General features: G+C 71.5%; 98 protein-coding genes, 3 tRNA genes, 1 other RNA gene and 1 pseudogene (2 of these 103 running past the window's edge). 33 read left to right on the forward strand and 70 right to left on the reverse strand.

Features of this window, described 5'->3' with window-relative positions:
- A protein-coding gene (locus DEJ19_RS12060) for an ArnT family glycosyltransferase (RefSeq protein ID WP_111233383.1) crosses the window boundary here: on the reverse strand, positions 1-1,042 show its 5' portion. It extends 830 nt beyond the left edge of the window; 1,042 of the gene's 1,872 nt are visible here — the first part of the coding sequence; its start codon is at positions 1,040-1,042; the stop codon falls past the left edge of the window.
- A 106-nt stretch (positions 1,043-1,148) separates the two neighbouring features.
- Here DEJ19_RS12060 and DEJ19_RS12065 point away from each other — a divergent pair, with 106 nt between their 5' ends.
- Both DEJ19_RS12065 and DEJ19_RS12070 read left to right on the forward strand, forming a co-directional pair.
- Positions 1,149-2,426 carry an acyltransferase family protein gene (locus tag DEJ19_RS12065; protein WP_181435918.1) on the forward strand — a complete coding sequence of 426 codons (1,278 nt, stop codon included), beginning with the start codon at positions 1,149-1,151 and terminating at the stop codon, positions 2,424-2,426.
- Between the two features lie 136 nt (positions 2,427-2,562).
- A complete protein-coding gene (locus DEJ19_RS12070) occupies positions 2,563-3,513 on the forward strand; it encodes a GH25 family lysozyme (RefSeq protein ID WP_110863324.1) in 951 nt (316 codons plus the stop codon).
- A 6-nt stretch (positions 3,514-3,519) separates the two neighbouring features.
- Here DEJ19_RS12070 and DEJ19_RS12075 read toward each other — a convergent pair whose 3' ends face one another.
- Positions 3,520-3,747 (reverse strand): hypothetical protein, encoded by a 228-nt coding sequence (locus DEJ19_RS12075; RefSeq protein ID WP_111029457.1) that lies wholly within the window; start codon positions 3,745-3,747, stop codon positions 3,520-3,522.
- Positions 3,748-3,878: 131 nt separating this feature from the next.
- Positions 3,879-5,102, reverse strand: a complete 1,224-nt coding sequence (locus tag DEJ19_RS12080) for a polysaccharide pyruvyl transferase family protein (RefSeq protein WP_181441547.1) — start codon at positions 5,100-5,102, stop codon at positions 3,879-3,881.
- Positions 5,103-5,150: 48 nt separating this feature from the next.
- Here DEJ19_RS12080 and DEJ19_RS12085 point away from each other — a divergent pair, with 48 nt between their 5' ends.
- Positions 5,151-6,353, forward strand: a complete 1,203-nt coding sequence (locus DEJ19_RS12085) for a glycosyltransferase (protein WP_146250669.1) — start codon at positions 5,151-5,153, stop codon at positions 6,351-6,353.
- 70 nt (positions 6,354-6,423) lie between these two features.
- Here the strand turns inward: DEJ19_RS12085 and DEJ19_RS12090 are convergent, their stop codons facing one another.
- The 3 genes from DEJ19_RS12090 to DEJ19_RS12100 form a co-directional block, all read right to left on the reverse strand.
- Positions 6,424-7,731: a UDP-glucose dehydrogenase family protein gene (locus tag DEJ19_RS12090; RefSeq protein ID WP_111233387.1), complete on the reverse strand. Its 1,308-nt coding sequence runs from the start codon at positions 7,729-7,731 to the stop codon at positions 6,424-6,426.
- Positions 7,732-7,813: 82 nt separating this feature from the next.
- A complete protein-coding gene (locus DEJ19_RS12095) occupies positions 7,814-8,362 on the reverse strand; it encodes a PH domain-containing protein (protein WP_071244247.1) in 549 nt (182 codons plus the stop codon).
- Positions 8,363-8,366: 4 nt separating this feature from the next.
- Positions 8,367-9,167, reverse strand: a complete 801-nt coding sequence (locus DEJ19_RS12100; protein ID WP_110863329.1) for a biotin--[acetyl-CoA-carboxylase] ligase — start codon at positions 9,165-9,167, stop codon at positions 8,367-8,369.
- A gap of 74 nt (positions 9,168-9,241) precedes the next feature.
- Between DEJ19_RS12100 and DEJ19_RS12105 the strand changes: the two genes are divergently transcribed.
- Together DEJ19_RS12105 and DEJ19_RS12110 are read left to right on the forward strand one after the other, a co-directional pair.
- Positions 9,242-10,837 carry an acyl-CoA carboxylase subunit beta gene (locus DEJ19_RS12105; protein WP_071406413.1) on the forward strand — a complete coding sequence of 532 codons (1,596 nt, stop codon included), beginning with the start codon at positions 9,242-9,244 and terminating at the stop codon, positions 10,835-10,837.
- A 50-nt stretch (positions 10,838-10,887) separates the two neighbouring features.
- Positions 10,888-11,142 (forward strand): acyl-CoA carboxylase subunit epsilon, encoded by a 255-nt coding sequence (locus tag DEJ19_RS12110; RefSeq protein WP_051596908.1) that lies wholly within the window; start codon positions 10,888-10,890, stop codon positions 11,140-11,142.
- 652 nt (positions 11,143-11,794) lie between these two features.
- Here the strand turns inward: DEJ19_RS12110 and DEJ19_RS12115 are convergent.
- The 4 genes from DEJ19_RS12115 to DEJ19_RS12130 form a co-directional block, all read right to left on the reverse strand.
- Positions 11,795-12,844 (reverse strand): DUF8320 family protein, encoded by a 1,050-nt coding sequence (locus DEJ19_RS12115; protein ID WP_111233420.1) that lies wholly within the window; start codon positions 12,842-12,844, stop codon positions 11,795-11,797.
- Complete coding sequence (locus DEJ19_RS12120; protein WP_111233388.1) at positions 12,841-14,094, reverse strand: sensor histidine kinase; 1,254 nt, start codon at positions 14,092-14,094, stop codon at positions 12,841-12,843. The genes DEJ19_RS12115 and DEJ19_RS12120 overlap by 4 nt, the downstream gene beginning before the upstream one ends.
- 5 nt (positions 14,095-14,099) lie before the next feature.
- Entirely contained in the window at positions 14,100-14,819 is a 720-nt protein-coding gene (locus DEJ19_RS12125; RefSeq protein WP_017888757.1) for a response regulator transcription factor, read from the reverse strand.
- Positions 14,820-14,995: 176 nt separating this feature from the next.
- Positions 14,996-16,255: a class I SAM-dependent RNA methyltransferase gene (locus DEJ19_RS12130; protein WP_111233389.1), complete on the reverse strand. Its 1,260-nt coding sequence runs from the start codon at positions 16,253-16,255 to the stop codon at positions 14,996-14,998.
- A 14-nt stretch (positions 16,256-16,269) separates the two neighbouring features.
- Here DEJ19_RS12130 and DEJ19_RS12135 point away from each other — a divergent pair, with 14 nt between their 5' ends.
- A complete protein-coding gene (locus DEJ19_RS12135; protein ID WP_111233390.1) occupies positions 16,270-17,064 on the forward strand; it encodes a Maf family protein in 795 nt (264 codons plus the stop codon).
- Between the two features lie 95 nt (positions 17,065-17,159).
- On the forward strand, positions 17,160-18,944 hold the full coding sequence (locus tag DEJ19_RS12140) for an acetyl/propionyl/methylcrotonyl-CoA carboxylase subunit alpha (protein WP_111233391.1): 1,785 nt from the start codon (positions 17,160-17,162) through the stop codon (positions 18,942-18,944).
- A 77-nt stretch (positions 18,945-19,021) separates the two neighbouring features.
- Here the strand turns inward: DEJ19_RS12140 and DEJ19_RS12145 are convergent, their stop codons facing one another.
- The 13 genes from DEJ19_RS12145 to DEJ19_RS12205 form a co-directional block, all read right to left on the reverse strand.
- Complete coding sequence (locus DEJ19_RS12145; RefSeq protein ID WP_111233392.1) at positions 19,022-19,975, reverse strand: hypothetical protein; 954 nt, start codon at positions 19,973-19,975, stop codon at positions 19,022-19,024.
- Positions 19,976-20,135: 160 nt separating this feature from the next.
- On the reverse strand, positions 20,136-21,812 hold the full coding sequence (locus tag DEJ19_RS12150; RefSeq protein WP_111233393.1) for a phospho-sugar mutase: 1,677 nt from the start codon (positions 21,810-21,812) through the stop codon (positions 20,136-20,138).
- On the reverse strand, positions 21,809-22,651 hold the full coding sequence (locus tag DEJ19_RS12155) for a purine-nucleoside phosphorylase (protein WP_111233394.1): 843 nt from the start codon (positions 22,649-22,651) through the stop codon (positions 21,809-21,811). Before DEJ19_RS12155 ends, DEJ19_RS12150 begins: the two co-directional genes overlap by 4 nt.
- Before the next feature lie 29 nt (positions 22,652-22,680).
- Entirely contained in the window at positions 22,681-22,959 is a 279-nt protein-coding gene (locus DEJ19_RS12160; protein ID WP_111233395.1) for a PTS sugar transporter subunit IIB, read from the reverse strand.
- Positions 22,956-23,402: a PTS sugar transporter subunit IIA gene (locus tag DEJ19_RS12165; RefSeq protein WP_111029446.1), complete on the reverse strand. Its 447-nt coding sequence runs from the start codon at positions 23,400-23,402 to the stop codon at positions 22,956-22,958. The genes DEJ19_RS12160 and DEJ19_RS12165 overlap by 4 nt, the downstream gene beginning before the upstream one ends.
- 3 nt (positions 23,403-23,405) lie before the next feature.
- Positions 23,406-24,518, reverse strand: coding sequence for an adenosine deaminase (locus DEJ19_RS12170; protein ID WP_111022313.1), 1,113 nt, complete (start codon positions 24,516-24,518; stop codon positions 23,406-23,408).
- Between the two features lie 120 nt (positions 24,519-24,638).
- Positions 24,639-25,937, reverse strand: a complete 1,299-nt coding sequence (locus DEJ19_RS12175) for a thymidine phosphorylase (protein WP_111088153.1) — start codon at positions 25,935-25,937, stop codon at positions 24,639-24,641.
- A gap of 5 nt (positions 25,938-25,942) precedes the next feature.
- Positions 25,943-26,425: a cytidine deaminase gene (locus DEJ19_RS12180; RefSeq protein ID WP_071244268.1), complete on the reverse strand. Its 483-nt coding sequence runs from the start codon at positions 26,423-26,425 to the stop codon at positions 25,943-25,945.
- Positions 26,426-26,444: 19 nt separating this feature from the next.
- Entirely contained in the window at positions 26,445-27,737 is a 1,293-nt protein-coding gene (locus DEJ19_RS12185; protein ID WP_084741425.1) for an ABC transporter permease, read from the reverse strand.
- Entirely contained in the window at positions 27,734-29,101 is a 1,368-nt protein-coding gene (locus DEJ19_RS12190) for an ABC transporter permease (protein ID WP_181441548.1), read from the reverse strand. Before DEJ19_RS12190 ends, DEJ19_RS12185 begins: the two co-directional genes overlap by 4 nt.
- A complete protein-coding gene (locus tag DEJ19_RS12195) occupies positions 29,098-30,618 on the reverse strand; it encodes an ABC transporter ATP-binding protein (protein WP_110863341.1) in 1,521 nt (506 codons plus the stop codon). The genes DEJ19_RS12190 and DEJ19_RS12195 overlap by 4 nt, the downstream gene beginning before the upstream one ends.
- 193 nt (positions 30,619-30,811) lie before the next feature.
- On the reverse strand, positions 30,812-31,876 hold the full coding sequence (locus DEJ19_RS12200; RefSeq protein ID WP_027466452.1) for a BMP family lipoprotein: 1,065 nt from the start codon (positions 31,874-31,876) through the stop codon (positions 30,812-30,814).
- Positions 31,877-32,074: 198 nt separating this feature from the next.
- A complete protein-coding gene (locus tag DEJ19_RS12205) occupies positions 32,075-33,190 on the reverse strand; it encodes a mannose-1-phosphate guanylyltransferase (RefSeq protein WP_027466449.1) in 1,116 nt (371 codons plus the stop codon).
- Positions 33,191-33,356: 166 nt separating this feature from the next.
- On the opposite strand from DEJ19_RS12205, the gene DEJ19_RS12210 reads away from it, so the two are divergent.
- From DEJ19_RS12210 to DEJ19_RS12235, 6 genes are all read left to right on the forward strand, one after another.
- Positions 33,357-34,592 carry a glycosyltransferase family 4 protein gene (locus DEJ19_RS12210; RefSeq protein WP_258370452.1) on the forward strand — a complete coding sequence of 412 codons (1,236 nt, stop codon included), beginning with the start codon at positions 33,357-33,359 and terminating at the stop codon, positions 34,590-34,592.
- Between the two features lie 78 nt (positions 34,593-34,670).
- Positions 34,671-35,120 carry a succinate dehydrogenase, cytochrome b556 subunit gene (gene sdhC, locus DEJ19_RS12215; protein WP_017888739.1) on the forward strand — a complete coding sequence of 150 codons (450 nt, stop codon included), beginning with the start codon at positions 34,671-34,673 and terminating at the stop codon, positions 35,118-35,120.
- An 11-nt stretch (positions 35,121-35,131) separates the two neighbouring features.
- Positions 35,132-35,578, forward strand: coding sequence for a succinate dehydrogenase, hydrophobic membrane anchor protein (gene sdhD / locus DEJ19_RS12220; protein WP_071406401.1), 447 nt, complete (start codon positions 35,132-35,134; stop codon positions 35,576-35,578).
- 49 nt (positions 35,579-35,627) lie between these two features.
- Positions 35,628-37,421 (forward strand): succinate dehydrogenase flavoprotein subunit, encoded by a 1,794-nt coding sequence (sdhA, locus tag DEJ19_RS12225; RefSeq protein ID WP_027466445.1) that lies wholly within the window; start codon positions 35,628-35,630, stop codon positions 37,419-37,421.
- 1 nt (position 37,422) lies between these two features.
- The gene (locus tag DEJ19_RS12230; protein WP_017888736.1) at positions 37,423-38,196 is read left to right on the forward strand and encodes a succinate dehydrogenase iron-sulfur subunit; all 774 of its coding nucleotides are present in this window, start codon (positions 37,423-37,425) and stop codon (positions 38,194-38,196) included.
- Positions 38,197-38,247: 51 nt separating this feature from the next.
- A complete protein-coding gene (locus DEJ19_RS12235; RefSeq protein ID WP_111100099.1) occupies positions 38,248-38,889 on the forward strand; it encodes a TNT domain-containing protein in 642 nt (213 codons plus the stop codon).
- 69 nt (positions 38,890-38,958) lie between these two features.
- Here DEJ19_RS12235 and DEJ19_RS12240 read toward each other — a convergent pair whose 3' ends face one another.
- The 8 genes from DEJ19_RS12240 to ptsP form a co-directional block, all read right to left on the reverse strand.
- On the reverse strand, positions 38,959-39,681 hold the full coding sequence (locus tag DEJ19_RS12240; RefSeq protein ID WP_181441549.1) for a DUF805 domain-containing protein: 723 nt from the start codon (positions 39,679-39,681) through the stop codon (positions 38,959-38,961).
- Positions 39,678-40,244: a DUF805 domain-containing protein gene (locus DEJ19_RS12245; protein WP_111233396.1), complete on the reverse strand. Its 567-nt coding sequence runs from the start codon at positions 40,242-40,244 to the stop codon at positions 39,678-39,680. Before DEJ19_RS12245 ends, DEJ19_RS12240 begins: the two co-directional genes overlap by 4 nt.
- An 80-nt stretch (positions 40,245-40,324) precedes the next feature.
- Positions 40,325-40,861 carry a DUF805 domain-containing protein gene (locus DEJ19_RS12250; protein WP_111233397.1) on the reverse strand — a complete coding sequence of 179 codons (537 nt, stop codon included), beginning with the start codon at positions 40,859-40,861 and terminating at the stop codon, positions 40,325-40,327.
- A gap of 102 nt (positions 40,862-40,963) precedes the next feature.
- Positions 40,964-41,896, reverse strand: a complete 933-nt coding sequence (locus DEJ19_RS12255) for an NADP-dependent oxidoreductase (protein WP_111233398.1) — start codon at positions 41,894-41,896, stop codon at positions 40,964-40,966.
- Positions 41,897-42,009: 113 nt separating this feature from the next.
- Positions 42,010-43,167, reverse strand: coding sequence for a mannitol-1-phosphate 5-dehydrogenase (locus DEJ19_RS12260; RefSeq protein ID WP_111233399.1), 1,158 nt, complete (start codon positions 43,165-43,167; stop codon positions 42,010-42,012).
- Complete coding sequence (locus tag DEJ19_RS12265; protein ID WP_017888729.1) at positions 43,164-43,601, reverse strand: PTS mannitol transporter subunit IIA; 438 nt, start codon at positions 43,599-43,601, stop codon at positions 43,164-43,166. Before DEJ19_RS12265 ends, DEJ19_RS12260 begins: the two co-directional genes overlap by 4 nt.
- Before the next feature lie 88 nt (positions 43,602-43,689).
- Positions 43,690-45,246, reverse strand: coding sequence for a PTS mannitol transporter subunit IIBC (locus DEJ19_RS12270; RefSeq protein ID WP_071406396.1), 1,557 nt, complete (start codon positions 45,244-45,246; stop codon positions 43,690-43,692).
- A gap of 68 nt (positions 45,247-45,314) precedes the next feature.
- A complete protein-coding gene (ptsP, locus tag DEJ19_RS12275; RefSeq protein WP_111233400.1) occupies positions 45,315-46,973 on the reverse strand; it encodes a phosphoenolpyruvate--protein phosphotransferase in 1,659 nt (552 codons plus the stop codon).
- A gap of 251 nt (positions 46,974-47,224) precedes the next feature.
- On the opposite strand from ptsP, the gene DEJ19_RS12280 reads away from it, so the two are divergent.
- From DEJ19_RS12280 to DEJ19_RS12325, 10 genes and pseudogenes are all read left to right on the forward strand, one after another.
- Positions 47,225-47,995 carry a DeoR/GlpR family DNA-binding transcription regulator gene (locus DEJ19_RS12280; protein WP_071406394.1) on the forward strand — a complete coding sequence of 257 codons (771 nt, stop codon included), beginning with the start codon at positions 47,225-47,227 and terminating at the stop codon, positions 47,993-47,995.
- Positions 47,996-48,064: 69 nt separating this feature from the next.
- On the forward strand, positions 48,065-48,337 hold the full coding sequence (locus DEJ19_RS12285; RefSeq protein WP_022905912.1) for an HPr family phosphocarrier protein: 273 nt from the start codon (positions 48,065-48,067) through the stop codon (positions 48,335-48,337).
- 127 nt (positions 48,338-48,464) lie between these two features.
- Entirely contained in the window at positions 48,465-49,307 is an 843-nt protein-coding gene (locus DEJ19_RS12290) for an exodeoxyribonuclease III (RefSeq protein ID WP_110863349.1), read from the forward strand.
- A gap of 41 nt (positions 49,308-49,348) precedes the next feature.
- Positions 49,349-50,359 (forward strand): tryptophan--tRNA ligase, encoded by a 1,011-nt coding sequence (gene trpS, locus DEJ19_RS12295; RefSeq protein WP_110863350.1) that lies wholly within the window; start codon positions 49,349-49,351, stop codon positions 50,357-50,359.
- Positions 50,360-50,361: 2 nt separating this feature from the next.
- Entirely contained in the window at positions 50,362-50,916 is a 555-nt protein-coding gene (locus DEJ19_RS12300) for a GNAT family N-acetyltransferase (RefSeq protein WP_181441550.1), read from the forward strand.
- 91 nt (positions 50,917-51,007) lie between these two features.
- Entirely contained in the window at positions 51,008-52,096 is a 1,089-nt protein-coding gene (gene ribD / locus DEJ19_RS12305; protein ID WP_258377409.1) for a bifunctional diaminohydroxyphosphoribosylaminopyrimidine deaminase/5-amino-6-(5-phosphoribosylamino)uracil reductase RibD, read from the forward strand.
- 29 nt (positions 52,097-52,125) lie between these two features.
- Positions 52,126-52,755, forward strand: a pseudogene (gene ribA, locus DEJ19_RS12310) (GTP cyclohydrolase II); the annotation flags it as partial.
- A 220-nt stretch (positions 52,756-52,975) separates the two neighbouring features.
- Positions 52,976-54,355 (forward strand): MFS transporter, encoded by a 1,380-nt coding sequence (locus DEJ19_RS12315; protein WP_111233403.1) that lies wholly within the window; start codon positions 52,976-52,978, stop codon positions 54,353-54,355.
- A 322-nt stretch (positions 54,356-54,677) separates the two neighbouring features.
- Complete coding sequence (locus DEJ19_RS12320; protein WP_027466417.1) at positions 54,678-54,893, forward strand: hypothetical protein; 216 nt, start codon at positions 54,678-54,680, stop codon at positions 54,891-54,893.
- Positions 54,894-54,900: 7 nt separating this feature from the next.
- A complete protein-coding gene (locus DEJ19_RS12325) occupies positions 54,901-56,754 on the forward strand; it encodes an ABC transporter ATP-binding protein (protein ID WP_111233404.1) in 1,854 nt (617 codons plus the stop codon).
- A 58-nt stretch (positions 56,755-56,812) separates the two neighbouring features.
- On the opposite strand, the gene DEJ19_RS12330 is transcribed toward DEJ19_RS12325, so the two are convergent.
- From DEJ19_RS12330 to DEJ19_RS12405, 16 genes are all read right to left on the reverse strand, one after another.
- Positions 56,813-58,318 carry an NAD-dependent succinate-semialdehyde dehydrogenase gene (locus DEJ19_RS12330; RefSeq protein WP_111233405.1) on the reverse strand — a complete coding sequence of 502 codons (1,506 nt, stop codon included), beginning with the start codon at positions 58,316-58,318 and terminating at the stop codon, positions 56,813-56,815.
- The gene (locus DEJ19_RS12335; RefSeq protein ID WP_071404992.1) at positions 58,315-58,935 is read right to left on the reverse strand and encodes an isochorismatase family protein; all 621 of its coding nucleotides are present in this window, start codon (positions 58,933-58,935) and stop codon (positions 58,315-58,317) included. The genes DEJ19_RS12330 and DEJ19_RS12335 overlap by 4 nt, the downstream gene beginning before the upstream one ends.
- A 23-nt stretch (positions 58,936-58,958) precedes the next feature.
- Positions 58,959-60,470: a D-alanyl-D-alanine carboxypeptidase/D-alanyl-D-alanine endopeptidase gene (gene dacB, locus DEJ19_RS12340; protein WP_111233406.1), complete on the reverse strand. Its 1,512-nt coding sequence runs from the start codon at positions 60,468-60,470 to the stop codon at positions 58,959-58,961.
- A 73-nt stretch (positions 60,471-60,543) separates the two neighbouring features.
- Entirely contained in the window at positions 60,544-61,539 is a 996-nt protein-coding gene (locus DEJ19_RS12345; protein WP_111233407.1) for a Gfo/Idh/MocA family protein, read from the reverse strand.
- A gap of 95 nt (positions 61,540-61,634) precedes the next feature.
- On the reverse strand, positions 61,635-62,075 hold the full coding sequence (locus DEJ19_RS12350) for a BLUF domain-containing protein (protein WP_051596899.1): 441 nt from the start codon (positions 62,073-62,075) through the stop codon (positions 61,635-61,637).
- Positions 62,076-62,263: 188 nt separating this feature from the next.
- Positions 62,264-63,061, reverse strand: coding sequence for a glycoside hydrolase family 16 protein (locus tag DEJ19_RS12355; RefSeq protein ID WP_071404996.1), 798 nt, complete (start codon positions 63,059-63,061; stop codon positions 62,264-62,266).
- A gap of 181 nt (positions 63,062-63,242) precedes the next feature.
- Positions 63,243-63,315 (reverse strand) — tRNA-Thr (locus tag DEJ19_RS12360).
- Between the two features lie 44 nt (positions 63,316-63,359).
- Complete coding sequence (locus DEJ19_RS12365; RefSeq protein WP_111233408.1) at positions 63,360-63,995, reverse strand: TetR/AcrR family transcriptional regulator; 636 nt, start codon at positions 63,993-63,995, stop codon at positions 63,360-63,362.
- Between the two features lie 24 nt (positions 63,996-64,019).
- On the reverse strand, positions 64,020-65,162 hold the full coding sequence (locus DEJ19_RS12370; protein WP_071404998.1) for a DNA polymerase III subunit delta': 1,143 nt from the start codon (positions 65,160-65,162) through the stop codon (positions 64,020-64,022).
- A 25-nt stretch (positions 65,163-65,187) separates the two neighbouring features.
- Complete coding sequence (gene tmk / locus DEJ19_RS12375) at positions 65,188-65,823, reverse strand: dTMP kinase (protein ID WP_111054449.1); 636 nt, start codon at positions 65,821-65,823, stop codon at positions 65,188-65,190.
- Positions 65,820-68,651, reverse strand: a complete 2,832-nt coding sequence (topA, locus tag DEJ19_RS12380; RefSeq protein WP_071405000.1) for a type I DNA topoisomerase — start codon at positions 68,649-68,651, stop codon at positions 65,820-65,822. Before topA ends, tmk begins: the two co-directional genes overlap by 4 nt.
- Positions 68,627-69,106 carry an Rv3654c family TadE-like protein gene (locus tag DEJ19_RS12385; RefSeq protein ID WP_111233409.1) on the reverse strand — a complete coding sequence of 160 codons (480 nt, stop codon included), beginning with the start codon at positions 69,104-69,106 and terminating at the stop codon, positions 68,627-68,629. Before DEJ19_RS12385 ends, topA begins: the two co-directional genes overlap by 25 nt.
- A 1-nt stretch (position 69,107) precedes the next feature.
- On the reverse strand, positions 69,108-69,413 hold the full coding sequence (locus DEJ19_RS12390; RefSeq protein ID WP_164941211.1) for a TadE family type IV pilus minor pilin: 306 nt from the start codon (positions 69,411-69,413) through the stop codon (positions 69,108-69,110).
- A 10-nt stretch (positions 69,414-69,423) separates the two neighbouring features.
- On the reverse strand, positions 69,424-69,666 hold the full coding sequence (locus tag DEJ19_RS12395) for a DUF4244 domain-containing protein (protein WP_111095112.1): 243 nt from the start codon (positions 69,664-69,666) through the stop codon (positions 69,424-69,426).
- An 84-nt stretch (positions 69,667-69,750) separates the two neighbouring features.
- Positions 69,751-70,584 (reverse strand): type II secretion system F family protein, encoded by an 834-nt coding sequence (locus DEJ19_RS12400; protein WP_181441551.1) that lies wholly within the window; start codon positions 70,582-70,584, stop codon positions 69,751-69,753.
- Positions 70,581-71,510 (reverse strand): TadA family conjugal transfer-associated ATPase, encoded by a 930-nt coding sequence (locus tag DEJ19_RS12405; RefSeq protein WP_111095114.1) that lies wholly within the window; start codon positions 71,508-71,510, stop codon positions 70,581-70,583. The genes DEJ19_RS12400 and DEJ19_RS12405 overlap by 4 nt, the downstream gene beginning before the upstream one ends.
- Before the next feature lie 724 nt (positions 71,511-72,234).
- Between DEJ19_RS12405 and acs the strand changes: the two genes are divergently transcribed.
- Positions 72,235-74,187, forward strand: coding sequence for an acetate--CoA ligase (gene acs, locus DEJ19_RS12410; protein WP_111233411.1), 1,953 nt, complete (start codon positions 72,235-72,237; stop codon positions 74,185-74,187).
- A gap of 74 nt (positions 74,188-74,261) precedes the next feature.
- Here acs and DEJ19_RS12415 read toward each other — a convergent pair whose 3' ends face one another.
- Entirely contained in the window at positions 74,262-74,723 is a 462-nt protein-coding gene (locus tag DEJ19_RS12415; protein ID WP_111100121.1) for a RidA family protein, read from the reverse strand.
- Positions 74,720-74,878: a Sp36 family protein gene (gene sp36 / locus DEJ19_RS12420; RefSeq protein ID WP_017888699.1), complete on the reverse strand. Its 159-nt coding sequence runs from the start codon at positions 74,876-74,878 to the stop codon at positions 74,720-74,722. Before sp36 ends, DEJ19_RS12415 begins: the two co-directional genes overlap by 4 nt.
- A gap of 50 nt (positions 74,879-74,928) precedes the next feature.
- Here sp36 and DEJ19_RS12425 point away from each other — a divergent pair, with 50 nt between their 5' ends.
- The 5 genes from DEJ19_RS12425 to DEJ19_RS12445 all read left to right on the forward strand — a co-directional run bounded on the left by DEJ19_RS12425 (position 74,929) and on the right by DEJ19_RS12445 (position 80,415).
- Positions 74,929-77,490 carry a transglycosylase domain-containing protein gene (locus DEJ19_RS12425; protein WP_111046817.1) on the forward strand — a complete coding sequence of 854 codons (2,562 nt, stop codon included), beginning with the start codon at positions 74,929-74,931 and terminating at the stop codon, positions 77,488-77,490.
- Positions 77,487-78,443, forward strand: a complete 957-nt coding sequence (locus tag DEJ19_RS12430; RefSeq protein WP_071405008.1) for a metallophosphoesterase — start codon at positions 77,487-77,489, stop codon at positions 78,441-78,443. The genes DEJ19_RS12425 and DEJ19_RS12430 overlap by 4 nt, the downstream gene beginning before the upstream one ends.
- A gap of 93 nt (positions 78,444-78,536) precedes the next feature.
- A tRNA-Pro gene (locus DEJ19_RS12435) sits at positions 78,537-78,610 on the forward strand.
- A 156-nt stretch (positions 78,611-78,766) separates the two neighbouring features.
- A complete protein-coding gene (locus DEJ19_RS12440; protein ID WP_146250670.1) occupies positions 78,767-79,801 on the forward strand; it encodes a sensor histidine kinase in 1,035 nt (344 codons plus the stop codon).
- Positions 79,798-80,415, forward strand: a complete 618-nt coding sequence (locus tag DEJ19_RS12445; RefSeq protein ID WP_111095119.1) for a response regulator transcription factor — start codon at positions 79,798-79,800, stop codon at positions 80,413-80,415. The genes DEJ19_RS12440 and DEJ19_RS12445 overlap by 4 nt, the downstream gene beginning before the upstream one ends.
- 75 nt (positions 80,416-80,490) lie before the next feature.
- Here DEJ19_RS12445 and DEJ19_RS12450 read toward each other — a convergent pair whose 3' ends face one another.
- The 13 genes from DEJ19_RS12450 to ffs all read right to left on the reverse strand — a co-directional run bounded on the left by DEJ19_RS12450 (position 80,491) and on the right by ffs (position 102,709).
- The gene (locus DEJ19_RS12450; RefSeq protein ID WP_111233413.1) at positions 80,491-81,534 is read right to left on the reverse strand and encodes an LLM class flavin-dependent oxidoreductase; all 1,044 of its coding nucleotides are present in this window, start codon (positions 81,532-81,534) and stop codon (positions 80,491-80,493) included.
- A gap of 402 nt (positions 81,535-81,936) precedes the next feature.
- On the reverse strand, positions 81,937-82,563 hold the full coding sequence (locus tag DEJ19_RS12455) for a thymidine kinase (protein ID WP_111233414.1): 627 nt from the start codon (positions 82,561-82,563) through the stop codon (positions 81,937-81,939).
- The gene (locus tag DEJ19_RS12460) at positions 82,563-83,264 is read right to left on the reverse strand and encodes a response regulator transcription factor (RefSeq protein ID WP_035808846.1); all 702 of its coding nucleotides are present in this window, start codon (positions 83,262-83,264) and stop codon (positions 82,563-82,565) included. Before DEJ19_RS12460 ends, DEJ19_RS12455 begins: the two co-directional genes overlap by 1 nt.
- Positions 83,251-84,498, reverse strand: coding sequence for a hypothetical protein (locus DEJ19_RS12465; RefSeq protein WP_111233415.1), 1,248 nt, complete (start codon positions 84,496-84,498; stop codon positions 83,251-83,253). Before DEJ19_RS12465 ends, DEJ19_RS12460 begins: the two co-directional genes overlap by 14 nt.
- Positions 84,495-85,715 (reverse strand): sensor histidine kinase, encoded by a 1,221-nt coding sequence (locus tag DEJ19_RS12470; protein WP_111233416.1) that lies wholly within the window; start codon positions 85,713-85,715, stop codon positions 84,495-84,497. Before DEJ19_RS12470 ends, DEJ19_RS12465 begins: the two co-directional genes overlap by 4 nt.
- A gap of 170 nt (positions 85,716-85,885) precedes the next feature.
- Positions 85,886-87,040, reverse strand: a complete 1,155-nt coding sequence (locus DEJ19_RS12475; RefSeq protein ID WP_110863373.1) for an Rv2578c family radical SAM protein — start codon at positions 87,038-87,040, stop codon at positions 85,886-85,888.
- 58 nt (positions 87,041-87,098) lie between these two features.
- Positions 87,099-88,586 (reverse strand): malate:quinone oxidoreductase, encoded by a 1,488-nt coding sequence (locus DEJ19_RS12480; protein WP_111029411.1) that lies wholly within the window; start codon positions 88,584-88,586, stop codon positions 87,099-87,101.
- A gap of 98 nt (positions 88,587-88,684) precedes the next feature.
- Entirely contained in the window at positions 88,685-89,737 is a 1,053-nt protein-coding gene (locus DEJ19_RS12485) for an aspartate-semialdehyde dehydrogenase (RefSeq protein WP_071405015.1), read from the reverse strand.
- A 43-nt stretch (positions 89,738-89,780) separates the two neighbouring features.
- Positions 89,781-91,046, reverse strand: coding sequence for an aspartate kinase (locus DEJ19_RS12490; RefSeq protein ID WP_017888681.1), 1,266 nt, complete (start codon positions 91,044-91,046; stop codon positions 89,781-89,783).
- Positions 91,047-91,162: 116 nt separating this feature from the next.
- Positions 91,163-91,762 (reverse strand): recombination mediator RecR, encoded by a 600-nt coding sequence (recR, locus tag DEJ19_RS12495; protein WP_017888680.1) that lies wholly within the window; start codon positions 91,760-91,762, stop codon positions 91,163-91,165.
- The gene (locus DEJ19_RS12500) at positions 91,762-94,578 is read right to left on the reverse strand and encodes a DNA polymerase III subunit gamma and tau (protein ID WP_111233417.1); all 2,817 of its coding nucleotides are present in this window, start codon (positions 94,576-94,578) and stop codon (positions 91,762-91,764) included. The genes recR and DEJ19_RS12500 overlap by 1 nt, the downstream gene beginning before the upstream one ends.
- A 164-nt stretch (positions 94,579-94,742) precedes the next feature.
- Positions 94,743-102,380, reverse strand: coding sequence for a choice-of-anchor G family protein (locus DEJ19_RS12505; protein ID WP_111233418.1), 7,638 nt, complete (start codon positions 102,378-102,380; stop codon positions 94,743-94,745).
- A 232-nt stretch (positions 102,381-102,612) separates the two neighbouring features.
- An RNA gene (ffs, locus tag DEJ19_RS12510) (signal recognition particle sRNA small type) lies at positions 102,613-102,709 on the reverse strand.
- Between the two features lie 37 nt (positions 102,710-102,746).
- On the opposite strand from ffs, the gene DEJ19_RS12515 reads away from it, so the two are divergent.
- The gene (locus tag DEJ19_RS12515; RefSeq protein ID WP_071405018.1) at positions 102,747-103,421 is read left to right on the forward strand and encodes an SDR family oxidoreductase; all 675 of its coding nucleotides are present in this window, start codon (positions 102,747-102,749) and stop codon (positions 103,419-103,421) included.
- Positions 103,422-104,422: 1,001 nt separating this feature from the next.
- Here DEJ19_RS12515 and DEJ19_RS12520 read toward each other — a convergent pair.
- Positions 104,423-105,619, reverse strand: coding sequence for an acetate/propionate family kinase (locus DEJ19_RS12520; protein ID WP_027466390.1), 1,197 nt, complete (start codon positions 105,617-105,619; stop codon positions 104,423-104,425).
- Between the two features lie 49 nt (positions 105,620-105,668).
- On the reverse strand, positions 105,669-107,777 hold the full coding sequence (gene pta, locus DEJ19_RS12525) for a phosphate acetyltransferase (RefSeq protein WP_071405020.1): 2,109 nt from the start codon (positions 107,775-107,777) through the stop codon (positions 105,669-105,671).
- Between the two features lie 121 nt (positions 107,778-107,898).
- Between pta and DEJ19_RS12530 the strand changes: the two genes are divergently transcribed.
- A tRNA-Ser gene (locus DEJ19_RS12530) sits at positions 107,899-107,983 on the forward strand.
- Between the two features lie 300 nt (positions 107,984-108,283).
- A complete protein-coding gene (locus tag DEJ19_RS12535; protein WP_111234299.1) occupies positions 108,284-108,925 on the forward strand; it encodes a YdbT family protein in 642 nt (213 codons plus the stop codon).
- Between the two features lie 70 nt (positions 108,926-108,995).
- On the opposite strand, the gene DEJ19_RS12540 is transcribed toward DEJ19_RS12535, so the two are convergent.
- Both DEJ19_RS12540 and DEJ19_RS12545 read right to left on the reverse strand, forming a co-directional pair.
- On the reverse strand, positions 108,996-110,975 hold the full coding sequence (locus DEJ19_RS12540) for a helicase HerA-like domain-containing protein (protein ID WP_111234298.1): 1,980 nt from the start codon (positions 110,973-110,975) through the stop codon (positions 108,996-108,998).
- Between the two features lie 41 nt (positions 110,976-111,016).
- Positions 111,017-112,273, reverse strand: coding sequence for a multidrug effflux MFS transporter (locus DEJ19_RS12545; protein ID WP_051596893.1), 1,257 nt, complete (start codon positions 112,271-112,273; stop codon positions 111,017-111,019).
- Between the two features lie 227 nt (positions 112,274-112,500).
- On the opposite strand from DEJ19_RS12545, the gene DEJ19_RS12550 reads away from it, so the two are divergent.
- On the forward strand, positions 112,501-113,082 hold the full coding sequence (locus DEJ19_RS12550; protein ID WP_128781007.1) for a TetR/AcrR family transcriptional regulator: 582 nt from the start codon (positions 112,501-112,503) through the stop codon (positions 113,080-113,082).
- 11 nt (positions 113,083-113,093) lie between these two features.
- On the opposite strand, the gene DEJ19_RS12555 is transcribed toward DEJ19_RS12550, so the two are convergent.
- The 4 genes from DEJ19_RS12555 to DEJ19_RS12570 all read right to left on the reverse strand — a co-directional run.
- Positions 113,094-113,696: a substrate-binding domain-containing protein gene (locus DEJ19_RS12555; RefSeq protein WP_111022264.1), complete on the reverse strand. Its 603-nt coding sequence runs from the start codon at positions 113,694-113,696 to the stop codon at positions 113,094-113,096.
- A gap of 1 nt (position 113,697) precedes the next feature.
- Entirely contained in the window at positions 113,698-114,006 is a 309-nt protein-coding gene (locus DEJ19_RS12560; protein ID WP_146250737.1) for a hypothetical protein, read from the reverse strand.
- Positions 113,939-115,141 carry an MFS transporter gene (locus DEJ19_RS12565; RefSeq protein WP_111234296.1) on the reverse strand — a complete coding sequence of 401 codons (1,203 nt, stop codon included), beginning with the start codon at positions 115,139-115,141 and terminating at the stop codon, positions 113,939-113,941. Before DEJ19_RS12565 ends, DEJ19_RS12560 begins: the two co-directional genes overlap by 68 nt.
- Before the next feature lie 142 nt (positions 115,142-115,283).
- Positions 115,284-115,343, reverse strand: the end of a protein-coding gene (locus tag DEJ19_RS12570) for a cystathionine gamma-synthase (RefSeq protein ID WP_111234295.1). Its footprint extends 1,086 nt past the window's final position; only the last 60 of its 1,146 coding nucleotides appear in the window; the start codon falls outside the window, past its right edge — the gene reads right to left on this strand; the stop codon is at positions 115,284-115,286.

The following is a 115,343-nucleotide window of genomic DNA, read 5'->3' on the forward strand; positions in this document are numbered from 1 at the left end:
TGCCCGACTCCTTCGTCACCTTCGGCGCGGTGTCCTCGGTGGTCGACTGCGTGGGCGGCGGCACCACGGCGGGGTCCGGGTTGTCCATCGGGCCCTGCTTGTAGACCGACGGGGTGAAGTCCTCGTTGGGCGAGAAGGCGTGGTCGTTGGGCGGGACCGGCAGGAACGGCCAGTCCGTGGCACGGCCGCCGTCGTCGAACTTCGAACCGATGTTGACCGACAGCGACGACCCGAGCGTCACCGTGCCGTACTTGAGGGTCAGTGCGCCGACCCACGGGGCGATGACGACGGCGAACACGACGATCGTGGCGACCGGGGCCGTCCACCAGTGCCGGACGGGCTCACGGCGGCGACGGGCGGACCAGACGCGCAGCAGCAGCCAGAGGATCACGGCACCGACGGCCACGGGCAGCAGGAAGAGCTTGGTGAAGTACCCGAGCGCGGCCACGACGCCGAGCACCGCGCCCGAGGCGACCCGCGCGCGCGTCGAACCGTGCAGCGCCTGGTCGGCCCACCGGAGCGCCCAGAGGAACCCGACGATCCACGCGACGACGAGCAGGTCCGGGGTCTGCACCGACACGGCGCTCATCAGGGCGGGGATCGCGGTGACCATGAAGAGCACGGCGGGGACGATGCGGTGGTTCTGCGACCAGACCAGCCACCCGCCGATGCCGAGCACGACGGCCACGGCGAAGCAGTTCACGATCGCGAAGGCCGTCTGCATGCCGAGCCCGAGGGCGATGAACGGCGCCATCATCCACGAGACCAGCGGCGACCAGTACGCGTTGATCGCGTCGGGCAGCCAGCCGTTCGCGTACTCGCGCGCGATGCCCATGTAGGAGATGCCGTCGACGTTCGTCACGCCGAGGCGGTTGTGGTAAGCCACGGCGGCGCTCAGGGCGACCCCGATCACCACGAGGACGCCGAGGATCAGGGGTGCGACGACGTGCCGGTACCGTCGCGCACCCGCCCCCGAACGCCGTCGTGCGGGCTCGTGGGTGCTCTGCGGTGCTGCGGTCGTCGTCACGGTCACGTGCTTCATCATGACATCCGTTCGCTTGTCGGACCGCACCGAGGCGGATCGCGGGCCCCGCTCGGCGTGTGGGAGACTGCCGGGGACCCCGCTCCGACCACCTCGAGGACGTTCGTTGGCCACCGAAACCCGCGCAGCCGAATCCGCAGCCGAACCGACGGCGGCCGCTCCCCGCGCAGGGGGCCGGCTCGAGTTCCCGTACCTGGACGGGCTCCGCGGTCTCGCCGCCCTGGCCGTGGTGTTCTACCACGCGTACCTCTTCACCGGGACGACCGGGACCGGGCCGACCGAACTGCCGTGGCTCCGACCGTTCATCGGGTGGGGCTACCTCGGCGTCCCGCTGTTCATCGTCCTGTCCGGCTACGTCCTGATGCTGCCCGTGGTGACCCGGTTCGACCGCTACCGGTTGCCCGGCGGCTTCTGGAAGTTCATCTGGCGCCGCGCCCGACGGATCATCCCGCCGTACTGGGCGTCGCTCGTCGTCTTCGCGCTCATCATCCTGTTCGTCCCGGTGATGGGGCAGCCCGGCGGCACCCAGTGGGACACGAAGCTGCCGATGGGCTGGGGTACGTTCCTCACGCACTTCTTCCTGGTGCACGACTTCTTCCCGCAGTACATCGGCAAGATCAACGGCCCGATGTGGACGGTCGCCGTCGAGTGGCAGATCTACTTCCTCATGCCGCTGCTGATCCTGCCGCTCTGGAAGGTCTTCGGCGGGTGGGCGACCGCGTCCTCGCTCGTCCTCATCGGCATGTGGATGGGCTCCGAGAGCCGCTACTCGTGGATGCACCCGTGGTTCGTCGGCCTCTTCGCGGTCGGCATGCTCGCCGCCGAGCTCACCGTCAAGGCCCGTGACGAGCACCTGACCGGCAAGCTGAACACCTCGAAGCTCGGCGGGCCGCGGTGGCAGAGCGGCACGTTCGTGGCCGCGATGTTCGTGGGCATGCTCCTCGTCTTCTTCCGCAACCGCGACTACTGGCAGCACCAGACCTGGCCGTCCGAGGTCGTCCTCGGCATCTTCGCCGGCATCCTGCTGACCTGGATGGGCCGCAAGGCGGTCACCGGGCAGCACACCTGGCTCGCACGGTTCTTCGCGTGGAAGCCCTTCGTGCTCGCCGGCCTCGTGTCGTACACGGTCTACCTCTTCCACAGCCCGCTGCTCGGACTCGGCAACCTGCTGCTCCTGCCGATGGGCCTGTACCCGAAGTGGCAGTTCCTGATGATGGTCTTCGTGGTGATCCCGATCACCCTGGCGATCTGCGTCGGGATGTGGTGGCTCGTCGAGCGCAACTTCCTGAACCGCCGGCAGAAGCACGCCACCCGCGAGGTCTCCTCGCGCGGGCGCCTGCCCGAGGTCGAGACGGACGACGAGGGCACCCGCACCGCCCGCTGACCCCGAAAGCGGATACCGCAGCGGACGCCGTCCGGGTGCGTCTCACGGACAGGTGTCGCCGAGTCCGGGTAGCATCGCTCGGACCGCGGCGTGGGAGATCAGGCCCACGGCATCTCGACAGGGAAGACGAGACCACATGCGCGCACCCATCAGCAGGATCCTCGGACTCGGCACCGCTGCCGCCGTTGCCGGGGTCATCACCTTCGGCAGTGGCCCGGCGGTCGGCGCGACCGCCACCGAACCCGCCGGCACCGACACCGGTCAGCAGCTCTCCATCGCCGAGATGGACCGCACCGGCAACCACACCATGGGTGCCGGCATCGCCGCCCACGCCGGTGAGACCCACGTGACGACCTCCCCCGACGCGACCTCGGGCGGCGGCGTGAGCGCACAGTCCCTCAGCTCGTCGGCCGCTGCCGCCACCGCCGGCGGGCCACCCCCCGGCCGGGTGCAGGGCTTCGACATCAGCGCGTGGCAGCCGAGCGTCAACTTCCTGCAGGCCTACCGCAACGGCGCCCGGTTCGTGTACGTGAAGGCGACCGAGGGCACCTCGTACGTCAGCTCCACCTACAAGCAGCAGTACGCCACCGCCAAGCAGCGCAACCTGTACCGCGGCGGCTACGTCTACGCCCAGCCGAGCCAGGCGAGCGGCGCCGCGACCGCGAACTACTTCTTCGCCCACGGCGGCCAGTGGAGCAAGGACGGCAAGACCCTGCCGCCGCTGCTCGACATCGAGTACGGCAGCGCCGCCCAGGGCACCTGCTACGGCAAGTCGTGGGGCGCGATGCGCACCTGGATCAAGGACTTCAACAGGACCGTCGTCGCCAAGACGGGTCGGTACCCCGCGATCTACACCACGACCGACTGGTGGAAGCGCTGCACGAACAACAGCAACCAGTTCTCGAAGAACCCGCTGTTCGTCGCGATCTACCCGGTGAAGAACTTCACCACCCCCGGCACCCTCGGACGCAGCTGGTCGAAGTGGACCTTCTGGCAGTGGGCGGCCAGCGGCACGCTCCCCGGCGACCAGGACGTCTACCGCAACGACATCACGTACCTGAAGCGCTTCGCGTCCCGGACGAGCTGACGCCCGTCAGGGACGTCGCTGCGATCGACGGCCCTGCCACCAGCCGACGGCGAACAGCACCGCGCCGACGAGCAGGAACGGCCCACCCGCGAAGACGAGGAACGCCGCACCGAACGGGAAGCTCCCGCCGGTCGCGGCGTACACGGTGAGGATCAGCGCCCCGGTTCCGGAGACGGCTCCGCCGATGGCGGCGGTGACGCCGCCGGCGACGGTGAGGGATCGACGCTCGGTCATGTCGTCAGCCTAGGGGCGCGCGCCCCCGGCGCTCGGCCACCACGAACGGACAGGAGGCCCGTGGCGGTGTCGCCACGGGCCTCCTGTCCGTCACGGGCGCGCGTTCGCACCCGCCGTGTCAGCGCACAGTGTCAGCGGACGTCGCGCGTCGCCTCGGCGAAGTCGGCGTCGAGGGCGGTCGCCATGCGGGCAACGCCCTGCGCGAGCTGCGCGCGGACCGCGTCGCGGTCCGCGTCGAGCGCCTCGAGCTGCGCCGTGACGTCGTCGACGAACGTGGGCTCGAGTGCCGCCTCGATCGGCTTCGAGTAGGCCTGCTGGCCCATCTGCTCGAAGAACAGCCGGCCCTTGTCGACGTAGTAGAGCACCGCGGCGGGGACCCCGGCGATCGTCGCGACGATCGCCGAGTGCAGGCGGCTCGCCAGGAACAGACGGCTGCGCGACATCAGCCCGGCGTACTCGGACGGCGAGAACTCGTCGGCCTCGACCACGTGGGTGCGGTCGGCGTGCCGCATCAGGGCGATGACCTCGCGGGCGAAGGCGGCGTCACCCTCGGACGCCTCCATGTGCATCGGGTAGAACACCACGTCGGCGTCCCAGCGGTCGATCACACGGTCGGCGAGGTCGGCGACGGCCTGCCGGTAGGTCACGAGCTTGTCGCTGTCGACACCGGTCTGGCGGAAGCGCTTCGGCAGGAACCGGAACGGGATCCAGCCGCTGCGCTTGTAGTGGAACCAGCGACGGACGCCGAAGCCGATCGAGCCCTCGAGCTGCTCGGCGGTCAGGCCGGTGGTGCGCTCGAGCCGTTCGAGCACGTCCGCGTCGGGCGGGGTGACCGTCCCGACGACCGCGGGGTCGAAGGACGACACGATCGGCGTCTTCACGCCCCAGGACAGGAGCTTCTCGCGGGACTCGTCGTCGCGGACGGCGAACGCGCTGCACAGGTCGACGGTGGCGCGGATCAGGCGCTTGCTGACCCCGGCGGTGGTCGGGCCGATGCCCTGGAACGCCCCGACGAGGTTCTTGTTGACCGCACGGACGAGCAGCATCTTGCCGAACCAGTACACGAGGCCGAGCTTGTTCGTGTAGTCCTTCAGGATCTCGCCGCCACCCCAGAGCACCACGTCGGCGCCGCGGGCGGCACGGAGCAGGGCGAACAGGTCGCCGATGCCGGTGCTGTACGGCGAGACCGGCAGGAACCGGATCCCGAACCACGCGGCGTCCCGCTCGGGGTACTGGGACAGGGACACGATCTCGGCGTCGGGCCACCGGCGACGGACGAGCTCGACGTTGCCGGCGAGGATCGCCCGGTCCCCGCGGTTGTGGGGCGAATCGCTATTGTGGATCAGTACGCGCACGGGGTGAGAGCCTACCGGACCGTCCCCCGCCAGCCCCGGAAAGGCACGATGTCCCGCACCACTCGCTCCGCCCGCTCCCGCCAGGACCGCCCCCGCCTGCTCGTCCTGGGCTCGACGTTCCCGGCCCGTCCGGACGACGGCGTGCCGGCGTTCGTGCTCGACCTCGCCCACCAGGAGGCCACCGAGTTCGACACGATGGTGCTCACCCCCCGGGTGCCCGGCGGTGCCACCAGCGAGCGCATCGGCGACGTCGGCGTCCGACGGTTCCCGTACTTCCCGAAGGCGTTCGAGGACCTGGCCGACGGCGCGATCCTCGACAACCTCAAGGAACGTCGCTCGCGCATCGTGCAGGTGCCGGCGCTGGTGCTCGCGCAGTGGTTCGCGATCCGGCGCGTGGTGCGCTCCGCGAAGCCCGACGTCATCCACGCGCACTGGGCCATCCCGCAGGCCCTCGTCGCGACCCTGGCCGCCCCGGGTGTGCCCGTCGTCGTGACGACCCACGGCGGGGACATCTACGCGCTCCGCGCGGCTCCCCTCGTCCGGCTCAAGCGCTGGATCTTCGGACGGTCGGCGCACGTCACCACCGTGAACTCCGAGATGCGCGAGCGCCTGACCGAGTGGGGCGTCCCCGAGTCGCGCTCGACCGTGATCCCGATGGGTGTCGACCTCGGCCCGGCCCGCGACACCCGTGCCCGCGTCGCGCCGCAGGAGCACCACGTCGTCGCCGTCGGTCGTCTGGTCGAGAAGAAGGGCTTCGGCAACCTGATCGAGGCACTCCGTGGCCTGGGCGACGACGTGCCCTGGCGGCTCACCGTGGTCGGCGACGGCCCGTACCGCGCCCAGCTCGAGCAGCAGGCGGCGGGTCTGCCGGTGACGTTCCTGGGCCAGCGGGGCCGCACCGAGGTGCTCGAGACCCTCGCGTCGGCCACCGTCGTCGCGGTGCCGTCGATCCCCGCGGCGAACGGCGACCAGGAAGGCCTGCCGGTCACCCTGCTCGAGGCCGCGGCGGTCGGGGCCGCGATCGTGGCGAGCGACCTGCCGGGCATCCGGGACGTCGTGCAGGACGACGTGTCCGGCGTGCTCGTGCCCCCGGGCGACGTCCCGGCACTCCGCGCAGCACTGCAGCGCGTGCTCACCGATGACGCAGCGCGCTCGCGCTACCAGGAGCAGGCCGTCGTCTCGGCGGCGGAGTTCTCCACCGAACGGATCGGCGAGCGTTACCGGGCGGTGCTGCGCGCAGCCATCGGCTGACGACGCGGCAGACACGCAGGAGGCCCGGTGCCGGTCCCACGGACCGGCACCGGGCCTCCTGTCGGTCGCGCTAGCGCCCCATGCCCCGGTACGTGAAGCCGGCGGCGGTCCACGCGTCACGGTCGAGGCAGTTGCGGCCGTCGATGACGACCGGCGACGCCACGAGTGCGGCGGCGGCGGTCGCGTCGAGCTCGCGGAACTCGGTCCACTCGGTGAGCACGAGCACGAGCTCCGCCCCGCCCAGCGCCTCGGCCGCGCTCTCGACGTAGTCGAGCTCGGGGTGGACGCGGCGCGCGGTGACGACGGCCTCGGGGTCGTACGCCGAGACCACGGCGCCGAGTTCCTGCAGGCGGGCTGCGATGTCCAGGGCCGGCGAGTCGCGCACGTCGTCGGAGTTCGGCTTGAACGCCAGGCCGAGCACCGCGACACGCTTGCCGCTGACGACCCCGCCGAGCAGCTCCTGCGCCAGCTCGACGACGTGCGCGCGACGGCGCAGGTTCGTGGCGTCGACGTCGGCCAGGAACGCCAGGGACTCTCCGACGCCCAGCTCGTTCGCCCGTGCCTGGAACGCACGGATGTCCTTCGGCAGGCACCCGCCACCGAAGCCGAGGCCGGCGTTCAGGAACTTCCGGCCGATGCGGGCGTCGTGGCCGATCGCGTCGGCGAGCGCCGTGACGTCGGCACCGGCGACCTCGGCGATCTCGGCCATCGAGTTGATGAACGAGATCTTCGTGGCGAGGAACGCGTTCGCGCTGATCTTCACGAGCTCGGCGGTGGGCAGGTTGACGACGAGTCGGGGCGTGCCGGTGGACAGCGCCTCGGCGTAGACCTCGTCGAGGGCGGCGACGGCCTGTTCGCCGGCCTCGCCCTCCGGCACGCCGTAGACGAAGCGGTCCGGCGCGATGGTGTCCTGCACGGCGAAGCCCTCACGCAGGAACTCGGGGTTCCAGACGAGCGTGGCACCGGGGACGTCCTCGCTGACCTCGGCGGCCAGGCGTGCGGCGGTGCCGACGGGCACGGTCGACTTGCCGACGACGAACTCGCCGGCGGACAGGTGCGGCGTGAGCGCGGCGACGGCGGCGTTCACGTAGGTCAGGTCCGCGGCACCGGTGGGGCCCTGCGGGGTCCCGACGGCGAGGAAGTGCACGCGGGCACCGGCGACCTCGGCCATGTCGGTGGTGAAGCGGATCCGACCGGACTCGAGGGCCTCGGTCAGGATCTCGGGCAGGCCGGGCTCGAAGAAGGGGGCCTCGCCCGCGGCGAGCCGCTCGATCTTGGTGGGGTCGACGTCCACGGCGACGACCTCGTGTCCGAGTTTGGCCATGGAGGCGGCGTGCACGGCACCGAGGTAGCCGCAGCCGATCACAGAGATACGCACGTCGAAGAAGGTACCGGTTTCTCGCCGAACTCTCATCACGGCACCCGCAGCGGCGCCCGCGGCGACGGTCACAGCGGCCGGATCAGGCCCGCACGTCGCCCCACGGCGGACGGTCCGGACCGCCGACGATCTCGTCCCAGTCCGGCTCACGGTGCCGACGCCTGGCCTCGTAGGCCTCCACCAGGTCGTGCAGCACGGCGACGACGAGGTCGGCGTGCGGCACGTCGGCGAGGACCACCGCGGGGTCGTCGCCGGGGAACACGAGCACGTCACCGGAGCGGAACAGCCCCTGCAGCCCGCGGCGCCGTACGGTCACGTCGTAGCCGCGGGAGTGCAGGAGCTCCCGCCGGGTCCGCGTGCCGAGTCCGTTGACCACGACCAGGCGACGCGTGGTGACGACGTACCGCTCCGACATCCAGCGGAACAGCGGGACGGCGCCGCCGAACACGACGAGCACCACGACGACGAGCGCGACGACGGCGTTCAGCCACGCCAGCTGCGCCTGGAACACGCCGAAGCCGAACCCGCCGGCCGCGGTGACGAGCACGACGAACACCGCCGGGCGCACCAGCCGACGGGCGTGTGGTCGCAGGCGTGCGACGACACGTTCGGGCGGGGGCTCGGCGGTCATGCCGTCATGCATACCGCAGGTGGGTGACGTCCCCCACCGCGACGCCCCTGGTGCCGCCCGCCTGGTCCCGGATCGTGATGCGACCGGCGTCGTCGATGCCGATCGCGTCGGCCTCCTCGACGGTGCCGTCCGGCAGCTCGAGGCGGATGCGGCGACCGATGGTGCCGCATGCGGCGCGGACGTGGGACCGGACCGTCTCGGCGGCGGGCCCCCCGGTGACCAGGCCGGCCACCGCCTCCAGGACGGACCGCAGGAAGGCGGACAGGACCGCGTCGGCCAGGGCGGGTGCGTCGTCGACCGCGCCGGCGAGCAGGAGCGAGGTGGACGTCGGGGTGGGCAGCCGATCAGCCGGGATCGTCAGGTTCACGCCGGCCCCGACCACGACGCTGCCGTCGGCGGCGACCTGGCAGAGGATCCCGCACACCTTGTCCCCGGCGACCTGCACGTCGTTCGGCCACTTCACGACGACGTCCGCGCCGGCGGGGAGCACCGACGCGATCGCGTCGCGCATCGCCGCCCCGGCGACCAGCGGCAACCAGCCGCGGTCGTGGTCGTCCAGGTCCGCACGGACGAGCACGCTGGCGGCCAGCGTCTCACCGGCCGGAGCGGTCCAGGTGCGGTCCAGCCGACCCCGGCCCGCGGTCTGGTGCAGGGTCGCGACGACGCTGCCGTGCTGCTGCCCGGGGGCGGCGGCGAGCAGGTCCGCGTTGGTGGACCCGGTCTCGGCGGGAGTGGTGATCGTCGCGCCCGCCGACCGGACAGCCTCGCTGGTGGCGGGGAACGACGGCGACGGGGATGTGGACATGCACGCAAATGTACGGGCAGGAACCGTGGGGGTCCTCCAACCGGCAGCGTGGCACCCGCCGGTAGGGTGAGCGGGTGACTTCAGGAGACACCCCCGATCTGTCGACGACGGCCGGCCGACTGGCCGACCTCCGCGACCGGTACCACGAGGCCGTGACCGCCGCGGGCGAATCCGCCATCGCCAAGCAGCACGCGAAGGGCAAGGGCACCGCGCGCGAACGCATCGAGCAGCTGCTCGACGAGAACTCCTTCGTGGAGTTCGACGAGTTCGTGCGGCACCGCACCACGTCGTTCGGCATGGACGCCAAGCGCCCCTACGGTGACGCGGTCGTCACCGGCGTCGGCACGATCCACGGCCGCAACGTCGCCGTCTACGCGCAGGACTTCACGGTCTTCGGCGGGTCGCTCGGCGAGGTCGCCGGCGAGAAGATCATCAAGGTCATGCAGCACGCGCTCAAGACGGGCGTGCCGATCATCGGCATCCTCGACTCCGGCGGCGCCCGCATCCAGGAAGGCGTCGTCGCGCTCGGCAAGTACGGCGAGATCTTCCGCCTGAACACCCAGGCCTCGGGCGTCATCCCGCAGCTGTCCATCGTGATGGGTCCGGCGGCCGGCGGTGCGGTGTACTCCCCCGCCCTCACCGACTTCGTCATCATGGTCGACAAGACCAGCCACATGTTCGTCACCGGCCCCGACGTCATCAAGACCGTCACGGGCGAGGACGTCGGCTTCGAGGAGCTCGGCGGCGCCCAGACGCACAACGCGGTCTCCGGCGTGGCCCACTACCTGGCCGAGGACGAGACCGACGCGCTCGACTACGCGCGCTCGCTCATCGGGTTCCTGCCGGACAACAACCTGTCCGACCCGCCGGCCTACGACGTCGCCCCGGAGCTCGAGACCACCGACGCCGACCACGAGCTCGACCTCGTGATCCCGGACTCGACGAACCAGCCGTACGACGTCACCACGATCATCGAGCACATCGTCGACGACGGTGAGTTCCTCGAGGTCCAGCCGCTCTTCGCGCCGAACATCCTGATCGGCTTCGGCCGGGTCGAGGGCCGCACGGTCGGCATCATCGCGAACCAGCCGCAGGCGATGGCCGGCACGCTCAACATCGACGCGGGCGAGAAGGCCGCCCGCTTCGTGCGGTTCTGCGACGCGTTCGGCATCCCGATCCTGACCCTGGTGGACGTGCCCGGCTACCTGCCCGGCACCGACCAGGAGTGGACCGGCGTCATCCGCCGCGGCGCGAAGCTGCTGTACGCCTACGCCGAGGCCACCGTCCCGCTCGTCACCGTCATCACCCGCAAGGCCTACGGCGGCGCGTACATCGTCATGGGTTCCAAGCAGCTCGGCGCCGACATCAACCTGGCGTGGCCGACCGCCGAGATCGCCGTCATGGGCGGCCAGGGCGCCGTGAACATCCTGTACCGCGCCGAGATCAAGCGCGCCGAGGAGTCCGGCGAGGACGTCGCCGCGGTCCGCACGAAGCTCGCGAACGAGTACACGTACAACGTCGCGTCGCCGTACCTGGCGGCCGAGCGCGGTGAGCTCGACGGCATCATCCAGCCGCACGCGACGCGCGTGTCGGTCATCAAGGCCCTCCGGTCGTTGCGGGGCAAGCGCGCCACGCTGCCCCCGAAGAAGCACGGGAACATCCCCCTCTGATGGAACCGGTCGAATCGCCGCGCACGGGATCATCACAATCCCGCGGCCTGATGGGTCGCCACGCAGCAGCCGTGCCCTCGGACGAGCCCGCCTCGGTGGCGGACGTCCGGGTGGTCTCGGGCGACCCCACCCCCGAGGAACTCGCCGCCGTCGTGGCCGTCCTGCAGCGCCAGGCCGACGAGGCCGCTGCCGCCGGACGCGCCGCCGTGGTCGTCGAGCCCCGCACCGGGTGGGACGCCGCGGCCCGCGGCCTCCGCCGCCCGCTCGATCACGGACCGGGTGCCTGGGGCCGATCGCTCCGCTGATGTACCCCTGGTGCGCTGGCGACCGGAACGGTTGCAGGGCGCACTTCCCGGTCGGTATCCCCTCACTCGGGGGACACGTTCAGCGGATACGGACCGGAAATGCCGGAATTGTCCCCCATAATGACGACTGACATGCAGCTCGTGCGTCGGCATAGTAGTTGGTGTTCGGTGTCCTTCAACGAAAGACATCGCAGGACGGTGGCCGACTAGGGTACGAAGCCACCGCCCGCTGCGAGGCAGGGCGACATTCGGGTTGTCGCTCAGCCTCGGGTCGTGAACGGGCCGGTCGGTATCCGACCGGCCCGTTCCCCGTTTCCGGGGCATTGAGCGCGGGCGTCGGTGCGGTTGGCGGGGCGGCTGGCGAGGCCGATCCGGAACGACACCGTCGACGTCGTACGACAACGACATGGTCGCTTCCGTGCGCGCGCCCGCCCGACGCACCCGCGTGACGGTCTGGAGGCCCGTGGCGGCGCCGCCACGGGCCTCCCGGGTGTCCCCCATCGCGTCCACCGCCGCCCGCACGCCCGGCGCGCCACGCGCGTCCGCAACGCCGTCCACACCACGTTCGCGACGATCCACGCGTCGATCACGTGGTGCATGGTCGCAACACGCGCGCACGCGCTGCCGCGCGCTGTACCGGGCGCGCCGCGCGCTACGCGGGCTCGTGCCGCGGGATCTCCAGCCAGAGCGCGACGGAGTCGTCCTCGTCCCCGTCGTCGTCGTCCATCCCCGCTCCGAGCGCCGCGGACTCACTGGCCGCGCCGTCGAGGCGGAGTCCGACGACGGTCACCGCGGAGTCGGAGCCCTCGCCGACCGTCCGCACGATGACGTTGTCGGCATCGCGGGCCTGCCGGAGCGCCTCGGCGACACGGGCGTGGATGCGCCGGATGTCCGGGGCGTCCAGGTCGTCGAGCCCGCCGTCGTCGTGCAGCTGGACGGTCGCTCCGCGGCGACGCAGGCGCATCACCTCGTCGCGGACGTCGTCGGACAACAGGGACCGACCGCGGATCTCGTCGCGGATGGCCTGCTCGAGGTGCAGGCACTCGGCGCGGTCGGCGTCGTCGAGGTCGCCGCAGGAGTCGATGATGCGCTGCAGCATCGGCAGGGCCATCCGGGTGGTCTGGCTCAGCCGGAACTGCCGCTCGAACACGTGGGCGTCCTGCGCGGCCTGCCAGTCGGCGGTCTCCTGCTCGGCGAGGACGAGTTCCCGGGTGTTCCGGATGGCGCGGCTCATCGCGGCGGCGAAGACCGTGGCGATCGCGACCCAGGCGACGCTGCCGACCACGCCGAGCCCACCGAGCGAGCCGAGGCCGGCCCAGGCGACGGTGTACACGGTCAGGAACAGCACGCCGGCCCACGCGAAGGGGCCCCGGCCGCGCACGACGAGCACCACCATGAGCGTGCCGATGGCCGCGATCCACCAGGTGGCGGAGCCCGGACCACGACCATCGACGAGGACGGGGGCGGCGATCACCGGCATCACGATGGCGGTGGCGAGGGAGAAGCAGGCCGTCCAGACCGGCAGGACCCTGCCGGGGACGAACAGTGCGAGGCCGGTGGCCGCGGCGTACAGGACCATGCAGGCGATGATCGGGGCGACCTGGTCGACGCGCGGCAGCGTGGCCGCGGCGAGGACCAGGTGGTAGAGGGAGAACAACGACGCCAGGCCGAGGGCGATGCTCGCCGGCAGGGAGACCCTCATGCGGTCGTCCTCGCGGCCGGCGACCACGTCAGCACGATGCGGGTGCCCTCGCCCGGGCCCGTGTGCACCTCGGCACGGCCGTCGACGGTCGCGACGCGCTCGACGATGGAGCGGCGGACACCGAGCCGTTCGGCGGGGATCGCCGCGACGTCGAACCCGCGGCCGTCGTCACCGACCTCGACGAGCACCCCCTGGCCCTGCTGCTCGATGCGCACCCAGCGCGAGACGTCGCCGTCGCCGGCGTGCTGCACGCTGTTCACCGCGGCCTGCAGCGCCGCCGAGGCCAGCGCGTCGGCGACCGACGCGGGCAGGCGGACCGACCCGGTCGGCGTCGGGACGAGGCGGACCGGAGCGGGCAACGCCCCCACCCCCTCGCGGATGCGCGCCCGGAGTTCCCCGAGGGCGACCGGCGCGACGTCACCGGGACCGTCGGTGGCGGCGGCCTCGAGGTGGTCGATCGCGTTCCGGGCCATCCGCGCGGCGAGGGTCTTGGCCTCGAGCGTGTCGGCGCGGGCGGCGGACAGCAGCGTCGTGAGCACGCTGTCGTGCACGATGGCGTCCACCTGGACCCGTTCGACCTCGGTGGCGTGCTCCCGGATGGCGAGCGAGTACCGCCGCACGGCCGTGGACTGCGCCGTGTCGACCGACGTGGCCGCACGCCGCAGCACCACCGCGATGACGAGCACCGCGCCGCTGAGCAGCGCCGTGTAGACGCCGTCCAGCAGCACGGCGAGGACCCCGACGTCGCCGCCGAGCGGGCTGAGCCGGATGACGACGTAGACCGCCGGCACGAGCGCCGTGTAGACCGTCGCACGCCACGTGGCGAAGCCCATCGCCGCCGCCGTGCAGCCGACCGTGCAGAACCACCACGGCCACGGCTGCTGCGCCGACGGGATGGGCTCCTGCACGGTGGCCGTCCACGTCACGAGCACGACGAGGAACAGCAGCGCGCAGACGATCTGCGCCAGCTGCGCGACCCGCTGCACGAAGGCCGAGACCCCGATGAACACGAACGACGCCGCGAGGGCGAGCATCAGCGTCGGCCCCCAGAACGGGTCGAGGTACGGCAGCTGCTGCAGGACCGCGGGCGCGTCGACGATGCCGAGGCCGATCGCCGCCATCGCGAGGAGGATCGCGAACGCGCGCTCGACCGACGCCTGCGTGATCGAGGCGCGGACGCTGCGCGCCGGATCGGCGCCGAAGGGCGCCGGTTCGACGACCGTCCGCGCCGACTCAGCCGCGGTCGCCATCCGTGTCAGCGACCGTCGCCGTCGGGGTCGATGCCCGAGTCGAGCCCGGGGAGGATCCCGTCCTCGACGGCTCGACGCAGCAGGTCGACCTTCGTCGGGGCCGGGCGACCGACCTCGACGTACTTCACACGGATCCGGTCGAGGTACTCACGGGCCGTCGAGTAGCCGATGCCGAGCTGCTGGGCGGCGAGCTTGAGCGGGAGACCCGAGGCGTAGAGGTGCAGGATCTCGCGCTCGCGGCGGCCGAGCTGCGCCTTCGCGAAGTCACGGTCGGCGTCGATGGCGCTCGCCCACTCGAGGTTGTTGAGCACGTCACCACGTGCGACGGTGGCGACCGCGGCCATCACGGTCTTGGTGGCCGAGGACTTCGGGATGACGCCGGCAGCCCCTGCTGCGAGCGCCTCACGCACGTTGGCGACACGGTCCGCGATGGAGTGCACGAGCACCGCCGATCCCGTCCCCTGCACGCCCTTGACGTTCTCGGTCACGGTCGAACCGTCACCGAGGGACAGGTCGAGGACGACGACGTCGACCTCTCGCCCGTCGAGGTTCTGGACGTACTCGGGGACGCTGGCGGCGGTGAGCACCACCTCGAACCCCTCGTTCTGGCACGCCGCCTGGATCCCGAGTCGGACGGACTCGTGGTCGTCGACGATCGCGACCCGGACCGGCCTGGTGGCCGCCCCCGACGTCTCGGTGCTGGTGGTTGTCGTTCCTGCTGCCACAGTGGCCTCTCGTTCCGATGCGCGACGCCGGCCCCTGAAACCGGAGTGCCATCAACGACCCAGGATACCCAGCCCGGACTCAGGTGCGGGGCTTCTCCGCTGCGCCACGCTGGCCGGTCCGCCGATTGGTGGACACCCCGACACGCAAGGACCCGCGGTCGAGCGACCCCCGGACCTCAGCGCGCGGGGACCAGGCGTGCGACGGCTTCCAGGTGGTGCGTGTGCGGGAACAGGTCGAAGGCCCGCAGTGCTTCGAGCCGGTAGCCGAGGTCGGCGAACGTCGCGACGTCGCGGGCCAGCGCCACCGGGTCGCACGCCACGTAGACGACCTGCTCCGGCTGGAGCGCGGCGATCTGCACGACCACGTCACGACCGGCGCCGGCGCGGGGCGGGTCGAGCACGACCGTGCCGGCGCGGAAGCGGTCCTTCTCGGCGCGCGAGGCGTTCGCAACCGTGTTCGTCAGCCAGCGGTCCACGCGGCCGGTCTCGGCGCGGGCGCCGAGCCATTCGGACAGGTTCTCCTGCGCGTGCTCGGTGGCACGGGCGGCGCTCTCGACGCTCGTGATGCGCGCCTTCGGGCCGACCAGGTCGCCGAGGGCGGCGGCGAGCAGGCCGACACCGCCGTACAGGTCCAGGTGGGTGCCCTCGGGGTCGAGTCGGTCACGGTCGACCAGGTCCTGCACGGCCTCGGTGAGCACGGTCGCCGCGGCCCGGTGCACCTGCCAGAACCCGTTGTCGTCGACCTGGAACGTGCGCTCCCCCACGACCTCGGTCACCACGGTGGGCTTCTGGTCGTCGATGACGAGCCGCGCGCCCTCGGAGCCGCTCGGTGCGAGGACGTCGATGACCGAGGACCCCGGCAGCGCACCACGGCCGAGCGGGGCGCTCTGCTGCACGACGGCGGTCGCGAGCGGCAGGCCGGTCACCGGGATGACGGAGTGCGAGCGGGCCGCGAACGGGCCGGCGGTGCCCTGCTCGTCGACGTGCAGCCGGACGCGGGTGCGCCAGCCGAGGCCGTTCGCCGCGTCGTCGCCGGGCGCGGCCTCGACGACGACGTCGTGGCCGAGCACCTCGGCGAGGTCCATCCGCGCGAACCGCGCGAACGAGTCGACGAGGACGTCGTGCTTGAGCGTGCGCTGGTGCGAGAGGGCGATGTGCCCGAACTCGGCGCCACCCGGGCGCGTCTCGGGGTCACGCTCGAGCGCGGCCTCGGGCCAGACGTGGTCGACGCGGTGCTCGCTCGGCGTGATGACGCTGACCGTGTCGGCGCGCCAGAACGACTTCTTGCGGTCCTCGGTCACCCGGGCGACGACGCGCTCCCCGGGGATCGCGTCCGAGACGAAGACCACCCGTCCTTCGTGCCGTGCCACCGAGATGCCGCCGTGGGCGATCCCGGTGACGTCGAGTTCGAGCAGCGTGCCGACGGATTCACCCATGGTGAGATGGTCCCATGCGTCTGTACCTCGCGAGTACATCCCCCGCCCGCCGAGCACTCCTCGCCCAGTCCGGGATCGAACCCGTGCTCGTGTCCCCCGGGGTCGACGAGGACGCCGTCGGCGCCGCAGCAGCGGCATCCCTCGGCCGCGACCTGACCGGTCCGGAGCTCGTCTCGCTCCTCGCCGTCGCGAAGGCGTCCGCAGTCGCCGACTCCGTGGTCGCCGGGTCACCGGTCGACGGAGTGGTGTTCGGCGGCGACTCCGCGTTCGAGGTCGACGGACAGCTGTACGGCAAGCCGCACGACCCGGCGGTCGCCCGGGAGCGCTGGCGGCAGATGCTCGCCGCCGGCGGCGGGACCCTGTGGAGCGGGCACTGCGTGATCGATCGACGACGCGACGACCGGCACCGGGACCCGGAACCGGCCACGGGGCGGCCTGGAGGCGCGGTACCGGCCCGCACCGTGCCTCCCGTCCGGTCCCTGGTCACGTCCACCGCCGGCGTCCCGCAGCTGGGTGACGTCGCGCCCGGCGGGTCGGCGCTGGCCGCCGCCGGCGACCGCGTGGTCGCGGTCGACAGCGCGGTGCTGACCTTCGCCGACGACGTGTCCGTCGACGAGATCGACGCGTACGTCGCGACGGGCGAGCCGCTCGAGGTGGCGGGTGCCTTCACCATCGACGGTCGGGCCGCGGCGTACATCACGCGGATCGACGGGGCACCGTCCGCCGTGATCGGGATGTCGCTGCCGGTGCTGCGGTCGATGCTCCTCCGGGGCTTCGGTATCGCCTGGCACGATCTCTGGGCTCTTTAGACGCGGCGCACTGTAGACATCCACACCTGTTCCGGGTGGTTCTTTGTGGGTGCCAGTCAAAACGCACTCCCGCCGCACGAATACGCTGCTGTGTCATGCCCCGTATCAGCAAGGTCCTCATCGCGAACCGCGGCGAGATCGCCGTCCGCATCATCCGCGCGGCCCGCGACGCGGGCAAGGCATCGGTCGCGGTCTACGCCGACCAGGACCGCGATGCCCTGCACGCCCGCCTCGCCGACGAGGCCTACGCGCTGAACGGCACCACGAGCGCCGACACGTACCTCGTCATCGACAAGATCATCTCGGTCGCCCGCCGCTCCGGCGCGGACGCCGTGCACCCGGGCTACGGGTTCCTCGCCGAGAACGCCGACTTCGCCCGCGCCGTCATCGACGCCGGGCTCGTCTGGATCGGCCCGTCGCCGGAGTCGATCGAACGCCTCGGCGACAAGGTCTCCGCGCGCCACGTCGCCGAGAAGGTCGGCGCACCGCTCGCCCCCGGCACCATCGAGCCCGTGCAGGACGTCTCGGAGGTCTTCGACTTCGTCGACCAGGTCGGTCTGCCCGTCGCGATCAAGGCGGCGTTCGGCGGTGGCGGTCGTGGTCTGAAGGTCGTCCGCGACCGTGCCTCGGTCGAGGAGCTCTTCGAGTCCGCCACGCGTGAGGCGATCGCCGCGTTCGGTCGGGGCGAGTGCTTCGTCGAGAAGTACCTGGACAAGCCGCGCCACGTCGAGACCCAGTGCCTGGCGGACGAGCACGGCAACGTCGTCGTGGTCTCCACCCGCGACTGCTCGCTGCAGCGACGCCACCAGAAGCTCGTCGAGGAAGCCCCGGCGCCCTACCTGACGTCCGAGCAGCAGACCGCACTGTACGAGTCGTCCAAGGCGATCCTGCGCGAGGTCGGCTACGTCGGCGCCGGCACCTGCGAGTTCCTCATCGGTGCCGACGGCACCGTGTCGTTCCTCGAGGTGAACACTCGCCTGCAGGTCGAGCACTGCGTCTCCGAAGAGGTCACCGGCATCGACCTGGTGCGCGAGCAGTTCCGCATCGCCGAGGGTGGCGTGCTCGACTACTCGGACCCCACGCCGCGGGGACACTCGTTCGAGTTCCGCATCAACGGCGAGGACCCGGGTCGCAACTTCTTCCCCGCGCCCGGCCCCGTGCACGCGTTCAACGCACCGTCCGGCCCCGGCGTCCGTGTCGACTCGGGTGTCGTCTCCGGTGACGTCGTGTCCGGCTCGTTCGACTCGATGCTCGCGAAGCTGATCGTCACCGGCGCCACCCGTGCCGAGGCGCTGGAGCGTTCGCGTCGTGCACTCGCCGAGTTCGAGGTCACCGGCCTGCCGACCGTGCTCCCCTTCCACCGTGCCGTGGTGTCCGACCCGGCGTTCGCGACGGCCGACGACGAGCCGTTCAGCATCTACACGCAGTGGATCGAGACCGACTTCGTGAACGACATCCCGGCGTGGAGCGGCTCCCCCGAGGAACTGCCGGCCCCGGCTGCGCGCGACAGCGTCGTGGTCGAGGTGCAGGGCAAGCGCATCGAGGTCACCATGCCGTCGATCGTCGGTGGCGGTGCTGCCGGTGGTGTCGCCGGTCGTCGTCCGGCCGGCCCCACCGCTCCCCCGAAGCGCCGCTCGTCGGCCGTCCGCGGGGGCCTGGCGAAGTCCGGGTCGTCCGTCGCGTCGCCGATGCAGGCCACCGTGGTGAAGCTCGCGGTCGCCGAGGGTGACACCGTGGTGAAGGGCGACCTGCTCGTCGTGCTCGAGGCCATGAAGATGGAGCAGCCCGTGCAGGCCCACAAGGACGGCGTCGTCACCGCGCTGAACGCCCCGGTCGGCCAGACGGTCTCGTCCGGTCACGTGCTGCTCGAGCTCGCGTAGCGCGGGGTTCCGTCTCGCAGCTCGGTTGGCGCCCCGCTGTGGTCATCGCGCCCCGACTCTTCGGGGCGCGATGACCGTCAGAGGGCGCGGATCGCAGCATGACGCCAAGCCGTACCCCAGTCCGGACCGAGCGGCACCCCGGCATCGTGCAGGATCCGCGGGAGCTGCCCCGCGGGCATCGCGTCCGCCCACATCACCCGTGCGAAGCCGTTGACCTCACGACGGCGACGGAGACGGTCCTCCCGGCGCTTCTCGTCGACCAGGGCGTCCGCCGCTGTCCGCCCTCGTCGCGGGTCGTCGTACTTCACCCGGCCGTCGAACTCGACTATCACCCCGGGTTCCGCGAACCACAGGTCCACCCGGTCGCGGAGCAGGCCGTCGTGCCGGAACTCCTGCTGCAGTACCGGGTCCGGAGCGCCGAGCACGTGCGCACCCCACCGTGTGATGCTCTCCCCCGGTGACTCGGCGAGCGGATCCGCGTGCTCGATCAGTTCTCGCGCGCGTCGATGCCCGCGAGCACGGCGACTCCCGAGCACTTCGAGGATCGTCGTCCGCTCGACGCCGCGCCGCAGGACCGCGTCGAGCACGACGATGGCACGCCACGGGTGTTCGCGAAGGGCGACGTCGACCGCGGTCTCGGTCAACGTCGTGACGGGCACACGGTCGACCTCGACGGAGGACGGTCGCCTGCCGGCGCTGCCGATGCGCTGGATGCTCTGTTTGACCTGGCCCCGGTCCCGCGACGGGTCGGTCACCGTGACACGCTCGCCGAACACCCCTATCCACGGAAGTCCGAGCATCGCGACCGCTGACCGGTGTGACACCACGACGGAGCCCCTCCCGCCCGCGAGCACACTCCGGACGAGCATGCGATGTCGTTCGCGTCCCGTCATCGACGCCCACTCACCTGACCCGACGTACGTGCCACGGTGCACCCGGACGAGGGCGCCGACTTCCGCTGCACGACGGATCGCCGAGGCGCGGCCGGGGTCCTGCGCGAGGCCGACGGTCGAGATGGGTTCGTGTTCCATGCTCCGATGATCGTGACGCACGGTCCATCGCGAGCGGGGTTTGCGCGATCTGTGGACAGGCCACGGAGCAGCGCACCCCGTTGCGGGCATCGCGCCCCGAAGAGTCGGGGCGCGATGCCCGCAACGGGGCGCAACACGAACGAGCGGGGCGGCCCGCGCCCTACGACACCAAGGGTCGCACCGCGTCGGCGAGGGCGTCGACCAGGCGCTGGGCCTCGGCGGGGGTGTCCGCGACGGTGTCGATGTAGACCTTCACCTTGGGCTCGGTCCCGCTCGGGCGGACGATCACCCGGGCGTCGCCGGACAGGTCGTAGCGCAGGATGTCCGAGGGCGGGAAGCCCGCCACCCCGTCGGCGTAGTCCGTCACCGTGTGCACGTCGAGCCCGCCGAGCGTCGTCGGTGGCGTGGACCGGAGCGACGCCATGATCTCGCCGATGCGCGACAGGTCGTCGACGCGGGTCGCGACCTGCCCCGAGGCGAACGCCCCGAACTCGGCGGCGAAGGCCTCGAGGTGGTCGGCGATGGTCGAGCCGGACGCGGCGAGCTCGTCGGCGAGGGACAGCAGTTCGAGCGCAGCCGAGATGCCGTCCTTGTCGCGCACGACCGACGGGTCGACCAGGTAACCCAGGGCCTCTTCGTAGCCGAACAGCAGCTCGGGCACCCGCGAGACCCACTTGAAGCCGGTCAGGGTGTCGCGGTACTCCAGCCCGTGGCGCGCAGCCACCCGGGCCAACGCCGGCGACGAGACGATCGACGCGGCGAGCGTACCGGTCGTGCCGGACTCGGACGCCCGTGCAGCGGCCCGCCATCCGAGCAACCAGCCGACCTCGTTGCCCGACAGCCGACGGTACGACGGCGCACCGGCGTCCGTGGCCGTCGGGATCGCGAGCGCGAGCCGGTCGGCGTCGGGGTCGTTCGCGATCACCAGGTCGGCGCCGACGGCGAGACCACGGGCGATCGCCAGGTCCATCGCGCCGGGCTCTTCCGGGTTCGGGAACGAGACCGTCGGGAAGGCACCATCGGGGTCGATCTGCTCCGGCACGACGGCTGGCTCGGCGAACCCGGCGGCGACGAACACCGCGCGAGCGGTCTCCCACCCGACGCCGTGCATGGCCGTGTAGACGACCTTCGGCTGCTCGTCGACCCGGAGTGCCGGAGCGGGCACGATCGCGGCCGTGGCGGCCACGTAGGCGTCGACCAGGGCCGACGACGCGACGGTGTAGTCCGTGCCACGCGGCAGGTCGGCGACGGACCCCGCGGCGACGGCGTCGATGGCGTCCGCGATCTCACCGTCGACGGGCGGCACGATCTGCGAGCCGTCGTCGCCCTGACCGAGGTAGACCTTGTACCCGTTGTCCCGCGGCGGGTTGTGGCTCGCGGTGACCATGACGCCCGCGCCGACGTCGAGGTGCCGGACGGCGAACGCGAGCACCGGCGTCGGCAGGGCCGAGGGCAGCAGGGTGACCTCGAGCCCTAGGCCGCGCATGACCTCGGCCGAGTCACGCGCGAAGACGTCCGAGTTCACCCGGCCGTCGTACCCGATCACGACGCTGCGCGAGCGCCCGGTGTCGATGAGGAACCGTGCGAGCCCCGCAGCGGCCTGGGTCACGACGACCCGGTTCATCCGCAGTGGGCCCCAGCCGAGCTCGGCACGGAGGCCGGCGGTGCCGAACTGCAGCCGGCCGTCGAACCGCTCGGCGAGCGCCCGGACAGCGGGACCGTCACCGTCGGCGGCCGCGTCGATCGCCGCGGCCAGCTCGTCGCGGGTCTCCGGGTCGGGGTCCTGCGCCAGCCACGTCCGCGCGGTGCCGAGCACCTGGTCGAGGTCGAGCTTCACGACGCCGGCTGCCCGAGTGCGGCGACCACGCGTGCGAGCAGGTCGGCGATCACCGGCTCGGCCTGCTTGCCGGCCTCGAGCACCTCGGTGTGCGACAGCGGGGTCTTCTGGATGCCCGCGGCGAGGTTCGTGATGAGCGAGAACCCGAGGACCTCCATGCCGGCCTGACGGGCGGCGATGGCCTCGAGCGCCGTGGACATGCCCACGATGTGCCCACCGATGGTCTTCGCCATCTGGACCTCGGCCGGGGTCTCGTAGTGCGGGCCGCGGAACTGCGTGTACACACCCTCGTCGAGCGACGGGTCGACGGACTTCGCGACCGAGCGCAGCCGCGCCGAGTACAGGTCGGTGAGGTCGATGAACGTCGCGCCCTCGAGCGGGCTGTCCGCGGTCAGGTTGATGTGGTCGCTGATGAGCACCGGGGTACCCGGGGTCCAGTGCTCCTTGATGCCGCCGGCACCGTTGGTCAGCACCATGATCGAGGCACCGGTCGCCGCGGCCGTGCGGACGCTGTGCACGACCCGACGGACCCCGTGGCCCTCGTAGTAGTGGGTACGGGCACCGATGACGAGCGCGTGGCGGCCGTCGGCGAGGCGGATCGACCGGATGGTGCCGGAGTGACCGGGGACGGCCGAGGCGCTGAACCCGGGGACCTGCTCGGCCGGGATCTCGGACACGGTCTCACCGATGATGTCGGCGGCCTTGCCCCAGCCCGACCCGAGGGTCAGGGCGATGTCGTGCCGCTCGATGCCGGACTGTTCGGCGATGGCGGCTGCGGCGGCCCGCGCGACCTCGAACGGGTCGGCAGCGGGGTCGTTCAGCGGGTTCTCGGTGCTCATGCCCCAACTCTAAAGGGCGGACTGAGCGCTCAGTGCTCGCCGAGCGCCCGGTCCACCGCCGCCGTGATCTCGCCCTGGTCGAAGTGGTTCGCGATGACGATGACCTCGGCGTAGGTGTCGCCGATCGCCTCGACGAACTCCTGACTCGTCAGGATCACGTTGGCGTCGTCGGAGACGTCCCGCACGGACGCGACGTCCGCTGCGACGACCGACGCCGACAGCCCGAGGGCGACGAGCGCCTTCTCGGCGTTCACCTTGAGGATGCCGCTCGACCCGATGCCGGCGCCGCAGATGGTCACGATCTTCACGCGGAGACCCCCATGATCGCGCGGACCTCGTCCGCGGTGGTCGCCGCCGCGATCCGTCCGGTCACGGTGGCGTCGTTGAACAGGTTCGCGATTTCGCCGATCGACTCCAGGTGGGTGCCGACCTCGGCCACCGCGAGCCCGAGCACCACACGGACGGGGTCGTTGTGCGGGTGGCCGAACGCCACCGGCGTCGCGAGCGTCACGATCGCGAGTCCGTCCCGCACGACCGCGCCACCCGGCCGGGCGTGCGCGAACGCGAGCCCCGGCGAGATGACGATGTACGGCCCGTGCTCCTCGACCATGCCGATCATGGCGTCGGTGTACTCGTCGGTGGTGGCGCCCGAGGCGACGAGCGCACCGCCGACCAGGCGCATCGCGTCACGCCACGCGGGCGCGTCCGCACCGAGGAGGACGGCGGTGTCCGGCAGCGGTGGCAGTCCCATGCGTCAGGCCTCCTGGTACCCGGCCGTGATGGTGGCGATGATCTCCTCGCGGTCCTCCAGCGGCAGGAACGACCCGAGCGCGGCGTTGATCTGGAACGCGGCCAGGTCGTCGAGGTCGTACCCGAACGTGCCGGCGAGCAGCGCGAGCTCCTTGGACAGCGAGGTCCCGCTCATCAGGCGGTTGTCGGTGTTCACCGTGACACGGAAGCCGAGCTGGTAGAGCACGTCGAACGGGTGGTCGGCGAGGTCGTCGCCCCACGCGGCGATCGCCCCGGTCTGCAGGTTGGACGACGGCGAGACCTCGAGCGGGATCTCGCGGTCACGGACCCACGAGGCGACCTCGCCCAGGGAGGCCAGCGTCGAGCCGTCCCCGGCGTCGGACAGGGCGACGTCCTCGAAGATGCGGACGCCGTGCCCGAGGCGGAGCGCCCGGCCGTCGACGAGCGCGGAGCGGATGGATGCGAGCCCGTCGGCCTCGCCCGCGTGGACGGTGACGGGGAACAGTTCGGACGCCAGGTAGTCGAAGGCGGCGCGGTGGTTCGAGGCGGGGAACCCGGCCTCGGCACCGGCGATGTCGAAGCCGACGACCCCGGCGTCGCGGTGCCGGACGGCGAGCTCCGCGATCTCGAGCGACCGGTCGGCGTGCCGCATCGCAGTGACGAGCTGGCCGACGCGGATGCGCCCACCGGCGGCGTCGACGGCTTCCTCGATGCCAGCCTGCACTGCCTCGACCGTCTGGTCGAGGGTCAGTCCGCCCTGCAGGTGCTGCTCCGGCGCCCAGCGGACCTCGCCGTAGACGACGCCGTCGGCGACCAGGTCCTCGACGAACTCGCGGGCGATCCGGGTGAGCTGCGGTGCGGTCTGCATCACCGACGTGGTGACGTCGAACGTCTTCAGGTACTCGACCAGGGAGCCGGAGTTCGACTGGTCGGCGAACCACTGCCCCAGCTCGGCCGGGTCGGTGGTGGGGAGCGACACACCCGCCGAGGCCGCGAGCTCGATGATGGTCGCGGGACGCAGGCCGCCGTCGAGGTGGTCGTGCAGCGAGACCTTCGGCAGGTCGTTGATGACCGCCCCGGCGTCGGGCAGGCGGTAGGTCGGGGCGTCGGCGCTCATGCCACCAGGCTATCGGTGGTCACCGCCGCCGCGCAGGCACCTGTGCACAACCCACGACCGAAGACACTGGAGGCTCCCCACAGGTGTGCAGGGAGCCTCCGTTCGGTCGGGTGGCCCGGTTCAGGACCCGATGCGCTCGCGCACGATCGGCCCACGTGCCGCGGCAGCGGAGCCCTCCGGGCCGATGGTCCACGCACCCTCGAGCGACTCCAGCGCACGCGGGATCCGCGACGCGTCGTCGGAGTGCAGCGTCCAGAGCGGCTGGCCCTCGGTCACGGTGTCCCCCGGCTTGACGTGGAGCTCGATGCCCGCACCGGCCTGCACCGGGTCCTGCGCGCGGGCACGACCGGCCCCGAGCCGCCAGGCCGAGACGCCGAACGGCAGCGCGTCCTGCTGGGTGAGGACCCCCGACGTCGGCGCGGTCACGACGTGCTGTTCCCGGGCGACGGGCAGCGCCGCGGACGGGTCCCCGCCCTGCGCCTCGATCATCCGACGCCAGGTGTCCATGGCGCGGCCGTCCGCGAGCGCCGCGGCCGGGTCGGCGTCGGGCAGTCCCGCCAGCGTGAGCATCTCGGTCGCGAGCGCAACCGTCAACTCGACGACGTCAGCGGGGCCGCCGCCGGCGAGCACCTCGACCGACTCCCGCACCTCGAGCGCGTTGCCGATCGTCAGCCCCAGCGGGACCTCCATGTCGGTCAGCAGCGCCGAGGTCGCGACCCCGGCGTCGTTGCCGAGGTCGACCATGGTCTGCGCGAGCTCCCGGGACGCCTCGTACGTCGGCATGAACGCGCCGGACCCGAACTTGACGTCGAGCACGAGCGCCCCGGTGCCCTCGGCGATCTTCTTCGACATGATGCTCGACGCGATGAGCGGGATGCACTCGACCGTGCCGGTGATGTCGCGGAGCGCGTAGAGCTTCTTGTCCGCGGGTGCCAGGCCGGACCCGGCGGCGCAGATGACCGCGCCGACGTCCTGCAGCACCTGCATCATGCGGTCGTTCGAGATGGACGCCTGCCACCCGGGAATCGACTCGAGCTTGTCGAGCGTGCCGCCGGTGTGGCCGAGCCCGCGGCCGGACAGCTGCGGCACCGCGACGCCGAACGACGCCACCAGGGGTGCCAGCGGCAGGGTGATCTTGTCGCCGACCCCGCCCGTGGAGTGCTTGTCGACCGTCGTCTTGCCGAGCGACGAGAACGACATCCGCTCCCCCGACGCGATCATCGCGAGCGTGAGGTCCTTGATCTCACGCCGCTCCATCCCGTTCAGGAAGATCGCCATCGCCATCGCGGCCATCTGCGGGTCCTCGACGTAGCCGCGGGTGTACGCGTCGACGAGCCAGTCCACCTCGGCGGTGCTCAGGGCCCCGCCGGAGCGCTTCGTACGGATGAGGTCGACGGTGTCGAACGGCTCGACGGCCATGTGGATCAGTGCTCCTGCTGGTAGGTGGCGAGGGTCCGCGGCCCGAAGGCGTCCGGCAGGACCTCGTCGATGGTGCGGATGCCGGAGAGCGTCTCGAGGAGCATGCCCTCGGTCGAGTGCTCGAACAGCAGCTGGCGGCAGCGGCCGCACGGCATCAGGGTCGCCCCGTCGCCGTCGACGCACGTGAACGCGACGAGCTTGCCGCCGCCGGTCATGTGCAGCTGCGACACGAGGGAGCACTCCGCGCAGAGCGTCACCCCGTAGCTCGCGTTCTCGATGTTGCAGCCGGAGACGATCCGGCCGTCGTCGGTGAGCGCCGCGGCGCCCACCGGGAACGACGAGTACGGCGCGTAGGCGCGCCGCATCGCGGCCGTGGCGGCGTCCCGCAGGACGCCCCAGTCCACGTCGTCGACCGGGAGGCCCGTGGCGGCGTCCGTCGGGTCGGTGGCGGTGACCGCCTGGTCACCTGGTTGCTGCGTGTCGGTCATGTGTCGTGCCTCCAGGCCGTCAGCTCTTGATGTAGGGCTTGCCGGACGCGGCGGGGCCGCGCGACTGCCCGACCAGGCCGGCCACGGCGAAGATCGTCACCACGTACGGCAGCATCAGCAGGAACTCGCTCGGCACGGGCGAGCCGACCGCGCTGAGCGTGTTCTGCAGGTTCGACGCGAAGCCGAACAGCAGGGCGGCGAGCGTGGCCTTGATCGGATCCCAGCGGCCGAAGATCACGGCGGCCAGGGCGATGTAGCCCGCGCCCGCGGTCATGTCCTTCGTGAACCCGCCGGTGGCGTCGAGCGTGAAGTACGCACCGCCGAGGCCCGCGATCGCACCGGCGAGCGAGACGTTCCAGAACCGGGTGCTCGTGACGTTGATGCCCACCGTGTCGGCGGCCTGCGGGTGCTCGCCGACGGCGCGGAGTCGCAGACCCCAACGGGTCTTGAACAGGCCGAAGGTGACGACCGCGACGGCGACGTAGGCCAGGTAGACGACGACCGACTGCTCGAAGAAGATCGGTCCGATGATCGGGATCTGGTGGAGCACCGGGACCTCGAACTTCGGGAACCGGATGCCGATGTTGAGCGTCTGCTGGTTCGGGGACAGCACCTGCGAGTACAGGAAGCCGGTCAGGCCCGAGATGAAGGCGTTGATGACGACACCGACGATGACCTGGTCGACCAGGTACTTGATGCTGAACGCCGCGAGGACGAACGACACGAGCACACCCGCGACGAGGGCACCGACGAGGCCGACCCAGGGCGACCCGGTGAGCGAGGCGATGAGCGCCGAGGTGAACGCACCGGCGAGGAACTGACCCTCGATCGCGATGTTCACCACGCCGACCCGCTCCGAGATGACGCCGCCGAGTGCACCGAACACGAGCGGGACCGCGAGGCCGAGCGCACCGAAGAGCATGCCGGGGATGGTGATCGAGTCGCCGGCGACCGCCCATGCGAGGAAACCGACCACGAAGACGATCGCGAACACCGAGGTCACCCAGAGCGGCACACGTCGCGAGGCACGGGTCTCGACGATCGCGTACACCGTGGCGAGCGCGAGCAGCACGGTGACGACGATCCCGGTGGCCGTCGCCGGCAGCGGGAGGTTCGGCAGCGCGAAGAAGTCGCCCTTCGACGCCAGGCGGAGCGTCGCCGTTCCGGGGCGGTGTCCGAAGCCGAAGAGCACGAGCGCGAGCAGCGTGAACACGCCGTACCCGATCGGGAGCTTCCAGCTGCGGGTCGTCTCGACCGGGCGGTCGTCCAGGGGCATGCGCGGCGCGGCCGCGGTGGGGCTGAGGGTGCTCATGCGGCGACCGCCTTCTTGCTGTTCTTGCTCGTCTTCGTGCGCTTGCGTGCACCCGGCTGCGGGATCCGGAAGATCGCGCGGACGAGCGGCGGCGCCGCGATGAAGAGGACGATGAGGGCCTGGATGACGCCGACGATGTCGATCGGGATGCCGTTGGCGGCCTGCATGGCGTAGCCACCGTTCTTCAGCACGCCGAACAGGATCGCCGCCCAGAAGACACCCCACGGCTTGGAGCGGCCGAGCAGGGCCACGGTGATGGCGTCGAAGCCGATGCCGGCGTCGATGCCCGAGGTGAAGCCCGTGGTGACGGCACCCTGCACCTGGTAGGCGCCGGCGATGCCGACCAGGGCACCGGAGATGACCATGACCCAGATGGTCAGCGACGGGACGCTCATGCCGGCCACGCGGGCGGCACGGGGGTTCTCACCGATCGTGCGGAAGCGGAAGCCGAGCGAGGACTTGTTGACGAGCCACCAGACGACGACGACCGCGATGATCGCGACGATGAACCCGAGGTCCACGCCGTACCGCACACCGAAGAGCTGCGGCAGGAGCGCGCTGTCCTTCGTGGCGGGCGAGATCGGGTTGCTGCTGCCCGGGGCCTGCAGCAGGCCCGGGGTGCGGAGCAGGTAGCTGACCAGGTAGAGCGCGACGTAGTTGAGCATGATCGTGACGACCACCTCGTTCGCACCCGTCCGGGCCTTGAGCACACCGACGATGCCGCCCCAGACCGCGCCGCCGACGATGCCGGCGAGGATCGTGAGCGGGATGTGGATCGCGGCGGGCCCGTCGAACGAGAACCCGACCCAGCCGGCGGCAGCGGCGCCCATCAGGATCTGGCCCTGGCCGCCGATGTTGAACAGCCCGGCGCGGAACGACAGCGCGATCCCGAGCCCGGCTGCGATGAGCGGTACCGAGTAGTCGACGGAGCGTGTGAGCGGCCCGATCGCCTGCTGGAAGGAGTCCGCACCGAAGTTGAACACCGACCCTTGGAACAGCGAGGCGTAGGCGCCGCCGACCGCGGTGCCGATCGCCTGGAGCATGTCGGTGGGGCGGGCGAAGAAGTAGCCGGCGGTCGCACGGACGTTCTCGTCCGTCACCGCGATGAGGATGCCGCAGGCGACCAGCGCGAGGACGACGGCGAGGACCGTGACGAGCACGGAGCCGTTCAGGATCCCCTGCAGGGCGGCCTGCCAGCGGTCACCACCGGCGCCGTTGCGGCGCTCGGTGTCCTCCGCCGAGTCCGTCATCAGGTGCGGGGTCGACTCGACCTCCTGCAGACGGTCGTCGGTGAGCGGGGCGTCCGCGGTGCCGTGCGCAGCCGGGGCCGGCTGCTGCGTGTTGTCTGGTTCCTGCGCGGTCACGCGGCCAGCTCCGTTCCTTCTGGGATCTCCCCGGCCATCATGAGGCCGAGGACGTCACGGGGGGTGGTCGCGGGGACGATGCCGACGATGCCGCCGCGGTACATCACGGCGATCCGGTCGGCCAGGGCCACGACCTCGTCGAGCTCGGTGGAGACGACGATGACCGGCACACCGGTGTCGCGGGTGGCGACGATGCGCTTGTGGACGAACTCGATGGAGCCGACGTCGATGCCGCGGGTGGGCTGCGCGGCGACGAACAGCCGCAGCTCGCGGCTCAGTTCGCGCGCCAGGACGATCTTCTGCTGGTTGCCACCGGACAGCCGACCGGCCGCGGTGGTGCGACCCGGCGTCCGGATGTCGAACTCCGCGATCTTCTCGTCGGCGAAGGCGTCGCGTTCCGCCGAGCGGATCGTGCCGGCGCGGACGAACTCGGCGTGGTCGGCTCGGTCGAGCATCAGGTTCTCGGCGATGGTGAACTCGCCGACCAGGCCGTCCTCCTTGCGGTCCTCGGGGACGAAGCCGACGCCCGCGTCGAGCACCTGCTTGACGCTCCGGCCGGTGAGCTCCTTGCCGTCCAGGGTGATCCGGCCGGCGTGGGCGGGCTCGAGGCCCATGATCGCCTCGGTGAGCTCGGTCTGGCCGTTGCCCTGCACCCCGGCGATCGCCAGGACCTCGCCGCGACGCACCGTGAAGGAGACGTCGTCGACGAGCACGATGCCGGACGGGTCGGTCACGGTCAGGTTCTCGACGACCAGGGCGTCCGCGCCGCCGGTCGCAGGAGCCTTGTCGACCACGAGTGAGACGGCACGGCCGACCATCAGCGCGGCCAGCTCGTTGTTCGTGGCGGTCGGCGATGCTTCGCCGACGACCTTGCCGAGACGGATGACCGTGATGCGGTCGGCGACCTCGCGCACCTCGCGGAGCTTGTGGGTGATGAAGACGATCGCGGTGCCGGCTTCGCGGAGCTGGCGCATGATGCCCATCAGCTCGTCGGTCTCCTGCGGGGTGAGGACGGCCGTCGGCTCGTCGAACACCAGCACGGAGGCGTCGCGGGACAGCGCCTTGATGATCTCGACGCGCTGCTGCACGCCGACGGGCAGGTCCTCGACCTTGGCGTCGGGGTCGACGTCGAACCCGAAGCGGTCGGAGATCTCCTGCACGCGCTTGCGGGCACCGGCCAGGTCGAGCCGCCCGCCGAAGGTGGTCTGTTCCTGCCCCAGCATGACGTTCTCGGCGACGGTGAACACGGGCACGAGCATGAAGTGCTGGTGCACCATGCCGATCCCGGCGCGCATGGCGTCACCGGGGCCGTCGAAGTCCTGCACCACGTCGTCGAGCAGGATCTCGCCCTCGTCGGCGTCGTACAGGCCGTACAGGACGTTCATCAGAGTGGACTTGCCGGCGCCGTTCTCACCCAGGAGGCAGTGGACCTCACCCGGCTCGACGGTGAGCGAGATGTGGTCGTTGGCGACCAGGGCGCCGAACCGCTTGGTGATGCCGCGGAGTTCGAGCTTCATGTTCGGGAGTCTATTTCTGTCTCGCGCGCGCCACGCGGGCGCACGGTGTCGCGTGCAGCCCGCGGATGCACGATGTGGTGTGCGCCGCCGGGCGCACGATGTGGTGTGCGCCGCCGGGCGCACGATGTGGTGTGCGCCACCCGGGCGCACGAGAACGCGGGCGAGGGATGCTCCCCCGCCCGCGTTCACCGGGTCAGGACTGGGTCTTGACCTTGATCGAGCCGTCGATGATGCCGGCCTTCACGTCGTCGAGCTCGCCCTGCAGGCCCTTGTCGACCTTGGACTCGAAGTCGTGGAACGGCGCGATGCCGACGCCGTCGTTCTCGAGGGTGCCCACGTACGGGTCCTTCGAGAACTTGTCGTCAGCCGCCTGCTCGACGACGTCCTTCACGGCCGGGCGCATGCCCTTCTCGACCGAGGTGAAGGCGATGTCCTTGTAGCGGGGGTCGGCCTCGTAGAGGTCGCTGTCCGCACCGATCAGGACGGAGCCGTTGTCGGCGTCCTTGATGGCCTCGGCAGCGGACTGGTAGATCGGGCCACCGACGGGGAGGATCACGTCGGCGTCCTGGTCGAGGAGCGTCTGCGCGACCGACTTGGCCTGCGTGCCGGCCTCGAAGCCACCGGTGAAGGAGCCCTTGCCGGTGTCGACGTTCCAGCCGACGACCTTGACGTCCTTGTCCTTCTGCTCGTTGTAGTACTTCACGCCGTCCGCGAAGCCGTCCATGAAGATGGTGACGGTCGGGATCTGCATGCCACCGAAGGTGCCGACGACGCCGGTCTTCGAGTAGGACGCCGCCGCGTAGCCGGCGAGGAACGCCGCCTGCGAGGTGTCGAACGTGATCGGCTTGACGTTCTTCGCGTCGATCGAGTTGTCGTCGATGATCGCGAAGTCGGTGTCGGGGTTCGCAGCGGCCTGCTTCTTCGTGGCGTCAGCCAGGTTGAAGCCGACGGTCACGACGAGGTTGCAGTTCTGGCCGATGAGCTGCTCGATGTTCGAGTCGTAGACGGTGGCGTCCTTCGACTCGGCCTCCTTGTAGGTGGCACCGAGGTCCTTGGCTGCGTCCTTCATGCCCTCGTAGCCGAGCTGGTTGAACGACTTGTCGTCGAACCCACCGGCGTCGGAGACCATGCAGGGGCGGAAGTCGGTCTTCTTCGCCGAGTCGGTGGTGGACGGCGCCGAGGCGCAGCCGGCCAGGACGGCGACGGTGCCGGCGAGCGCGAGGCCGCTGAGGACGACCTGTCGGGTACGAGATGTCACGGGTTGGTTCCTCCGGGGAGCGTGCCCGGACCACGTGCGTTCCGGGCGATCGTGGCGACAGTACACGACCGTCGGGTCGGTACAGGACCCGTTGCGGGGGTCCTGCGGATCGGTTACGGGATCGCGACCCCGCCGAAACGCGCCCGTAACGCGGGGCCACCCGCGCACCCCCAGTTCGAGGGGTTTGTCGATGGAGCGCTACAGGACGTCGCCGCGGCCGCTGATCTTCAGGGCATCCACGACGCCCTTCACCCGCTGTGCGTTCGCGCTCGTGGTGACGAGCAGCGCATCCGGGGTGTCCACGACGACGATGTCCTCGACGCCGATGAGCGAGATGAGCCGCTGGCTGTGCGAGATCACGATGCCGCTCGACGAGTCCGCCAGGATGCGGGCACCGTCCCCGAGCACCGCGAGGTTGTTCGGCCGGCCGCCGGACTGCAGCTTGGCGAGCGAGGCGAAGTCGCCCACGTCGTCCCAGTCGAAGTCACCGGGGACGACCGCCATGCGTCCGGCAGCGGCGGCGGGCTCGGCGACCGTGTAGTCGATCGCGATCTTCTCGAGCATCGGCCACACGGCGTCGACGACGGCGCCGCGCGCCGAGGTGTCCCAGGCGTCGGCGAGTTCGTTGATGCCCGCCAGCAGCTCGGGCTTCGTCCGGCCGATCTCGGCGAGCAGCACGTCGGCGCGCGCGATGAACATGCCAGCGTTCCAGAGGTAGTTGCCCTGCTCGACGTACGAGCGGGCGGTGTCGAGGTCCGGCTTCTCGACGAACGACTTGACGGCGTGTGCGGTCGGGGCACCCTCGATGTCGAGCCCGGCGGTGTCGGCGTTGATGTAGCCGAAGCCGATCGCGGGCTCCGTCGGGGTGATGCCGATGGTGGTGACGTAGCCGGCACGGGCGACGGCGACGGCCTCGCGGACCGAGCGGCGGAAACCGCGTGCGTCACCGATGACGTGGTCGGCGGCGAACGAGCCGATGACGACGTCGGGCTCGCGGCGCACCAGGATCGCCGCGGCCAGGCCGATGGCGGCCGTGGAGTCCTTCGGTTCGCTCTCGAGCACCACGTTGTGGTCCTCGACGCCGGGCAGCTGCGACTCCACCGCCACCCGGTGCGCACGGCCGGTGACGACCATGATCCGCTGGTCGCCGGCGAGCGGCGCCAGGCGGTCCCAGGTCTGCCGCAGCAGCGAGGTGCCGGAACCCGTCAGGTCGTGCAGGAACTTGGGTGCGTCCGCGCGCGACAACGGCCACAGGCGCGATCCGATGCCCCCTGCGGGGATGATCGCGTAGAAGTCTTCGAGAGCGTCAGCCACGCGCTCACCGTACCGGTCCCACCGGGTGGATCCTGGGTGGTCTCCGCACGATTCCCGCATGCGGGCTCCCGCAGCGTCGGCCGTCGCGTTGTTCACCCGGCGCGCGCGTCCCGTTCACGTCGTCGGCCCCGCCGGGTCACGTCACGCCCGGAGCATGGGCAGCACCATGAGCGCACGCAGCGTGGAGCGCGGCACGTCCCCCCGGACCGTCGCCGTCGTGACCGAGAGCTTCCTGCCCACCCTCAACGGCGTGACCACCAGTGTCCTGGCGGTCCTCGACCACCTGGAACGACGGGGTCACCGCGCGGTCGTGATCGCCCCGGACACCCCCGGCCTGGCGCAGTTCCGGTCGCGCAGCGCCGTCGAGCGCTACCGCTCCTTCGACGTCCACCGCATCCCCGCCGTCGCCTACCGCCAGTTCCCGGTGGCACTCCCCCACCCGGTGCTCGACACGATCCTCGCCGCCTCCGGCGCCGACGTGCTCCACGCCGCCAGTCCGTTCCTGCTGGGTGGGCGCGCGATCACGGCAGCCGGGAGGCTCGGCATCCCCTCCGTCGCCGTCTTCCAGACCGACGTGGCCGGGTTCGCCCGCCGCAACGGCCTGACCGCGACCGTCCCGTTGGTGCGGAAGATCCTCGGACGCATCCACGCCGGCGCCTCGCTGACGCTCGCCCCGTCGAGCGCGACGGCCACGATGCTCGCCGAGGAGGGCGTGCCCCGCGTCGCCCGCTGGGGTCGCGGCGTCGACACCGAGCTGTTCCACCCCGCGCGCCGGTCGACCGGGCACGTGCGGGCACTCCGCCGCCGCCTGGCCCCGAACGGCGAGACCATCGTCGGGTACGTCGGACGACTGGCCCCGGAGAAGGAGGTCGAGCGGCTCGCCGAACTCGGCGGCGTCCCCGGCATCCGGGTCGTCGTGGCCGGAGGGGGTCCGTCGCGGGCGATGCTCGAACGTCGGCTCCGGCACCTCGACGTCACCTTCACCGGCCCCCTGCGCGGCGACGCACTCGCCGACGCGTACGCGGCGCTCGACCTGTTCGTGCACACCGGTCCGGCCGAGACCTTCGGGCAGACGCTGCAGGAGGCCCACGCCTCCGGCCTGCCCGTGATCGCGCCGGCGTCCGGCGGCCCGCTCGACCTGGTCGCCCCGGGGCTCGACGGCGAGCTCTACGACGCCGATGCCCCGCAGGCCCTGCGGCACGCGGTCCTGCGACTGCACCACGACCGTGCGCTCGCGGAGCGGATGGGTTCCGCCGGTCGACTCCGGGTCGAGGGCACCACCTGGGAGGCCGTCGGCGACCAGCTCCTCGACCACCACGACACGGCCCGCACCATCGGCGCGCCGCCCGTCGGACGGGGCCTCCGGGCAGGTCGGGACGAGAAGGTCAGCGCCCGCGCATAGGATGGGTCGTGTTCCACACGAACACGAACGGCAAGGGCTCGCCGATCGGGCGAGCCCGTCCTATGGAAGGACGAGCTCATGGCTGAGCACACCGGCGGGGGTACGGCGACCGCGGTGCCCGACGTCTCGATTGAAGCTCCACGGGCTTCTCGGACGCCACAGGGCACGCTCTACCGCGGTTCGATCGGGATGTGGTCGTGGGTCCTCCACCGCATCACCGGCGTCGCGATCTACTTCTTCCTGCTCGTGCACATCCTCGACACGGCGCTCGTGCGGCTCTCCCCAGAGGCGTACAACGCGGTCATCGGCACGTACAAGACCCCGATCATGAACCTCGGCGAGATCGCGCTCGTCATGGCCATCGTCTTCCACGCCTTCAACGGCCTGCGGATCATCCTGATCGACTTCTGGTCGAAGGGCCCGAAGTACCAGCGGGCCATGTTCTGGATCGTCATGGTCCTGTGGGCGGTGGCGATCGCGGGCTTCCTGCCCCGCCAGCTCATGAACCTCGTCGCGGACTTCAACTGAGGGGCACGAAGATGACCACGCAGATCGTCGAACCTCCCCGCTCGGCCGCAGCCGCCCGCAGCACCACCAACTGGGAGAAGTGGGGCTGGATCTACATGCGCGCCTCGGGCGTGCTGCTCGTCGTGCTGATCTTCGGCCACCTCTTCGTCAACATGGTGGCCGGCGAGGGCGTCAAGCAGATCGACTTCGCCTTCGTCGCCGGCAAGTGGGCCAACCCCTTCTGGAAGGTCTGGGACTCGCTCATGCTGGTCCTCGCCCTCATCCACGGCTCGAACGGCATGCGCACCATCGTCAACGACTACGTGTCGAAGCCGGGCATCCGCAAGACGCTCCTCGTCGCGATCCTGGCCGCCTGCGTCGTGCTGATCGTCCTCGGGCTCCTCGTCTGCTGGACCTTCGACCCGTGCCCCGCCGGCGCCGCTGCCGCCGACCTGCCGTCCTTCTGCCCGGCGCAGTAGCACCACCACCGTTGCTGCCCGCGTTCCCACCGTCTACGGAAAGACCCCTGTGACCGAGACCACCGTCCACCACCACCAGTTCGACATCGTCATCATCGGCGCCGGAGGCGCGGGTATGCGAGCCGCGATCGAAGCCGGCCCGAAGGCGAAGACGGCCGTCATCTCGAAGCTCTACCCCACCCGGTCGCACACCGGCGCGGCGCAGGGCGGGATGGCCGCGGCCCTCGCGAACGTCGAAGAGGACTCGTGGGAGTGGCACACCTTCGACACGATCAAGGGCGGCGACTACCTGGTCGACCAGGACGCCGCCGAGATCCTCGCGAAAGAGGCGATCGACGCCGTCATCGACCTCGAGAACATGGGCCTGCCGTTCAACCGCACGCCCGAGGGCAAGATCGACCAGCGCCGTTTCGGTGGCCACACCCGCGACCACGGCAAGTCCCCGGTCCGCCGGGCCTGCTACGCCGCCGACCGCACCGGGCACATGATCCTGCAGACGCTGTTCCAGAACTGCGTGAAGCTCGGCGTCGAGTTCTACAACGAGTTCTACGCGCTCGACCTCATCATGGTCGACGTCGTCGGTGACGACGGTGTCACCCGCCAGCAGCCGGCCGGCGTCGTCGCGTTCGAGCTCGCGACCGGTGAACTGCACGTCTTCCACGCCAAGGCGATGATCTTCGCGACCGGCGGCTTCGGCAAGATGTACAAGACCACTTCGAACGCGCACACCCTGACCGGCGACGGCGTCGGAATCGTGTGGCGCAAGGGCCTGCCGCTCGAGGACATGGAGTTCTTCCAGTTCCACCCGACCGGGCTCGCCGGGCTCGGCATCCTGCTGACCGAGGGTGCCCGTGGCGAGGGCGCGATCCTCCGGAACGCCTCGGGCGAGCGCTTCATGGAGCGGTACGCCCCCACCATCAAGGACCTCGCACCGCGTGACATCGTCGCGCGCTGCATGGTGCAGGAAGTGGCCGAAGGTCGGGGTGCCGGACCGAACAAGGACTACGTGCTGCTCGACTGCACGCACCTGGGGGCCGAGGTCCTCGAGACGAAGCTGCCGGACATCACCGAGTTCGCCCGCACGTACCTCGGCGTCGACCCGGTCGTCGAGCCGGTGCCCGTCATGCCGACCGCGCACTACGCGATGGGCGGGATCCCGACGAACGTCAAGGCCGAGGTCCTGTACGACAACACCACCGTCGTCCCCGGCCTGTACGCCGCCGGCGAGTGCGCCTGCGTCTCCGTGCACGGCTCCAACCGCCTCGGCACCAACTCGCTGCTCGACATCAACGTCTTCGGCAAGCGCTCGGGCAACAACGCCGCCGAGTGGGTCCAGACCGCCGAGTTCCTCCCCCTGCCGGAAGACCCGGCGGCCGGCGTCCGCGGCATGCTCGACCAGCTCCGTGCCTCGACCGGCACCGAGCGCGTCTCCGCCCTCCGCAAGGAACTGCAGGAGGAGATGGACAAGAACGCGCAGGTGTTCCGCACGGACGAGTCGCTCGCCCGTGTCACCGAGACCCTGCACACGCTCCGCAACCGCTTCATGCAGGTCTCCGTGCAGGACAAGGGCAAGCGGTTCAACACCGACCTGCTCGAGGCCGTCGAGCTCGGGTTCCTGCTCGACCTGGCCGAGGTCGTCGTCTACTCGGCGCGCAACCGCAAGGAGAGCCGCGGCGGCCACATGCGCGACGACTACCCGAAGCGCGACGACGAGAACTACATGCAGCACACCATGGCGTACCTGACGGGCGACCCGCACTCGTCACTCGCCGACGACCACATCACGCTCGACTGGAAGCCCGTCGTCATCACGCGGTACCAGCCGATGGAGAGGAAGTACTGAGATGACCGACACCCTGGTCTCCGAGGCACCCCGCACCGACACCGTGCAGGACGCCCCTCCCGGATCCTTCTCCGTCACGGTCATCGTCCGTCGCTTCGACCCCGACGTCGACGACGAGCCGCGCTGGCAGGACTTCGACGTCATGATGCTGCCGACCGACCGCATCCTCGACGCCCTGCACAAGATCAAGTGGGAGCAGGACGGGTCCCTGACCTTCCGCCGCTCGTGCGCACACGGCGTCTGCGGGTCCGACGCGATGCGCATCAACGGTCGCAACCGCCTGGCGTGCAAGACCCTGATCAAGGACCTCGACGTCTCGAAGCCGATCTACGTCGAGGCGATCAAGGGCCTGCCGCTCGAGAAGGACCTCGTCGTCGACATGGAGCCCTTCTTCCAGAGCTACCGCGAGGTGCAGCCCTTCCTGCAGTCCTCGTCGGCCCCGACGCCCGGCAAGGAGCGCGTGCAGTCCGTCGCCGATCGCGCCCGCTTCGACGACACCACGAAGTGCATCCTCTGCGCCGCGTGCACGTCGTCCTGCCCGGTGTTCTGGACCGATGGGCAGTACTTCGGCCCCGCGGCGATCGTGAACGCACACCGGTTCATCTTCGACTCCCGCGACGACGCCGCGAACGTCCGTCTCGACATCCTCAACGACAAGGAAGGCGTCTGGCGCTGCCGCACGACCTTCAACTGCACCGACGCGTGCCCCCGTGGCATCCAGGTGACGAAGGCGATCTCCGAGGTCAAGCAGGCGATCATGCGCGGCCGCGCGTAGTCCCGGCTCCGTCCAAGGCCCAGCACCACGTCGACCGATAGGCTCCCGACCATGACGTTCGCGGACACCCGCCCCATCCTCGACCAGCTCGGCTACACGACCCGGTACGTGCAGCTCCCCGGCGAGACCCTGCTCGAACCGCCGGTCGAGGGGGCGCTCCGCATCGTCCAGACCGACGCCTCCGGCTACGCGCTCGAGGTCGTCGACTACGGAACGGCTCGTCGTCTCGCGCAGGCCACGGGCGAGGACGACGCGGTCGAGATGCTGCGCCGCTTCCTGAACCGTCCGTTCCCGGAGCCGCGCGACATCCCTCGTCATGAGCTCGAGGGGCTCCGCGACCGCGCAGCGTCGACCTACCCGCAGCTCGCGCAGCAGGTCGCGCAGGCCGGCGAGCAGGGGCTGACCATCCAGATCCCGGCCGGTGTCCCCGTCGACCGCATCGGTGGCCCGGACGGCTACCTGCTGCACCCGCTCGACACCCCGCTGCCCAGCCGGTCGCTGCCCCCGCACGTGACCTCCTCGCCGGAGACTCACCGCTACGTCGTCGACCGGCCGTTCCTGGTGAACGTCCGCTTCGTCCAGCCGTGGTTCGAGCAGCCGGGCGGCGCCCTGCGCTTCCAGATCGCCGACCCATCGGCCACCGTGCGTGACCTGGTGGTCGACGGCGCACTCGTCCGCCTCCGGGTCGTCTGAGCCCTCCCCGACACGAGAACAGCCCGCCCCGCGCTCGAAGCGCGGGGCGGGCTGTTCTCGTTCGTGGAACTACCGCAGGTCGGGGCGGTCGTACCGCGCACCGGCCGGGTTCGACGGCAGGCAGCCGAACACGATTGCCGCGGGGCTCGCGATGAGCGACACGAGCCAGAGCGGGCCCGGCAGGTTCGCGTCGTGGAGCCGGCGCCACGCGAGTGCCAGGTTCGGCACGAGGGTGGCGAGCCACCACAGCCCGAAGAGCCCGAGCAGCACGAAGGCGAACGGCGAAGGCGCCCCCGACACGTCGCGCGAGTACCCGTAGTCGTCCACGACGGTTGTGGTCGGGCTGGTGGCGATCAGCAGGGCGATGAAGCCCCCGTAGAGCACGATCGTGACGATGGCGTTGGCCAGGAACCAGTACCAGTACTCACTGCGACCGGCACGGCCATCGAAGCGGGCGTACTTCTTGAAGAACCGGAGGAACGCGTCGAGGAACCCGATGCCGTACCAGGGGGCCCACAGCGGCGGAACGCCGTCCGGGCCGACCGGTATCGGCTCCGCCAGTTGCGGGTACCCACCGACGTACGGCTGGGCGTACTGCTGGTACGGCTGCTGTCCGTAGCCGGGCTGCTGCCCGTAGCCAGGCTGCTGCCCGTAGCCAGGCTGCTGCCCGTACCCAGGCTGCTCGCCGTAGCCGGGCTGCTGCCCGTACCCGGGCTGCTCGCCGAACCCCGGCTGTCCCTGCTGCTGATCGCCGCCGGGCTGGCCCCACTGGGGCGTCCCGTCGTTGCTCATCGGCTCGAGACGGGGCGGTCGTACCGCGCGCCCTGCGGGTTCGAGGGCAGCAGGCCGAAGACGATGCCGACGATGCCGACGAAGATCGCGATGATCCACAGCGCACCGGGGAGGTTCGCGTCGTGCAGTCGGCGCCAGCCGAGGGCGAGCGTCGGGATGATGATCGCGAGTCCCCAGAGCAGGAACAGGATGCCCGAGATGACGAAGAGCGCGGACGGCTCGGTGACGGTGGACTGGACGCTGGCCGACGTCGAGGACGACATCGACACGGTCGAGCGCTCGGAGGTCGCGAAACCGATGGCGTACAGGATGCCGAGGACGATGCCGACGATCGCGTTGGCGAGGTACCACCACCAGAACTCGCTCCGGCTGGCACGACCGCTGAACGTGGCGTACTTCTTGAAGAAGCGGCCGACGGCCTTGCCGAACGAGATCCCGTACCACGGTGCCCAGAGCGGCGGTTCGCCGTTCGGTCCGGTCGGCGGCTGCTGGCCGTACTGCGGTGCGCCGCCGAACTGGGCGTTCGGCTGGTTGTTCGGATCCTGCGGGTACTGGTCGCTCACGTGGTCCCCCTCGAGTGTTGGCTGATGTTCACGGTCGAGTCAACCAGAACTCCTGAGCGGCGGTCAGAACCGGTACCGCGTCACCCCTGCAGCGGACGGTCGTACTGCTGCCCCTGCGGGTTCGACGACATCAGGCCGATGATCAACGAGAACAGGATGCCGATCGGCGGGATGATGAACAACAGGGCGAGCAGGCCGCTGAGGTTGACGTCGTGCAGCCGTCGCACGGTCAACGCGATGAACCCGAGTGCGCAGGCCAGGCTCCAGAGACTGCCGAGTCCGTCCGAACCGTCGTCGACGAACGGCAGCACGTCGAACCCGCTCCCGATGATGCCGGCGGCAGCCGAACCGATGAGGTACCAGAGCGCCCAGAACCAGTACTCCGACTGGCTGGCCCGACCGTCGAAGCGCACGTACTTCTTCCAGAACCGCAGGAACGCCTGGGGGAAGGGGATGCCGTACCAGGGTGCCCAGAGCGGCGGCTCGGACCTCCCACCACTCGGCCGACCCGGACCGGGCTGCCCGTACTGCCCCGGAGGCTGCTGCCCCCACGGTTGCTGTCCGTACAGGCCCTGCTGCTGGCCGTACGGGTCACGGGGCGGGTACTGGTCGCTCATCGGTCGGTTCCTTCCGGCGCGGCTGTCGGTCCACACAGAGTGTGGCACTCCCCCGAGCCGGCGAGCGTCATCCGCGGGAACGACTCCTGTCCGACGATGCTGTCAGGGCAGGAGCGCGAGCTTGCCCCCGGGGTGCCCGGACTCCAGCAGCTCCGCCGCCGCCTTCGCCTCCGCCAGCGGGAAGGCCCGCGCCACCGGCACCTCGAGCTGTCCGGCACCAGCCAGGTCGATGAGCCGCTGCCGCACCGAGTCACGGAAGGCCTTGCTCGCCGGCTGCGCGCCGCCCACCACGGCGATCCCGTCCGATGTGGCCCGCGCCTGCGCGGCGATCGTCACGATCCGTGACCGGTCCGCGACCAACGCGAGCGAGACGTCGACGGCCTCGTCGGTTCCGACGCAGTCCAGTGCCACGTCGATGCCGGAGGGTGCGAGATCACGGACACGAGCCTCCAGGCCGTCGCCGTACGCGACCCACTCGCCACCGAAGCGTCGCACGACGTCCGCACCACGCTCCGACGCGGTGCCGATGACGCGGGTGCCGAGCAGCCGCAGCTGCTGGAGCAGGCTGACGCCGACCGCGCCCGAGGCGCCGTGCACCAGGACGGTGTCGCGCCCCTCGGCGCGGGTGACGCGGAGCATGTCGGCGGCGGTCGAGCCGGCGAGGAGCAGGTTGGCGGCCTCCGGGAAGCCGAGCGAAGCGGGCTTCCCGGAGACGTCGGCCGCGGGCACCGTGACCGACTCGGCCCAGCCGCCGCTGACGCGGAAGGCGAGGACCTCGTCGCCGACCGCTCCCCCACCGGACGCGATCTCGGTGTCGGGGCCGACGGCGGACAGGACGCCGGCGACCTCGTACCCGACGGCGATCGGCAGGTCAGCGGCGTCGCCCTGGCGGGTGTGCTTGGTGTCGGCCGGGTTCATGCCGGCGGCGCGGACGTCGATCGTGACCTCGCCGGGGCCGGGTGCCGGCACCTCCGCCTCGACGTACTCCAGGACTTCGCTGCCGCCGAACCGTGGGGCCACCCAGTGCTTCGTCATGCGGGCGACGGTACGCGTCGCGACCCCGGAACGGACGGGAGGCCCGTCACCAGCTGGTGACGGGCCTCCCGTTCGTCCGTGCGGACGTCGTCAAGCCGCCCTTGCGGACGTCATCAGGCGCGCGCGGACCGGATCCGCTCGGTGAACGCGGCGTGCAGCGGGTGCTCCGCGGCGAGACCGGTGATCTGCGTGGCGACGTCCGCGTCGGACGCGTCCGATGCCAACAGCGCCTGCAGCTCGACGCTCTGCTCGTCGTCCGCGACGTCGAAGCGGAGCGCCGCGGCCATCGCATCGAGGAGCGCGGTCGGCTCGGTACCGTCCTCGGCCAGCGCGGCGGCGGGCGAGACGAACCGCTCGTCGCGCGACAGCTTGCGGAGCGGCTGACGGCCGACGCGGGTCACCGTGTCGGGCAGGTGCGGGTTCTCGAACCGGCCGATGATCGCCTGCACGTACGCGCGGTGCACCTCGGCGTCGAGCTCGTGCCGGCGGATGAGCAGGTCGCTCGTCTCGGCGAGCACGGACTCGAGCTCGGAGCGCACGGCGGGGATCGCGATGGCGTCCGAGATCTTGTCGGCCCCGGCGACGAAGCCGTGGTACGCGACGGTGGCGTGCCCGGTGTTCACCGTGAAGAGCTTGCGCTCGATCGACGCCGCGAGGCCGTCGACGTAGTGCGCGCCGGGGATCTCCGGCTCGTTCCCACCGAACGGCGTGCGGTCGATGGCCCACTCGAAGTAGGTCTCCACGGTGACGTCGAGTCCGCCACCCTCGGGCTGCGCGGGCACGATGCGGTCGACGGCGGTGTTCGCGAAGACGGCGTTGGCCAGGGCGGCGTCGCGGCCGTCCTCGGGCAGGGCGGCGACGATGAACTCGCGCAGGCGGTCCGTGGCGTTGAGGGCGTTCTCGCACGCCATGACGGCGATCGGTGCGGCGTCCGCGTCGCGGGCGACGAGCGCGCGGGCGATGACCGGGGCGATGAACCTCAGGACGTTCGGGCCGACGGCGCACGTGACGATCGCTGCGGACGCGATCTCGGCGACCACGGCGTCCTCGTCCTGCGCGCTGTTCAGTGCGCGGAAGTTCGTGACCTCGTGGTCCTGGGCGCCGGCCCCGACCTCGTGCACGGTGTACGAGTCGGCTGCGGCCAGGGCGTCGATGAGCGGGGCGGCGACGTCGGCGAAGACGACCTCGTACCCGGCCTCGTGGAGCAGGAGCCCGACGAAGCCGCGGCCGATGTTGCCGGCGCCGAAGTGGACGGCGGTGCTGGTGCTCACTCGTTGACCTCGCCGAGGATCGCGAGGATCGCGGCGGTGTCGGCCGCGTCGGTGAGCTTCTGGACCTCGTCCTCGTCGGAGAACACGATCGCGATCTTCGACAGGATGTCGAGGTGCTCGTTGTTCACACCGGCGATGCCGACGACGAAGCGCACGGGGTTGCCGTCCCAGTCGATCGGGCTGGCGTAGCGGATGAACGACAGGGCGGACGACTTGATGGCGTCCTTCGCGTCGTTGGTGCCGTGCGGGATGGCGAGGAAGTTGCCCATGTAGGTGGACACGCTCTTCTCACGCTCGAGCATCGCCGGGTAGTAGTCGGCCGTGACCGCGCCCGCAGCCTCGAGGATCTCGGCCGCCTCCTTCATCGCTTCCGACTTGGTCGGCGCGGTGTCCTCGGTGTGGATGCGGATCTGGCTCTCCTGCAGGACGGGCATCGGGGGTTCTCCTTGTGTTGAGGACGAGATGGAGGGGACGGGTCAGCCCCGTCCCCTCCGATACTGCACTTCGTTACTGGTTGTGGCGTTACTGGTTCTTCAGCTGCTCGACGACCTGGTCGTACTGCGGAGCGTTCATGAAGTTGCCGACCGACACGTGCTGTGCGTTCGGGTTCTTCTGCTTCGCGCGGTCCGTCAGTTCTTCCTGCGTGATGATCAGGTCCTCGTCACCGGACAGGTTCGCGATCGCCTTGTTGGAGACCGTGACCCCTTCGATGCCCGCCTTCTTGATCTTGTTGCGCAGGACGCTGGCGCCCATCGCACTCGAGCCCATGCCGGCGTCGCAGGCGAAGACGAGGTTCTGGACCTTCGTCGCCGTCGCCGTGCTGGCCGAGCCGACGCCGCCGAGGGAGGCCTCGGCCTCTTCCTCGTTGGCCGGGGAGTTGTTGCCGAGCAGGCCGGCGGTCGCCGAGTTGACGTCGCGGCCCTTGTTCGCCTGGAGCTTCGCCATGGCGGCGCTCATGTCACCGCCACCGTTCGCCAGGTCGCGCTTGCGGCTGGCGAGGAGGAAGAAGGACGAGACCGCGAACGACACCGCGGCGGACAGGATGACCGACAGGATCACGCCGAGGAAGCTGTTGCGCTCCGTGGCGCCGAGCACCGCGAAGATCGAGCCGGGCGACGCCGGGGCGACGAGGCCGGACTGGAACGCGACGTTCGTGGCGACACCCGTGGCACCACCGAGGATGACCGCGATGAACAGGATCGGCTTCTGCAGCACGTACGGGAAGTAGATCTCGTGGATGCCACCGAAGAACTGGATGATGATCGCGCCGGGAGCGGTCGAGCGGGCGATGCCGACACCGAAGAAGGTGAAGGCGAGCAGCAGACCGAGGCCGGGGCCGGGGTTCGCCTCGAGCAGGAACAGGATCGACTTGCCCGACTCGGCGACCTGCGCCGCACCGAGCTGGTCGAGCACACCGTGGTTGATGGCGTTGTTCAGGAAGAAGACCTTCGCCGGCTCGATGATGACGCTGGCGAGCGGCAGGAGCGAGTGCTGCACGAGGAAGTCCACCGCGGAGCCGAGGCCCTCGGCGATGAGCTTGAACAGCGGCGCGAGCCAGAAGAACCCGATCATCGCGAGGACGAAGCCCAGGATCCCGGCTGCGTAGTTGTTGACGAGCATCTCGAAGCCGGGCTTGATCTTGCCGTCCCAGATCCGGTCGATCTGCTTGATCAGGTAGGCACCGAGCGGGCCACAAATCATCGCGCCGAGGATCATCGTGGTGCCGGAGGCACCGATGATCACACCCATGGTCATGATCGACCCGACGACGGCACCGCGGGTGTCGTAGATCATCCGGCCGCCCTGGATGGCGATCGCGAGCGGGATGAGGTAGGTCAGGATCGGGCCGACGAGGCCGGGGTTGGCGACGCCGGCCGTCTCACCGAACCCACCGAGGACGCCGACGGGCGTCCACCCGGTCTCGATGAAGAAGGCCGTGATGATGCCCCACGCGATGAAGATCGCGATGTTGGGCATGACCATGCCGGAGAGGAACGTGCCGAACTTCTGAACGGCGACGCGTGCGCCGCCCCGCGACTTCGCGGGTGCGTCGGGCGCTGCAACGGACGACGTTGTCATGTGCGGTGACTTTCTGTGTGGTGGAGCTGCTGCGTGGTGCTGGGCGGGGTGGTGCTGGGGGTGCTGGCTCAGGCGGCGTGCACCGCGGCCGCGGCGGCGGACTTCGCGGCCGCCGCCGTGCTCGCGGCGAGTGCCGCCGTCGCCATCTCGCGGGCCTGTTCGAGCGTGTAGCGACCGAGTTCGGCGCGCACGTCGGCCAGGGCCGCGGGGGTCATGGAGAGGGTCGTGGCGCCGAGACCGACCAGGACGACGGCGAGCAGCGGGTCGGCTGCTGCCTCACCGCAGATCCCGACGGCCTTGCCGGCGGTGGCGCCCGCGGAACCGAGCTGCGCGACGAGGCGCAGGACGGCGGGGTGCCACGGGTCCTGGTACGACGCGACGGTGCCGAGCATGCGGTCGGCGGCCATCGTGTACTGGGTCAGGTCGTTCGTGCCGATCGACACGAAGTCGGCGTTCTGGAACACCTGCTCGGCCATCAGCGCGAGCGACGGCACCTCGGCCATGACACCCGCGGTGCGGATGCCGAGTTCACGGGCCAGGGTGACGAAGTACTCGGTCTCCTCGGCGTCGGCGACCATCGGGGCCATGACCCACAGGTCGGCCTCGGTCGCGGCGTCGGCCTGCGCGAGCGCGGTGAGCTGGTCGCGCAGCACCTCTGGGTGGTTCCGCAGGGCACGCAGGCCGCGGCGACCGAGGGCCGGGTTCTCCTCGTCCTTGTCGGTGAGGAACGGCAGGGGCTTGTCGGCGCCGGCGTCGAGCGCGCGCACGACGACCTTCTTGCCGGGGAACGCCGCGAGCAGCTGGCGGTACGACTCGGTCTGCTCGTCGACCGTGGGGGCCTTCGGCGAGTCGAGGAAGAGGAACTCGGTGCGGAAGAGCCCCACGCCCTCCGCACCGAGAGCAACGGCCCCGGCGGCGTCGGCGGGGCTGCCGAGGTTCGCGAGCAGGGGCACGACGTGGCCGTCGGCGAGGGCACCGGCGGTGAGCGGTGCCGCTGCGGCGGCGAGACGGTCGGCGATGCGACGCTCGACGTCCGCGACGAGTGCGGCGTCGGGGTCGGTGACGACCGTGCCGGCGATGGCGTCCACGACGACGGACTGGCCGTCGGCCAGGTCGTCGGCACCGGTCACGCCGACGATGGCGGTGATGCCCTTGGCGCGGGCGAGGATCGCGGTGTGCGAGGTCGGGCCGCCGTCACGGGTGACGAGCGCCAGGACCTTCTCGAGGTCGAGCAGCGCGGTGTCCGCCGGGGCGAGGTCGCGGGCGACGAGGACGAAGGGAGTGTCCGACTCGGGGACGCCGGGGGCGTGCACGCCGCGGAGCTTGGCGATGATGCGCTGGGCGACGTCGTCGAGGTCGGCCGCGCGCTCCCCCATGTAGCCGCCCATGCCGACGAGCAGGTCGCGGAACTGGGCGAACGCTTCGTACACGGCGCGCTCGGCGTTGATGCCACCGTCGATGCGGGTGTGCACGTCGTCGAGGAGCGTCGGGTCCTGCGCCATGAGCGCCTGGGCCTCGAGCACGGCCTGGGCGTCGCCACCGGCGAGCTGTCCGCGCTTGTTGAGGTCGTCCGCCACGGCGGCCAGTGCGTCGTGCACGGCCTGCTTCGCGTCGTCGGCCGAGCCCACCAGGGCGTCCTTCGACGGTTCACCGAGCGGGTCAGCCATCCGGAGCACGGGGCCGTGGGCAACGCCACGGCCGACGCCGGTGCCGAGCAGTTCGGACATTCGAGACTCCTTCATCTCACACGCGCTTGCGGTGGGGTGGATCGTTCGGTGCACACGACACGGGAACAGACCACGCCCGTGCGGCTGATCAGCACACTACCCCGCTTCGCGTTGACAAACAAACACATCCGGGGATAAAAATGCAGAAACAGATGCCCGTTTGCGTCTGGCGGATCGAACGCAGGGGACGACATCGCGGATGTCGTGCCCGAGCATGTCCGTTCCGTTCCGACCCGAGACGACGAGGTCCGATGTACGCACCAGAACGCCACCAGCGCATCGTCGAGCAGGCGCGCGCGCAGGGCCGGGTGGACGTCAAGGACCTGGCCGAGTCGCTCGCCGTCACGCCCGAGACCATCCGCCGCGACCTGACGAGCCTGGAACGCCGCGGCCTCGTCCGTCGTGCGCACGGCGGTGCGATCCCCGTCGAGCGGATCACCCTGCACCCCGGCGTCGGCGACCGTGGCGGCATCAACCAGACCGAGAAGATGGTCATCGCCGAGGCCGCCCTGGCCGAACTGCCCGAGAACGGCTCGATCATGATCGACGCCGGCACCTCGACCATCTGCCTGGCCGAGCTGCTGCCGACCGACCGCGGGCTGACGGTCGTCACGCACTCGCTCCCCGTCGCCACCGCCGTCGCGAACCGCCCGGGCATCGACCTGCACCTGCTCGGCGGCAACATCCGCAGCGACTCCCTGGCCGGGGTCGGCACCTGGACGCACCAGCTCATCGGCATGGTCAGCGTCGACGTCGCCTTCATCAGCATCAACGGCATCACGCCGGAGCGCGGCCTGACGACCCACAACATGGCCGAGGCCGCCGTGAAGAGCGCCATGATCAAGTCCGCACGACGGAGCATCCTGCTCGCCGACCACACCAAGTTCGGCCGCGAGGAGTTCGGTCGCGTCGCCCCGCTCGCAGCGATCGACACGATCATCACCGACCCCGCCGTCAACCTCGACCTGGTCCGCGAGGTCGAGGCCGCCGGCACCGAGGTCTTCTGGCCCGGCCGACCCTGACCGCGCCCCGTCCCCGCCCACCCAGTGCTCGCTAGCATGAGCCAACCACCCATCGACAGGAGTACATCGATGTCCGAAGCCACCCGCACCGTGACCGTCGCCAGCGCATCCGGCCTGCACGCTCGCCCCGCATCCCTCTTCGTCCAGACCGTGACGGCGTCGGGGCACCAGGTCACGATCGCCAAGGGCGACAAGTCCGGGAACGCCGGCAGCATCCTCGCCCTGCTCGGGCTCGGTATCGAGAACGGCGACGAGGTCACCCTCACCGTCTCGGGCGACGACGCCGAGACCACCGCGGACAGCCTGGTCGAGTTCCTCAAGACGGACCACGACGCGGCCTGATCGCGCAGGTCGCGTCCTGCACGCGACCACCAGACGGACGGGAGGCACGGTGCCAGCTGGCACCGTGCCTCCCGTGCGTCCGTGGGGGCGTCCAGGGCTGTCGGCACCCGCCGATAAGGTGTTCTGCATGACACGCCTGCGCCTCGCATCCGTCAACGTGAACGGCGTCCGCGCCGCCTTCCGCAAGGGCATGGGCGACTGGCTCGCCACCCGCGACGTCGACGTGCTGGCCCTGCAGGAGGTGCGCGCGTCGAGCGACGACCTGGCGGCGCTGCTCGGCGACGAGTGGGACATCGTGCACGACCCGGCGACCGCGAAGGGCCGGGCCGGCGTCGCGATCGCATCCCGACACTCCGCCCAGATCCACCGCGTCGCGCTCGGCCCGGACGACTTCGACTCGGCCGGCCGCTGGCTCGAGGCCGACTACGAGATCGGCGGGACGACCGTCACGGTGGTCTCCACCTACGTGCACTCGGGCGAGGTCGACACCCCGAAGCAGGACGAGAAGTGGAAGTTCCTCGACGCCATGACCGAGCGGCTGCCGGCACTCCGGGCGCACAACCCGCTCGCGGTCGTCGTCGGTGACCTGAACGTCGGGCACGACGAGCGCGACATCAAGAACTGGAAGGGCAACGTCAAGCGAGCTGGCTTCCTGCCGCGCGAGCGCGCCTACTTCTCGCGGTTCTTCGGCGCCGACGGCGAACCGGTCGAGGGCGCCGACGGCTCCACGGGTCCCGGCCTCGGATGGGTCGACGTGGGTCGTGCCCAGGCCGGCGACGTCGACGGCCCGTTCACGTGGTGGTCGTGGCGCGGTCAGGCCTTCGACAACGACACCGGCTGGCGCATCGACTACCAGATGGCGACGCCCGACCTGGCCGCCAAGGTCACGGAGTACACGGTCGACCGCGCCGCGGCGTACGACCAGCGATGGTCCGACCACGCCCCCGTGGTCGTCGACTACGAACTCTGACCCCTCTTCTCTCGCTTCACCTGACGCACCGGAGCACCACCATGACCAAGACCCGCATCTTCTCGGGCATCCAGCCGTCCGCCGGATCGCTGCACCTCGGCAACTACGTCGGGGCGCTCATGCAGTGGAGGACCCTGCTCGACGACTACGACGCCATCTACTGCGTCGTCGACATGCACGCCATCACCTCGCCGCAGGACCCGGCCGAGCTCCGCGCGAACACCCGGGCCACCGCTGCGCAGTACATCGCGTCGGGCATCGACCCGTCCAAGGCGACGCTGTTCGTGCAGTCGCACGTGCCCGCGCACGCCGAACTCGCCTGGGTGCTGAACACCCTGACCGGCTTCGGCGAGGCGAGCCGGATGACCCAGTTCAAGGACAAGTCGGCACGCCAGGGCGCCGAGGCCGCGTCGGTCGGGCTCTTCACCTACCCGATCCTGATGGCCGCGGACATCCTGCTCTACGACACCAAGGTCGTGCCGGTCGGGGACGACCAGCGCCAGCACGTCGAACTCACGCGCGACCTGGCCGGACGCTTCAACTCGCGGTTCGGCGACACCTTCGTCACGCCCGAGGCACGCATCCTGACCGAGACCGCGCGCATCTACGACCTGCAGGACCCGACCAGCAAGATGAGCAAGTCCGCAGCGTCGGACAACGGCCTCATCCGTCTGCTCGACGACCCGAAGCGCACCGCGAAGAAGATCAAGTCGGCCGTCACCGACGCCGAGCGTGAGATCCGGGCCGACCGCCAGACGAAGCCCGGTGTGACGAACCTGCTGACGATCCTGTCGGCGTTCACCGGCACCTCGATCACTGCGCTCGAGGAGTCGTTCGCCGGAAAGGGCTACGGCGACCTGAAGGGCGAGGTCGCCGACGCCGTCGTGGCCGAGCTCGAACCGGTCCGCGCCCGCACGCTCGAACTGCTCGACGACCCGGCGGAGCTCGACCGGCTGCTCGCCGTCGGCGCCGACCGCGCCGAGTCGATCGCGCAGGAGACCCTGGCCCGCGTCTACGACCGCATCGGGTTCGTCCCGCGGTCGCGCGGCTGACCGTGCAGCCCGTCACCCTCGAGTCGGCGCGGGTCCGGCTCGACCTGCCCACCCGCGCCGACACCGCGGCGATCACCGAGGCCTGCCAGGACCCGGAGATCGTCCGGTGGACGACGGTGCCGACGCCGTACCGCGAGCAGGACGCCCGGACCTTCGTCGACGCCCTGGTCGGACCGGGGTGGGCATCGGACCGCGAGTACACCTGGGCGATCCGACCGGCCGGTTCGACGTGGCTCGCGGGCATCATCAGCTACCGCACCGCCGGCCGTGACCTCGGGTTCTGGCTCGCACCGTCCGCGCGCGGTGCCGGACTCATGCACGACGCTGTCCGGCTCGTCGTCGACTGGGCGTTCGAGCAGGGCGCGCCGGACGTCTACTGGGAGTGCTACGAGGGCAACGCAGCGTCGGCAGCGGTCGCCCGTGCGGCCGGGTTCTCGTTCACGGGCCTCGGCGCAGCACGGGTGCCGGACCGGGACGGCGGCCCGACCACGGCGTGGACCGCACTGCGACGCGCCGACGGCACCCCAGCCTCCGCGCTCCCCTGGCCCGTCGCCTGAACGCGCTCACATCCGTGGTGACGTGTCACCCAACCGCCGCCGGTAGGCTCGGCCCGTGAGCGACACGGCACGACCCACCGAGGTCCGGGCGATGCGCCGCGGGCTCGAACTCGCGGCCCTCGGGCCCGTCGTCGGCGACCACGCCCGCGTCGGCGCCGTGATCCTCGCCCCCACCGGTGAGGTCCTCGCCGAGGGGTGGCACAAGGGCGCCGGCACACCGCACGCCGAGGTCGACGCGATGGCCAAGGTCGACCCGGCACTGCTGCGCGGTGCCACGGCGGTCGTCACCCTCGAACCCTGCAACCACGTCGGCCGCACCGGGCCGTGCGCCGTGGCCCTGCTCGACGCGGGGATCGCCCGGGTCGTGTACGCGATCGACGACCCCGGCGCCGACGTGCACGGCGGCGCCGACCGACTCCGCGCCGCCGGGGTCCAGGTCGTCTCCGGCGTCCTGGCCGCCCAGGCCGAGGCGTTCCTCGAACGCTGGCTGCTCTCGGTCCGGCTCGGCCGACCGTGGGTCACCGTGAAGTGGGCGTCCAGTCTGGACGGGCGCGCCGCCGCTGCCGACGGCACGAGCAAGTGGATCACCGGCGCCGCCGCACGGCAGCACGTGCACGAACAGCGCGCAGCCCACGACGCGATCCTCGTCGGCACCGGCACCGTCCTGGCCGACGACCCGAGCCTGACCGCGCGCGGGGACGCCGGCGAACTGCTCGCCGACCAGCCGCTCGCCGTGGTGCTCGGCGACCGCCCGGTGCCGGCCGACGCCGCGGTCCGTCGGCACCCGCGGGGGCTCGTCACCCTGCCCGGACACGACCTGGCCACCTCGCTCGGTGCCCTGCGCGGGCACGGCGTGCACTCGGTGTTCGTCGAGGGTGGCCCCACGGTCGCCTCGGCGCTCATCGCCGCCGGACTCGTCGACGAGTACCTGGTGTACATCGCCCCGGTGCTGCTCGGCGGACCCCGGGTCGCCCTCGACGACCTGGGCGTGGGAAGCATCTCCGACCGTCGGCGGTTGGACGTACTATCGACCACCAGCCTCGGCCCCGACCTGCTGGTCCGAGCCCGACCGCACCGTCCGCAACACCAGAACCAGCACCAGCACGACCGCCAGCAGCAGCAGCACGCGACACCCGGGCTCGGGAACGACGGGCCCACGAACGACCGGAGCACCCCATGACCGATGCGCTGACCTCCCCCACGCCGGGGAGCCCGGTCAAGTTCGAGGTGTCGACGAACGTGCCGACCACCCACGGCACCTTCCAGATGCGCGCCTACCGCGACCTCGTGACGAGCGCGGAGCACGTCGCGATCATCGGCACCCTGCCGGACGGCTCGATGCCCACCGACGGCGCACTCGTCCGGGTGCACTCCGAGTGCCTGACCGGTGAGGCCTTCGGGTCGCTGAAGTGCGAGTGCGGCCCCCAGCTCGACGCCGCGCTCGACACGATCGCGGCCGAGGGCGGCGTGGTCATCTACCTGCGCGGGCAGGAGGGCCGTGGCATCGGTCTCATCAACAAGCTCAAGGCCTACCGCCTGCAAGAGGACGGTCTCGACACCCTCGACGCCAACCTCGCGCTCGGTCTGCCCGCCGACTCCCGCGCCTACGGCGGCGCCGCGGGCATCCTCGCCGACCTCGGCATCACCCGCGTCCGGCTGCTGTCCAACAACCCGGAGAAGCGCCGCCAGCTCGAGGAGCACGGCATCACCGTCGACTCCCTCGTGCCGCTCGTCGTGGGCATCTCGGCACAGAACGCCGGGTACCTGGACACCAAGCGCGACCGGATGGGCCACCAGCTGCCGGAGCACCTCGAAGCCGGGGCCGGCGCGGGCGCCTGAGCGCGCGCCGACGACGGACGCTGCGGCCAGCTGACTCTGGGCTGATTCGCAGGCAGACGACATCTGTCGTATGATCGGGCTTCCGTCACAAGCGGTCCCCTCTCAGCCGAACGCACCCGATCGGTGCCCGCGCCACCCCGCGCGAACCGATCGGTGTCCGCCGTTTCGGATCCTCGTGTTCCCCGTCGGGAGCACGCAGCACGGAAGACCCCGCCCTGTCATGACCGCCGCCCCGGCACCCGCAACCCCCACCTCCGCTCCGGCACCCGCCGGCAACCCGCGCTCCCGCGTCGTCATCGCGAGCCTCGTCGGCACGTCGATCGAGTTCTACGACTTCTACGTCTACGCGACCGCCGCGGTGCTCGTCTTCCCGACGCTGTTCTTCCCGAACGAGGACCCGACGGCCTCGCAGCTGTCGTCCTTCGTCACCTTCGCCCTGGCGTTCTTCGCCCGGCCGGTCGGGTCGATCATCTTCGGGCACTTCGGTGACCGGATCGGCCGCAAGACCACCCTCGTCGCGTCGCTGCTCGTGATGGGCACCGCCACGTTCCTGATCGGCTGCCTGCCGACGTTCGACACCATCGGGGTCTGGGCCCCGGTCCTGCTCGCCGTGATGCGCTTCGCCCAGGGCGTCGGGCTCGGTGGCGAGTGGTCCGGTGCGGCCCTGCTCGCGACCGAGAACGCACCGAAGGGCAAGCGCGGCGTGTTCGGCTCGATGCCGCAGCTCGGTGCCCCGATCGGCTTCCTGCTCGCGAACGGCCTGTTCATCGCGATCAACGCGGCGATGCCCGCCGGTGCCGACGGCACCCCGAACGCCGACTTCCAGGCGTGGGGCTGGCGCATCCCGTTCCTGCTCTCCGCCGTGCTCGTCATCATCGGTCTCTACGTGCGCTTCAAGCTCGTCGAGTCGCCGGTGTTCCGCGGTGTGCAGGAGTCCGGCACGGTCGCGAAGGTCCCGCTCGGCCGGGTGTTCCGCACCTCGTGGCGGGCCGTCATCGTCGGCACGTTCGGCATGGTCGCCACGTACGTGCTCTTCTACTTCATGACGACGTTCACCCTGTCGTACGGCACGACAGGCTCCGAGGCCAGCGCACTCGTCCCGAAGGTCGGCCTCGGGTACACCCGTGGCGAGTTCCTGACCCTGCTCATGATCGGCGTCGTGTTCTTCGGCATCTTCACCCCGATCGCGGGGCTGCTCGCCGACAAGTTCGGCCGCCGCAAGATCCTCATCCCGACCACGATCGGCATCGCGCTGTTCGGCCTGACGTTCCAGTTCTGGTTCGCGGCGTCGAGCGGCCCGATCACCGTGGTGACCTTCCTCATCGTCGGGCTCTCGCTGATGGGGCTGACCTTCGGTCCGATGGGTGCGCTGCTGCCCGAGCTGTTCCCGACGAACGTCCGGTACACCGGCTCGGCAATCGCGTACAACGTCGCGTCGATCCTCGGTGCGTCGCTCGCCCCGACCATTGCACTGGCGCTCTGGAAGCCGGACGGCGACATCTTCCTGGTCGGCCTGTACCTGACGATCGCCGCGGTCGTGACGCTGGTCGCGCTGCTCTTCGTGCGCGAGACGAAGTCGAAGGACATCGCCGACGCCTGATCGGCGACGCATCCGCGGGACGGGCGCACCCCGCTCAGCAGCGACGCGAAGCGTTGCGCGGGGTGCGCCGACCGAGCCTGCGAGGGAGGGGTGCCAGCTGGCACCGGGCCTCCCGTCCGTCGTGTGCGCGCCTCGCCCCGCGCAACACGCCGTCGTGTCAGCGGGACGCCGCATGCCCGTCGAGACGCCGCCGGATTCGGCGGCGTCTCGCGCGCGTGGCGGCGTCGAACGAAGACGCCGGCGTCTGCGCACCCGATGCTGCACGGCTCGCGCCGTCAACGCAGGTTGACGAATGTCGGTGCGTCAATGTAGGTTGACACCCATGGACCGACCGACCATCACGAGCCTCGCGGCCGGAGCATCAGGGGACGACCCGTTCTCCGCCCTCGCCAACGTGCGGGAACTCCGCCGTGAACTCGACCGGACCGAAGAGCTCGCCGCGCGACGTGCCCGCACCGCCGGCGCCTCGTGGCAGGAGATCGCGACGCTGCTCGGTGTCAGTCGACAGGCAGTGCACAAGAAGTACGGCAGAAACTAGGAACACGATGAGCTTCCCCTTCGCACGCCCGAAGACCTCCGACGGCCCCCGCGCCACGTTCGGTCGCCTGCTGTCCTACCTGTTCGAGAACAAGCCCGCGATGGTCGTGATCATCGTGCTGAGCGTCCTCGGGGCGGGGGCCTCGCTCGCGCAGCCGCTCCTGGTCAACCAGGTCATCACCGCGGTGCAGCAGGGCAACACCCTCAGCACGCTCGTGTGGCTGCTGGTCGGGCTCGTCATCGTCGCGGGGGTGCTGAACGGCGTGCAGCACTTCCTGCTGCAGCGCGCGGGCGAGGGCGTCGTGCTCTCCACCCGCCGCAAGCTCATCGCCCGCATCCTCAACCTGCCGATCTCGGAGTTCGACACGCGGCGCACCGGCGACCTGGTGTCCCGCGTCGGCAGCGACACCACGCTCCTGCGTGCCGTCCTGACCCAGGGGCTGATCGAGTCGATCGGCGGCGCGCTCACGTTCATCGGCGCCATCGTCGCGATGGCGATCATCGACCCGCTGCTGCTCGGCATCGTGATCGTGATCGTCCTGATCGCCATCGTCGTCGTCGGCGGGCTGAGCCGTCGCATCCGGGTCGCCTCGAAGCGTGCGCAGGAGAAGGTCGGCGACCTCACCGCCGCCGTCGAACGCGGGATCGGCGCGGTCCGCACGATCCGTGCGGCCGGCGCCACCGCACGCGAGGTGCGCGAGGTCGACGGCCACGCGACCGAGGCCTACAAGCGCGGCCTCGACATCGCCAAGATGTCCGCCTTCGTCGTCCCCGTCGCGAGCATCGTCATGCAGGTCGCGTTCATCGCCGTCCTGGGCGTCGGCGGGGCACAGGTCGCGGCCGGCACCATCACCATCGCGACGCTCATCACGTTCATCCTGCTGCTCTTCATGATGATCATGCCGCTCGGCCAGGCGATGGGCGCGGCAGTGGCCGTCGCCCAGGCGCTCGGCGCGCTCGGCCGGATCGAGGAGATCCTGCACCTGCCGATCGAGTCCCAGGACGACGAGTCGGTCCGGCCCGCCGCGGCGGTCGCCACCGACGACGCCATCGCGTTCGAGCACGTCTCGTTCCGGTACCGCGCCCAGGCGGACGCCTCGGGTGCCGACGGCGCGGTCGCGTCCGACCCCGCGGACCGTCCAGGAGGCCCGGATCGCGTCGACGACGAGCGCCCGGCCGACGACGTGGTGCTCCACGACGTGTCGTTCCGGGTGCCCCGCGGCTCGCGAGTCGCACTCGTGGGTCCGTCCGGTGCCGGCAAGTCGACGACCCTGGCGCTCATCGAGCGGTTCTACGACCCCACCGACGGCGTGATCCGCCTGGGTGGCATCGACGTCCGCGGCATGGACCGCGACGAGCTCCGGGCTCAGATCGGCTACGTCGAGCAGGACGCCCCCGTGCTCGCCGGCACGATCCGCGCCAACCTGCTGCTCGGGTCGCCGAACGCCACCGAGGACGACTGCGTCCGGGTGCTCGAGGCGGTCAACCTCGGCGAGGTCATGCACCGCGATCCCCGCGGTCTCGACGCGCAGGTCGGTGAGGACGGCGTGATGCTCTCCGGTGGGGAACGGCAGCGCCTGGCCATCGCCCGCGCGCTGCTCGCCGCTCCCCCGATCCTGCTGCTCGACGAGTCGACGTCGTCACTCGACGGCGTCAACGAGCAGAAGATGCGGCTCGCGATCGACGCCGTCGCCGAGGACCGCACCCTGCTCGTGATCGCCCACCGGTTGTCGACGGTGGTCGACTCCGACGTGATCGTCGTGCTCGAGCACGGCCGGGTGGTCGGCAGCGGCACGCACTCCGAGCTCGTGGAGTCGACGCCGCTCTACCGCGACCTGGCGAAGCACCAGCTGCTGGTGTGAGTGCCGGTACGGCCGCGGGCACCGCGGCCGTACCGTGGATCCAGGCGGCGGCTCAGGGTCAGGCGGCGAAGGGGTCCGGCGTCAGCACGTAGACGGTCTCGAGGTACTCCTCGATGCCCTCGTGCGAGCCCTCACGGCCGAGGCCGGAGGACTTCACGCCGCCGAACGGGAACGCCGCGTTCGACACGACGCCCGTGTTCAGCCCGAGCATCCCCGTCTCCAGGCGCTCGGCGAGCCGCTGGCCGCGCCGGAAGTCGGTCGTGAACGCGTAGGCGATGAGCCCGTACTCGGTGTCGTTCGCGAGCCGGATCCCCTCGTCCTCGGTGCTGAAGCGCGTGACCGAGGCGACCGGTCCGAAGATCTCCGTCGTCATGATCTCCGAACCGGGCTGCACGTCGTCGATCACCGTTGCCTCGTAGAACGTGCCCGGGCGGTCGATCCGGTGGCCGCCGGTGACGAGCCGGGCACCGCGGCCGAGGGCGTCGTCGACGAGCGAGGCGGCCTTGTCCACGGCACGGTCGTCGATGAGCGGTCCGAGCGTCGTGCCGTCTTCGGTGCCCCGGCCGACGCGCAGGGCGTCCACCTTCGCCGTGAGGGCCGCGACGAACGCGTCGGCGATGCCGTCCTGCACGAAGAACCGGTTCGCCGCGGTGCAGGCCTCGCCCGTGTTCCGGAACTTCGCGAGCATCGCCGCGTCCACCGCCTCGTCGAGGTCGGCGTCGTCGAACACGAGCAGCGGAGCGTTGCCACCGAGCTCCATGCTCGTCTTGAGCACGTTGTCCGCCGCCTGCTTGAGCAACGCCGAACCGACCGGGGTCGAACCGGTGAACGTCAGCTTCCGCAGGCGCGGGTCGGCGATGATCGGCTCGGACAGTCCCTTGGCGTCACTCGACGGGATCACGTTGAGCACGCCGTCCGGCAGCCCGGCACGGCGGAACAGCTCGACCAGGAACAGGGTCGTCAGCGGGGTGAGATCGGCCGGCTTCGCGACCACCGTGCAGCCGGCGGCCAGGGCCGGGCCGATCTTCCGCGTCGCCATCGCGAGCGGGAAGTTCCACGGGGTGATCGCGTACACGGGGCCGACCGGGCGCTTCAGCACGACCGCGCGGCCGGTGCCCTCGGGGTTCGTGCGGTAGTCGCCGGTGATGCGGACGGCTTCCTCCGAGAACCACCGCAGGAACTCGCCGCCGTAGACGACCTCGCCGCGAGCCTCGGCCAGCGGCTTGCCCATCTCGAGCGACATCAGGGCCGCGAGGTCGTCGGCGTGCTCGTGCACCAGGTCGAAGGCCCGGCGCAGGATGTCCGAGCGCCTGCGTGGGGCCGTCACTGCCCACGACTCCTGCGCCGCGGCGGCTGCGTCGAGGGCAGCGAGGCCGTCCTCGGGAGTCGCGTCGGCGACCTCGGCCAGGACGGCACCGGTCGACGGGTCGTGCACGGCGAAGGTGGACCCACTCGACGAGGCGCGCCAGGTGCCGCCGATGAAGAGTCCGGTGGGGACGCCCTCGACGCGGACGTGCTCGTCGGCGACGGTGGTGGTGGTTTCGTTCGTGGTGGTGTCGGTCACAGTCGTGCTCCTCCTGGGTTCGCGAGGCCCTCGTCCATGTCGCTGCGGTCGACGTGTCCGCCGGCCGCCCGGATCTCGTCGAGCGCCCGGGCGCTGCGCTCGACGTCGACGCCGGCCACCAGGTCCTCGTACACGGCGACGTCGAGGCCCGCGGCACGGGCGTCGAGCGCCGAGGCACGGACGCAGTGGTCGGTGGCGATGCCGACGACGTCGATCGTGTGCACGCGGCGCTCGGCGAGCACCTCGGCCAGCGGGACGCCCGCCTCGGTCCGGGCCTGGAACGCCGAGTAGTCCGGCGTGCCCTGCCCCTTGCGGACGTCGACGTCGATCAGTGCGGTGTCGAGATCGGGGTGGTAATCGGCGCCGGGTGTGCCGGCGACGCAGTGCACCGGCCACGTGTCGACGAAGTCGGGTCCGTCGGGTCCGGCGAAGTGTCCACCGTTGTCGTCGTCGCCGTGGTGCCAGTCGCGGGACGCCACGATCAGGTCGTACTCGTCCCCGTGCCGACCGAGGAACGCGGTGATGCGCTTCGCGAGCGCCGCTCCCCCGGTGACCGCGAGCGCACCGCCCTCGGTGAAGTCGTTCTGGACGTCCACGACGAGCAGTGCTCTTGCCATGGGTCCATCCAACACCCGTCGGCTCAGGAGCCGGTGAGCTTGCTCCCGCACGAGTAGGTCGCGGCGGTCACCGCGTCGAGTGCAGGCAGTGCCGCTGCACGCGGCGAACCGATGGCGTAGAAGGCGAAGGTCAGCCGCGACCCGTCGGCGGCGTCGATGTAGCCGCCGAGGGTGTTCGCGCTGTCGATCCAGCCCGTCTTGGCGTGCACCTTGCCACGGGCGACCGCGTTCGCGCCGGTGAACCGGCTGGCCAGGGTGCCGGACTGGCCGGACACCGGCAGGGCGTTCGCGAGTGGGCCGAGGCCCTTCGCGCCGGAGGCGACCTGCACCATGAGGTGTGCGACGAACTCCGGCGACACGGCGTTCGAGGCGCTCTCGCCCGAGCCGTCCTTGATCACGATGCCGGCCGGGTCGAGGCCGTAGGAGCGCAGTGCCGACTGGTACACGGACGACAGCGACGCCGCCGAGCCGTTCGAGCCGGACTCCTTCGAGGACACCCGGGCGAGCATCTCGGCCAGGGTGTTGTCCGAGTTCGGGATCATCTGCCCGATGAGTGTCGACACCGGCTGCGACGACACCGTGGCGATCGTCTCGGTGCCCGTGGTCGCCCGCTTGACGATCTGCGCGGACGAGGCGCCAGCGACGCCAGCGTTCGCCAGTGCCGTCCGGAAGGCGATGCCCGCGCGTCCGACCGGGTCCTCCGACCGGGGCGAGGTCGCCGCTGCGGGGTTCGCCCGGTCACCGTCGACCATGAGCGCCGTGACCTCCGGCTGGTACCCGATGGTGCGCTCGGACACCGGCCACGTGGGGTCCCAGGCGTCGGCGTCGCTCCAGTAGGAGTCGTCCGTGACGATCGTGGTGACCGGGGTGTCGCCGACCTTCGCCTTCACCTGCTGCGCGAGCTGGGCGAGGGTCGGGGCGCCCGGGTAGACGGTGCCACCGCCGGCGGAGAGCGTCGCGTCGCCGTGACCGACGAGGGCGACGGTGTTCGCGGACTCCCGTGCGACGGTCGTCGGGATGCGGTGGTCGCCCCCGAGCACCGAGAGAGCGGTCGCCGAGGTCAGGGTCTTCATGACGCTGCCGGTCTGGGCGGCCCGCTCGCCGTGCTTCGAGAACAGGACCTTGCCCGTCTTCGCGTCCATCACGTACCCCTCGAAGTCACCGAGGCCGCTCGCCGACGCAGCCGTCGCGATCGAGCAGGTCCGGAGCGCAGACGGACCCGCGAGGTCGTCCGGCACCGCGCGGGCATCTGGGGTCGGGGTGGGGGACGGCTTCGTGGTCGGGCGCTTCGTGGTGGTCGTCCGGTCCGGAGCCGAGGACGCGGTCCGGGTCGGGCTCGGCGCCGCAGCGGTCCGGGAGTCCGGGGTCGTGGCCGCCGCGACGGCGACGGCCCCACCGGAACCGACCACGAGCAGCGCCGCGAGACCACCGGCGATCCACGGGACCGGGCGTCGCGCGGCGGAGGCGCGCACCGCGGTGACGGCGGCGTGGAACCGCTCCGGGACGGAACGCGGGGTGGGCTGCTGCTCGGACATCGCGACCGATCCTACGGAACTGCGGCAGGAGCCTCCAGGCCGGATCCGGGATCCGTGGCGGACGGGAGCCGGATCAGGGAGCCGTGACGGGACCGTCGGCCGGGTACCGGACCCCGACCTGGCGTCGTGCCTCGTCCAGCACCGCCATGATCGCGACGGTCTCGTCCGGGTCCATCGGGCCGCCGTCGTGGCGGCCCGACGTGATCATCGTCTCGAAGGCGCGGGCCTCGTGCTCGTAGCCGGCGAGTTCCTCGCGACCGTCGAACTCCTCGACGACGGCTCCGTCGCGATCGCGGATCCGCCAGGTGGTCGGCGTGTACCAGGTGGAGTCGAGGTCGATGCGGCCGGTCTCGCCGATGATCGACGCGGTGTTCGGGCTCCGCAGGTCCATCCCGAAGTGGATCATCGACTGCGCACCGCCCTCGTGCGTCATGACCAGGCCCATCTGCTCGTCGACGCCCTGCTCGCTCAGCGTCCCGGCTGCGACCAGCGCGGTCGGCACCCCGAGCACGTCCACCGCGAAGGACACCGGGTAGATCCCGAGGTCGAGCATCGCTCCCCCGCCGAGTGCCGGGTCGCGCAACCGGTGGCCGGGGTCCGTCGGGAGGGCCTGGTGGTGGGTCGCCTCGACCACCATCGGGCGGCCGATCCGTCCCTCGGCGACGACCTCGCGGATCATCGCCATCTGGGGCAGGAACCGGGTCCACATCGCCTCCATCACCGCGACACCGGCTTGCCCCGCGGCGTCGACGACCGTCCGGGCCTCGTCCGCGGTCATCGTGAAGGCCTTCTCGACCAGGACGTGCTTGCCCGCGCGGATCGCGAGCAGGGCGTCCTCGGCGTGCCGGACGTGCGGGGTCGCGACGTAGACCGCGTCGACGTCGTCGTCCGCCACCAGGTCCTCGTAGGAACCATGGGCCCGCTCGATGCCGAACTCGGCGGCGAAGGCCTCGGCGTGTTCGCGGGTGCGGCTGCCCACGGCCGTGAACACGATGCCGGCCGCGGTGCAGTCACCCACGAAGGACCGTGCGATGCCGCCTGTGCCGATGACTCCCCAGCGAACCGTCATGGGTCCTGTCTACCAGCGCGGGGTGTGGCGCGGCCCGCGGCGGTCGTCAGCGGGGTCCGCGTCGGGCGGTCAGCGGCGGCGCCCGCCTCGGGTCGTCAGCGGCGGTGCTTGCCGAGCGCGGCGTCCGGGGCGGCCATCGGGTGGTTCCGGAACCAGCGCAGGAGCTCACGGGCACGGCTCGTGTCGGCGCTCGCATCGCCCTCGGCGAGGAACGAGTCGAAGCCGTCGGGCAGGTCGGCGTCCGGTTCGCGGTGGAACGCCATCTTCCACTCGCCGAAACGCCGGGTGTGGATACGCTCCTCGACGAGCAGGCCGACGTCGGTGTGCCGCGGGTCGTCGATGATGCGCTGGTACGTCTCGAGCACGGCTGCCTCGGGGCCCTCGAGCAGCTGCATGAACCGGCCGTCCTTGTAGACGAGCAGACCGGACAGGCCGGACGCGGTGTTGCGGACCCGTGCGTGCTCGAGCAGTGCGTCGAGCCGCTCCTGGTCGAACACCTCGTTCGCTGCGCTCATGTAGACCAGGGACAGCAGCATGACGACCTCTCGGTGACGACGGAACGGGTTCCCTCTCATCGTGGACCGCACCGACGCCGTCGGGCAGCCCCAGAACGGGGATCGTTCCCGCCCGCGCACCCGCGTCGAGGTTCGGGTCATCGACGCGAGCACACGGGTGTCGGGTCGTACGACCGGACTGATTCGGAGCCCCCGTCCGGGGGGTTTGGTCACTCCGTGTCGTAGGTGCGGACCCAGTCGATCTGCACGTGCCCGGGGTCGCCCCAGTTGCCGATCTGGAACATGTAGCGATGCGGCGTGGTGGGCACGTTGCGCGGCACCGTGAACACGAGCTTGCCGTCGAGGTAGTACCGGATGATCTTCCCCGGCACCCACTCGGTCGTGTAGGTGTGCCAGTCGTTCCAGGACACCCGGGTGTTGTAGTGCTCGGTCCGCTTCTCGAGCCCCTGGAGCATCGAGTGGTGGAAGACGCGCGGTGAGCCGTTGAACTGCCCCTCCGGGTAGTTCAGCTCGCCGTCCGCCCAGGCGTTCGACGTCGGCCAGAGCATGACCGCGATCCCGTTGCCGTCGCCACCGGTCGCCCGCGCACGGATGCTGAAGGTGCCGCCGACGTGTGACCAGGCGCCGGTGGGCGTGCCGAACGTCCCGGCGGCGCCGTGCTCCCCGTCCATCGCGACGTCCAGGTAGCCGTCGTGGGCGCTGATGAGCTTGTCCGAGTAGTACTTGCCGCCCGTGCCGTCGGGGTACGGCTGCCACGAGTTCCGGTACGTCTCGGCGAAGGGGCCGCCCGCTGCTGCGGGGGTGTCGAAGTCCTCGGAGAAGGTCGGCTCGCGGTCCGCGAGGTACGCGGGGCCGGTCGCGGACGCCGTCGGGGTCGCGGACGGACCGGTGCTCGGCGACGAGGTCGAGGCGGACGTGGCACGGGACTCGGGCACGGCTGCCGCGGTGACCGCGAGGGCTCCGGCGGTGGCAGCGACCACGACGATGACCAGGACACGCTTCAGCACGGCGTCACCGCCGGTGGAGCGCTGGGCTGGTGGTCGGTCATCGTGTCCCCCGTTTCGCGGACAAGGTTAGCCCGCGAACGCGCCCGACGTCTGTCCCTCGGGCGAGGGACGCGGGTTTCGTCCGGAATACGAAAACCCCGGTCAGAGCCACTTCGAGTGGGCCTGACCGGGGTGTTCACGGAGCCGCCTGTCGGAATCGAACCGACGACCTATTCATTACGAGTGAATCGCTCTACCGACTGAGCTAAGGCGGCGCACACTCCATGTCCGGAGTGGCACGAGCAATGACTATACAGGTTCAGACGAGTGAACGCGAAACCAGCACGCCGAGCTCGGAGAAGGACCGTTCGAGCTCGTCGACCAGGTGTGTTCCGGCCTCGGAACCCGACCACTCCCACCACGCGTGGCGCAGGGCGGCGAGGGCGACGATGGCCGCGAGACCCGCGCGACGGCGGAGTGCCTCGGCGTCGGCGGCGAGCTCCGGGTCGGCGTGTACGAGCCGGCGCGTGACGGCCGCCTGCAGCTCCGCCTGGAACTCCTTCATGGACGCCATGCGACGACTGAAGAGCTCCGGGTTCGCGCGGAGGACCTGCTGGCGCTCCTCGATGAGCCCGCGCTCCTCGATCAGTTCGCGCGTGGAGTGCACGAGCAGCGTGCCGATGTCCGCGAGCAGGTCACCGCTCGGACCACCGTCGACGAACGCCTGCAGCGAGGCGTCGTCGGGCAGCTGCGGGTCGTCCCCGAGGATCGCCTGCTCCTTGCTCGGGAAGTAGTTGAAGAACGTCCGCGGCGAGACGTCTGCCCGCCGGGAGATCTCGTCCACCGTCACCGCCCCGAGGCCGTCCTCGATGGCGATCCGGAGCGCAGCCTGCTGGATGGCGCGCCGGGTGGCGCGGCGCTTCCGTTCGCGCAGGCCGGGTTCAGCGTCGGGCATGCCGTGATTGTCGCACGCCGAGCCTCAGCGGCGGGCGCGGGCGATGGTGACGAGCAGTGCTTCGAGCGCCAGGAGTGCCGCCACGTTCGCCGCGATGCGCTGGCGCGCCAGGGCCACGGCGTCGAGGACCTCGAGCGCGGCAGCGGGCGGTGTCGTCGGCAGCGCGTGTTCGAGCTGGTCCTGCATGGCCAGGTTGACCGGTTCCGCCGGGGCTCCGAGCCCCAGCAGGAGGAGGTCGCGGTACAGGGACGAGACGTCGACCAGGATGCGGTCGAGGCCGTCGCGCAGGCTCCGGGTGGCCCGGCGTTTCTGGTCGTCCTCGAGGGCGCGGAGCTGCGACCGGAGCGCCGGCGGGATCGTCCCCCCGGGTTCGACCCCGAGCGAGCGCAGGGCTGCGTCGCGCTCTTCGGAATCGCGCTGCTCGGTGATGGACTTGGCGTCCTCGTCGGCGACGGCGAGGAGTTCGGCGGCCGCCATGACGGCATCGCCCACGCTCCGCACACCGAGCACGGTCGTCAGGGTCCGGCGGCGACGGTCTCGTGCCGGCTCGCTCGTGGCGAGGCGCTGTGCCATGCCGATGTGGCTCTGCGCCTGACGAGCAGCATCCATCGCGAGGGCACGGTCGACACCGGTCCGGGCGACGAGCAGGTCGGCGACGGACTCGATGCCGGGCACGCGCAGGCGGACCGAGCGGACGCGCGACCGGATCGTCGGCAGCAGGTCGGCCTCACTCGGGGCGCAGAGGATCCACACCGTGCGCTCCGGGGGTTCCTCGAGCGCCTTGAGCAGCAGGTTCGAGGTGCGCTCGGTCATTCGGTCGGCGTCCTCGATGATGACGACCCGGTAGCGGCCGACCGACGGCGAGTAGTACGACGAGGTGACGAGCTGCCGGATCTCGTCGATCGTGATGATCACGCGCTGGGTCGTGAGCACCGAGACGTCGGGGTGGGTCTTCGCGGTGATCTGCCGCAGGGTGTGGTCGTCGTCGGGGCCGTTGCCCACGAGCGCCGCCGCGAAGGCGGTCGCCACGTTCGACCGACCCGATCCGGGCGGGCCGGTGATGAGCCACGAGTGCGTCATGCCGCCGGTGCCGTCGGTGGACTCGGCCGCGTTGCGCAGCGACGCGACCGCTTCTTCCTGCCCGGTCAAGCCGTCCCACACGCTCACGGGACCATCCTGTCAGTGACCACCGTCATGCCGGGTCGATCCCGACGAGCGGGGCCACCGCTCGACGGACCGCGTCCTGCACGGTGTCGGTCGGGGCCGAGGCGTCGACCACCAGGAAGCGCACCGGCTCGGCCTCGGCCATCGCGAGGAAGGCCTGACGGACGGACTCGTGGAACGCCGCAGCCTCGGACTCGAGACGGTCGAAGGTGTCGCCCCGCGCCGCGGCCACCCGGGCGCGTCCGACGGTGACGTCGAGGTCGAGCAGGATCGTGAGGTCCGGTGCCAGACCGTCCGCTGCCCACTCCGAGACGGACCGGACCTGCTCGGCGCCGAGGCCGCGCGCGACGCCCTGGTAGGCGACGGACGAGTCGATGTAGCGGTCCTGCAGGACGACCTCGCCGCGAGCGAGCGCCGGACGGACGACCGTCTCGACGTGCTGGGCACGGTCAGCCGCGTACAGCAGCGCCTCGGCCCGGGGTGCGACGTGGCCCCGCTCGTGCAGGACCATCTGCCGGATCTGGACGCCGAGGTCGGTGCCGCCGGGCTCGCGGGTGCGGACAACGGTCCGACCGTGCGCACCGAGCCACGCCGAGAGCAGCTCCGCCTGGGTCGTCTTGCCCGCGCCGTCGCCGCCCTCGAGCGTGATGAAGCGACCGGTCACTTCTTCTTGGCCGCCGTCCGACGGGCCGGGGTCTTCTTCTTGACCGGCCCCTTGGCACGCTTGTCGGCGATGAGCTGGACCGCGCGGGCGTGGTCGACGGCCTCGACGTCCTCGCCCTTCGGGATGGTCGCGTTCGTCTCGCCGTCGGTGACGTACGGCCCGAACCGGCCGTCCTTCATCTTGATCGGCTTGCCGGACACTGGGTCGGCGTCGAACTCCTTGAGCGCGGCGCTCGCGGTGCGGTTGCCGCCGTACTTCGGCTGCGCGAACAGCTCGAGTGCACCGGGCAGGTCGATGTCGAAGATCGCGTCCTCGCCGGGCAGGGTCCGGGTGTCGGTCCCCTTCTTCAGGTACGGCCCGTACCGGCCGTTCTGCGCCGTGATGTCGTTGCCCGTCTCCGGGTCCTGGCCGACGACGCGGGGCAGGTCGAGGAGCTTCAGCGCGGTCTCGAGGTCGACGGTCTGCGGGTCCATCGACTTGAAGAGCGAAGCGGTGCGTTCCTTCGGCGCCGCGGCCTTCTTCGTCGTCTTCTTCGCAGGCGCCTTCTTGGCGGGGGCCTTCTTCGCCGTCGCCGTCGCCGATGCCGTCTCGCTCGTCGCGGTCGCAGCAGCCGCGTCGGCCACGGGGGCCTCTGCCGCTGCGGGCGCTTCGACGACCTCGCCGGTCTTCGGGTCCACGGTGGGTTCGGGCTCCGGGGTGCGCTCCGTGACGTAGGGGCCGAAGCGGCCGTCCTTCGCCAGGACCTCTTTTCCGGTCTCCGGGTTGATCCCGACGACACGGTCGCCGATCACCGGTGCGTCGACGAGTTCCTTCGCCTTCTCGACGGTCAGTTCGTCGGGAGCGAGGTCCTCGGGCACGTTCACGCGCCGCGGCTTCTCGGGGTCGTCGCTCGGCACCTCGATGTAGGGGCCGTACCGACCGATCCGGAGCGTGAGGCCCGGAGCGAGCTCGACCGAGTTGATCTCGCGGGCGTCGATCTCACCGAGGTTGTCGATGACGGTCCGCAGGCCGCGCTGGTCGTCGTCGCCGCCACCGAAGTAGAAGCCCTTGAGCCAGTCCACCCGATCGGCGTCGCCGCGGGCGATGCGGTCGAGGTCTTCTTCCATCTCGGCGGTGAAGTCGTACTCCACGAGCTCGCCGAAGTACTCCTCGAGCAGGCGCACGACGCTGAACGCGATCCAGTTCGGCACCAGCTGCGTGCCGCGGAGCGAGACGTAGCCGCGGTCGATGATCGTCGGGCTGATCGTGGGGTAGGTCGACGGACGCCCGATCCCCAGCTCTTCCAGCGTCTTGATGAGGCTCGCCTCGGTGAAGCGCGGCGGCGGGGTGGTGTCGTGCCCCTTCGCCTCGACGTCGGTGACCGCGAGGTGCTCGCCCTGGGCCACGTTCGGCAGGGCGACGTCCTGGCCCGCACGCTCGGACGACTCGTGGCGGTCCTCGTCACGGCCTTCTTCGTAGGCGCTGAGGAAGCCGCGGAACGTGATGACGGTGCCGGATGCGGTGAACTCGGCATCCGTGCCGTTCGCGGTCGAGGCGATGCCCTCGACCGACTCGGTGGAGGAGATGCCGAGCACGATCGACGCGGTCGAACCCTTGGCGTCCGCCATCTGGGACGCGATGGTGCGCTTCCAGATGAGGTCGTAGAGGCGCCACTCGACACCGGTGAGGGTGCCCTGCAGGTCCTGCGGGGTGCGGAAGGAGTCACCGGCGGGACGGATCGCCTCGTGCGCCTCTTGCGCGTTCTTGCTCTTGCTCGCGTAGAGGCGGGGCTTGTCGGGCACGGTGGCCGAACCGTACAAATCGGCTGCCTGCTTGCGAGCGGCGTCGATGGCTTGCTTCGAGAGCGAGACCGAGTCGGTACGGATGTAGGTGATGTAGCCGTTCTCGTACAGGGTCTGCGCAGCACGAGCGGTCTGTCGCGGGGACAGACGGAGCTTGCGCGCGGCTTCCTGCTGGAGCGTCGACGTGGTGAACGGCGCGGCGGGGCGTCGCGTGTACGGCTTCGAGTCGACGCTGCGGACGGTGGCGTCACCGGCGCGCTCGAGGACCGTCGTCAGCGACGCGGCAGCGGCCTCGTCGAGCCGGACGACGTCACCGCTGAGCGTGCCGCGGTCGTCGAAGTCACGGCCGGAGGCGACGCGGGTGCCGTGGATCCGGGCGAGTCGCGCCGAGAAGGAGGACTCGCCGGCCTTCTCGAACCGGGCGGAGAGGTCCCAGTAGTTGGCGGACACGAAGGCCAGGCGCTCGCGCTCGCGGTCGACGACGAGCCGGGTAGCGGCGGACTGCACACGGCCGGCGGACAGACCGGGGGCGACCTTGCGCCACAGGACCGGGGAGACCTCGTACCCGTACAGCCGGTCGAGGATGCGGCGGGTCTCCTGCGCGTCGACGAGGGCGGTGTCGAGCTCACGGGTGGCTTCCTGCGCGCGCTGGATCGCCTCCTTCGTGATCTCGTGGAAGACCATCCGCTTGACGGGGACCTTCGGCTTCAGTACCTGCAGCAGGTGCCACGCGATCGCTTCACCCTCGCGGTCTTCATCTGTTGCGAGGTAGAGCTCGTCGGCGTCCTTGAGGGCGCGTTTCAGCTCGGAGACGGTCTTCTTCTTGGCGTCGGACACGACGTAGTACGGCTCGAAGCCGTTGTCGACGTCCACCGAGAACTTGCCGAGGGAGCCCTTCTTGAGCTCGGGCGGCAGGTTCTTCGGCTCGACGAGGTCGCGGATGTGTCCGACCGAGGCCTGGACTTCGTATCCGTCACCGAGGTATTGCGCGATCGTCTTCGCCTTCGCAGGGCTCTCGACGATCACGAGCTTCTTCGTGCCTGGCACGTGTCTCCTTGATCGATGGTGCTGATCGGCCCTGGCCACGAGCGTGTCCGGGTCGACCGGGACATCGGTGACCGCGGGCCGACAGGCACACCATACACATAGTGTTCGGGCGGGTCGCCTGCCGGACCGGCCACCGCGAGTGCGCCGACGACGAACGGTCCGGTGCCCACGACCACGCGGACGCGGGCCGTGGTGGCGACGAGTTCGCAGGCGTCGAGGGCGGCCCCGTTCGCCGTGGCGATCCGGGTCGCGACCGCACACGGCTCCCCCGGTACCAGCCCGGTGGCGGCCGCCGCGGTGCCCACGGCGGCGGCGTCGGCGGCGCCCTGGGCGCGGAGGGCCTGCGTGCGGTGGCCGGCGGCGGCGAGCGCCGTGGACCCGACGAGGACCTCAACGCCGAGGACCGCCACGAGCAGCACGGTCGCCGAGCCGCGTTGGCCGTCGGGGATCGTCACGTCAGCCCCCTCGGGCCGCGGCGCACGCCGTCGCGGTCAGTGGGAGCGCCGCGAAGGGACCGGTCCCGCCGCGCGTGGCGTCGACGCAGACCAGGTCACCGTCCGACCGGACGACGACCGAGACCCCCGGAGCGATCCGGTCGGCCGCGGACCGGCCCTGGTGCTCGTCGTCACGCCCGATCGCCCGGGCGGCGGTGGCTGCGGCGAGTTGCAGACGGCCCTGCGCGTCGACGACGAGGACGGCCGCGACGAGGGCGGTCAGCACGATCGCCACCACGGGGAGCGCCACCGCGAACTCGACGGTCACGGAGCCGCGCTCACAGCGAGAGCGCGCCACGGACGAGGTCGGTGAGGATGGTCTGGACCTCGCCGGAGCGCATGACCGCGACGAGCACACCGGCGAAGGCCACGGCGGCGAGGATGACGACCGCGTACTCGGCGGTGGCCGATCCCCGGTCGTCCCGCAGCCGGGACGACCACCGGGCGACGGGGCGACGCGGGCGACGGTGGTGCCGGATGGCCCGACGGGTGCGGCGGTCGGGGGATGACGTGGTGCTCATGGAGTCCGTCCTTTCTGTTCGGTGGGACCAGCGTGTCCTGGTTGGGGTGTCGACGAAGCGGCCTCGGCGCCATCTGTGGAGAGGTCACGCGGCCCCGCCCACCGTGGAGGAGAGGACCCCGACCACCACGGGCACCACCCCGACGAGCACGAAGGCCGGCAGCACGCAGACCCCCAACGGCAGCACCAGTCGGACGGCCAGCCGTTCCGCTGCCACGAGCCCGTCGGCGGCGGCCTCGTCGCGGACGTCCTCGGCAGCGCGGCGGAGCAGCACCGCCGCCGGGACCCCTGCGCGTCGGGCGAGGTCGAGGACCTCCCGCAGTCGGTGCAGGTCGTCGGCGGGCGGGACGGCTCCCGCGGACGCCTCGGCGACTGCCTGCCCGGCGGTGGTCCACGACCCGCCCCCGGCGACCGCCACGGCCCAGGCGTCGAGGAGCACCCCGGGGACGCGGCCGTCGGGGGTCGCGGACCGGACCAGCCGGGCGGTCCACCGTCGCCCGGCCAGGACGAGGGCCGCCGCGGTGCACGAGCACGCCCAACCGGCCGGTGAACCGACCAGGACCTCGACGGCACCGGCACCCCAGGCCGCACCGAGCCCCAACCCGAAGAGCGGCAGCGCGAGCACGACCCGGGCGCTCGTCCGCGGGCCCGCCAGGGCGACGCGGATCGCCCGGTCCGATGCTGCGGCGCGTCGGAGCGCGCCGGCGAGCCCGCGGAGGGTCTCCGCGACGGGCGCTCCCGTCCGGTCCGCCACGCGGAGGACGACGACGATGTCCTGCCGGGCGGGTCCTCCGGCCCCGGGCAGTCCGCCGACGAGCTGCCAGGCCCGCGGTGGCGGGACCCCCGCCGCGACCAGCGTCGCCACCCGGTCGAGCACCCCGGCCACCCGCGCCGGGCCGTCGGGTGTGGGTCGCCTCACCGCAGCCCGTCCACCGGGCGCACCTCGAGCCTCCCGTCCGGGCCGACGCACAACGTGCCCACGCCGCCGAGCCGTCGCTGGCCTGCTCGCCGCTCCACGTGCAGGACCAGGTCGAACGCGCTGACGGCCTGCCGGGCGAGCGCCTCGGCACCGAGGCCGGCGAGTGCGCCGAGTGCTTCGAGGCGAGCGGCGACGTCGGCGATGCCGTTGGCGTGCACGGTGCCGGCTCCGCCGTCGTGCCCGGTGTTCAGGGCGGAGAGGAGTTCGCGGACCTCGGCGCCGCGGCACTCCCCCACGACGATCCGGTCGGGTCGCATCCGCAGCGCCTCGCGCACGAGCCGGTCGAGGCCGAGTGCGCCGACCCCCTCGGCGTTCGCCTGCCGCGCCTCGAGCGCGACGACGTGCGGATGGGCGATCCGGAGCTCCGCGACGTCCTCCACCGTCACGATGCGCTCGTCGACGGGGACGTTGCCCAGCATCGCCGCGAGCAGCGTGGTCTTGCCGCTGCCGGTCGCGCCGGTGACCAGGACGTTCCGGCGCGCCGCGACGGCGTCCTCGACGACCGAGCGCGGGACGAACGCGAAGGTCCCGCCGCGCTCGAGGGTGGCGAGGGAGGGTCGATGGACCTGTGGCAGTCGGATCGACACCGCGGTGCCCCCGACGGACACCGGCGCGAGGACGACGTGGACCCGGACGCCGTCGCCGTGCCGGACGTCCGCGCACGGGGTGGTCTCGTCGACGTGGCGACCGCCGAGCGCGACGAGCCGGGTCGCGAGTTCGCGGGTACGTGCTTCGGTCAGTCGCGGCTGGACGGCTTCGAGGCCGGTGCCGCGGTCGACCCACGTCCCCACGCCGCCGAGCACCAGGACGTCCGTCACGGTGGCATCAGCCACCAGGGCGGCGAGTTCTTCGAACTCGACGACCACGGACGCCCGACGACGAGCCGGAGGCGCTGCTCCGGGCAGGAACGGCGCGGACGGAGCATGCGCCCGCGCCGGTGCCGAGAACGCAGGCGATGTCGACGCGGACGGCGCCGACGCGCGGGGAAGCAGTGGAGCACGGTGCAGGGGCATGCCGCCGACGGTAGGGAGCACTTCGGCCTTCAGCCGAGACGGTCCCCACTTCTGTGGACAACGTCGGAGTGCCCCACCAACGGACCGGTTTGTCCCCCGAAACGGAAAGCCGTACCCCGGTCGATGATGCGACACCGACGCGCTCGGGGCTACCCACCACCCCCGCTTCCCCCGGCCGGACTGTGCGTAGCACCTGCTACGCAAGAACATGCAGAATGCATGCACGAGCATGGACCGGTCTGTCCACGCGACCGGCGTGCCTGCGCGGATCGGGGCACACGGCGGAGCCCGACGAGCCACCATCGCTCGAGTCGGACCCCGGGAAACAGAAGAGGCGGCACCGGTTGGGGGGAACAGGTGCCGCCTTGACATCGAGGGATTGGGGGGAATCCGATTCGATGCCGCCGGAAACGAGTCCAGCGGGATCTACTGTACCCCACGATCGGCCCTCCAGGGCAACCCCGGACACGACCTCCGGGCGTGCCGCGCCCCGACCCGGCCGAGGGGTAGTCTCCGGATGCACGCAGGCACCGGCGACGGATGCCACCAGAGGCCGCAACGACGCGAAAGGACATCGATGTCCACTCCGACCCAGACCGACCCCCGAGGCGACGACGGAGCGACCTTCGCACCGCCGCCCGAGTTCGTGGCCGACGCGGTCGCCGGCGAGGACCTCCACCACGCAGCAGCAGCCGACCGCGAGGCGTTCTGGGCCGAGCAGTCCCGCTCCCTGCTCGACTGGCGAACCCCGTTCACGCAGACCCTGGACTGGTCGGGTGCCCCGTTCGCGAAGTGGTTCGCCGACGGCACGCTCAACGTCGCCGAGAACTGCCTCGACCGGCACGTCCGCGCCGGCAACGGCGACCGGGTCGCGATCCACTTCGAGGGCGCTCCCGGCGACACGCGCCGGATCACCTACGCCGAGCTGACCGCCGAGGTGCAGCGCGCCGCGAACATGCTCACCGACCTCGGCGTGGGCCAGGGCGACCGGGTGGTCGTGTACCTGCCGCTCATCCCCGAGGCCGTCGTGACGATGCTCGCCGTCGCCCGCATCGGTGCCGTGCACTCGGTCGTCTTCGGCGGGTTCAGCGCGGAGAGCCTCCGTGCCCGCATCGAGGACGCCGGCGCGAAGCTCGTCGTCACCGCGGACGGCGGGTGGCGGCGGGGTGTCGTCTCACCGCTCAAGCCCGCCGTCGACGAGGCACTGACCGGCGAGGGCACCGACACGGTCGAGCACGTCCTGGTCGTCAAGCGCGGCGGCAACGACATCGTGTGGAACGACCGCGACGTCTGGTGGCACGACGAGCTGGCGAAGGCGGCACCGACCCACGAGGCCCAGGCGTTCCCCGCCGAGACCCCGCTGTTCATCCTGTACACCTCGGGCACGACCGGGAAGCCGAAGGGCATCGTGCACACCTCCGGCGGCTACCTGACCCAGGCGGCGTACACGCACAAGAACGTGTTCGACATGCACCCGGAGAAGGACGTCTACTGGTGCACCGCCGACATCGGCTGGATCACCGGCCACTCCTACGTCGTCTACGGCCCGCTCGCCAACGGCGTCACGCAGGTGCTCTACGAGGGCACCCCCGACGAGCCGAAGCCCGGCCGCTGGTGGGACCTCGTCGACGCGTACGGTGTCACCGTCCTCTACACCGCACCCACGGCGGTCCGCGCAGCGATGAAGGCCGGCCGCGAGATCCCGGAGGCGCGCAGCCTCGAGACCCTCCGCCTGCTCGGCAGCGTCGGCGAACCGATCAACCCCGAGGCGTGGCAGTGGTACCGCCAGGTCATCGGCCACGACCGCACGCCGATCGTCGACACGTGGTGGCAGACCGAGACCGGCGCCATCATGATCTCCGCGCTGCCCGGCGTCACGAAGCTCAAGCCCGGCGCCGCGCAGACGCCCCTGCCGGGCATCGTCGCCGAGATCGTCGACGACGACGGCAACCGTGCCGAACCTGGCGAGAGCGGCTACCTCACGATCACCGAGCCGTGGCCGTCGATGGCCCGCGGGATCTGGAACGACCCGGACCGGTTCGTCGAGACGTACTGGTCGCGGTTCCCCGGCCGCTACTTCGCCGGCGACGGCGCGCGGCTCGACGGGCAGGGCGACATCTGGGTGCAGGGGCGCGTCGACGACGTCATGAACGTCTCGGGACACCGCCTGTCGACGGCCGAGATCGAGTCCGCCCTGGTCGGCCACGAGGGCGTCGCCGAGGCCGCCGTGGTCGGGGCCGCCGACGAGACCACCGGGCAGGCCGTCGTCGCCTTCGTCATCCTGACGGCCGAGGCCGCCGCAGACGTCGACCGCGAGACCGCCTCCGCGGAGCTCCGCAACTGGGTCGGCAAGCGGATCGGCGCGATCGCGAAGCCGCGCCAGGTCGTCATCGTGCCGGAGCTGCCGAAGACACGCTCCGGCAAGATCATGCGGCGGCTGCTCCGCGACGCGGCCGAGGGCCGCCGCATCGGCGACACGACGACGCTCGCCGACCCGACGATCATGGCGACCATCGCGGAACTCATGTAGTCCCGCCGGACGGAAGCAGGGCCTCCAGTCAGATCTGGAGGCCCTGCTCGCGTTGGTTCCGTCGGTCGCTGCCGTCAGGCGGTGAGCTCCACCACCAGCTCGACCTCGACCGGCGCGTCCAGCGGGAGCACGGCGACGCCCACCGCGCTCCGCGCGTGGACGCCGGCGTCGCCGAAGACCTCGCCGACCAGGGTCGACGCGCCGTTCGCGACAGCGGGCTGCCCCGTGAACGACGGGTCCGACGCGACGAAGACCGTGACCTTGACGACACGGGCCACGCGGTCGAGCGAACCGGCGACCGACTGCACGGCGGCCAGGGCGTTCAGCGCGGCCACGCGAGCCTGCGCGGCGGCGGTCTCAGCGTCGACGTCGGTGCCGACCTTGCCGGTCACGGGCAGGGCGCCGTCGACGAACGGCAGCTGGCCCGCCGTGTAGACGTACTGGCCCGTCACGACGGCGGGCACGTAGGCGGCGACGGGCGCGGCGACCGCGGGGATCGCCAGGCCGAGTTCGGCGAGCCGGTCGGAGACGCTCATGCGTCGGCCTTGGGGCGCTTCAGGTAGGCGACGAGACCGCCCTCGGGCCCGGTGACGATCTGGACCAGCTCCCAGCCCTCGTCCCCGTAGTTGTTGAGGATCGCGGTGGTGTTGTGGATCATCAGCGGCGTGGTGAAGTACTCCCAGCGAGTCATGCGGTTCCTTGCCAGCCTTTCAGTCGGGGGTGTCGTTTAGGCTGCATCCTATGTCTGCCCAGAAGACGTCTGCATCGCGGACCAAGCCCGTCTCAGCAGTCGGCGCCTTCATCGGATTCGTCGGGTTCAGTGCCCTCGCCGGCCTGCTCGTCACGATCGGCGTCACGCCGGCCATCGCCGTCGCCGGTGTCACGACGACGTCCACGATCGGTGTGTTCGAGTCCCTGCCGGAGTACATCGAGATCGGTGACCTGCCGCAGCGCAACGAGCTGTACGCGTACTCGGGCGGCAAGTCGGTGCACTTCGCCACCCTGTACGACCAGAACCGCCAAGAGCTGAAGTTCGACCAGATCAGCGACCAGCTGAAGAACGCGGCGATCGACGGCGAGGACAAGCGCTTCTACGACCACGGCGGCGTCGACATGACGTCGCTCATCCGCGCCGGTGTGGGCAGCATCGCGGGCGGCCTCGGCGACTCGGGCGGTGGGTCGACGCTGACCATGCAGCTCGTCCGCAACATCAAGATGAACGAAGCCCTGAACCTCCCCACCAAGAAGGAGCAGGAGAAGGCCTACAACGAGGCCGTCGAGCAGACCATCCCCCGCAAGCTGGAGGAGATGAAGCTCGCGATCGGGCTGGCGAAGAAGTACTCGAAGAAGGAGATCCTCACCGCCTACCTGAACATCGCCTACTTCGGCGACCAGACCTACGGCGTGCAGGCCGCGGCGCAGCACTACTACAACAAGAGCGCGACCGACCTGACCCCGGCCGAGGCCGCGTCGCTCATCGCGATCGTGCAGTACCCCGAGGCGCGCAACCTGTCGAGCCCGAAGAAGTACGACGCCAACGTCGCCCGGCGCAACGTCGTGCTCCGTTCGATGTACGACCAGAAGAACCTCACCGAGGCCGAGTACCGAACGGCTCGCCAGTCGAAGCCGGCGGACTACGTGCACCTGACGCAGCCCTCGCAGGGCTGCCGCGCCTCGGTCGGCGACGGCTCGCAGTTCTTCTGCGACTACGCCAAGAAGGTCGTGCTCGAGATGTCGCAGCTCGGCTCGTCGCAGAAGGCTCGCGACACCGCCTGGCGGAACGGCGGCTACAAGATCCAGACGACGCTGAACATCGACCTGAACGCCGAGCAGAAGCGTCTGCTGAACACCTACGACAACAAGGCCGAGACGAACCTGGCCCTGGGTTCGACGCTCAACTCGATCGAGGCTGGCTCCGGCCGAATCATCACGATGGCACAGAACAAAGACTTCGACGAGTCCTTGAAGTCGGCGCCGACATCGACCTCGCTGAACTACAGCGTCGACGAGAAGTACGGCAGCTCGAAGGGCTTCCAGACCGGCTCGACCTACAAGTTGTTCACGCTGCTGGACTGGGTGAAGGCCGGACACGGGTTGAACGAGACCGTCAGCGGTGCTGAACGAGTGGTCACGCCGTGGACGATCTGCGGTCAGACCGACTACACGAAGTTCGACGTCTCGAACGACGCTCCCGGTGAAGGCGGCAACTGGAGTGTGCTGGGCGCCACCGCCGGCTCGATCAACGGTGCGTTCGCCTCGATGGCGCAGAAGCTCGACCTCTGCGACATCCGCGACATCGCGCAGTCGCTCGGTGTCCACCGTGCGGACGGCGCAGAGCTGCAGTACCAGAACCCTTCCGCGATCCTGGGCACGAACGAGATCGCCCCGATGACGATGGCTGCGGCGTACGCGGCCGTTGCGAACAACGGCATCTACTGCAAGCCGATCGCGATCGACGAGATCACGTCGCCGTCCGGCAAGAAGCTCGGCGGCCAGACCAAGGACTGCCAGCAGGCCGTCGATCCGGCCTTCGCCCAGGCAGCGATCTATGCAATGAAGGGCACGATCAGGAGCGGAACGGCAGTGGGCGCGCAGACGCCTGACGGCACCCAGCTGTTCGGCAAGACGGGTACCACCGACGAGGCTGACCAGATCTGGCTCGTTGGTGCGAGTTCGCGCGTGGCCACCGCCTACTGGCAGGGCAACACCGACGGTCGCAAGATCAACCTCCGTCACTTCAGCAACGGTGTCGGCGGAACGTACGCCGGAGACCGCGCCAAGGTCTGGCGCGAGGCGATGACCCCGATCAACGCGATCTACCCCGCTGGCCCGTTCACGGACCCGCAGCAGAACGCGATCCGCGGCAACGCCAAGGCACTGCCGAACCTGCAGGGCAAGACGGCTGACGAAGCCCGCGCGGCGATCTCGGGCGCCGGGTTCACCTACGTCGACGGTGGGGCACGCCCCGGCCCGGGGAACCCCGGCTCCGTGACCTCGACGTCCCCGGCGGCAGGTGCGCTCCTGTCCTCGGGCTCGAGCGTCACCGTCTACACGTCCGACGGCACCCAGGCGACCGTTCCGGAGATCGGCGGCGACTCCCTCGGAGACGCCCGCTCGGCACTGAACGATGCCGGGTTCACGAGCGTCAACCTCGCCGACAGCTACGCCAAGGGCGGCGGTGGCAAGACCTGCAAGGTCGCCGCGGTCGAGCCGGCGATCAACGCCACGGCGAACAAGAACGACAACGTGACGATCCAGCTCTACGGCGACAAGAACGGCAAGGCGCCCAAGGACTGCAAGTGACCCGCGGTCGCACCGCACTCGGTGTCCTCGCTGCCGGCGCGGCCGTCGGAGCTGCTTCGGCAGCGTGGGGGTCACTCGTCGAGCGTCGTCGCTTCGGGATCCGGTGGGAGACCGTTCCGGTGCTCCCGCCGGGTTCCCGTGACGTCACCGTCCTGCACCTCTCCGACATCCACATGGCCCCGTGGCAGGCCGACAAGCAGCAGTGGCTGCGCGACCTGAGCCTGGTCGAACCGGACTTCATCGTGAACACCGGGGACAACCTCGGCCACGCGACCGCGAACGCCGCCGTGGAGTACGCGCTCGAGCCGTTCCGCGGGGTGCCCGGTGTCTTCGCCTACGGGTCGAACGACTTCTTCGGGCCGTCCCCGCGCAACCCGCTCAAGTACTTCTCGGGGCCGAGCCGGATGCACAAGGCTGCGGAGCCCGTCGGTCTCGACATCGACCGGCAGACGGCGTTCTTCGAGTCGCTCGGCTGGCTCGACCTCAACGACCAGGCGCACGCGATCGAACTCCGCGGCTCCCGGTTCGAACTGTTCGGCACCTCGGACGCGCACCGCGACTGGGACCGCCTCGACCTGCTCCCCACCAACGTCGACGAGATGCGCAGCGACGTGCCGTGGTCCGAGGACGAGGATGGCCCCGCACCGGTGGCGATCGGTGTCACGCACGCGCCCTACCGTCGCGTGCTCGATGCCTTCGTGACGCAGGGTGCCGACATCATCTTCGCCGGGCACACCCACGGCGGTCAGGTGGCGGTCCCCGGGGTCGGCGCGCTCGTCACGAACAGCGACCTCCCCCGCCGGTACGCCAGCGGGTTGCACAAGTGGGAGCACCGCAACCACTGGTCGTGGCTCGAGGTCTCCGCGGGCCTCGGCACCTCGATCTACGCGCCCGTCCGGTTCGCCTGCCGACCCGAGGCCGTCGTGGTCACCCTCACTGCACGGGCTTCCTGAGCCGACGCGCCCGGGAGTTCGCCGGATGGTCGTGAGCATCCCCGATCATCGGATAGTATTGTCTGGTTGCTCCGGTACGGAGTGATCACACCGCGGGGTGTGGCGCAGCTTGGTAGCGCGCCTCGTTCGGGACGAGGAGGTCGCAGGTTCAAATCCTGTCACCCCGACACTGTGTTGAGACAGTACGAAGAAGGCCCTGGTTCTCCGGAACCAGGGCCTTCTGCTTTCCCCGGGTGCATCTCGGCCGCCCGATGGGTCCCACGACCCAGTCAGCCGGTCCTGCTCCAACGCGAGCAGCCCCTCCCGCTACGCTCGCAAGCGCCATGCAGAACGACCATCCCCTCGCCGCAGTGCTCGCCGCGATCGCCGCCGAGTTCCCCGACCTCGCGGACGACCCGGTGCTGGCGCAGAGTCTCACCGAGAACGTCTCGTCGATGATCGCCGAGGCCCACGAGCGCTACGCCGCGGGGACCGACGGCAGCGTCGTGAGCCACGCGTTCCTCGACCCCGAGCACCTGGCGACCGGCAGTCTGCACGCCGAGCACGCCCAGCACCCGGCCGGCGCCATGCTCGCGGCGGAGATGCTGTTCGACGCCTACCTGCCGGTCTTCGTCGACGAGGTCGGCGCGGCGTCCACCGCCGAGGTCCTGCGGGCCACGAGGGCCCTGCACGCCGGCATCTGGAGCCGGTTCCCGGCCGGGGCGGTCGCGTACACGGAAGCGCTGCGCCAACGCCTCACCACGGCACACCTGGACTCCCGCACGCAGATCGCGCGGGACCTGCACGACCGCGTCGCCCACGGCATCCTCGCCGGGCTGCAGCGCCTCGACCTCGTCCTGCTGACGGACCCGCCTGCGGACGAACGAGCCGGCCAGCTCGACGACGCAGCGCGGTTGCTCCGGAGCGCGCTCGGCGACGTACAGGACCTCGCAGTGAGCCTGCACGCCCGGGTCGGGGATGCCCTGCTCGACGACGCGCTCCGACGGCACGTGCGCGACCTGTTCCCCGACGACGACCTCCTGTCCATCGAGTCGACGGGCGTCTCCGGTCCCCTGCCGAACTGGCAGGCCGAGGAAGCGCTGACGATCCTGCTCGAGGCGCTCACGAACCGCAGCAAACACGCGCCTGGAGCGACGGCTTCGGTGCGCTTCCTCTGGTCACGCGCAGCACTGGTGGTGACGGTCGCCGATGACGGTCCGGGCTTCGAGGTGGAGGGCGACGCCGACGGCCGCCTCGGGCAGCAGACCATGCGCGAGCGTGCCGCGGTGATCGGCGCCCGGCTCGACGTCGAGAGCGTCCGCGGCAGCCGAGACCACGGCACCACCGTCCGCCTGACCATCCCGAGGGGCACCCTGTGACCGTCACCCACGTCGCCATCGTCGACGACCACCGGCTCTTCCGCGAAGGACTCGCCACGATCCTGGCCGCAGTCCCCACGATCCGCGTCGTCGCGCACGGCGAGCGACCGGCCGAGGTGCTCGACTCCCCCGAGGCCGCGGCGATCGACGTCCTGCTGCTCGACGTCGAGCTGGACGGCCCGCCGGCACGGACGACGATCGCCACGGTCCGCCGCACCCGCCCGGACATCCGGGTGGTGGTGCTCACGATGCACCGGGACGCCGTCCTCCGCCGCACCCTGCTCGATGCCGGCGCGGTCGACTTCGTCACGAAGGACACCCCGAGCCGCGAACTCGTCGACCGGATCGCCCGGGCAGCCCACGCCGATGCGGCACCCGTCACGTTCCCGGTCGACCTGGTGACCGAGGCCCGTGCCGGCTCACCGTTGAGCGACCGCGAGCTCGAGGTCCTGCGACTCATCGCCGCCGCCCGCACCAACGCCGAGATCGCCGCCGACCTGCAGCTCGCGATCGGCACGGTGAAGCGCCACGTCTACAACGTGTTCCGGAAGCTCGACGTCGGCTCCCGCGTCGGGGCGGTCGCCGCCGCCACGCGCCTGGGCCTGCTCACCTGAGGCGCCGCGGAACTTCGTGAGCAGCAATGGTCGGGTGCACGACGGCGACCCGACCATTCCTGCTCACGAAGCGAACTAGACGGAGACTGCAGCACCCGCAGGCACGAGCTTGCCGGCGGCGTGCAGCCCGGCCACGACGTCGAGCGCCTGGTGCCGGTACCGCGCCTGCGCAGCACCGGGCGACACGATCACGCCGTTCGCCCCGGTCGACGCCACGAGCGCGTTGATCTTCTCCGCGACCTGCTCGGCGTTGCCGTAGGCCTGACGCTCGGTGCGGGCCGCGATGAACCGACGCTCGAGGTCGTTGAACTCGTACGCACGCGCCTCGTCCATCGACACCGGCTCGGGCTTCCGGCCCGAGCGCATCCGGATGAACGAGATCATGCCCGGGGCGCTCTGCTCGTCGATGACGGCGGGGTCCTCGTCGGCGACGACCTGCACACCGATCAGCGCGTTCGGCGTCTGGCGGAAGCGTGACGGACGGAACGAGTCGCGGTACAGGGCGAGTGCCGCCTCGGTGTTGTCCGACGCGAAGTGGTGGGCGAAGGCGAACGAGATACCGAGCGCACCGGCGACCTGGGCGCTGTAGCCGGAGGACCCGAGCAGCCAGAACTCCGGCACGTCGCCGTAGCCCGGCACGGCGCGGATGCCGGCCAGCGGGTTCTCCGCGCCCATGCCGGTGAAGAACCCGATCAGGTCGGCCAGGCGGTCCGGGAAGTCGTCGACGTCGAGTCGGTCCGTGCGGCGGAGGGCCATCGCCGTCGCACCGTCGGTGCCGGGAGCGCGCCCGAGACCGAGGTCGACCCGGTCGCCGTACAGCGCACGGAGGGTGCCGAACTGCTCGGCGACGACGAGGGGCGCGTGGTTGGGCAGCATGACGCCACCGGATCCGATGCGGATGGTCGAGGTGGCCGCGCCCACGGCGCTCAGCAGCACCGCCGGGGCCGAGGAGGTGATGCCCGGCATCCCGTGGTGCTCGGCGACCCAGAACCGCTCGTACCCGAGCTGCTCGGCGTGCACGGCCATGTCGATGGACCCCTGCAGGGCCTCGGTGTTGGACTGGCCGTACTCGCGGGTGGCCAGGTCGAGGACGGACAGGTGCAGGGTGTCGTCGGTCATGTGGTCACCAACGCACGCCGGCGCACCCGCATTCCACCCGGGACCGGGACGTCGACCGGTCACGACATGCCGTCGTCCAGCCGCCGCCCGGTCACCGGGCGTCGCCCGGAAGTCGCGGCAGCGACGATTCGCGACCACTCGGCTGACGCACGCGGCCCGCCCTGGACGTGCGGCGCGACGGCCGGGAGGCCCGTGGCGGGGCCGTACCGCGCCTCCAGGCCGCCTGTCGGTTGCGTCTCGGACGCCGAGCGGTCACGACGTGCCGCGCGTACCTCGCGGACCGGTCACGTCCGGTCGCCCGACAGGCGCACCGCCGACGCGATGTGACCGCACGGCGAAACCGAGTGGGGTGTCGTGACCGCTCGACGAACCGAGCGAGTGTCGTCTCCGCCCGGCAGACCGTCAGGCGCCGTCGAGGCGGCCGCCGGACTCCGTCAGGTAGCAGTTGGCGCAGAGCGACTCGTAGGCGACGTCGACACCGTCGATCGCGACCTGGGAGCCGTCGAAGACGAACCGGCCGTCGACAGTCCGGGCGTTGAAGACCGCCTTGCGGCCGCAGCGGCAGATGGTCTTCAGTTCTTCGAGGGAGTGCGCGACCTCGAGCAGGCGGGCGCTGCCGGGGAACGCCTCGGTGCGGAAGTCCGTGCGGATGCCGTAGGTGATGACCGGGATCTCGTCGAGCACCGCGATGCGCAGCAGGTCGTCGACCTGCCGCGGGGTGAGGAACTGCGCCTCGTCGACGAGCACGCAGCTGACGGGCCGCACCATGCCGTCCAGGCGCTCCGACTCGGGGTCGACGGCACCGGCGGCGGTGACCGCCTGGCGCACGTCGGCGTCCGGCGAGAACACGATGTCGACGGTCCGGGTGACACCCAGGCGGGAGACGATCTCACGGTCGCCCTTGGTGTCCACCGCGGGCTTGGCGAGCAGCACCCGGTGCCCGCGCTCCTCGTAGTTGTAGGCGGCCTGCAGCAAGCCCGTGCTCTTGCCGCTGTTCATCGCGCCGTAGCGGAAGTAGAGCTTCGCCACTACGCGAGGAACCCGTCCTCGGCGGCCCGACGGATGAGGTCGGACTTCTTCGAGGCGGGGCGGCCCACCTTGCTGTACTTCTCGCGCACGCGACGCAGGTAGGTCTTGGCGGTCTCGTACTGCACGTTCATCTGCGCGGCGACCTCGTTCGTCGAGTAGCCGGACACGTAGAGCCGCAGCGCCTCCTCCTCACCGGCGCTGAGCTTCGGGCGCTGGTGCGCGGCCGCACCCGTCGGCAGCGGACGCCACTCCCGGGGCTGCGGGGTCTCGCGGGCGACGCCCATGATCTCGCGGGCGACGTCCATGACCTCGCGCATCGGGAGCGACTTCGACAGGAACGCCGCGGCGCCGGCGGCCAGGGCGCGGTCGCGGGACTCACGGCTGTCGACGCTCGAGAGCACGATGACCTTCGCTCCGGCGGCACGGCACGTGCGGACACGGGCCTCGATCGAGACCGGTTCCTTGAGCTGGAAGTCCAGGAACACCAGGTCGGTCGGGAAGCTGTCACTGTGGACCATCTCGAGCCAGGTGTGCGCGGTCAGGGCCAGGTCGAAGTCGAACGCGTTCACCGCGATCCAGCTCGACAGGCTGTCCAGCAGCACCTCGTGGTCGTCGAGGATGGCCAGCCGCACACGTCGTGCTCCCGGGTTCGGGAGGGACGGCGACCCCTCCGAGAGCCTGTTCGGGTCAGTGCTGGTCATAGGAGAACCTTAGTGCGAGGGCGGAAGGGCGGACCGCGACGTCGAGGTCGGGGAACGTCACGCGGAGGACGGCGAAGTAGGGGTCGAAGGTGCGGTGGATGCCGATGTCGGAGTCCGCGACGGCGAGCTCCACGTCGACGGACACACGAGCGGGTGCGGGTGCCTGCGCGGGTCGGGACGCCGCGGCTGCCCGAGCCGCGGGGGCGGCGTGGTCCGCCGGGCGGGCCTGGGGTGCCGGGTCCGCCAGAGTGTCGGCTCGTCGCACGGTCGCGCGGAAGCCGGCCGGGTCGACGGTCGAGGCACGGAGGGCCGCACGGACGAACGTGCGGACGACCGCCCGCTGGTCGGTGTCGAGCGTCGCGATGAGGCCGTCGGGGTCGTCGACCACCGGCGCCTGGCCGCCGTCGACCCGGACGGCGTGCTCGAACCAGGTGCGGTCGGCGTCGGCGACCATGGACGCGCGGATGCCGTCGGCGATCGCGCGGGCACGGGCACGGTCGGCGTCGGTGATGACGTCGCGTGTGCGGAGCTCGGCGAAGAACGGGGCGACGTCGCGGGACAGGATCGTCGAGCGGTCCTGCTGCACGCTCGCCGCGATGCCGTCCCGCTCGGCGCGTGCGACGGAGTACGACCCGGCACGGATCTGCACCCGTTCGGCGAGCCCCGCGAAGGTCCAGGCGAACACCGCGGACGCCGCGGTCAGCACGAGCGTCGGGGCCGCGGCCAGGAACGCCGCGACGGCGACCGGCACCTCGTGCGGGAACTCTGCAGCACCGGCACCCCAGGTCACGGCGTTCACCGCGGCCAGCACGAGCCCGCCGATCGTCAGGTCGGTCCACGGTCGGTACGGCGCGACCATGACGATGCCGGTCGCGGTGATCAGGGACATGAAGTCGTTCAGGGCGCTGCGGTCCGGTCCCCACTGCGCCGCGACGCTCGTCACCGACGCCAGGCCGAGCAACCCGACGTGCGCGACGAACGCCGACCGCGGGAACGGCGCTCGGAACGGGCTCGAGGCAGCGAGCACCACCACCGCCGAGGCCGCGACGAGCAGCACGGTGAGGGCACTGAGGGTGGGGCTGCCCACGACGTCGCGGTCGAAGATCGACACGAGCAGTGCCCAGACGACGCTGCCGGCACCGAGCACGACGGCCAGTGGCCGCGACCCCATCGCGCCGAGCGGGTCGTACTGCTGGGCGGTGCGGCGGGACCCGCGCTGCCGAGCCGCCGTCATCGCTCGATCCCCAGGTCGCCGCTGACCGCCGGCACGGTGACCGCGCCGGTGACCGGTCCGTACGGCACGGTCATCATCACGCTCGTGCCGGAACCGGGCGACGACCAGATCTGGACGTCACCGCCGACCCGGCCGATCCGCTCTCGCACCGAACCGCGGAGGCCCATCCGGTCGGCTCCGGTGGCGTCCTCGTCGAACCCACGACCGTCGTCGACGACCATGACGGTGCAGGACGCGCTGTCGTCGAACACGCTGACCTCTGCGGCGTCGGTCCCCGCGTGCTTCCGCACGTTGGCCAGGCACTGGCCGACGGCCCGGACGACCGCCGACAGCGCACGCTGGTCCAGGCGCTCGAGCGCGGAGCTGTCACCCGAGACGGTCACGTCGAGTCCGAGCGTCCGGTGCTCGTCGACCATGGTGCCGAACGCCTCGGCCGCGGCCCCGGGACGCGGGCGGGCGGCCGGCGCGAGCCACCCCTTGCCGGTGAGCACCGCGACGTCGGCGTCGACCGTCTCGGCGAGGTGCGGGTCCATCGGGCCGTCCGGCGCGAGGGCGATCGCGCCGAGGTGGTTGAGCACGGTGTCGTGCAGGATCGCGGACGCCTCGGCCTCGACCCCGGCGCGGTACGCGGACACGTGTTCTTCGCGCGCGGAGCGCAGGAGCTCGGGCTGTACCCGTTCGCTCCGCCCCGTGCTGCGGGTCGTGAAGAGCACGAGCGCGACCACGAAGCCCAGCGTGACCCAGGCGAGGATGAGCGGACGGGGCGACTGGTCGGCCTGCACGATGGCGATCCAGGTCGCGAGTCGTCCGGTCAGGAAGCCCACGAAGGACCACAGCACGACGCGGCTCGGCACGGCGCCTGCTCCCCCGACCAGGATGAGCGGGATCACGACGAGGGACATCAGGTACGAGGTCACCCAACCGGTCGGCACCTGCTGCTGGACCCCGACGGCGAACCACCAGGCACAGACACCGCCGACGGCCAGGAAGGCGATCGCCGAGACGCGGTTGCCGAACTGCACGTGCACGCCGATCATGGCGAGCATCGGGACGACAGCCAGCGCCGTGCCGACGACCCGCACCCCGGGCTCGGACAGGCCGTAGAGCACGAGCGTGATGGCCGCGGCCACCAGCGAGCCGATGGCGCCGGCGTGGAATGCGCGCACGGTCGACCACGCGTTCACTCGCGGTGCGAGGTGCGTGGGGATGCCGAGCACGAGGTGGATCCTTCCGGGTGGCGAGGGCGCCGTCCACGATCCAACCACCGGAGCAGCGGCCGTGTACCCCGAATCCGGGGCCGTGCGGCGACCCGCACGATGATAGCGGCCCGGACCGGGGTCCCGCTGTCCCCCGAACGTGGACCGGACACGACCCGGACGGACGCTCCTCAGAACAGCGTCTGTGCGGCCGTCGGCCGGAGCAGCCGCTGGTCGAACCCGGGGTCGGCGCGCTTCAGCGGTGACACCGTCGGCACCGACTGCTCCTGCGGCAGCGCCTGTGGCAGGCCCGGACCCAGCCCCTGCGGCATCCCCCGCTGCAGCGTTCGCGGTTCCGAGAAGCCCATCGACCCCGTCGCCGGGTCCACGCGCCCCAGTCCGACCCCGTGCGCCGCCAGGATCGGGCGGATGCGCTCCGACAGCCACCGTCGGTAGTCCTTCGGCGCGTACGTGTTGTCGAGGTACATCGCGCGGTACCGCTGCACCAGGTCGGGTCGCTCGCGGCCGAGCCACTCGAACCACCACGGCTTGACGCCCGGCCGCAGGTGCAGCGCCGAGTACATGATGCTCGTCGCACCGGCCGCGGTCGCCCGACCGATGGCGTCGTCGAGGTGCGCCCGGGTGTCGGTGATGTACGGCAGCACCGGCATCAGGAACACGGCGCAGTCGAGCCCCGCGTCGCGGATGGCCCGCACGGTCGCCAGCCGGGCCGACGTCGTCGGGGTGCCGGACTCGACCGACTGCTGCAGCGAGTCGTCGTACACGGCGATCGACATGGCGAGGTCGACCGGCACCACCTTCGCCGCCTCGGCCAGCAGCGGCAGGTCGCGACGCAGCAGGGTGCCCTTCGTCAGGATGCTGAACGGGGTGCGTGACTCCGCCAGCGCCTCGATCACGCCGGGCATCAGCCGGTACCGCCCCTCGGCCCGCTGGTACGGGTCGGTGTTCGTGCCGAGCGCCACCGGGTGACGGTCCCACGAGGGCTTGCCGAGCTCACGACGCAGCACGTCGGCGACGTTCGTCTTCACCACGATCTGCTGGTCGAAGTCGGCGCCGCCGTCGAACTCCAGGTACGTGTGGGTCGGGCGGGCGAAGCAGTACACGCAGGCGTGGCTGCACCCGCGGTACGGGTTGATCGTCCAGCCGTACGTGCCCGACCCGTCCGCGCTCGGCACCCGGTTCAGGGCGCTCTTCGCGAGGACCTCGTGGAAGGTCACCCCGGCGAACTCGGGCGTCGTCACGCTCCGGACGAATCCGCTGTTCGATTCCATCCCGGGCAGCGCGTCGCTCTGCTCGGCGTCGATCGCCTGTCCACTCCACCGCATGCCGTCATTCGAACACACGTTCGAACAGACCGCAAACCGGCCCGGACCACGACAGGCCTCAGTGGTGCAGGCCGAGCACCTTCGCGGTGCGCTCGAGCGTGGCGTCGGCCAGAGCCGGGTCGTCCCCGAGGTCCTGCCCGTAGGTCGGCACCATCGCGCGGACGTCGTCCTGCCAGCCGTCCCACCGGTCCGGGAAGCACCGGCGCAGCATCGTGAGCATGATCGGCACGGCGGTCGAGGCACCCGGCGACGCCCCGAGCAGGCCGGCGATCGAGCCGTCGGCGGCGGTGATGACCTCGGTGCCGAACTGCAGCACACCGCCCTTGTCCTTGTCGGGCTTGATCACCTGGACACGCTGCCCCGCGGTGATGCGGTGCCAGTTCTCGGGCTCGGCGCTCGGCATGAAGTCGCGGAGCGCCTCGAACTTGGTGTGCTTCGACGCGAGGAGCTGGCCGACCAGGTAGCGGACCAGGTCGAAGTTCGAGAACGCGACGCTCAGCATCGGGCGGAGGTTGTGCGGTCGGATCGAACGGAACAGGTCGAGGACCGAGCCCTGCTTCAGGAACTTCGGGCTGAACCCGGCGTACGGCCCGAACATCAGCGACGACCCACCGTCGACGATGCGGGTGTCGAGGTGCGGCACCGACATCGGCGGGGCACCGACGCTGGCCTTGCCGTAGACCTTGGCGGAGTGCTTCTGCACCACCTCGGGGTCGTCGGTGCGCAGGAACTCGCCCGACACCGGGAAGCCGCCGTAGCCGCGGATCTCCGGGATGCCGGACTTCTGCAGCAGGTGCAGGGCTCCGCCGCCGGCGCCGACGAAGACGAACTTCGCGGCGATGCGCTGCGTCGACCGGCCGATCTCGTTGCGGACGTTGAGCACCCAGCCCTCGGACACCTTCGAGCGGGTCAGGTTGGTGACCTGGTGCGAGGGCTCGAACTCGACACCGTCGATCTCGAGCTGGTCGAAGAGCTGACGGGTGAGCGACCCGAAGTCGACGTCCGAGCCGGCTGCCGAGTAGGTCGCCGCGATCGGCTGGTCCTTCTTGCGGCCGGGGATGAGCGCCGGTGCCCACTTCCGGATCTGCGCCGGGTCGTCCGAGAACTCGATGCCCGCGAAGAGCGGGTGGTCCCGCATGGCCTCGTACCGGGCGCGCATGTAGGCGACGTTGGCCTCGCCCCACACGAAGGAGATGTGCGGCGTGGGGTTGATGAAGTTCGTGGGCTCCGGCAGCACGCCGGTCTCGACCAGGTGCGCCCAGAACTGCCGCGAGACCTGGAACTGCTCGTTGACCGTGACGGCCTTCGCGATGTCGACGCGGCCGTCAGGCAGTTCCGGCGTGTAGTTCAGCTCGCACAGTGCCGAGTGGCCGGTGCCCGCGTTGTTCCAGGGGTTCGAGGACTCCTGCGCCACCGTGCCGAGCCGCTCGTACACGCGGATCTTCCAGCTCGGCTCGAGCTTGTGGATGATGGCCCCGAGCGTGGCACTCATGATGCCTCCGCCGATCAGGACGACGTCGATGGGGTCCACCTGCTGCTCTGCCACCCGTCGATCCTACCGGCGGCACCCGACAGACGGACAGGAGGCCCGTGGCGGTGTCGCCACGGGCCTCCTGTCCGTCTGCTGGTCGCGCCCGGGGCGCGCTACGCGTCGACGGAGCGGCGCGCGACGATCGTCTCGGCGATCTGCACCGCGTTGAGCGCGGCACCCTTCCGCAGGTTGTCGTTGCTGACGAACAGCACGAGGCCGCGGCCCTCGGGCGCGGACTGGTCGGCGCGGATGCGGCCGACGAACGCCGGGTCCTGGCCGGCGGCCTGCAGCGGGGTCGGGACGTCGGAGAGTTCGACTCCGGGTGCGCTCGACAGGATCTCGGTCGCACGTTCGGGCGACAGCGGACGCTCGAACTCGGCGTGCACCGAGATGGAGTGCCCGGTGAACACGGGGACGCGCACGCACGTGCCGGCGACGAGCAGGTCGGGCAGCTCGAGGATCTTCCGGCTCTCGTTCCGGAGCTTCTTCTCTTCATCGGTCTCGCCCAGGCCGTCCTCGACGATGCTGCCGGCGAGCGGCACGACGTCGAAGGCGATCGGGCGGACGTACTTGACGGGCTCGGGGAACGTCACGGCGGATCCGTCGTGCGTCAGCGCAGCGGTGTCCTGCTCGAGCGCGGCCTTCGCCTGGCCCAGGAGTTCCTCGACCCCGGCGAGCCCGGAACCCGAGACCGCCTGGTAGGTCGTCGCGACCAGGCGGCGGAGCCCGGACTCGGTGTCGAGCACCTTGAGCACCGGCATGATCGCCATGGTCGTGCAGTTCGGGTTCGCGATGATCCCCTTCGGCGCCTGGTCGATGGCGTGCGGGTTCACCTCGCTCACGACGAGCGGGACGTCGGGGTCCATGCGCCAGGCGCTCGAGTTGTCGACGACGAGCGCGCCGGCGGCGGCGAACTTCGGCGCGAGGGCCCGCGAGGCGGTGGCCCCGGCGGAGAACAGCGCGATGTCGATGCCGGACGGGTCGGCGAGCTCGGAGTCCTCGACCACGATCTGCTCGCCGCGGAACGGCAGCGTCGTGCCGGCGGAACGGGCGCTCGCGAAGAAGCGGACCCGGTCGGCCGGGAACGCGCGCTCTTCGAGCAGGCGACGCATCACGGCGCCGACCTGGCCGGTGGCGCCGACGACGGCGACGGTGAGGGTGCTCATGCGGTGCTCCTGGTGGTTCAGCGGATCGACGGGTCGGCGGGCGTCAGCGGCCGGTGCCGGCGTAGACGACGGCCTCGGCGTCGGCGTCGAGGCCGAATGCGCTGTGCACGACGCGCATCGCCTCGTTCAGGGTGTCGGCACGGGTCACGACCGAGATGCGGATCTCGGACGTGGAGATCATCTCGATGTTGATCGACGCGTCGTGCAAGGCGCGGAACAGCTGCGCCGAGACACCGGCGTTCGTGCGCATGCCGGCGCCGACCAGGGCGAGCTTGCCGATCTGGTCGTCGTACTGGATGCTCTCGTAGCCGATGTCGGCCTTCGCGACCTCGAGCGCCGTCAGCACGGTCTGGCCCTGGTCCTTCGGCAGGGTGAACGAGATGTCCGTCCGCCCGGTCGACGCCGCCGACACGTTCTGGACGATCATGTCGATGTTCGCCCCGGCGCGTGCCACGTTGGTGAAGATCTCGGCGGCCTTGCCCGGCTGGTCCGGGACCCCCACGACGGTGATCTTGCCCTCGGAGAGGTCTCCGGCGATCCCGGTGATGATCGGTTCTTCCACGGTTTCCCCCTCGGCAGGGTTGTAGACGATGGTGCCCTCGTTGTTGTTGAACGAGGACCGGACGTGCAGGGTGACGCCGTGCCGCCGGGCGTACTCGACGGCGCGGATGTACAGGACCTTGGCACCCGAGGCTGCGAGCTCGAGCATCTCCTCGCTGGTGACGCGGTCGACCTTGCGGGCCTTCGGCACGACGCGGGGGTCGGCGGTGAAGATGCCGTCGACGTCGGTGTAGATCTCGCAGACGTCGGCGTCGAGCGCTGCGGCGAGGGCGACGGCGGTGGTGTCGGAGCCGCCGCGACCGAGCGTCGTGATCTCGCCCGTCGTGCGGTTGAAGCCCTGGAACCCGGCGACGATCGCGACGTGGCCGGAGTCGAGCGCCTCGCGCACGCGCTTCGGGGTGACGTCGACGATGCGGGCCTTGCCGTGCTGGGCGTCGGTGAGCATGCCGGCCTGGCTGCCGGTGTAGGACGACGCTTCGACCCCGAGGCTCTTGATCGCCATCGCGAGCAGCGCCATCGAGATGCGCTCCCCCGCGGTCAGGAGCATGTCGAGCTCACGGCCGGCGGGGATCGGTGTGACGGAGTGCGCCAGGTCGACGAGTTCGTCGGTGGTGTCGCCCATCGCCGACACCGCCACGACGACGTCGTTGCCGGCCTTCTTCGTCTCGACGATCCGCTTCGCCACGCGCTTGATGCTCTCGGCGTCCGCGACGGATGAACCACCGAACTTCTGCACGATCAAGGCCACTGGCTGGTACTCCCGGAGACGGCGACACCGCGAGGTCACGCGGTCTCACAATGGTAGTCGGTGTTTCGGGGATGTTGCGTGCGAGCGGGCCCTGACGCAAGGATCCTGCGTGGTGGTCAGCCGCCGACGACGCGGCGCCCCTCGAAGGCACGACCGAGCGTGACCTCGTCGGCGTACTCCAGGTCGCCGCCGACCGGCAGCCCCGACGCGAGCCGGGTGGTGCGGATGCCCATCGGGACGAGCAGCCGGCTGAGGTACGTCGCCGTCGCCTCGCCCTCGAGGTTGGGGTCGGTCGCGATGATGACCTCGGCCACGGTGCCGTCGGCCAGACGCGTCATGAGCTGCTGGATGCGCAGGTCGTCCGGTCCGATGCCGTCGATCGGGCTGATCGCCCCGCCGAGCACGTGGTACAGCCCGCGGAACTCGCGGGTGCGCTCGATCGCCGCGACGTCCTTCGCTTCTTCCACCACGCAGATCGTGGCTGGCGAGCGGCGCGGGTCGCGGCAGATGCTGCACTGGACGTTCTCGGTGACGTTGCCGCAGATCTCGCAGAAGCGGACCCGCTCCTTGACGTCGGCCAGCAGCTCGGACAGACGACTCGGGTCGAACGACTCGGTCTGCAGGATGTGGAAGGCGATGCGCTGCGCCGACTTCGGGCCGATGCCGGGCAGGCGACCGAACTCGTCGATGAGGTCCTGGACGATCCCGTCGTACATCAGGCACCGTCCTGGTGGAGAGCGGTCTCCTCGATGAACTGGGCGTTGAGGATCTCACGCACGACCGCCTCGCCGTACCGGCCGGCGACCGGGGCGCGGCGTGCGGGCGGTGCGGTGCGCGCGGGAGCGGCGGCGGGCTGGGCCGCGCGCTGCGGTGCGGGCTGCTGCGTCGGGGCTGCCGGCGCGGCGGCTGCGGGTGCTGCTGGCGCTGCACCGCGTCCGATCCCAGGGTCAGGGAACGGGGCGCCGTCGTCGTACGGTTCGTCGTCGAGCGGGTAGTCGTCGACCGGGACGCCCGGCACGACGGGACCGCCGGGAGGCACGGCTCCCGCTCCGGACGCCGCCTGCGGACCCGGGGTGGTCGGGCCGTCGGGCTGCCCGGCCGTGGCAGCGCCCGGTCGCGCGGGTGCGGCCGACGGTGCCGACTCGGCCGGCTGGGGCGTGCTCGTCTCGGCGGGGGCGACCGGCGCGGACGCCGGCACGGTGCCGAAGGGTGCTGCCCAGCTGGGCTCGACGGACTCCGGGACGGCGTCGGCGGTGGGGTCGCTGGCGGGGATCGTCGCGACCGCCCAGTCCGTCACCGGCGCTCCCGAGGGAGCGGGGGTCGGTTCGGCCGGTGCCTGGTCGCGCTGCGGGGCGGACGCGGTCGGCACTGCCTTCGGCTCGGGCGCGGACTTCGGCGCCGGCGCGGACTTCGGCGCGGGCGCTGCCGTCGGCGCAGGAGGTGCCGTCGACCCGGGTGCTGCCGACGCGGCCTTCGGCTCGGCGGCAGGGGCAGCCGTCGGCGTGGGCTCGGCAGCGGACGCCGGTGCCGGGGACTCCGGTGCTGCGGACTCGGGCGCCGGGGCCGGGGCCGGGGTCGCGGCGGCGGCGGCGGGCGCCTGGGCAGCGGGCGCCGGACGCTGGGCCGGTGCGGCAGCCTGCGGTGCCGGAGCCGACTGCTGCTGCTGCTGCTGGGGACGCTGCTGCTGTCCGGGCCCGCGGGCGACGAACTTCACCCGGAGCCCGAGGACGTCCACGATGGCGGCGCGGAGCAGTTCGCTGACGCTCGCCGAGGGGTCGGACATCTCCTTGAACGAGGCGACGTCCTGCTGGCTCGGGAACGTCAGCGTCAGCACGTCGTCGCGGAGCGCGGTGACCTGCGCCGTGACGACCACCGACCACGCCGAACGCTTGGCGTGCTGCACGTGCTCGACGATCTGCGGCCAAGAGTCACGCATCTGCTGGAAGCCGACGGCACCGACGGTCCGGACGGCGGGCTCGTCCCCGATCGTCGTGCCCTGACCCGTGGACGACGGGCTGACCGGCTCGGCCGCGGGCTTCGAGGGCTCCGGCTTCGAGGGCTCGGACTTCGCGGGCTCGGCCGAGGTCTGTCCGGGCGCTCCAGGAGTGCTCGGAGCGACCGCTGCCCACGACGCTGCGGCGTCACGGGCCACGGCTCCGGAGTCGGCCTGCGGCGCGGCGGGCTGCTCGACGGGACGCTCAGGCGTCGCACGAGCCGCTGCCGGAGCGGGCGTCGGGGCGAGGGAGGGAGCAGGCGCTGCGGGAGCCGCGGCTGCCGGCTGCTCACGACGCGGTGCAGCGGCGAAGGCGGGAGCGGACTGCTCGCCGGCGTCGGCCTGGTGTCCACCGGCGTCGTGTCCACCGACGTCACCCACCCCGACACGACGTTCCAGCCGCTCCACCCGGGCGAGGGCTCCGCGCTGGGTGTCGTCGGCCTCGGGCACGAGCATGCGGGCCGTCATGAGCTCGAGGTGCAACCGGGGCGAGGTCGCGCCGGTCATCTCGGTGAGGGCACGGTTCGCGATGTCGGCGGAACGGGAGAGCCCGGTCGCGCCGAAGACCCCGGCCTGGCGGCTCATGGTGTCGAGTTCTTCCGGTGAGACCCCGCGCAGGACGGCGGCGGCGCTCTCGTTCGTCGCCGCGACGACGATCAGGTCGCGCAGGCGCTCGAGCAGGTCCTCGACGAAGCGGCGGGGGTCCTGTCCGGTCTGCACGACGCGGTCGATCGCGGCGAACGCGGACGCCGGGTCGGCGACGGCCAGGGCGTCGACGACGTCGTCGAGCAGGGCTGCGTCGGTGTAGCCGAGCAGGGCCACGGCACGCTCGTAGGCGATCGCACCGTCTTCGCTGCCGGCCATCAGCTGGTCGAGCAGCGACAGGGTGTCACGGACGGATCCACCGCCGGCACGCACCACCAGGGGCAGGACGCCGGGGGCCACCGACACGGACTCCTGCGTGCAGAGCTGCTCGATGTACTCGAGCATCACCGCAGGCGGGACGAGCCGGAACGGGTAGTGGTGGGTGCGCGACCGGATGGTGCCGATGACCTTCTCGGGCTCGGTCGTCGCGAAGATGAACTTGACGTGCTCCGGGGGTTCCTCGACCAGCTTGAGCAGTGCGTTGAAGCCCTGCGGCGTCACCATGTGCGCTTCGTCGAGGATGAAGATCTTGTAGCGGTCGCGAGCCGGCGCGAACACGGCACGGTCGCGCAGGTCACGCGCGTCGTCGACACCGTTGTGGCTCGCGGCGTCGATCTCGATGACGTCGAGCGAACCGCTGCCGTCGCGGGCGAGTTCCACGCAGCTCGGGCAGACGCCGCACGGGGTGTCGGTCGGGCCCTCGGCGCAGTTCAGGCAGCGCGCCAGGATGCGGGCCGACGTCGTCTTGCCGCAGCCACGGGGCCCGCTGAACAGGTAGGCGTGGTTGACGCGGTTCGTGCGGAGCGCCGTGCGGAGCGGGTCGGTGACCTGCGACTGCCCGATCAGCTCGGCGAAGTTCTCGGGCCGGTAACGGCGATACAGGGCGGTGACCACGCGACAAGGGTAGCCGTCACGACCGACAACCCGCGTGCCCGTCCACAGGTCGTCCTGCCGGGCCGGACCACCCGTCGGCGGTGGGCCGAGCGCCCGGACGGCACCGCGCCTCCCGTCCGTCTGGTCGACGGGCGGGAGGCGCGGTGTGTGACGCTGGTGCGGACTCAGCCGCGGGTGCGGCGACGGAGCCTGCCGGCGAGGCGGGAGAGCCCCAGCAGCAGGAACCCGAGGGCCACCAGGCCCGCCGCGGTGCCGGCGATCGGGACGACGTCGGCGCCGGTCCAGGCGAGGGCACCGGTGCCGTTGCCGGAGCCACCGATCCCGGCGCCGGAGCCGTTCCCGGAGCCACCGCCGATGCCGGTGCCGGTCCCGGTCCCGGTGCCGGAGCCGCCGCCGGTCCCCGGCGTCCCGGGTGCACCCGGCGTTCCGGGGGTCCCGGGCGTCCCAGGCGTTCCGGGGGCCCCGGGCGTCCCAGGCGTTCCGGGCGTCCCCGGGGTGCCGGGCGTGCCCGGCTCCTCCGGGTCGACGGCGTCGTCCATCACCATGACGCGGAGCATCTGCGCCTGCGAGGTGAACCCGCCGACCGACTGGGTGACGCGCAGCATGTGACCGCCGACCGGCAGCGCCACCATGACCCACCACTCGCCGTCCTCGTCGGCAGTCGTGGCGACGGCGTCGCGGCCCATCGGCTGCACGGTGACGGTCGCGCCGGGCTCGGCGGTGCCCGTGACCATCAGGTCGTGGTCACCGTCCTCGTCGGCCATGTACTGCGAACCCGGTGTCGGCGAGGTGACCGCGAGCGGCTCCAGGGTGTCGACCACGATCGGCACCTGCGGCGCTGCCGAGGTCGTGCCGTTCACCGACTGCGTGGCGCTGATCGTCCACTCCCCCTCGGGGACGCGCTCGAACACGACGCTCCATGCACCCTCGTCGTCGGCGGTGGTGGTGCGGACCTGCCCGGTGGACAGGGTCACCGTCACCGCGGCGCCGGGGGTGGCCTGACCGGTCACCGTGAACGAGCCGGTGTCTCCGAAGCCGTCCGCCTGGATCAGCTGCCCGGGGTCGGGGCTCGTGATGACGATGCCCGTCTCCTGCGCAGCGACGACCGTGACGTCGGCGGTCACCGGGTCGGAGGTCCGACCGCCGACCGTCTGCGTCACCGAAACGGTGTGGTCCCCGAGCGGCACGCCACCGATCGTGACCGTCCACGAACCGTCGTCGCCGGCGGTCGTCGTGGCGGTCCGGCCGTCGAGGTCGACCGTGACGGTCGCACCGGGCTCGGCGGTGCCGCTCACCGGGACCGACGTCGTCGACCCCGTGGTCGGGAACGCCTGGCCGTCGGTCGGGCTCGAGATGACGACCGGCGTCGCGGCCGTCACGGTGAAGCCGACCTGCGGAGCGTCGGTGGTGACACCGTCGACCGTCTGGCTGGCGGCGATCGTGTGGGATCCCTCGTCGACGTCCCGCACCGTCACGGACCACGTACCGTCGTCGTCCGCGGTCGTGGTGACCGCGGTGCCGTCGTCGATGCGGACCGAGACGGCGGCGTTCGGTGCCGAGGTGCCGGTCACCCGCACGTTGGTCGAACCGCCGAGCACCCGGTGGTCGGTGCCGTCGGCCGGGCTGGTCACGACGATCGCGTCCGCGGCGGCGGCCACGACGGTCACGTCGCGCTCGATCGCATCGGACGTCGTGCCGTTCACGACCTGGGTGACGACGAGCGTGTGGTCCCCCGCCGGCACGTCGGTCAGCGTGGTTTCCCACCGCCCGTCGGTGCCGACACGGACCACGACCGGGTCGACGTCGTCGAGGACGACGCGGACCGTCGCGCCGGGCTGGCCCTCGCCACCGACCGGGACGGTCGCGGTGGGGTCGGTGCTCGGCACGGTGAACGTGGTGTCATCGGCCGGGGCGGTGACCGTCAGCGCGGCACCGGGTGCCACGGTGAAGGTGCTGCGCACCACCGCGGACGTCGAGCCGTCGACCGTCTGGGTCGCACGGATCGTGTGCTCGCCGACGGTGGTGTCCGGCAGTTCGACGCTCCAGGTGCCGGCGTCGGTCGCGGTCACGGTCCGGGCGTCGCCGCCGTCGATCGCGACACGGACCTCGGCACCGGGCTCGGCGGCCCCCGCGGCGGTGAGGGTCGCGACCGAGTCGCGCTGGGCGACCCGGATCGTGGTGCCGTCCGCCGGGGTGGCGATCGTGATCGGGTCGGCGACGAGGACTCGGACGTCCACCGTCACCGGCGCCGACTCGGTGCCGTCGATGCGCTGCGTCACGCTCACGGTCGTGGTGCCGGCCGGCACACCGGGGACCGAGACGCTCCACGCGCCGTCGTCGTCCGCGGTGGTCGACTCGGTGCGACCGTCGCCCAGGTCGACCACGATGGTCGCGCCCGGCTCGGCGGTGCCGGCGACGTCGACCGTCGTCGTGCCGTCCCCGTCGGCGACCGTGTACTCCTGGTCGGCCGTCGGCTCGGTGATGACGACGGGCGCGCCCGCCTCGATCTCGAACGTCGTCCCGACCGGGGTGGTCGAGGTCGAGCCGTCGACGGTCTGCGTCACCTCGACGGTGTGCTCGCCGACACCGAGGTCCGGCACGTCGACGCTCCACGAGCCGTCGTCACCGGCGGTGACCTCGACGGGGTGGCGGTCGTCGACGGTGACCGTCACCGTGGCGCCGGGTTGGGCGTCCCCGGCGACCGTCACGGTCGTCGTCGCGTCGCCGTCGGCCACCGTGATCGGGTCGTCGCCGGGCTCACGGATGGTGAGGTCCGCGGCGGCGACCACGGACACCGGTCGTTCGACCGCCGCACTCGTGGTGCCGTTCAGGGCCTGCGTGACCGAGGCCGTGAACGAACCGGTCGGCACGTCCTCGACCGTGGTCGCCCAGCGGCCGTCCTCGTCCACGGTCGCCGTGGCGGTCCCGCCGTCGCCGAGGTCGACCGTGACGGTCGCGCCCGGCTCACCGGTGCCCGCGAAGTCGACCCCGGTGGTGGCGTCGTCGTCCGCCACCGTGACGGTGGTGGCACCGCGCGGGGTGGACACCACGAGCGGGGCTCCGGCACGGACCGACACCGCCGCCGTCACCGGCGTCGAGGTCTGCCCGCCGACGACCTGCGTCGCGGTGACGCGGTGGTCACCGACCGGGACGTCCTGGAAGGTGGTCTCCCACCGGCCGTCCTCGTCCGCGGTCACCGTCTCGGTCTCGCCGGTCGAGATCCGGACCGTCACCTCGACGTCGGGCTGCGCCCGACCGGTCACCTCGACGTCGGCGGTGCCGGACGTGTCGGCGACCGTCAGGACGTCGCCGTCCTCCGGGGTCACGATGGCGAGCGCGGTCCCGGCCCGCACCGTGACGGTCTGGTCCGGACTGGAGGCGGTGGTCCCGCCGACCGTCTGGCTGGCGGTGAGCGTCGGGGTGCCGACACCGACCCCGCCGAACGTGACCGTCCAGTCGCCGTCCGCGTCCGCGGTGGTGGTCGCCTCGTCGTCGCCGAGTCGCACCGTCACCGGCGCGCCCGGCTCCGCCGAACCCGTGACCACGACGTCGCGCGTCGCGTCGGCGTCCGGCACGAGGAGGACCACGTCGGTCCCCGGTGCGGTGATCGTGACGGCGTCGGCAGCCTCGATCGTGACCGTGCGTTCGACGGGGTCGGAGGTGCGCGGGTCGGAGACGGTGCCGGCCAGGGTCTGGGTGACCGTGACCTGGTGCTCGTCGACACCGAGGTCGGGGAACGTGACCGACCACGTGCCGTCGGCACCGACCGTCGTCTCCTGGTCCTCGGAGCCGGCGAGGGTCGCCGTGACCGCGGCGCCGGGCTGGCCGGTGCCGGTGACCGTGACGTCGCGCACGACGTCCGGTCCGGCGACCGTGATCGGGTCCGTGGCCGGACCGGTGATCGTCAGCGCGTTGGCCGTGACGACCTCGAAGGTGATCGGGACGGCGCTCGTCACGACGTCCTCGACCTCCTGGCTCGCGGACGCCGTGTACACGCCGGTCGGGGCGAGACCGGTGGCGTCGACCGCCCAGCGTCCGTCGTCGTCAGCCGTGGTGGTGAACCGGGTGCCGGGGCCGACCGAGACGGTCACCGCGGCGCCGGGCTCGGCCGTGCCGGTGATCCGGACGGTCGCGGTGGCGTCGGCGTCGACCACGACGAAGCGTGCGCCGCTCGCCGGGGTGTCGATGACGATGGCGTTGCCGGGGACCACGGTGAAGTCACGCGTGACCACCGGGCCGTCGGTGCCGTTCACGGTCTGCACGGCCTCGACGGTGTGCTCGCCGATGCCGAGCTGCGTGGTCGGGAGCTCCCAGTTGCCGGCCGTGTCCGTGACGACCTCGACGGGGTCGCCCTCGTCGATCGTGACGGCGACGGTCGCGCCGGGCTCCGCGGTGCCGCGGACGACCACGTTGGCCTGCCCGCCGGTGCCGGCGGGGACCTCCTGGGCGTCACCCGGTGCCACGATGACGAGCTCGTCGCCGGCCTCGACCGCGAAGTCACGGTCGACCGGTGCTGAGGTCGCACCGTCGACGGTCTGGGTGACCGTCGCGGTGTGGTCGCCGGTGCCGACGTCCGACAGGACCACCGACCAGGCCCCCCGCGGGTTCGCGGTGGTGGACACCGCGTCGCCGTCGTCCAGGACGACCTCGATGCGGGCGCCGGGCTGCGCGGTGCCCCGCACGGTGACGTCGACGACGGAGTCGTCGGTGGCGACCGTGACGGTGGCGTCCTGCGCCGGAGCGGTGACGGCGAGCGGGGCGCCCGCCTGCACCGTGACGACCTGGCGGACGGCCGGCGAGGTGGTCCCGCCGACGGTCTGCGTCGCCGAGATCGTGTACCGACCGACCGGGACGTCGGTGACGGTCAGCGTCCAGGTGCCGTCGTCGTCGGCCGTCGTGGTGGCGGTCAGTCCGTCGCCGAGCGAGACCCGCACCTCGGCGCCGGCCTCGGCCGTGCCGGCCAGGTCGAGGTCGGTGGTGGTGTCGGCGTCGAGGACAGTGACGACGTCGCCGTCCTCGGGCTCGGTGATCGCGAGCGGGTCGCCCGCCTCGACGGTGAAGGTGGTACCCACCGGGCCGGACGTGGTGCCGTCGACGCTCTGACGCGCCGTGACGGTGCGCTCCCCGACCGGGACGTCGGCGAAGGTCGTCGTCCAGGCACCGTCCTCGTCGGCGGTGACCGCGGCGGCGAACGAACCACCGATGCCGACGGTGACCCGGGCGTTCGGGGCCGCCGAGCCGGACACCGTCACCGGGGTGGTCGAGCTGTCGTCGGCGACGGTGATGGTGCTGCCGTCGGTCGGCTCGTCGATGGTGAGCGCGGGGGCCGCCGTCACGGTGAAGTCCCGGGTGACCGCGGCGCTCGTGGTGCCGCCGACGGTCTGGGTGACCTCGGCCGAGTACTCCCCGGCCGGGACGTCCGTGACGCTCGTCGACCAGGTGCCGTCGGCGTTCGCGCGGGTGGTGGCGGTCAGGCCGTCAGCGAGGTCGACGTCGACGCGGGCACCGGCCTGTGCGCTGCCGGAGAACGGGACGGACCGGGTGTCGCCGGCGAGCGGGAAGTCCTGGTCCGCCGTGGGGGTGTCGACGGTCAGGCCGGCCGCGGCCACGACCCGGAAGGACCGGGTCACGGGTGCCGAGGTCGTGTCGCCGACGGTCTGCGTGACGCTCGCCGTCTGCTCGCCCACCGGGACCTCGGGGACGGTGATGCTCCAGGCGCCGGCGTCGTCCGCCGTGCCCGTCGCGGTCACGCCGTCGCCCAGGTCGACGCTGATGCGCGCGTTCGCCGTCGCGGTGCCCGTCAGGGTGACCGGGGCGGTCTCCCCCGTGGTGGTGAAGGTCTGACCGGCCGTGGGCGTGGTGATCGTCAGGGCGCGCTGGGCGACGACGGAGAAGTCCTGCGTCGCGGTGCCCGCCGCGGTGCCGCCGACCGTCTGGGTCGCGGTCGCGGTGTACGCACCGGTGGGGACGTCGGCGATGGTCGTCGTCCAGGTCCCGTCGGCAGCGACGGTCGCGGTGCCGGTCCGGTCCCCGCCGAGGCTGACGGCCACGCTGGCGCCGGGCTCTCCGGCCCCGCTCACGACGACGCTGCGGGTCGAGGTCGCCGACGGCACCGTGAACTGCTGTCCGGCCGTGGGTGCCGTGATGGTCGGAGCCGCGAACGCCGTGGCGCGCACGGTCGAGGTGGCGAGGTCCACGGTGGCGACGTTCGCCCCGGGGAGCACGGAGAGCCGCAGGGCGTGCACGCTCCGCGATCCGGTGTCGTACCCGCGGGGGTCGCGGAAGCCGGTGGTGTCCTGCGCGTTCACGGTGAGGTCGACGACCTGACGGAGCAGCAGCACGACGGGGCGCAGCAGGGTGGAGACGGCCGAGGTCGTCGCCGTGAGCGTCGTGCCGAGGTTCGTCAGGGCCGTGCCCGTCACCAGGGGACGCACGATGGTCTGCAGTGCCGGGACGACGACGGTGTTGACCGCCGGGGCGAGCAGGGTGCCGAGCACGTTCAGCCCGAGGGGGCCACCGGTCGCCGTCACCGTGGCGGTGGCGGGCGACGTGCCGGCGAGGGCGCCGAGCGTGGTGTCCGCGCGGAGGGCCAGTGCGGTGAGCGGGATGCCCGCGAGGTTGACGTTCGCGGTGACGTTCACCCGCACGGCGGTCGAGTTGATCGTGTTGACGACCGCGGTCTGCAGCGCCGTCGGCAGCTGCGTTCCGAGGATCGTCGTGATGCTCCGGTTGATCGAGCTCACGGCCGCTTCGGTCAGCACCGACGTGTTCGCCGGCTGACCGTTCAGCGTGGTGAGCCGGTCGAGGTCGACCGTGATCGCGCCGGTCGACGGGGTGATCGTCACCGCACCGTCCGTGAGCGGCTGCTGCAGCACACGGGTCAGGGTGTCGTCGAGGTTCAGGTCGACGGTCGCGGTGACCGTCGTGCCGTTGAGGTTCACGAGTCCGAGGCTCGTCGTGCGGAGGAGCCGCTGCAGCTCGCTCGTCAGCGCCGTGGTGGTGCCGGACAGCGCCCCGTCGGCACCGACCGCGGAGTTCACCGTGCCCGAGAAGGTGCGCAGGTCGTTCCGGAGCGCGGTGCTGAGTCCGGTGACCGCCGGACTCGTCAGGTTGAGGTCCGCGCCCGCGATCCGGTAGTCCGTCGTCGTTCCGACGGTGGTGCCGCGCGTCGCCTGGATCCGGGACGCCAGGGCCCCGACCCGCAGCTGCGCGTTCGACAGCACCGTGGTGTCGGCGCCGACGCGCGAGAACAGCGGGTTGAGGTTGACCGTCGCAGCGCCGGTGCCGGACCCGGTGCCGACCCCGATGCCGCCGTCGTTCGTCAGGAGCCCCGACGACGCGGTCGCGCCCGTGGCGGAGGTCGTGGCGTACTGACCGTCGACGCCGAGGGTCAGGATGCCGTTCGGGCCCAGCAGGTCGATGTCGTTGCCGAGGTCCACCCCGACCGCGTTGAGCGCCGTCAGGTTGAGCGGCTGGTTCGTGGTGCCGCCGCCCGAGGTCGCACCCCGCGCGGAGTACGCGCCGCCGAGCTGGGCGACCGCGTCGGCGTTCACGATGCCGGAGCCGCTGAGCAGCAGCCCCTCGGCCTCGGCGACGTCGGTCTGGGCGGCCGCAGCGGGTTGGATCGCCACGGTGGCGGCGATGAGCGCCGTCACCGTGGCGACGACGCCGCCGCGCAGGAGGAACCGCCGACCGTCCGTCGCTCGTCCTCGAGCTCGGCCGTCGGCGCGGGTGATCCGTCGTGTCCGTTCGTCCGCTGCGGAGGGTACGGGGGTACCGGGCAGCGACGCGTGCCTGCGCATGCGTGTCTCTTTTCCTGGCGGGCGCGCCCGCCACCTGATCCTCGGAATCCACCGCTGGTGAGGCGGCGGAGGCTCCTCCGCTGGTGAGGCGGTGGAGGGTCGGAACCCTGGTTGGGGATTCCTGAGGCAGATCTTTACACATGATCAGGAAGCTGTCCGCAAGCATCGACGAAAAAGGACGCGAGACCTCCCGAACGGGGGGGGACACCGGGGAGCCGACTCGACCCGGAACGAAGAAGACTCCTCACGCACCCGCCAGAGCCTGGTTACCCTTGCTGCGTTTCCGCCCTGGGGGAGTTGGCCTGGATGGCGTCACGTGAGGAGCCGCCGAGAAGTCTACCGGACGCGACGGGCAGACTCGAACACATGAAGATCGCCATCGCCGGAGGACACGGCCAGATCGCCCTGCTCCTCGCCCGCCAGATCACCGACGCCGGCCACGATGCCGTCGCGATCGTCCGCAACCCCGCGCACGTGGCCGACGTCGAGCAACAGGGGGCGCGTGCGATCGTCGCCGACCTGGAGCAGCTCGGCGACGACGACCTCGCGCTCCGCCTGCGCGGTGTCGATGCCGTGGTGTTCGCCGCCGGTGCCGGGCCGAACAGCGGCGCCGAACGGAAGCTCACCGTCGACCGCGACGGTGCGATCCTGCTCGCCGACGCCGCCGAGCGTGCTGGCATCGAGCGGTACGTGATGATCTCCGCGATGGCGGCCGACACCTACGACCCCGAGCTCGCCGTCGTGCCAGCGCAGGACGACGCCGCGGTGTTCCAGGTCTACCTGCGGGCGAAGGCCGAGGCGGACGCGAACCTGCGGGCCCGACGCCTCCGCTGGACGATCGTGCGTCCCGGCGGCCTGCTCGACACGCCGCCGCAGGGCACGGTCCACGTCGGCCGGACGGTGCCGCGCGGCTCGATCCCCCGCGCGGATGTCGCGACCGTCGTCCTGCACGCACTGCTCGACGACGCCGCGGTCGGCGTGCAGTTCGAGGTCACCAGCGGCGATACCCCGATCCCGGCGGCGCTGAACGCGCTCACCTGACCCGTCGGTGCCGCCCGCACCGTGCGCGCTTCGTCACACCGTGCGAGCTCCTCGCCGAAGGTGCCGGGCCGCGCACCGTGCGCCCCTGCTCACCCCGTGCGCACTTCCGCGCCCCGTGCCGCGCTGCAAGCGCGCACCCACCAGGCAACCCCGCACCAGCCCACGAACGCCGCACCGTGCCGCCGCGACGCGACCCACGGGCGGACGGGAGGCACGGCGCCAGCCCGCCCCGCGCCTCCCGTCCGCACCGCGCGCACCTGCTCACCCCGTGCGCACTTCCGCGCCCCGTGCCGCGCTGCAAGCGCGCACCCACCAGGCAACCCCGCACCAGCCCACGAACACCGCACCGTGCCGCCGCGACGCGACCCACGGACGGACCGGAGGCACGGAGCCAGCCCGCCCCGTGCCTCCCGTCCGCACCGTGCGCACCTGCTCACCCCGTGCGGACTTCCACGCCCCGTGCCGCGCTGCAAGCGCGCACCCAACAGGCAACCCCGCACCCACCGACGAACGCCGCACCGTGCGCCGCGACGCGACCCACCGGCGGACGGGAGGCACGGAGCCCGCCCGCCCCGCGCCTCCCGTCCGCACCGTGCGCACCTGCTCACCCCGTGCGGACTTCCGCGCCCCGTGCCGCGCTGCAAGCGCGCACCCAGCAGGCGCCCCCGCACCGTGCGCGCCTGCTCACCCCGTGCGGACTTCCACGCCCCGTGCCGCGCTGCAAGCGCGCACCCAACAGGCAACCCCGCACCCACCGACGAACGCCACACCATGCGCCGGACGCGACCCACGGGCGGACGGGAGGCACGGCGCCAGCCCGCCCCGCGCCTCCCGTCCGCACCGTGCGCACCTGCTCACCCCGTGCGCACTTCCGCGCCCCGTGCCGCGCTGCAAGCGCGCACCCACCAGGCAACCCCGCACCAGCCCACGAACACCGCACCGTGCCGTCGCAACGCCCCGACGCCCCGACGCCGCGCCACGCGGCGCCACGGCGTCACGCGTCAGAGCGCGACCGCAGCCGACTGCCGGGCGATCTCGAGCTCCTCGTTCGTCGGGATCACGAGCACCGCGACCCGTGAGCCGTCGGTGGAGATGCGGCGGGCGTCCCGCGATGCCAGCTCGTTCCGGTCCGGATCGATCTCGATGCCCAGGTGCTCGAGCCCCGCGAGCACGCGCCGCCGCAGCAGCGCGTTGTTCTCGCCGACCCCCGCGGTGAACACGACCGCGTCGAGCCCGCCGAGCTGTGCCGTGTAGGCGCCCACGTAGCGACGGATGCGGTGGCGGTACACGGCGAGCGCCGCCTCCGCCTGCTCGTCGCCCTTGGTGGCGGCGTCCTGCACGTCGCGCATGTCGCCGTTGCCGGTCAGGCCGAGTAGACCGGACCGCTTGTTGAGCATGGTGTCGAGCTCGTCGAAGGTCATCCCGGCCTCGCGGTGCAGGTGGATGAGCACCGCGGGGTCGAGGTCGCCGGAGCGGGTGCCCATGACGAGCCCCTCGAGCGGGGTGAGCCCCATCGAGGTCTCGATGGACTTCCCGCCGTCGATCGCCGCGACCGAGGCGCCGTTGCCCAGGTGCAGCACGATCGTCTTGAGCTCGGCGAGCGGCCGGTCGAGGAACTCCGCGGCCTGCTCGGAGACGTACTTGTGGCTGGTGCCGTGCATGCCGTAGCGGCGGATCCCGTACTCGGCGGCCAGGTCGGCGGGGATCGCGTACGTGTACGCGTGCGGGGGCATGGTCTGGTGGAACGCGGTGTCGAACACGGCGACGTGCGGGACGTCCGAGAAGACCTGCTTCGCGGCGCGGATCCCCTCGAGGTTCGCGGGGTTGTGCAGCGGTGCGAGGCTGTTGAGGTCCTCGATCTGCTGCTCGACCTGGTCCGTGACGACCGTCGCACGGTCGAAGGTGGTGCCGCCGTGCACGACGCGGTGGCCGACGACGGCGGGCGGGTGCTCGTCGAACGACGGCCCGACCTTCGCGAACGCGTCGATCATCGCCTGGAACCCGGCCGCGTGGTCGGGCACCGACGCGGCGTCGTTGGACGACGACTCCCCCGTCAGCGCGTTGGTGTGCTTCCAGGCCCCGGCGGACTCGCCGATGCGCTCGACGAGCCCGGAGGCGAGCGTGCGCTCGTCCTCGAGTTCGATGAGCTGGTACTTGAACGAACTCGAGCCGGAGTTGACGACGAGGGCTGCGGTCACGGGGTGGTCACTTTCTGTCGGGCCTGGAGGCGCGGTGCGGGTCGGGCGGTCAGGCCGCGTCGGTCGCGGTGCCGGCCTGGATCGCGGTGATTGCGACGGTGTTCACGATGTCGCCCACCAGGGCGCCGCGCGACAGGTCGTTGATCGGCTTGCGCAGGCCCTGCAGGACCGGGCCGATCGCCACGGCGCCGGCCGAGCGCTGCACGGCCTTGTACGTGTTGTTGCCGGTGTTGAGGTCCGGGAAGATGAACACCGTCGCGCGGCCGGCGACCGGGGAGTCCGGCATCTTCGTCGACGCGACTGTGGGGTCGGCTGCGGCGTCGTACTGGATCGGGCCCTCGACGAGCAGGTCGGGCCGGCGTTCCCGCACGAACGCGGTGCCGGCGCGCACCTTGTCGACGTCGGCTCCGGAGCCGCTGTCGCCGGTGGAGTAGCTGAGCATCGCGACGCGGGGGTCGATGCCGAACTGGGTCGCGGTCTCGGCGGACGAGATCGCGATGTCGGCGAGCTGCTCGCTCGTCGGGTCCGGGATCACGGCGCAGTCGCCGTAGACGAGCACGCGGTCGGCGAGCGCCATCAGGAACACGCTCGACACGATCGAGGTGTCCGGACGCGTCTTGATGATCTCGAACGACGGCCGGATGGTGTGCGCGGTGGTGTGCTTCGCGCCGGAGACCATGCCGTCGGCGAGCCCGAGCTGCACCATCATCGTGCCGAAGTACGAGACGTCGGTGACGGTGTCGCGGGCGAGCTCGATCGACATCCCCTTGTGGGCGCGGAGCCGGGTGTACTCCTCGGCGAAGCGCTCACGCAGCTCGGGGTCGAACGGCGAGACGAGCTGCGCGGCCTCGAGGTCGAGGCCGAGCTCGGTCGCCCGCGTGCGGATCGCGGCGGGGTCGCCGAGGATCGTCAGCTCGCAGACCTGGCGCTGCAGCAGGGTGGAGGCGGCACGGAGGATGCGGTCGTCCTCGCCCTCGGGCAGGACGATGCGCTTGCCGTAGCTGCGGGCCCGGTCGAGCAGGCCGTGCTCGAACATGAGCGGGGTGACGACCCCGGACGGAGCGAGCTGCAGGCGGTCGCGCAGGGCCTCGGCGTCGACGTGCTGCTCGAACAGGGCGAGCGCGAGGTCGGCCTTCCGGGGCGAGTCGGCGGCCAGGCGGCCCCGGGTCTGGGTGATCCGGAGGGCGGTGTCGTACGTGCCGAGGTCGTTCTGCGCGATCGGCAGCGAGCTCGACAGGCCCTCGAGCAGCCGCGACACCTGCGGGGCGATCTCGAACCCGCCGTTCAGGATGACGCCGGCCAGGCTCGGGAACGTCTCGGACTGGTTGGCGAGCAGCGTGGCGATGAGGACGTCGCTCCGGTCACCGGGGACGACGACGATGCCGCCCTCGATCAGCCGGGGCAGCACGTTCTCCATGCTCATTCCCGCGACGACGGTGCCGAGGGCCTCGCGGTCGAGCAGGGCGTCGTCACCGCGGACCAGGGTGGCGCCGGTGGCCTGCAGCAGGGCACGGACGGTCGGGGCGACGAGCACGCGGTCCTCGGGGATCGCCCACACCGGGACGTCCGGGTGGTCGTCGTGCACGGCCTGCTCGACGCTCGTCACGATGGCGGCGAGGGCGTCCGGGTCGGCACGGTTCACCACGACACCGAACAGCTGCGCGTGTGCCGCCCGCAGCTCGCTCGTCGTGACGTCCGCCACCTGCGCCATGCCCTCGGGGGTGCGGGCCGCACGTTCGGCGGCGTCGCGGCCACCCAGCACGAGGAGCACCGGAGCGCCGAGGTTCGCGGCGACCTTCGCGTTGAAGGACAGCTCGGTGGGGCTGCCCACGTCGGTGTAGTCGGACCCGAGCACCACGACTGCGTCGCACTGCCGCTCGACCTGGGCGAACCGGGTGACGATGGTGCCGAGCGCCGCCTCGGGGTCGGCGTGCACGTCGTCGTAGGTGACCCCGACCGCGTCGTCGTACGAGATTCCGACGGCCGTGTGCTGCAGCAGCAGCTCGAGCACGTAGTCGGGTTCGACGACCGATCTGGCGACGGGCCGGAACACGCCGACGCGGCCGACGGACCGGGCGAGGGTCTCGAGGACACCGAGGGCGACGGTGCTCTTGCCCGTGTGCCCTTCTGCTGACGTGATGTAGATGCGGGTCGACACGAGGCCCAGGGTAGTCGCCGGACATGTCACGACATCTGGGAGCACCGGCACCGACGACACGCGGTCGTGAGCACCGCGCAGAACCTGTACCATTGGGTGTCGCCGTCGCGAGACGGTGTCAGGAGAATTCGCCTAGTGGCCTATGGCGCACGCTTGGAAAGCGTGTTGGGTGCAAGCCCTCGGGGGTTCGAATCCCCCATTCTCCGCAGCGAGCAAGGCCGAACCACCACGAAGGACCCGCACCGATCGGTGCGGGTCCTTCGTCGTTCCACGACCGTCCGGTCCCCCACCCTGCGGACGAGCGCGTGCCCTGTTCCCCCTCGGTTGGCCGGGAAACGCCGACCAGGGGTGGAACGGGCTGTCCCCGGTACCCGCCGGTCGCCTATGCTGGCCGAGCGAACGGCTCCGGGACGAGCCGACCGCGGTGCATCGAGCGGCAGGGGCGTCGCTCGGAGGGCGTGCTGATCAGCGTGCCCGGAACACCCGAGGGGACGAGGAGACGCGCCATGGGGGACACCACCGTGCCCGCAGTGCCCGTGCGGCCCGCCGTCTTCGACACGGTCCTCCGCCCGCGCCGGTCCCTCGTCCGTTCCACCGCGCTGAGCATCGCCTTCTCGGCAGTGCCGCTCGCCGTCGCCCTGGTCTGGGTCTCGTTCCCGTTCCGCACGTGGGCCGTGTTCGCCGGGATCGTCGTCGCGATGGCCGCGGCCGTCGGCATCGTGTTCGTGCGACTGCACACCGCGTTCATCGGGATCGACGAAGACGGCCTGACGATCCGCGGGGTCCTCACGGCGCACCGGCGGGTCCCCCGCGAGCGCGTGCACAGCCTGGTGCTCGCCACGACCTTCGGATCGTCGGTGGACCGGACCGTCCGGGAACTCGTCGCCTTCGACCGGACCGGCACCCACCTCTTCCGGCTCCGCGCCGACGTGTGGGGGGACGATGGGCTCGACCGGGTCGTCGACGCGCTCGGCGTGCAGGTCGTCGAAGAGTCGCGGCCGGTCTCCGCCCGCACCTTCGCGAAGCGCTACCCGACGAGCCGCGCCTGGTACGAGCAGCGGTCGGCGTTCCTGCTCGTCGGCGGCCTCGTGGTGCTGGTCGTCGGCGGGCTGCTCGCCGTCGAGTTCGCCGGCCTCAACGCCCGCTGACCCACCGGCGGACCGGTCAGCGGCCACCGCACGGCACCCGTCAGCACGGCACCCGTCGACGCGGCACCGGTCAGCGCCGACGCCGCAGCGTCGAGAAGATCCCGCGCACCACTTCCTTCGCGATGGTCCCGCCCAGCCCGGAGCCGAGCAGGCCCGACAGCGGGTCCCCCGCGGATCGCCGCGTCCCGCCCGACCGACCGGAGCCGCCGGACCGACCGGAGCGCCGCGCGTCCGACGCTCGCTCGGCCCGCTCGAACTCCCGCTGCTGCCGCTCGTACTCCTGCTGGGCATCCGCCGACGCGTCCGCCGCGGCGGCAGCTGCCTCGTCGGCTGCGGCAGCGGCGTCGGCTGCAGCGGCCGCCGCCTCCATCCGGCGCGCGAGCACCTCGCGGGCCGAGTCCGGATCGACGCGGGTGCCGTAGGTCGCCAGGAGCGGTGAGGCCTGCACCCGTGCGGCCATCTCGTCGGCCGGCATCGGGTCCATCGACCCCTGGGGTGCGCGCAGCCGGGTCCACGCGACGGGGGTCGGCGCGCCCCGCTCGTTCATCACCGTGACGATGGCCTCGCCGGTCGCGAGCGACGTGAGCACCTCGCCCAGGTCGTAGTCGCTCGTCGGGTAGGTCGACACCGTCGCCCGGAGCGCCTTCGCGTCGTCCGGGGTGTGGGCGCGGAGCTGGTGCTGGATGCGCGACCCGAGCTGCGCCAGCACGTCGTTCGGCACGTCCTTCGGGGTCTGCGTCACGAAGAAGACCCCGACGCCCTTCGACCGGATGAGCCGCACGGTCCGCACGATCTGCTCGGTGAAGTCCTTCGACGCCCCGGTGAACAGCAGGTGCGCCTCGTCCAGGAAGAACACCAGCTTCGGCTCGTCCTGGTCGCCGACCTCCGGCAGCTCGTTGAACAGGTCCGCCAGCAGCCACATCAGGAACGTCGAGAAGACCTCCGGCCGGTCCTGCACACCGGGCACCTCGAGCAGACTGACGATCCCCCGCCCGTCCGCCGCCGTCCGCAGGAACAGCTGCGTGTCGATCTCGGGCGCCCCGAAGAACCGGTCGGCACCTTGGTCAGCGAAGGTGACGAGCTCCCGCAGGATCACCCCGGCGGTCTGCTTCGACAGGCCCCCGAGCTCGGCGAGCTCCCCCTTGCCCTGCTCGCTCACCAGGAACGTCAGCACGCTCCGCAGGTCGTCGAGGTCCACCAGCGCGAGACCCTGCTGCGTGGCGTAGTGGAACACCAGACCGAGCGAGGACTCCTGCGTGTCGTTCAGCCCGAGCACCTTCGACAGCAGCAGCGGCCCGAAGCCCGAGACGGTGGCGCGGATCGGCACGCCGGTGCCCTGCCCGCCCAGCGAGAACAGCTCGGCCTGGCTCGCGACGCCCTGCCACTGCTGGCCGATGCCCGCGGTGCGGTCGAGCAGCTTGTCGTTCGCCTGCCCCGCGACGGCCAGACCCGACAGGTCTCCCTTGATGTCGGCGGCGAACACGGGCACCCCGTTCGCCGCGATCTGCTCGGCGAGCACCTGCAGCGTGCGGGTCTTGCCGGTGCCGGTCGCCCCAGCCACCAGCCCGTGCCGGTTCAGCATCGCGAGCGGGATCCGGACCTGCACGTCGGGCACCGCTGCGCCGTTGACGAGGGCACCGAGTTCGATCGCGCCTCCGTCGACGGCGTAGCCGTCACGGATGGCCGCGACCGCGTCCGGTCCGAGCGGGCCGGCTTCGGCACGGACGGGAGGCACGGTGCCGGTCGCCGCCGTCGCCACCGGATCCGGGGCGGTCGCGTCGACCGCCGCGGCAGGGGTCGTGGGAGCCGGTGCGGCCGCAGGGGCGGGCTCCGCGTCGGGCGCGAGCCGCGCCTCCAGGCCGGTGGGTGGCGGGGACCCGACGACCGCGGGTTCCGCGTCCGCGGTGAGGACAGCCTGCTCCTCCGCCGCCAGTGCGGCGGCGAGCTCCTCGGCTCGCCGCGCCGCTTCGTCGGCGAGCCGACGTGCCTCGTCGGCGGCCTGTCTCGCTGCCTCGGCAGCCGCTCGTGCCCGCTCCGTCGCGTCGCTCATGGGCACAGCCTAGGGACCGGAGCCCGCGGCGGTCCGGGTCGTCAGTGCGTCAGCGCGGGGACCGTCCGCGGTCGGACCACGAACCAGAGCATCAGGATCGCGACGGCGGCGGTCGACGCCATCACCATCGCCATCGGGGTGGCCGTCGTGATGCCGAGCCAGCCGACCACCGGCGAGATGAGCCCGGCGACGCCGAAGTTCAGGGCGCCGAGCACCGAGGCGGCGGTCCCCGCCTCTTTCCCGTGGGCGGCGAGACCGATGACCTGCACGAGCGGGAACGAGAACCCGCACGCGGCGATGAAGAACCACAGCGGGACGAGCACGCCGACCAGACCGGCCCCGAGCTGGTCGAGGACGATGATCGCGAGCGACGCCAGCAGCAGGGTCGCGGTCGAGCACGCCAAGATCCACTGCGGACCCACCCGCTGGGCGAGCCGCGACGAGATCTGCACGCCGAGGACGACCCCGACGGAGTTGACGGCGAAGAGCAGCCCGTACTGCTGCGCGTCGAGCCCGTAGACCTGCTGGAACAGGAACGGTGACGCGCTGAGGTAGGAGAACAGCCCGCTGAACACCATGGCGCCGATGAGCGCGACGCCGACGAAGATCCGGTCGGAGAACAGCGCCTTGTAACGCTGGCCGATGGTGGAGTGCCCGGCCTCGTGCCGACGGGCCGGGGGCAGGGTCTCGACGATGAGCAGGATCGACGCGATGACCACCGCCAGGCCGTAGCAGGCGAGGAAGACGAAGATGCCGCGCCAGCTGGTGAACTGCAGCATCTGCGAACCGATGAGGGGCGCGAGGATCGGTGCGAGGCCGTTCACCATCGCCAGGCGGGACAACATGCGGACCAGCGGCTTGCCGCCGAAGAGGTCACGCACCGTCGCCATCGCGACGACACCGCCGGCTGCGGCGCCCATGCCCTGCAGCACGCGGAACACCGCGAGCAGCTCGATGTCCGGCGCGGTCGCGGCGCCGATCGACGCGGCGATGTGCACCGTCGTCGCGATGATCAGCGGCAGTCGACGGCCCACCTTGTCGCTCCACGGGCCGACCAGGAGCTGGCCGATCGCGAAGCCGAGCGTCGTCGCGGTGAGCGTCAGCTGGACCGCGCCGTCGGTGACGCTGAACTGGTCCTTGATCGCCGGGAACGCCGGCAGGTACAGGTCGATCGTGAACGGACCGAGCGCCGTGAGGGCGCCCAGGACGAAGACGTAGACGAGCCGCTGCCCGCGGGAGAGCGAGTCTCCCGGGTGCAGGACGACCCGGAGCGAACCGGTGGTGGCGGGCGCGGTCACGAGACAGGAGTCCTTCGACGATGAGGGGGCGGGGGGTGATCGCGGGTCGATCGAATCGATTCGTCCGCGGAACCATCCTACGGTCGCCGGTGCGTGCTCGGCGCCGCCGGTGCGGGCCGCCCGCGTGAAGCGGCTGGTGCTGCCCCTCGGCCCGGCGCGGACCATGCGGTAGCGTCGGGTTGCTCGGGGGCCTTCCGGGTGAAGCGGATCAGAAGGGGGTGGGCGTCATGGTGGATGCCCGGATCCTGCACACCACTGCAGCGCTGCGCGAGGCGATCCTGCGACTCGCCGCGGACCGACCGGTCTCGGAGATCACCGTCGCCGACGTCACGCGTGCCGCCGGCATCAACCGGGCCACGTTCTACTCGCACGCCGTCTCCCCCGGGTCGCTGCTCGCCGACGTCCTGACGCCGGAACTCGACCGCATCCGGCAGGACGACGCCGACGAGCGCCGAGCCGCCGCCGACCGGGGCGCCGGAGCCGACGAGCTCGTGGCCATCACCCGGCGCGGCATCAACGCCGTCGTCGAGCACGTGACGACGCACCGCGACATCTACGGCAAGGCGCTGCCGGACCCGAACGACGCCTCGCTGCACCGGCTGCTCGTCGAGCACTTCACGGTGTCGAGCGCCCTGCACATCCGCGAGCTCGACCCTGCACACCGGCCCGACCTGCTCGACGACGTCGCCGCGGGGTTCGTGGCGCAGGGCTTCGTCGGGGCCATCGAGGCTTGGCTCGCCGGGCCCCGGCGGTCGCGGAAGGCGCTGGTCGAGACGATCACGCTGTCGTTCCCGGCGTGGTGGAGCTGAGCGGACCGCTCCTACTCGGCGTCCGTCGTGTCGCCGTCCGTCGGGTCGGTCTCCGGCTTCTCGCCGCGCTGCAGGGACTGCACGACGTCGACCGCCGTCGCCGCCGTGTCGGCGTCGTCACCCTCCGACGGCACGCGGTAGTCGGCGGACACCCCGTCGCCACCGGTGCCGGTCGCGGGCAGCGGATCACCGAGGGACACCACGACGACCCCGGCGTCGTGGGCGGTCTGGATCACGCCGGTCAGTGCGGACGGCCGCGCGGCGTGCACGAGCAGGGCCTTGGCCCCCTTCCGCACGAGCTGGGCGACAGCGGTCCGCTGGGACGCCGCTGCACCCGATGCCGGAGCGACCCGGACATCCGGCCGGAACCCGGCGTCGGTCAGGTCAGTGCGGAGCCGGTCGGCGAGGGCCGCGTCGTCGTGGACCAGGACGACACCGATCACGGCCTGCTGGTCGAACCCCCCGTCGGAACTCGTCAGGTCCGTGCTCTGCACGGGTGTGGGGGCAGCCGACGTCGTGCCCTGGCACCCGGCCAGGGTCAGGGCCGCCGCCAGGGCGACGGTCACGGCGACGATGCGCAGCACGGTGGTCTCCTCTTCGGTCCGGTCTGCCACGCTACCCGGCGGCCGGGCCGTGCGACGACGGAGTCCGCGACGGGACTGTTCCGCCCGGGCCTGCCGGGGCTGTCGTCACCGGCGCGGGCACGGGGCCGAGCCGTCGGACGGCCGCGATCGCCAGCGCAGCGAACCCGATCATCGCCGCGAACACCAGGGGGAACGACACCGTGCCGTCGGCGCCACCGGTCGCGGTGAAGAGCAGGCCGGTCACCGCGAGACCGATCACGCTGCCGGCCGCGTCAGCGATCGTCAGGGCCGAGCTCGCGAACCCGTCGTCGCCCTCGCCGGAGAACCGCAGGGTCAGCATCGAGGCACGCGGGTAGATCGCCCCCCATGCCCGCGCCACCGACGAACCAGCCGGCGACCAGCACCCACCACGACAGGTCGAACGTCGCGACCGCGAGCGCGGTCACCAGACTGACGAGCACCAGCGTCAGCCCGACCCCGAAGGTGCGCCGGGCGGTGAGCCGCCGCTCCCCCAGACGACCGTGCGCCCAGCTCGACGCGGCCCAGCTGAGTGCCGCCACCGTCAGGGCGAGCCCGGCGGCAGACGGCGACAGCCCGTGTTCGGCCTGCAGCAGGAACGGCACGTACGCCTCGCTCCCGAAGAACGACGCGGCGACGAGCCCGCGCAGCAGCACGACCGACGGCAGCCCGGCCGCGGCGCGGAACGTCCCGGTCGGCAGCAGCGGCCGCAGGGCGAACCAGGTGCCGACCAGCCCGACGACGACCGCCGCGACCATGCCCCACGGGGTCAGGTCCGGGGCCACGTTGAGCAGCAGGATCGACACGGCCGCCGCCACCGACCACCCGATCCGGACCCGCTGCCACGGCGGGCGGAGCGACGCGGCCGGGGCGTGCAACCGGCCGAGGGTCGGCACGAGCAGGACGAACGCCGCCAGCGCGATCACCAGGGCCCCGGCGAAGACCCAGTGCCAGTTCCAGGTGTCGGTGACGATGCCGGCCAGCGCGGGACCGATCAGCGCGGGGACGACCCAGGCTGCGGCGAACCCGGCGAACACCGGTCCGTGCAGCTCGGCGGGGAAGATCCGGGCGACCAGCACGTACAGCACCACGTCGATGGCCCCGGCGCCGAACCCCTCGATGAGCCGCCCGGCCAGGAACACCTCCATGGTCGGCGCGAGCATCACCACGGCGGTCCCCACGGCGAAGAACACCGCCGACACCCAGGCCACGATCCGGCCACCGGCCCGGTCGGCCCAGTTGCCGGCGAGCACCATCCCCGGCACCCCGGCGGCGAGCGGGGCGGCGAAGGCGAGCGCGTACAGGGTCTCGCCGTCGAGGTCGCGGCTGATCACCGGCATGATCGTCGTCATCGCCAGGTTCTGGAACGCCGCGACGCCGACGATCGCGACCATGCCGATCGTCGCGAGGGCGTACGGCCCGCTCAGCAGGCTGGTCCGCGACGCCGTTGTGCTCACCCGATCATCGTAGGGGTGGGCGCCGACGACACGGTGGCGCGTCCCGCGTCCCGCGTCCCGCGTCCCGCGTCCCGCGTCCCGCGTCCCGCGTCCCGCGTCCCGCGTCAGCAGTGCCCGCGTCACCGCGGCAGCAGGGCCCGCTTCAGCGCGCCAGCGCCTGCTCCAGGTCCGCCACCAGGTCGCCGGCGTCCTCGATGCCCAC

The organism is Curtobacterium sp. MCSS17_016 (assembly GCF_003234255.2).
GTDB lineage: Bacteria > Actinomycetota > Actinomycetes > Actinomycetales > Microbacteriaceae > Curtobacterium > Curtobacterium flaccumfaciens.

Coding starts and splice junctions, on each gene's coding strand:
- DEJ19_RS12365 (WP_111233408.1), bottom strand. CDS start 63,995: ATGCCCGACGCTGAACCCGGCCTGCGCGAACGGAAGCGCCGCGCCACC.
- recR (WP_017888680.1), bottom strand. CDS start 91,762: ATGTACGACGGGATCGTCCAGGACCTCATCGACGAGTTCGGTCGCCTG.
- DEJ19_RS12515 (WP_071405018.1), top strand. CDS start 102,747: ATGAAGATCGCCATCGCCGGAGGACACGGCCAGATCGCCCTGCTCCTC.
- DEJ19_RS12250 (WP_111233397.1), bottom strand. CDS start 40,861: ATGAGCGACCAGTACCCGCCCCGTGACCCGTACGGCCAGCAGCAGGGC.
- acs (WP_111233411.1), top strand. CDS start 72,235: ATGTCCACTCCGACCCAGACCGACCCCCGAGGCGACGACGGAGCGACC.
- ribD (WP_258377409.1), top strand. CDS start 51,008: ATGCGCCGCGGGCTCGAACTCGCGGCCCTCGGGCCCGTCGTCGGCGAC.
- DEJ19_RS12240 (WP_181441549.1), bottom strand. CDS start 39,681: ATGAGCAACGACGGGACGCCCCAGTGGGGCCAGCCCGGCGGCGATCAG.
- DEJ19_RS12075 (WP_111029457.1), bottom strand. CDS start 3,747: ATGACCGAGCGTCGATCCCTCACCGTCGCCGGCGGCGTCACCGCCGCC.
- sp36 (WP_017888699.1), bottom strand. CDS start 74,878: ATGACTCGCTGGGAGTACTTCACCACGCCGCTGATGATCCACAACACC.
- DEJ19_RS12485 (WP_071405015.1), bottom strand. CDS start 89,737: ATGAGCACCCTCACCGTCGCCGTCGTCGGCGCCACCGGCCAGGTCGGC.
- sdhC (WP_017888739.1), top strand. CDS start 34,671: ATGGCTGAGCACACCGGCGGGGGTACGGCGACCGCGGTGCCCGACGTC.
- DEJ19_RS12460 (WP_035808846.1), bottom strand. CDS start 83,264: ATGACCAGCACTGACCCGAACAGGCTCTCGGAGGGGTCGCCGTCCCTC.
- DEJ19_RS12540 (WP_111234298.1), bottom strand. CDS start 110,975: ATGAGCGACGCGACGGAGCGGGCACGAGCGGCTGCCGAGGCAGCGAGA.
- DEJ19_RS12070 (WP_110863324.1), top strand. CDS start 2,563: ATGCGCGCACCCATCAGCAGGATCCTCGGACTCGGCACCGCTGCCGCC.
- DEJ19_RS12100 (WP_110863329.1), bottom strand. CDS start 9,167: ATGTCCACATCCCCGTCGCCGTCGTTCCCCGCCACCAGCGAGGCTGTC.
- dacB (WP_111233406.1), bottom strand. CDS start 60,470: ATGTCCGAGCAGCAGCCCACCCCGCGTTCCGTCCCGGAGCGGTTCCAC.
- DEJ19_RS12280 (WP_071406394.1), top strand. CDS start 47,225: ATGTACGCACCAGAACGCCACCAGCGCATCGTCGAGCAGGCGCGCGCG.
- DEJ19_RS12195 (WP_110863341.1), bottom strand. CDS start 30,618: ATGAAGCTCGAACTCCGCGGCATCACCAAGCGGTTCGGCGCCCTGGTC.
- DEJ19_RS12465 (WP_111233415.1), bottom strand. CDS start 84,498: ATGACGGCGGCTCGGCAGCGCGGGTCCCGCCGCACCGCCCAGCAGTAC.
- DEJ19_RS12325 (WP_111233404.1), top strand. CDS start 54,901: ATGAGCTTCCCCTTCGCACGCCCGAAGACCTCCGACGGCCCCCGCGCC.
- DEJ19_RS12145 (WP_111233392.1), bottom strand. CDS start 19,975: ATGGAACACGAACCCATCTCGACCGTCGGCCTCGCGCAGGACCCCGGC.
- DEJ19_RS12290 (WP_110863349.1), top strand. CDS start 48,465: ATGACACGCCTGCGCCTCGCATCCGTCAACGTGAACGGCGTCCGCGCC.
- DEJ19_RS12140 (WP_111233391.1), top strand. CDS start 17,160: ATGCCCCGTATCAGCAAGGTCCTCATCGCGAACCGCGGCGAGATCGCC.
- DEJ19_RS12120 (WP_111233388.1), bottom strand. CDS start 14,094: ATGGCGACCGCGGCTGAGTCGGCGCGGACGGTCGTCGAACCGGCGCCC.
- DEJ19_RS12475 (WP_110863373.1), bottom strand. CDS start 87,040: ATGCGGTGGAGTGGACAGGCGATCGACGCCGAGCAGAGCGACGCGCTG.
- DEJ19_RS12345 (WP_111233407.1), bottom strand. CDS start 61,539: ATGACGGTTCGCTGGGGAGTCATCGGCACAGGCGGCATCGCACGGTCC.
- DEJ19_RS12320 (WP_027466417.1), top strand. CDS start 54,678: ATGGACCGACCGACCATCACGAGCCTCGCGGCCGGAGCATCAGGGGAC.
- DEJ19_RS12270 (WP_071406396.1), bottom strand. CDS start 45,246: ATGACAACGTCGTCCGTTGCAGCGCCCGACGCACCCGCGAAGTCGCGG.
- DEJ19_RS12550 (WP_128781007.1), top strand. CDS start 112,501: ATGGTGGATGCCCGGATCCTGCACACCACTGCAGCGCTGCGCGAGGCG.
- DEJ19_RS12285 (WP_022905912.1), top strand. CDS start 48,065: ATGTCCGAAGCCACCCGCACCGTGACCGTCGCCAGCGCATCCGGCCTG.
- DEJ19_RS12440 (WP_146250670.1), top strand. CDS start 78,767: ATGCAGAACGACCATCCCCTCGCCGCAGTGCTCGCCGCGATCGCCGCC.
- DEJ19_RS12130 (WP_111233389.1), bottom strand. CDS start 16,255: ATGGGTGAATCCGTCGGCACGCTGCTCGAACTCGACGTCACCGGGATC.
- DEJ19_RS12170 (WP_111022313.1), bottom strand. CDS start 24,518: ATGAGCGCCGACGCCCCGACCTACCGCCTGCCCGACGCCGGGGCGGTC.
- DEJ19_RS12505 (WP_111233418.1), bottom strand. CDS start 102,380: ATGCGCAGGCACGCGTCGCTGCCCGGTACCCCCGTACCCTCCGCAGCG.
- DEJ19_RS12165 (WP_111029446.1), bottom strand. CDS start 23,402: ATGGGACTGCCACCGCTGCCGGACACCGCCGTCCTCCTCGGTGCGGAC.
- DEJ19_RS12450 (WP_111233413.1), bottom strand. CDS start 81,534: ATGACCGACGACACCCTGCACCTGTCCGTCCTCGACCTGGCCACCCGC.
- ptsP (WP_111233400.1), bottom strand. CDS start 46,973: ATGTCCGAACTGCTCGGCACCGGCGTCGGCCGTGGCGTTGCCCACGGC.
- DEJ19_RS12415 (WP_111100121.1), bottom strand. CDS start 74,723: ATGAGCGTCTCCGACCGGCTCGCCGAACTCGGCCTGGCGATCCCCGCG.
- sdhD (WP_071406401.1), top strand. CDS start 35,132: ATGACCACGCAGATCGTCGAACCTCCCCGCTCGGCCGCAGCCGCCCGC.
- DEJ19_RS12185 (WP_084741425.1), bottom strand. CDS start 27,737: ATGAGCACCCTCAGCCCCACCGCGGCCGCGCCGCGCATGCCCCTGGAC.
- DEJ19_RS12095 (WP_071244247.1), bottom strand. CDS start 8,362: ATGACCGCCGAGCCCCCGCCCGAACGTGTCGTCGCACGCCTGCGACCA.
- DEJ19_RS12265 (WP_017888729.1), bottom strand. CDS start 43,601: ATGCCCGTCCTGCAGGAGAGCCAGATCCGCATCCACACCGAGGACACC.
- DEJ19_RS12395 (WP_111095112.1), bottom strand. CDS start 69,666: ATGAGCACCACGTCATCCCCCGACCGCCGCACCCGTCGGGCCATCCGG.
- DEJ19_RS12210 (WP_258370452.1), top strand. CDS start 33,357: ATGAGCGCACGCAGCGTGGAGCGCGGCACGTCCCCCCGGACCGTCGCC.
- DEJ19_RS12230 (WP_017888736.1), top strand. CDS start 37,423: ATGACCGACACCCTGGTCTCCGAGGCACCCCGCACCGACACCGTGCAG.
- DEJ19_RS12350 (WP_051596899.1), bottom strand. CDS start 62,075: ATGCTGCTGTCCCTGGTCTACATGAGCGCAGCGAACGAGGTGTTCGAC.
- DEJ19_RS12085 (WP_146250669.1), top strand. CDS start 5,151: ATGTCCCGCACCACTCGCTCCGCCCGCTCCCGCCAGGACCGCCCCCGC.
- DEJ19_RS12135 (WP_111233390.1), top strand. CDS start 16,270: ATGCGTCTGTACCTCGCGAGTACATCCCCCGCCCGCCGAGCACTCCTC.
- DEJ19_RS12110 (WP_051596908.1), top strand. CDS start 10,888: ATGGGTCGCCACGCAGCAGCCGTGCCCTCGGACGAGCCCGCCTCGGTG.
- DEJ19_RS12175 (WP_111088153.1), bottom strand. CDS start 25,937: ATGGCCGTCGAGCCGTTCGACACCGTCGACCTCATCCGTACGAAGCGC.
- DEJ19_RS12255 (WP_111233398.1), bottom strand. CDS start 41,896: ATGACGAAGCACTGGGTGGCCCCACGGTTCGGCGGCAGCGAAGTCCTG.
- DEJ19_RS12155 (WP_111233394.1), bottom strand. CDS start 22,651: ATGAGCACCGAGAACCCGCTGAACGACCCCGCTGCCGACCCGTTCGAG.
- DEJ19_RS12315 (WP_111233403.1), top strand. CDS start 52,976: ATGACCGCCGCCCCGGCACCCGCAACCCCCACCTCCGCTCCGGCACCC.
- DEJ19_RS12115 (WP_111233420.1), bottom strand. CDS start 12,844: ATGAGGGTCTCCCTGCCGGCGAGCATCGCCCTCGGCCTGGCGTCGTTG.
- DEJ19_RS12560 (WP_146250737.1), bottom strand. CDS start 114,006: ATGCTGACCCTGCGGTTCTCCGGCGAGGGCGACGACGGGTTCGCGAGC.
- DEJ19_RS12535 (WP_111234299.1), top strand. CDS start 108,284: ATGGGGGACACCACCGTGCCCGCAGTGCCCGTGCGGCCCGCCGTCTTC.
- trpS (WP_110863350.1), top strand. CDS start 49,349: ATGACCAAGACCCGCATCTTCTCGGGCATCCAGCCGTCCGCCGGATCG.
- DEJ19_RS12235 (WP_111100099.1), top strand. CDS start 38,248: ATGACGTTCGCGGACACCCGCCCCATCCTCGACCAGCTCGGCTACACG.
- DEJ19_RS12180 (WP_071244268.1), bottom strand. CDS start 26,425: ATGACCGACACGCAGCAACCAGGTGACCAGGCGGTCACCGCCACCGAC.
- DEJ19_RS12425 (WP_111046817.1), top strand. CDS start 74,929: ATGTCTGCCCAGAAGACGTCTGCATCGCGGACCAAGCCCGTCTCAGCA.
- DEJ19_RS12335 (WP_071404992.1), bottom strand. CDS start 58,935: ATGGCAAGAGCACTGCTCGTCGTGGACGTCCAGAACGACTTCACCGAG.